This is a genomic window from Streptomyces sp. NPDC047869 (assembly GCF_040704065.1).
GTDB lineage: Bacteria > Actinomycetota > Actinomycetes > Streptomycetales > Streptomycetaceae > Streptomyces.
Genome location: NZ_JBEYRK010000008.1, coordinates 113,986 through 225,220, shown reverse-complemented (window position 1 = coordinate 225,220; position 111,235 = coordinate 113,986). Strand labels below are relative to the sequence as shown.

Sequence of the window (111,235 nt, the reverse complement as noted above, 5' to 3'; positions counted from 1 at the left end):
CGCCCATGAAGGCCCGCCGCGTGGTGGACCTTATCCGTGGCATGGACGCCACGGAGGCTCAGGCGGTCCTGCGATTCGCTCCGCAGGCCGCCTCAGTGCCCGTCGGCAAGGTGCTCGACAGCGCCATCGCCAACGCCGCGCACAACTACGACCACACCGACGCCGACAGCCTCTTCATCTCTGAGGCGTACGTCGACGAGGGCCCGACCCTGAAGCGGTTCCGGCCGCGTGCCCAGGGCCGTGCCTACCGGATCCGCAAGCGGACCAGCCACATCACCGTGGTCGTCAGCAGCAAGGAAGGAACCCGGTAATGGGCCAGAAGGTTAACCCGCATGGGTTCCGGCTCGGTGTCACGACCGACTTCAAGTCGCGTTGGTACGCCGACAAGCTGTACAAGGACTACGTCAAGGAAGACGTCGCCATCCGTCGGATGATGACGTCCGGCATGGAGCGCGCCGGCATCTCGAAGGTTGAGATCGAGCGCACCCGTGACCGCGTGCGGGTGGACATCCACACCGCTCGTCCGGGCATCGTCATCGGCCGCCGTGGCGCCGAGGCCGACCGCATCCGCGGTGACCTCGAGAAGCTCACGGGCAAGCAGGTCCAGCTGAACATCCTCGAGGTCAAGAACCCCGAGACCGACGCTCAGCTGGTTGCCCAGGCCGTTGCCGAGCAGCTTTCCTCCCGCGTCTCCTTCCGCCGCGCCATGCGTAAGAGCATGCAGTCGGCGATGAAGGCCGGCGCCAAGGGCATCAAGATCCAGTGCGGCGGCCGCCTCGGCGGCGCCGAGATGTCCCGCTCGGAGTTCTACCGCGAGGGCCGCGTGCCCCTGCACACGCTCCGTGCGAACGTGGACTACGGCTTCTTCGAGGCCAAGACGACCTTCGGCCGCATCGGTGTGAAGGTCTGGATCTACAAGGGCGACGTCAAGAACATCGCCGAGGTCCGCGCCGAGAACGCTGCGGCCCGTGCGGGTAACCGCCCGGCCCGTGGCGGTGCCGACCGCCCGGCCCGTGGTGGCCGTGGTGGCGAGCGGCGCGGTCGCAAGCCGCAGCAGGCTGCCGGCGCCGAGGCCCCCAAGGCCGAGGCTCCCGCCGCCGCTCCGGCTGAGAGCACCGGAACGGAGGCCTGACCGAAATGCTGATCCCCCGTAGGGTCAAGCACCGCAAGCAGCACCACCCGAAGCGCAGCGGCGCTGCCAAGGGCGGCACGCAGGTTGCGTTCGGCGAGTACGGCATCCAGGCGCTCACCCCGGCGTATGTGACGAACCGCCAGATCGAGGCCGCTCGTATCGCCATGACGCGTCACATCAAGCGTGGTGGCAAGGTCTGGATCAACATCTACCCGGACCGTCCCCTCACCAAGAAGCCTGCCGAGACCCGCATGGGTTCCGGTAAGGGTTCTCCGGAGTGGTGGATCGCCAACGTCAAGCCCGGACGCGTGATGTTCGAGCTGTCGTACCCCAACGAGAAGATCGCCCGTGAGGCGCTGCTTCGTGCGGCCCACAAGCTGCCGATGAAGTGCCGGATCGTCAAGCGCGAGGCAGGTGAAGCGTGATGTCGGCCGGTACCAAGGCGTCCGAGCTGCGCGAGCTGGGCAACGAGGAGCTTCTGGGCAAGCTCCGCGAGGCCAAGGAAGAGCTGTTCAATCTCCGCTTCCAGGCGGCGACCGGTCAGCTCGAGAACCACGGTCGGCTGAAGGCCGTCCGTAAGGACATCGCGCGGATCTACACCCTGATGCGTGAGCGCGAGCTGGGCATCGAGACGGTGGAGAGCGCCTGATGAGTGAGAGCAACGTGACTGAGCAGACTGCAGAGGCCCGCGGCTTCCGCAAGACCCGTGAGGGTCTCGTCGTCAGCGACAAGATGGACAAGACCGTCGTCGTCGCTGTCGAGGACCGCGTCAAGCACGCGCTGTACGGCAAGGTCATCCGCCGTACCAACAAGCTCAAGGCGCACGACGAGCAGAACGCCGCGGGCGTCGGCGACCGCGTCCTCCTCATGGAGACCCGGCCGCTGTCCGCGACGAAGCGCTGGCGCGTCGTCGAGATCCTCGAGAAGGCCAAGTAGGTAATTCCCGCAAGGGAGTTACAAAAGTACGTTCCTGCGGGGCATCCCTCGCAGGACAGTTCCGCCAGGCTCCGGGAGCCGCTCCGCTGAGCGGCTCCCGGGGAACCGGCAGACAAACAGGAGATAGACGTGATCCAGCAGGAGTCGCGACTGCGCGTCGCCGACAACACTGGTGCGAAGGAAATCCTTTGCATCCGTGTGCTCGGTGGCTCCGGTCGCCGCTACGCGGGCATCGGTGACGTCATCGTCGCCACCGTCAAGGACGCGATCCCCGGTGGCAACGTGAAGAAGGGTGACGTCGTCAAGGCCGTCATCGTTCGCACCGTCAAGGAGCGCCGCCGTCCGGACGGCTCGTACATCCGCTTCGACGAGAACGCCGCCGTCATTCTGAAGAACGACGGCGACCCTCGCGGCACCCGTATCTTCGGCCCGGTCGGCCGTGAGCTGCGCGAGAAGAAGTTCATGAAGATCATCTCGCTCGCGCCGGAGGTGCTGTAAGCATGAAGATCAAGAAGGGCGACCTGGTCCAGGTCATCACCGGCAAGGACAAGGGCAAGCAGGGCAAGGTCATTGCCGCTTACCCGCGCGACGAGCGTGTCCTGGTCGAGGGTGTCAACCGGGTCAAGAAGCACACCAAGGCCGGTCCGACCGCTGGCGGTTCGCAGGCCGGCGGCATCGTCACCACCGAGGCGCCGATCCACGTCTCCAACGTCCAGCTGGTCGTTGAGAAGGACGGCCAGAAGGTCGTCACGCGTGTCGGTTACCGCTTCGACGACGAGGGCAACAAGATCCGCGTTGCCAAGCGGACGGGTGAGGACATCTGATGGCTACCACCACCACTCCGCGTCTGAAGCAGAAGTACCGCGAGGAGATCGCGGGCAAGCTGCGTGACGAGTTCAAGTACGAGAACGTCATGCAGGTTCCCGGCCTCGTCAAGATCGTGGTCAACATGGGTGTCGGCGACGCCGCCCGTGACTCGAAGCTGATCGAGGGCGCGATCCGCGACCTGACCACCATCACCGGTCAGAAGCCGGCCGTCACCAAGGCCCGCAAGTCCATCGCGCAGTTCAAGCTGCGTGAGGGCCAGCCGATCGGTGCCCACGTCACGCTCCGTGGCGACCGCATGTGGGAGTTCCTGGACCGCACCCTGTCGCTCGCGCTGCCGCGCATCCGCGACTTCCGCGGCCTGTCCCCCAAGCAGTTCGACGGCCGTGGCAACTACACCTTCGGTCTCACGGAGCAGGTCATGTTCCACGAGATCGACCAGGACAAGATCGACCGCACCCGGGGTATGGACATCACCGTGGTGACCACGGCGACCAACGACGCTGAGGGCCGTGCGCTCCTTCGTCACCTCGGCTTCCCGTTCAAGGAGGCGTGAGCGAGATGGCGAAGAAGGCTCTGATCGCTAAGGCTGCTCGCAAGCCCAAGTTCGGTGTGCGTGGCTACACCCGCTGCCAGCGCTGTGGCCGCCCGCACTCCGTGTACCGCAAGTTCGGCCTGTGCCGCGTGTGCCTTCGTGAGATGGCTCACCGTGGCGAGCTGCCGGGCGTGACCAAGAGCTCCTGGTAATCCCTGTAATAGGGGATTCCTGAAGCTCTCGGTAAGCATCTGGGTCGGCAGAAGCCCTTCTCCACGTGCCGTAGGCTTGTGGAGTTGGGCGTCTGCCGCGCCCTTACGACTTACTACGCCGTAGGTCCACCGCGCCGCACCCGTCCCGTCTCGGATCGGGGAGAGGGATGGCGCACCAGGAAACCCCGGCGAGAGAGGCCGAAGGCCAATTCATGACCATGACTGATCCGATCGCAGACATGCTTACGCGTCTGCGGAACGCGAACTCGGCATACCACGACTCCGTGACGATGCCGGCATCGAAGATCAAGTCTCACATCGCGGAGATCCTCCAGCAGGAGGGCTTCATCACGGGCTGGAAGGTCGAGGACGCCGAGGTCGGCAAGAACCTCGTTCTCGAGCTGAAGTTCGGCCCGAACCGTGAGCGCTCCATCGCGGGCATCAAGCGGATCTCCAAGCCCGGTCTCCGGGTTTACGCGAAGTCCACCAACCTGCCGAAGGTGCTCGGCGGCCTGGGCGTGGCGATCATCTCCACGTCGCACGGTCTCCTCACCGACAAGCAGGCCGGCAAGAAGGGCGTGGGTGGGGAAGTCCTCGCCTACGTCTGGTAGCGGAAGGGAACGGAGGAAACAGCTATGTCGCGTATTGGCAAGCTCCCCATCACGGTTCCCGCCGGCGTGGACGTCACCATCGACGGCCGTACGGTCTCGGTCAAGGGCCCCAAGGGCACGCTGACCCACACCGTTGTCGCGCCGATCGACATCGTCAAGGGTGAGGACGGCGTGCTGAACGTCACCCGTCCGAACGACGAGCGTCAGAACAAGGCCCTGCACGGCCTGTCCCGCACGCTGGTGGCGAACATGATCACCGGCGTGACCCAGGGTTACGTGAAGAAGCTCGAGATCAGCGGTGTCGGTTACCGCGTCACGGCCAAGGGCTCGAACCTCGAGTTCGCGCTCGGCTACAGCCACCCGATCGTCGTCGAGGCGCCCGAGGGAATCACCTTCAAGGTGGACTCCCCGACCCGCTTCCAGGTCGAGGGCATCGACAAGCAGAAGGTCGGCGAGGTTGCGGCCAACATCCGCAAGCTGCGCAAGCCCGACCCGTACAAGGCCAAGGGCGTCAAGTACGAGGGCGAAGTCATCCGCCGCAAGGTCGGAAAGGCGGGTAAGTAAGCCATGGCATACGGACAGAAGATCCTCAAGGGCGACGCCTACAAGCGCGCCGCGATCAAGCGCCGCCACATCCGGATTCGCAAGAACCTCTCCGGTACGGCGGAGCGTCCGCGTCTGGTCGTGACCCGCTCCAACCGCCACATCGTGGCGCAGGTGATCGACGACCTCAAGGGCCACACCCTGGCGTCCGCGTCCACCCTGGACGCGTCCGTCCGCGGCGGCGAGGGCGACAAGTCCTCGCAGGCCAAGCAGGTCGGCGCCCTGGTCGCCGAGCGTGCCAAGGCCGCCGGTGTCGAGGCTGTCGTGTTCGACCGTGGTGGCAACCAGTACGCCGGGCGCATCGCCGCCCTGGCGGACGCCGCCCGCGAAGCCGGGCTCAAGTTCTGAGCCTGCCGTAGCTAGCGGAAACGAAGAGAGGTAATTCCAATGGCTGGACCCCAGCGCCGCGGTGGCGGTGCCGGTGGCGGCGAGCGGCGGGACCGGAAGGGCCGTGACGGCGGCGCTGCTGCCGCCGAGAAGACCGCGTACGTTGAGCGCGTCGTCGCGATCAACCGCGTCGCCAAGGTTGTGAAGGGTGGTCGTCGCTTCAGCTTCACCGCGCTGGTCGTGGTGGGCGACGGTGACGGCACCGTGGGTGTCGGATACGGCAAGGCCAAGGAGGTGCCGGCCGCCATCGCCAAGGGTGTTGAGGAGGCCAAGAAGCACTTCTTCAAGGTCCCCCGCATCCAGGGCACCATCCCGCACCCGATCCAGGGTGAGAAGGCTGCCGGCGTCGTGCTGCTCAAGCCCGCGTCCCCCGGTACCGGTGTTATCGCCGGTGGTCCGGTGCGTGCCGTGCTCGAGTGCGCCGGTATCCACGACATCCTGTCGAAGTCGCTCGGCTCCGACAACGCGATCAACATCGTGCACGCCACCGTGGCGGCCCTCAAGGGCCTGCAGCGTCCCGAGGAGGTCGCGGCCCGCCGCGGTCTGCCGCTCGAGGACGTCGCTCCCGCGGCCCTGCTGCGTGCGCGTGCCGGGGCGGGTGCGTGATGGCTCAGCTCAAGATCACGCAGGTCAAGTCCTATATCGGCAGCAAGCAGAACCACCGTGACACCCTGCGCTCCCTTGGTCTCAAGGGCATCAACACGCAGGTCGTCAAGGAGGACCGCCCCGAGTTCCGCGGCATGGTGCACACCGTCCGCCACCTCGTGACGGTCGAGGAGGTCGACTGATCATGGCGGAGCAGAACCCGCTCAAGATCCACAACCTCCGTCCCGCCCCGGGCGCCAAGACCGCCAAGACCCGTGTGGGTCGTGGTGAGGCGTCGAAGGGTAAGACGGCCGGTCGTGGTACCAAGGGCACCAAGGCCCGTTACCAGGTTCCGGAGCGCTTCGAGGGTGGCCAGATGCCGCTCCACATGCGCCTCCCGAAGCTGAAGGGCTTCAAGAACCCGTTCAAGACCGAGTACCAGGTCGTGAACCTCGACAAGCTGGCCGCGCTCTACCCCGAGGGTGGCGAGGTCACCGTCGAGGGTCTGGTGGCCAAGGGTGCCGTTCGCAAGAACAGCCTCGTCAAGGTCCTGGGCCAGGGCGAGGTCTCCGTGGCGCTGCAGGTGACGGTCGACGCCGTCTCCGGCTCCGCCAAGGAGAAGATCACCGCCGCCGGCGGTACGGTCACCGAGCTGGTCTGAGTCCCTCAGGCTCCTCGATGACGTGAACGACCCGACCGGGGATACTCCACAAAAGGGGTATCCCCGGTTGGTCGTTCCAAGGGCAGTGGTCTCGCCGGTAAGGTGGCCTGCACTGTCCACTTTCACTGGGTGCCTCCCATGGGGCACTCTGAGCGGCAGTTGGCCGTTATTCATTCGTCGAACCTCAAGACCGTCACCCTTGACGCAGTTGCGCGGGGGTCGCAGGAGGCACCGTGCTCACCGCGTTCGCCCGGGCGTTCAGGACGCCCGACCTGCGCAAGAAGCTGCTCTTCACGCTGGCAATCATCGTGGTCTATCGGGTCGGTACCCACATCCCGATCCCCGGCGTCAACTACAAGGCCGTCCAGACGTGCGTGAAAGAGGCGTCCGGCAATCAGGGCCTCTTCGGTCTCGTCAACATGTTCAGCGGTGGCGCGCTGCTCCAGATCACGATCTTCGCGCTCGGCATCATGCCGTACATCACGGCGAGCATCATTCTGCAGCTGCTGACCGTCGTCATCCCGCGTCTGGAGGCCCTGAAGAAGGAAGGCCAGGCGGGTACCGCGAAGATCACGCAGTACACCCGTTACCTGACCGTGGCGCTCGCCATCCTTCAGGGCACGGGTCTCGTCGCCACCGCGCGCAGCGGCGCCCTGTTCGGCAGCTGCTCGGTGGGCGGCCAGATCGTCCCCGACCAGTCGATCTTCACCACCATCACGATGGTCATCTGCATGACGGCCGGTACGGCCGTCGTCATGTGGCTCGGTGAGCTGATCACCGACCGCGGCATCGGCAACGGCATGTCGATCCTGATGTTCATCTCGATCGCGGCGACCTTCCCGTCCGCGCTGTGGGCCATCAAGAAGCAGGGCACCCTGGCCGGCGGCTGGATCGAGTTCAGCACCGTCATCCTGGTCGGCCTGGTCATGGTCGCGCTGGTGGTCTTCGTGGAGCAGGCCCAGCGCCGCATCCCGGTGCAGTACGCGAAGCGCATGATCGGGCGCCGTTCCTACGGCGGTACGTCCACGTACATCCCGCTCAAGGTGAACCAGGCGGGTGTGATTCCCGTCATCTTCGCCTCGTCGCTGCTCTACATTCCGGCGCTGCTCGCTCAGTTCGCGGGGGGCAAGTCGGGCTGGAAGACCTGGGTCGAGCAGAACCTGACCAAGGGCGACCACCCGATTTACATCGCTTCGTACTTCTTGCTCATCGTATTCTTCGCGTTCTTCTACGTGGCGATCTCCTTCAACCCCGAGGAAGTCGCCGACAACATGAAGAAGTATGGTGGCTTCATCCCGGGCATCCGGGCTGGCCGACCGACCGCTGAGTACCTGAGCTACGTGCTCAACCGGATCACCTGGCCGGGTTCGCTGTATCTGGGTCTGATCGCTCTCGTACCGACAATGGCGTTGGTGGGCTTCGGGGCAAGCCAGAACTTCCCGTTCGGCGGGACCAGCATCCTCATCATCGTGGGTGTCGGCCTCGAGACGGTGAAGCAGATCGAGAGCCAGCTTCAGCAGCGCAATTACGAAGGGTTCCTCCGCTGATGCGTATCGTCCTCGTCGGGCCGCCGGGTGCCGGTAAGGGAACGCAAGCCGTCCGACTCGCCGAGAAGCTGGGCATCCCGCACATCTCGACGGGCGACCTGTTCCGCGCAAACATCAGCCAGCAGACCGAGCTGGGCAAGCTCGCGAAGTCCTACATGGATGCGGGGAACCTCGTACCCGACGAGGTCACCATCGCGATGGCCAAGGACCGCATGGAGCAGCCCGACGCGCAGAAGGGCTTCCTGCTGGACGGCTTCCCGCGGAACGTCTCGCAGGCCGAGGCGCTGGACGCGCTGCTGGAGTCCGAGGGCATCAAGCTGGACGCCGTCCTGGACCTCGAGGTCCCGGAGGAGGAGGTCGTCAAGCGGATCGCCGGCCGGCGCATCTGCCGCAACGACTCGTCCCACGTCTTCCACGAGACGTACAGCCCGGCCAAGCAGGAGGGCGCCTGCGACGTCTGCAGCGGTGAGCTGTACCAGCGCGACGACGACTCCGAGGAGACCGTCCGCACGCGGCTGGAGGTCTACCACACGCAGACCGAGCCGATCATCGACTACTACAAGTCGCAGGGCCTGGTCCGCACGATCTCCTCGCTGGGTCCGGTGGACGAGATCACCGAGCGGGCGCTGGAGGCGCTGAAGCGCGAGAAGGCCGACAACAAGTAGATCGCGGTCCTTCCGGCCGCGGCGCCCTCACGGGCGTCGCGGCCGTAGTGTTGTGTACGTAACCCAGCCGACGTGAGTGATGGAGAGCGCAGGCCCCCATGGTGCAGATCAAGAGCCCCGAGCAGATCGCCAAGATGCGTGCGGCGGGGCTGGTCGTCGCCGCCATCCACGCGGCCACCCGAGAGGCCGCGGTGCCCGGTGCCAGCACCAGGGATCTGGACGAGGTGGCCCGCAAGGTGCTCGCCGAGCACGGCGCGAAGTCGAACTTCCTCGGCTACGGCGGTTTCCCCGCGACCATCTGCACCTCGGTGAACGACGTGGTCGTCCACGGCATCCCGTCCGAGGACGTCGTCCTCAAGGACGGCGACATCATCTCCATCGACTGCGGCGCGATCGTCGACGGCTGGCACGGTGACGCCGCCTACACGGCCTTCGTGGGATCCGGTCACGCCCCGGAGCTGATCGAGCTCTCCCGGGTGACCGAGGAGTCGATGTGGGCCGGCATCGCGGCCATGAAGCAGGGCAACCGGCTCGTCGACGTCTCCCGTGCCATCGAGACGTACATCCGCCGCCAGCCGAAGCCCGGCGGCGGCAAGTACGGGATCATCGAGGACTACGGCGGCCACGGCATCGGCACCGAGATGCACATGGACCCGCACCTGCTGAACTACGTCGACCGCCGTCGCGGCAAGGGCCCCAAGCTGGTCCCCGGCTTCTGCCTCGCGATCGAGCCCATGGTCTCCCTCGGCACCCCCCGCACGGAGGTCCTGTCCGACGACTGGACCGTCATCACCACGGACGGCACCTGGTCCTCCCACTGGGAGCACTCGGTCGCCCTGACTGAGCAGGGCCCGCTGGTCCTGACGGCCCCCGACGGCGGCAAGGCCAAGCTGGCCGAGTTCGGCATCACCGCCGCGCCCGACCCGCTCGCCTGACGCGGCGGCCGGGCCGCGACGCCGGCCGGCGAATCGCCGCCCCCGGGCCGCCGTTTTCCGCGATCCCCTGGAATAGGGATCACCGGCATGGGGCAGACTTCCTCGATTCGTGTTTCCGGGTGCGCTGACGTAGACTGACTCGTCGGCTCTCGTGCACCCGCATGTCCGCATGCGCTCGCCACTCGCCCCCCGGGGCGAAAAGAGAGTCGATCAAGGTAGTCGATTCGAAGGGCGAAGCGTGGCCAAGAAGCAAGGTGCCATCGAGATCGAGGGCACTGTCGTCGAGTCTCTGCCGAACGCCATGTTCAAGGTCGAGCTCCAGAACGGCCACCAGGTCCTGGCACACATCAGCGGCAAGATGCGTATGCACTACATCCGCATCCTCCCTGACGACCGGGTCGTGGTGGAGCTGTCTCCGTACGACCTGACGCGTGGCCGGATCGTCTACCGGTACAAGTAGATCTTGCCCGCGCTTCGGGTCTCCCGGAGCGATGGCACTGACCCGGAGAACCTCACCAATGAAGGTCAAGCCGAGCGTCAAGAAGATCTGCGACAAGTGCAGGGTGATCCGCCGTCACGGTCGGGTCATGGTCATCTGCGAGAACCCGCGCCACAAGCAGCGCCAGGGCTGACGCAGGACCGATCCCTCTGCATCCATCGCAGAGATTCGCGCGACGCAAGCTGAATTTGTTCATACGCAGAACCCGAGTCTCTTGAGGCTCGACACCCCCGGTTCGGAGGCCGGGGACCCGGTCCGTACCTGGTACGGCGGGCTGGGAGCCGGTTCTGCGGAAGACCTCCGAAGATTCACCAGGAGCCATTGAATGGCACGCGTTTCCGGTGTTGACATCCCGCGCGAAAAGCGCGTGGAGGTCGCCCTCACCTACGTGTTCGGCATCGGCCGGACCCTCTCCCAGCAGACGCTGGCCGAGACCGGTATCGACCCGAACACTCGCGTCCGTGACCTGACCGAAGAGCAGCTGGTCGCGATCCGCGAGTACGTCGACAACAACATCAAGACCGAGGGTGACCTCCGTCGCGAGATCCAGGCCGACATCCGCCGCAAGGTCGAGATCGGTTGCTACCAGGGTCTCCGTCACCGTCGTGGTCTGCCCGTCCGCGGTCAGCGCACCAGCACGAACGCTCGTACCCGCAAGGGCCCGCGTCGCGCCATCGCCGGCAAGAAGAAGCCGGGCAAGAAGTAGTCCTCAGCGGACAACGCTTCATCAGCGGTCTTCGCTGTAGGACCGACCACCTCCCCGTAGGAGTTTGTAGATGCCCCCCAAGGGACGTCAGGGCGCTGCCAAGAAGGTGCGCCGCAAGGAAAAGAAGAACGTCGCTCACGGCCACGCGCACATCAAGAGCACGTTCAACAACACGATCGTCTCCATCACGGACCCGTCGGGCAACGTGATCTCCTGGGCCTCCGCCGGCCACGTCGGCTTCAAGGGCTCCCGGAAGTCCACGCCGTTCGCCGCGCAGATGGCCGCCGAGTCGGCTGCCCGCCGCGCCCAGGAGCACGGCATGCGCAAGGTCGACGTGTTCGTCAAGGGCCCGGGCTCCGGTCGTGAGACCGCGATCCGCTCCCTGCAGGCCACGGGCCTCGAGGTCGGCTCCATCCAGGACGTCACCCCGACCCCGCACAACGGCTGCCGCCCGCCGAAGCGCCGCCGCGTCTGAGGCCAGGCTGCTTTCAGGGTCCGGGCGGTACTGCTCCGTAAGGGGCGTACCGCCCGTACCCTTGCAGTACCCGCGCTTCTCACGGGCGCGGTTTCCGTCGGGCGTCAAATAGCGGGCGTCCACGAATGAAGGATCTGAATCACACATGCTGATCGCTCAGCGTCCCTCGTTGACCGAAGAGGTCGTCGACGAGTTCCGCTCCCGGTTCGTGATCGAGCCGCTGGAGCCGGGCTTCGGCTACACCCTCGGCAACTCGCTCCGCCGCACCCTCCTGTCGTCGATCCCCGGTGCCGCTGTCACCAGCATCCGCATCGACGGCGTCCTGCACGAGTTCACCACCGTGCCGGGCGTCAAGGAGGACGTCACCGACCTGATCCTCAACATCAAGCAGCTGGTCGTCTCCTCGGAGCACGACGAGCCGGTCGTGATGTACCTGCGCAAGCAGGGCCCGGGTCTGGTCACCGCCGCCGACATCGCGCCCCCGGCCGGTGTCGAGGTGCACAACCCCGACCTCGTCCTCGCCACGCTCAACGGCAAGGGCAAGCTGGAGATGGAGCTGACCGTCGAGCGCGGTCGCGGCTACGTCTCCGCCGTGCAGAACAAGCAGGTGGGCCAGGAGATCGGCCGTATCCCGGTCGACTCCATCTACAGCCCGGTGCTGAAGGTCACGTACAAGGTCGAGGCCACCCGTGTCGAGCAGCGCACCGACTTCGACAAGCTGATCGTCGACGTCGAGACCAAGCAGGCGATGCGTCCCCGTGACGCCATGGCCTCCGCCGGCAAGACCCTGGTCGAGCTGTTCGGTCTCGCCCGCGAGCTGAACATCGACGCCGAGGGCATCGACATGGGCCCGTCCCCGACGGACGCCGCCCTGGCCGCCGACCTGGCCCTGCCGATCGAGGAGCTCGAGCTCACCGTCCGGTCGTACAACTGCCTCAAGCGCGAGGGCATCCACTCCGTGGGTGAGCTCGTCGCCCGCTCCGAGGCCGACCTGCTCGACATCCGCAACTTCGGTGCGAAGTCGATCGACGAGGTCAAGGCGAAGCTGGCCGGCATGGGCCTGGCCCTGAAGGACAGCCCGCCCGGATTCGACCCGACCGCCGCCGCCGACGCCTTCGGTGCCGACGACGACGCGGACGCCGGTTTCGTCGAGACCGAGCAGTACTGAGCGCTCCGCGAGGAGCCCGGTTCTGCGACTGCGGGCCGGCCGTGGCCGGTCGCGCAGTTCCCCGCGCCCCTATTCGGGGCGCGGGGTCTCCGACAGACAACCGTCTGCTCGGATACTGACCCCGGTACCTGATACGGCCGGGGCAGACACACAGGAGAAGAACAATGCCGAAGCCCACCAAGGGTGCCCGTCTGGGCGGCAGCGCCGCGCACGAGAAGCTGCTCCTCGCGAACCTCGCGAAGGCGCTCTTCGAGCACGGCCGTATCACCACCACCGAGGCGAAGGCCCGCCGCCTGCGCCCGTACGCCGAGCGTCTGGTCACCAAGGCGAAGAAGGGCGACCTTCACAACCGCCGTCAGGTGCTCCAGGTGATCACGGACAAGAGCATCGTCCACACGCTCTTCACCGAGATCGGCCCGCGCTACGAGAACCGTCCGGGTGGCTACACCCGCATCACCAAGATCGGTAACCGCCGTGGCGACAACGCGCCCATGGCCGTCATCGAGCTGGTCGAGGCGCTGACGGTGCAGCAGAAGGCCGTGGGTGAGGCCGAGGCCGCCACCAAGCGTGCGGTCAAGGAGTCGGACGAGGCCAAGGCGCAGGAGACCACCGAGGCTCCGGCCGAGGCTCCGGCCGAGGAGTCGAAGGACGCCTGAGGCTCTGCCTGACGCGGGAAGCGGGTTCGCCCTCCGGGGCGGGCCCGCTTTCGCGTACTTGAGAGGATTCCTGTGTGAGTGACGAAGTACAGCCCGGACACGTACGCATCCGCCTCGACCTCTCCTACGACGGCACCGACTTCCACGGCTGGGCCAAGCAGGCCGGCGGCAGGCGGACCGTGCAGGGGGAGATCGAGGACGCTCTGCGGACCGTGACACGGTCGAAGGAGACGTACGAACTGACGGTGGCCGGGCGGACCGACGCCGGGGTGCACGCGCGCGGCCAGGTCGCGCACGTCGACCTGCCCGCCGAGCTGTGGGCGGAGCACCGCGAGAAGCTGCTGAAACGGCTCGCCGGACGGCTGTCCAAGGACGTCCGGGTGTGGCGGCTCAGCGAGGCCCCGGCCGGCTTCAACGCCCGCTTCTCGGCCGTCTGGCGGCGCTACGCCTATCGCGTCACCGACAACCCCGGCGGAGTGGACCCCCTGCTGCGGGGCCATGTCCTCTGGCACGACTGGCCGCTCGACGTGGAGGCGATGAACGAGGCCGCGCGGAGGCTCGTCGGCGAGCACGACTTCGCCGCCTACTGCAAGCGGCGCGAGGGCGCGACCACGATCCGCACCCTCCAGGAGCTGAGCCTGGTGCGCGGCGGGGACGGGGTCGTCACCGCCACGGTGCGGGCCGACGCCTTCTGCCACAACATGGTGCGCTCGCTGATCGGCGCGCTGCTGTTCGTGGGGGACGGGCACCGGGGGCCGGAGTGGCCCGGGAAGGTGCTGGCCGCCGGGGTGCGGGACAGCGCCGTGCACGTCGTACGGCCGCACGGGCTGACCCTGGAGGAGGTCGGCTACCCCGCCGACGAACTGCTGGCCGCCCGGAACAAGGAGGCCCGGAACAAGCGATCGCTTCCGTCGGCGGGGTGCTGCTGAGCTACCGGTTCGCCGCCGCGGAGGCCTGTGCCTGGCCGCGGCGGTGGATCTGGTTGACGGTGAACTGGGCCAGGTCGTCGCCGGTGCGGAACACCTTGGTGTCCTTGGTGGTGACGTTCTTGCCGCCGGTGAAGCCGCTGATCGTGAAGTAGGCGTAGCGGCCGTAGGCGTTCGTGGTCGTCCGGCAGATCGCGGAGTCGCAGAAGTTCTTGATGCCCTTGCCGGCCAGGGAGTTCACCAGGTTCTTCTCGCTGCCCGCCTGGGACTTGACCTTCGTGGCCTGCGCCTCGTCGTCGAAGACCGCGACACCGACCGTGACGGCGATGTCGCCGTTGACGTAGCTCACCCGCATCAGCCGGCTGCAGCCGTTGGCCGTGAGGATCTTCGGCAGATTGCCGCCGGTGGCCGAGGCGCAGTTCCTGGTGTCGGCGGTGGCGCCCTTCTTGTACACCGTCTCGCCCATGGTGAGCTGTGTGCCCGGGAAGAGCGTCTCCGGGCTCAGCGGGGCGGTGTCCTTCTTGGCGCTGGCTATGAAGTCCTTCGGGTCCAGCGGCGGCGGGGCGCTGGTGGGCGCGAAGGACGGTGCCGTGGCCGAGCCGCTGGGCAGGGAGGCGCTGGCGGGCAGATTGGACGGCTTGCCCGAGGCGCCGTTGTCGCCGTTCGCGGAGACCACGGCCATCGCGACGGCCGTGCCGACGCCGATCGTGGCCAGCGCGCCTCCGCCGATGAACAGCAGCCGGCGACGCTTGTTCCGCGTCTCGGACGCCTCGGCGAGCGCGGCCCAGTCGGGGGTGCCGTCGTCACCGCCGCTGTTCCAAGGCTGCTGGGAATTAGGTTTCCAGGGATCCCACTGAGACTGGGGTCCCCCCTGCCCGTAACTCATGGGGCGCATCTTAGACGGGGGGCGGCCGATACTGGAGCGCGAGCGGCGGCATGCGACCTTTGTCCATCGGCATGCCTCGTTTTGACCCGTCCGGGGGCGTCCAGGTAACCTGCTTCTTCGTTGTGTATTGGCTTGCTCATTCTCACGGGACGGGCCCTTACACCGGTTCACCAAACCGATGACCAGCAACCCCACGTACGCGGTATGCGTCGCCGCAGTGGCTCAGGCTGTCGTGATCGTTTCGGTGACCTTGTTTAGGACCATTCACTCGAAGCGAAGGCTACGAACCGTGCGTACGTACAGCCCCAAGCCCGGCGATGTGACGCGCCAGTGGCACGTCATCGACGCTCAGGACGTTGTTCTGGGCCGTCTCGCCACCACCGCCGCGACCCTCCTCCGGGGTAAGCACAAGCCGATCTACGCGCCGCACGTCGACGCTGGTGACTTCGTCATCATCATCAACGCCGACAAGGTGCACCTGTCCGGCAACAAGCGGACCCAGAAGATGGCGTACCGCCACTCCGGCTACCCGGGCGGTCTGCGCTCCGTCCGCTACGACGAGCTGCTGGACAAGAACCCGGAGAAGGCCGTCGAGAAGGCCGTCAAGGGCATGCTCCCCAAGAACTCCCTGGGCCGTCAGATGCTCTCGAAGCTGAAGGTCTACAAGGGTGACCAGCACCCGCACGCTGCCCAGCAGCCGGTGCCGTTCGAGATCACCCAGGTCGCGCAGTAAGTCCGGCCACCCCCTAAGACTGACAGAGAATCTGAGGAGAATCGTGGCCGAGACCACTGCCGAGCAGCCGCTCGAAGAGCTTGACATCGACAGCTACACCACCGAGTCCGAGGTCCCCGTCGAGGGTGAGTACACCTCGGAGTCGATGGCGTCCCGTTTCGGTGAGCCCCAGCCGGCCGCCGGCCTGGGCCGTCGCAAGAACGCCATCGCCCGCGTCCGGATCGTCCCGGGCACCGGCAAGTGGAAGATCAACGGTCGCACCCTCGAGGACTACTTCCCGAACAAGGTGCACCAGCAGGAAGTCAACGAGCCCTTCAAGGTGCTCGAGCTCGAGGGCCGCTACGACGTCATCGCCCGTATCGCGGGTGGCGGCGTCTCCGGTCAGGCCGGTGCGCTCCGTCTCGGTGTCGCCCGTGCGCTGAACGAGGCCGACGTCGACAACAACCGCGGCCCGCTGAAGAAGGCCGGCTTCCTCAAGCGCGACGACCGTGCGGTCGAGCGCAAGAAGGCCGGTCTGAAGAAGGCCCGCAAGGCCCCGCAGTACAGCAAGCGCTAATCACAGCGGCCTGCTCGTACTCCGAACGCCCCGGCGGCACGCCTCTGTGCCGTCGGGGCGTTCGTTTATCCCAGCCCAAGGGCGTATAACGACACAAGACGCTCAAGGGCTTGTGTGATCGGGTGTCGTGGCGTCTGCCATGATTCCCGGCAGCATGGACGCTTCCTCAGGAGGACAAGTGGGACGACTCTTCGGTACGGACGGCGTGCGCGGTGTCGCCAACGCGGACCTGACGGCCGAGATGGCGCTCGGTCTGTCCGTGGCGGCGGCGCACGTGCTGGCCGAGGCGGGCACCTTCGAGGGCCACCGGCCGAAGGCCGTGGTCGGACGGGACCCGCGCGCGTCCGGGGAGTTCCTGGAGGCGGCCGTGGTCGCGGGCCTGGCCAGCGCGGGCGTGGACGTCCTGCGGGTCGGAGTGCTGCCGACGCCGGCGGTGGCGTTCCTGACCGGCGTGCTCGGCGCCGACCTCGGCGTGATGCTCTCCGCCAGCCACAACGCCATGCCGGACAACGGCATCAAGTTCTTCGCCCGCGGGGGCCACAAGCTCGCCGACGAGCTCGAGGACCGGATCGAGTCGGTGTACGAGTCCCACCGCCACGGCGAGCCCTGGGAGCGGCCCACCGGTGCCGGGGTCGGACGGGCGCGTTCGTACGACGAGGGCTTCGAGAACTACGCCGGTCACCTCCTCGGCGCGCTGCCGAACCGGCTCGACGGCCTGAAGATCGTCCTGGACGAGGCACACGGCGCGGCCTCGGGGGTCTCGCCGGAGGTGTTCTCGCGGGCCGGCGCCCAGGTCGTCACGATCGGTGCCGAGCCGGACGGGCTCAACATCAATGACGGCTGCGGCTCCACCCACCTGGAGAAGCTGAAGGCGGCCGTTGTCGAGCAGGGCGCCGACCTCGGCATCGCGCACGACGGTGACGCCGACCGCTGCCTCGCCGTGGACCACACCGGCGAGGAGGTGGACGGCGACCAGATCCTCGCCGTGCTCGCGCTGGCGATGCGGGAACGCTCCGAGCTGCGCTCCGACACCGTCGTCGCGACGGTCATGTCGAACCTGGGCTTCAAGCTGGCGATGGAGCGGGAGGGCATCCACCTCGTACAGACCGCCGTCGGCGACCGGTACGTGCTGGAGGAGATGAAGGAGAAGGACTACGCCCTCGGCGGCGAGCAGTCCGGACACGTGATCATCCTCGACCACGCGACGACCGGGGACGGCACGCTGACCGGGCTGCTGCTGGCGGCACGGGTCGCGCAGACCGGCCGTACGCTGCGGGAGCTGGCGTCGGTGATGGAGCGCCTGCCGCAGATCCTGATCAACGTCCCGGACGTGGACAAGTCCCGGGTGAAGACCTCGGCGGATCTCGCCGCCGCGGTTGCCGAGGCGGAGCGCGAGCTGGGGGAGACCGGGCGCGTGCTGCTGCGTTCCTCGGGGACCGAGCCGCTGGTACGGGTGATGGTCGAGGCGGCCGACATCGACCAGGCCAGGTCCGTCGCCGGACGCCTCGCCGACGCGGTGAAGTCGGCCCTGGGCTGAGCTTCCCGGCCCTCTCGGCTAGGTCTTTTCGACGTTCGGTCGCTGCCGCCGCTGCCTGGCCCAGAACCACTTCTGGGCCAGGAGGGTCAGGATGCCGGCCAGGACGATGCCGAGCAGGTTCAGCAGGAGCTGGTTCGTCGAGCCGACCGTCTGGGCGGTGTCGCCGTAGGCGAGGGCGACGGCCGCGTTGGCGGCGGCGGGCACGGTCGTCACCGAGATGGCCACGCCCACCAGCGCGCCCGACTTGGCGGAGGTCAGGGACAGGGTGCCGGCGATCCCGGCCAGCACCGCCACGACGAACGAGAAGGCGTCGGGGGCGTAGACGAACGCCGTGTTGGGGCGCTCGCCCTCCAGCCCCGACCGGTGGAAAAGCCCGATGGCGTCCATGAAGAGACTGAAGCCGACCGTCACCGCCATCGCCGCCGCGAAGCCCACGAGCAGCGCGGTCACCGAGCGCAGCGCCAGGCGCGGGCGGCGCTGCACCAGGGCCGTGCAGATGCCGGCCAGCGGACCGAACTCCGGGCCGACCGCCATCGCGCCCACGATCAGGACGGCGTTGTCCAGCACCACGCCGCAGGCCGCGATCATGGTGGCCAGGGTGAGGAACGCGACGTAGGTGACCGACAGGGTCGACTCCTCGTGCGTCGCCTCCGTCAGGTGCTCCCACAGCACCGCGTCCGCGGCCTCGCCGGGCGCCTCGTCCTCGGCCTTCTCGGCCCGCCGGGACAGCGACAGGTCGATGTTCTCGACCGCGATGGAGCCCGTCCGTTCCAGGTCCAACCGCTGCAGGGCGCTGAGGAGTTCGTCGCCCGCCTCGCGTGCCACGTCGCACTGGACGACGTCCCCGGCGGGGTCGCGGGCGGCGCCCGGCAGCACCACGAGATGGGCGGTGCCGACCGTCGTCCCGATCAGCCGCACCACCTCGTCCGTCTTCTCGGCCGGGGTGATCAGGCGCAGATGCAGCATGGCGCCTTTCTAACAGGCTTCCATGCACACGTCATACCTGGGCCGGCCGTGTCCGCAACCTAGAGCTTGCGCAGCCGCAGCCGCTGCACCTTGTGGTCGGCGCCCTTGCGGACGACGAGGGTGGCGCGGCCGCGGGTGGGCGCGATGTTCTCGACCAGGTTGGGTTTGTTGATCGTGCGCCACAGGGTGCGGGCGTAGTCGAGGGCCTCGTCCTCGGACACCTGGGTGTACTTGCGGAAGTACGAGTCCGGTTTCTGGAAGGCGGTCCGGCGCAGCTTCCTGAAACGGCTGAGGTACCAGCTCTCGATGTCCTCGGCGCTCGCGTCGACGTACACGCTGAAGTCGAAGTAGTCGGCGAGGCCGACCCGGGTGCGGCCGTCCTTTCCGGGCAGGGCGGGCTGCAGCACGTTGAGCCCTTCGACGATCAGGATGTCCGGGCGGCGCACGGTGAGCCGGCTGTCCGGGACGATGTCGTAGATCAGGTGGGAGTAGACGGGGGCCGTCACCTCGTCCTTGCCCGCCTTGATGTCGGCGACGAAGCGGGTCAGCGCCCGGCGGTCGTACGACTCGGGGAAGCCCTTGCGCGACATCAGGCCGCGGGACTCCAGCTCCCTGGTGGGCAGCAGGAACCCGTCGGTCGTCACCAGTTCGACGCGGGGGTGCTCGGGCCAGCGGGACAGCAGGGCCTGCAGCAGCCGGGCGACGGTGGACTTGCCGACCGCCACCGAACCGGCGACGCCTATCACGAACGGGGTGCCGGACTGTGAACCCTGTTCGCCGAGGAAGGTGTTGAGCGCGCTTCGCAGGCCGTCCGTGGCGCCGACGTAGAGGTTGAGCAGACGCGACAGCGGGAGGTAGATGTCCCGCACCTCGTCGAGGTCGATGACGTCGCCGAGTCCGCGCAGCTTCTCCACCTCCTCGGCGGTGAGCGGCAGTGGCGTCTTGTCCCGCAGCGCACTCCACTCGGCACGCGTGAGGTCGACGTAGGGAGTCGCCTCCGGCCTGGACCGGTGGGCGCTCCTGGGCATCGGGGAGACCGGTGAGATCACAGTCCATTGTTAACGGAGTTTGAACAGGGGTGCGGGGTGGGGTGCGTCACGTGGACCGTCCGCCGGCCCCGAAGGCGGTCCCCCTCCGCATGGTGGGAGGGGGACCGCGACGGGTTCCGAGCAGCTTGCCGCGGCAGCCTCCTCGACGGCCTTCACCAGGCCGCCCGCGAGGTCGTACGCGTTCTCGCGGTAGAAGCCGAGTTGAGTGTGGAACGCCTCCTCCGACGCGAACATGCTGTGCACGGACAACAGGACGGCATGCAGGATGTGCAGGTCTTCCAGCGAGAGAACCACCTGATCGCCACTGCTCACCCTGGCGTGCAGCTGCTCAAGGCGCTCCCTGCCACACCCCGCCCACACGGTGAGGGCGGGTTCGCCCTCCCGCCGATAGGCCAGCCACGGCAGCAACTCGTCGAGGAGAGCACGCTGGGCTCCGACGAAGCGAACGGAGTACTTCGTGCCCTCCCGCCGCACGATCGGCTTGGCCCTCACGGGGTGCCGCCCCCGGGGCTCTTGAGGACGAGGCGACTCTCTTGTATGCCCCTCTCCCACTGCTCGACGGTGTACTGATAAGCGTGGATGTTGTAGGCCAGATCCTTCAGGTTGTGCCCGATTCCCGGGATCTCGTGGTCGAGGGAGTTCGCGGTTCCGTCGTGCATGCGCTGGGCGTTGTAGTCCACGCCTTCGGCGATGTCCAGGCCGTAGCGGGACTCGATCTCCTGGTAGAGGGCGTCGTCGAGGAGGCTGTCGCAGCCGCGTATGGAATGGTCAGGTTCCGCACGCGCGGCGACACGATAGGCGCAGGTGGCTCCGGCCGTACAGGTGTTCTGGTCCGCGGAGTGGGTCTTGGCGTGAAACCCGCCGACCCCGGGCCCGCCGCGGCCCCGGCCCTGGAAGCCCGACGTCGCTAGAAGATTCTGTGTTCTTCCGGTGGGTGTCCGGTGTTCCAGCAGGTCGGATTCTGTGGCGGAAGGCGGCTTGAATTCGCCCTCTGGGATCGGGCCCGCCACCCCGGGCGACCCCTTCGTGCACCGGTGGGAATTTCTGATTTCGGGCACGCGGCGGCTCTTTCGGGGGGCCGGTCGCCCGTAGGCTGCGGCACATGTGCGGAATCGTGGGATACGTGGGGTCGCAGTCGGCGCTCGATGTCGTGATGGCCGGGCTGAAGCGGCTGGAGTACCGGGGTTACGACTCGGCGGGTGTCGCCGTGCTCGCGGACGGCGGGCTGGCCGCGGGAAAGAAGGCCGGGAAGCTGGTCAACCTGGAGAAGGAGCTCGTCGACCGGCCGCTGCCGTCGGGTACGACGGGTATCGGCCACACGCGCTGGGCCACCCACGGCGGGCCCACGGACGCCAACGCCCACCCGCACCTCGACAACGCGGGCCGGGTCGCCGTCGTGCACAACGGCATCATCGAGAACTTCGCGGCGCTGCGGGCCGAACTGGCCGAGCGCGGGCACGAGCTCGCGTCCGAGACGGACACCGAGGTCGTCGCGCACCTGCTGGCGGAGGAGTTCTCGTCCAGCGCCGATCTCGCCGAGGCCATGCGGCTGGTGTGCCGGCGCCTGGACGGCGCGTTCACGCTGGTCGCGGTGCACGCCGACGCGCCGGACGTGGTCGTGGGCGCCCGCCGCAACTCGCCCCTGGTGGTGGGCGTCGGCGAGGGCGAGGCGTTCCTGGCCTCCGACGTCGCCGCGTTCATCGAGCACACCCGCTCGGCGATCGAGCTGGGCCAGGACCAGGTGGTGGAGCTGCGCCGGGACGGGGTCACGGTGACCGGCTTCGACGGCCGTCCCGCCGAGGTGCGTTCGTACCACGTGGACTGGGACGCGTCGGCCGCCGAGAAGGGCGGCTACGACTACTTCATGCTCAAGGAGATCGCCGAGCAGCCCAAGGCGGTCGCCGACACCCTGCTCGGGCGCATCGACACGGCCGGCTCCCTGACGCTGGACGAGGTCCGGATCACGCCGTCGGAGCTGCGCGAGGTGGACAAGGTCGTCATCGTCGCCTGCGGCACTGCCTTCCACGCCGGCCTGATCGCCAAGTACGCCATCGAGCACTGGACGCGCATCCCGTGCGAGGTGGAGCTGGCGAGCGAGTTCCGCTACCGGGACCCCATCCTCGACGGGCGCTCCCTGGTCATCGCCATCTCCCAGTCCGGCGAGACCATGGACACCCTGATGGCGCTGCGGCACGCCCGCGAGCAGGGCTCCAAGGTGCTGGCGATCTGCAACACCAACGGCTCGACGATCCCGCGTGAGTCGGACGCGGTGCTGTACACCCACGCCGGGCCGGAGGTGGCCGTCGCCTCCACCAAGGCGTTCCTGACCCAGTTGGTGGCGTGCTACCTGGTGGCCCTGTACCTGGGCCAGGTGCGCGGCACCAAGTGGGGCGACGAGATCAGCGCCGTCATCAAGGACCTGTCCCACATCGCCGGCGCCGTCGACCGGGTGCTGGAGACCATGGAGCCGGTACGGGCGCTCGCGCGGTCGCTGGCCGGCAAGAACACGGTGCTGTTCCTGGGCCGGCACGTGGGCTATCCGGTCGCCCTGGAGGGCGCGCTCAAGCTCAAGGAACTCGCCTACATGCACGCCGAGGGCTTCGCGGCGGGTGAGCTGAAGCACGGTCCGATCGCGCTGATCGAGGAGGACCTGCCCGTCGTGGTGGTCGTGCCGTCGCCGCGCGGCCGGTCGGTCCTCTACGACAAGATCGTCTCCAACATCCAGGAGATCCGGGCGCGCGGGGCACGGACGATCGTGATCGCGGAGGAGGGTGACGAGGCGGTGGTCCCCTACGCCGACCACCTGATCCGCATCCCGGCCACGCCCACCCTGCTGCAGCCGCTGGTGGCCACGGTGCCGCTCCAGGTCTTCGCCTGCGAGCTGGCCACGGCCCGGGGCAACGAGGTCGACCAGCCGCGGAACCTGGCGAAGTCCGTCACGGTGGAGTGACCTGCCCACGGCCGCGCACCCGCGCCCCATAGGGTCTGCCCATGAGCATCATCGGGGTCGGTATCGACGTCGCCGAGATCGATCGGTTCCGGGCGTCGCTGGATCGGACGCCTGGGCTGGCCGATCGGCTGTTCGTCGACAGTGAGTTGCTGCTGCCCAGCGGGGAGCGGCGCGGCATCGCGTCCCTCGCGGCCCGGTTCGCGGCCAAGGAGGCGCTGGCCAAGGCGCTGGGCGCGCCGCCGGGGCTGCACTGGACCGACGCCGAGGTGTACGTCGAGGACAGCGGTCAGCCGCGGCTGCGGGTGAGGGGGACCGTCGCCGCCAAGGCGGCGGAGCTCGGGGTGCGCTCCTGGCACGTGTCTCTCAGCCACGACGCCGGGATCGCCTCGGCCGTGGTGGTCGCCGAGGGCTGAGCGCCACGGGTGGCTCCGGCAGGCCCCGGGTGTGGCGGACGGCCTTTCCGGGGCAGACTCCAAGCCATGCGTACTGCGTACAGCGTGGAGACGGTGAGGGCGGCCGAGCGGGAGCTGATGGCACGGCTGCCGGAGGGGGCGCTGATGCAGCGGGCCGCCGCCGGGCTGGCCGCCGCCTGCGCCGACCTGCTCGGGCGGGTCTACGGCCGGCGGGTGGTGCTGCTCGTCGGCAGCGGGGACAACGGCGGCGACGCGTTGTACGCGGGCGCCCGGCTGGCGCGGCGGGGCGCGGGCGTCACGGCCGTACTGCTGGCGCCGCCCGAGCGCACCCACCCGGGCGGTCTCGCGGCGCTGCGCCGCGCGGGCGGCTCCGTCACGGCGCCCGGCCGCGCCGAGGAGTGGATCGCGCGGGCCGACCTCGTGGTGGACGGCGTCGTCGGCATCGGCGGCAAGGGCGGGCTGCGGCCGGAGGCCGAGGCACTGGCGGACGCGGTCGGGCGGTCGGGGGCCGCCGTCGTCGCGGTGGACCTGCCGAGCGGGGTGGAGGCCGACACCGGGGAGGTGCGGGGCGCGGCGGTCCGCGCCGACCTCACCGTCACCTTCGGTACGCACAAGCCGGGGCTGCTGATCGACCCGGGGCGCGAGTACGCCGGAACCGTGCGGCTGGTCGGCATCGGTCTCGTCCTGCCGCCCGTCGCCGAGCTGGAGGCGCTGCAACACGCGGACGTGGCACGGCTGTTGCCGCGCCCGGCGGCGGAGAGCGACAAGTACCGGCGGGGCGTGGTCGGGATCGCCGCCGGGTCGGCGCGCTATCCGGGGGCCGCCGTGCTGGCCGTCTCCGGGGCGCTGCGCGGCGGGGCCGGCGCCGTGCGGTACGTCGGGCCCGCCGCGGACGCGGTGATCGCCCGGTTCCCCGAGACGCTCGTGTCCGACCAGGGCCCGGCGAAGGCCGGCCGGGTGCAGGCGTGGGTCGTCGGACCCGGTGCCGGGGACGACGCGGCGACCGTGGCGGAGGTGCTGGACACCGATGTGCCGGTGCTGCTCGACGCCGACGGGCTGCGGCTGGCGGAGCGGGACGCGGTGCGCGGACGTACGGCGCCGACGCTGATGACCCCGCACGCGGGGGAGGCGGCGGCGCTGCTCGGGGTGCGCCGGGAGGAGGTCGAGGGGGCCCGGCTGGCCGCGGTGCGGGAGCTGGCGGCGGTGTACCGGGCGACCGTGCTGCTGAAGGGCTCGACGACGCTGGTCGCCGACCCGCGGGGCGGCGCGGTGCGGGTGAACGCCACGGGCACGGGCTGGCTGGCCACCGCCGGGAGCGGTGACGTGCTGTCGGGGCTCGCCGGTTCGCTGTTGGCCTCCGGGCTGTCCGCGCTGGACGCGGGGAGCGTGGCGGCGTATCTGCACGGGCTGGCCGGACGGTTCGCCGCTTCGGGGGCGCCGGCCGGGGCGCACGACATCGCGGAGCGGCTGCCCCAGGCGTGGCGGGACGTCCGGGACGCCCTGGGCTGAGCACCGTGAGGAAGACGAAGGGCCGGCGCACCGTGGGGGAGGCGCGCCGGGCCCTCGCCGGCCTCCGGGTCAACGCACCGTGAAAGCGGGTGACTTGCCGGTGATCGGGGTGATGGTGCCGAGCAGGTTCCGGGCGTCGCCGTGGTACACGATCCGGTACGTACCGGGGGTGGTGTCCTGCGGGATGTCCCAGGTGATGGTGACATTGGAGGCGGCGACGCCGTAGCGCTCCCAGTGGAACCTGGTCACCCAGTCGCCGTCGTCGGCGATCCGGTGCCAGGTCCCGCCGGAGTCCTGGCGCTGGATCTCCAGGTATGTGCCGCCCCGGTGCAGGTCGTTGCCCGGGTGGGCGCCCGCGAAGACGGCCCGGGCCCGGTCGCCGGCCCGGTAGCCGTCCTGGGGCGTCTCCAGCACGTCCCCGAACGACTTGAGGACCGGCGGCGCGTCCAGCACCACCCCGGGCTGCAGGGAGAGCGCCTTGCCGGACAGGTCCGGTGCCTTGGGGCCGAGGGGCACCTGGGTGCCGTCGCGCAGCGCGGTGGCGAGGGCGGCCGCCGTCTGCTGCAGCGCCGGGAGCTGCCAGCGGCCGAACAGGGTGCTGCCGCCCTCGTACTGCTGGGAGTCGTACTCCTCGGGGGTGGTCAGGTAGTGGAAGTAGGAGTTGGCGTATCCGGCGACCAGTACGTCGTCGAGGTCGGCGCCGACGATTCCGGCGACCGTGCGCCGCAGCCGCAGGCCCGCGCAGATGGTGACCTCGCCCGGGATGCCGACGAGATACAGCCGGCCGATGCGCACCAGCATCACCGGCACCCGTTCCTGCACCCACGGGTAGACGCGGTTCATCTCCCCGATGGGCACGAAGACGTCCTTCGGTGCCTGCGCCTCCCTCAGCTCCGGCGAGACGGTGTAGATCACGGAGTCGGACACCGCGTCCCAGAAGGGGTTCTCGCCCTCCTCGAACCCGGGGAAGGCCGGCCCGTCCTCCATGCTCCCGGCGGCCATGGAGGCGCCGATGCAGGGCTTCGAGGTGCGGTGGGTCCGCCCGTCGCCGGTGAACTCGGGGCGCACCGTGACGTCGGACAGGTCGATGTACACCAGCCGGGAGTCCACCGGGCCGGACAGCCTGACGCCCGGCTGGTGCAGCTGCGCCGCGGCGGCCTCGTACTGCCGGAGCCCGCTGGCGTGGGTGTGGGCGAAGTCCTCCGGTGTGGTCGGCGGCTTCAGGTCGAGATTGGGGGACATGTCGCCGCTGTTGGTCTGGGCGAACGCCGAGACGAACGCCGGGGAGCCGTCGGCCAGGTAGTCGACGCCGCTGACCTCCCGCTCCCAGTGGTAGGCGGCGAACCCCTTGTTGTCGGCGCTGATCAGGCGGTTGTCCCCGGACATGCTGGTGCCGTGCACCGGGAACCAGTTGATGGCGCCCACCGCCCGGCCGGCCCGCTCCACCCGCAGCAGCGCGGTGTGCGGATCGACGGCGTCCGGGAAGTGGTCGCGGTCGGCCTTCGGGTTGCGGTCGAAGGCCACCCGGGAGCGGTTGGCGCTGGCCCCGGTCAGGGTCCCGTGGCTGAGGACGAGGTCGGACGGTGCCAGGTCGTCGTGGGCACGCCGGGCGGCCTCGACGAGACCGTCCGCCACGGCCTCGAAGGTCTTGCGGTGGAACCCGAACGTGGTCGCGTTGTACAGCAGATGGTGCGAGTAGCCGCCGGGACCGGCGTGGGTGTGGGTGGCGGTGATGAGCACGTTCTGCTCGGTGTAGAGGTCGCCGTACCGCGCGGCGAGTCGCCGCAGCACCTCCTGGTGCACGCTCTCGAAGATCATTGGCGAGTCCGCGACGATCAGCATGACGCGCCGGCCGGAGGCCCGGTCCACCACCACGAACCCGCGGGCCCGCAGCCGGGTGTGCAGTCCGGCGGCCTGCTGGTCGAACCGGCCGTAGCCCATCATGCCGACCTCGGCGACCTCGCCGGTGGCGTCGGCGACGCCCCGCCCGACGAGGTAGGCGGTGTCACCACCGGACGGCGTGTCAGCCTCGGACGACGTGCCGCCGGCGGTCGCGGCGCCGGCCGGGCCCGGGCCGGCCAACTGGGCGCCCGCCAGGCCGAGGCCGGTGAGGGCCCCCGCCGCCAGGACAGTGCGCCGGCTGCGGTCGGGGCGTTCCGTGGACATCTGCTGCTCCTCGGCTCGGTGGGGGGAGTACGAACGCGAAGTACGAACACGCCAGGAACTTGAACAATGTTCAAGTTTTCCGTGCGCCATTGCTACACCTGCCGCCGCGGACGCCGCAAGACTCGTGCGGCAACCTCCACGCGGTCGTCGTGCCTTCGCCGCGACGTCCGCGCGGGCGCCCTTCGGCGGCCTTCGGCCGGTGCGCCCGGGGGCCGCCGTGGTCCTCTGAGACACTGGGGGCGCCATGAGTGAGACTGTTGCTGAGCCGACCGCGCCTCTGCGGGCCCGGGCCGAGATCGATCTGGCCGCCCTGCGCGCCAATGTGCGGGTCCTGCGGGCCCGGGCGAAGGGCGCGGCCCTGATGGCCGTCGTCAAGTCCGACGCGTACGGCCACGGGGCGCTGCCGTGTGCCCGCGCGGCCGTCGAGGCGGGCGCGACCTGGCTCGGCACGGCCACACCGGAGGAGGCGCTCGCGCTGCGCGCCGCCGGTCTGGACACCCGCGTCCTGTGCTGGCTCTGGGTGCCCGGCGGTCCCTGGCGGCAGGCGGTGGAGGCGGACGTCGACGTCGCCCTCAGCGGGATGTGGGCGCTGCGCGAGGTCACCGAGGCCGCCCGGCAGGCGGGCCGGCCCGCGCGTGTGCAGCTCAAGGCCGACACCGGGCTCGGGCGCAACGGCTGCCAGCCCGCCGACTGGCCCGAACTGGTCGGCGAGGCCCTGCGGGCCGAACGCGAGGGCCTGCTCCGCGTCACCGGTCTGTGGTCGCACTTCGCCTGCGCCGACGAGCCCGGGCATCCGTCCATCGCCGCCCAGCTCACCCGATTCCGGGAGATGGTGGCGTACGCCGAGGGGCAGGGCGTGCGCCCCGAGGTGCGGCACATCGCCAACTCCCCGGCCACGCTGACCCTTCCGGAGACCCACTTCGACCTCGTCCGGCCGGGCATCGCCATGTACGGCATCTCGCCCAGCCCGGAGATCGGCGCCCCGGCGGACTTCGGCCTGCGCCCGGTGATGACGCTGAGCGCGTCGCTGGCGCTGGTCAAGCACGTCCCGGCCGGACACGGCGTCAGCTACGGCCACCACTACGTCACCCCGGGCGCGACCACCCTCGGTCTGGTCCCCGTCGGCTACGCGGACGGCATCCCCCGGCACGCCTCCGGCACCGGACCGGTGCTGGTGGACGGCAAGTGGCGGACCGTCGCGGGGCGGGTGGCCATGGACCAGTTCGTGGTGGACCTCGGCGGGGACGAGCCCGAGGCCGGTGCGGAGGCGGTGCTGTTCGGTCCCGGTGACCGCGGTGAGCCCACCGCCGAGGACTGGGCGCAGGCGTGCGGCACCATCGCGTACGAGATCGTCACCCGGATCGGAACGCGTGTCCCCCGCGTCCATGTGAACGGGCAACAGGAGGGGTAACCCCTTCAGGGGGGTGGACACCCACGCCGGTTACTCCTGCCCCCACTGGTAACACGGACAACATCGGCACCACCCGTACCATCTCGGCACCACCCGTTTCACCCACCCAGCGAACTGCAGTACGGCGAAGAGGAGCGGAAGTGAGCGAGAGCAGTGCGGAGGCTCTGGTGGACGCCGTCGCCTCGGCGGCCGTCGCCACCTCCGCAGCGGGGGCGGCCGGCAACTGGCGCAGGACGACCGGCATCGCCGGTGCCGCGATAGGCGTCCTGGCCGCGGGCGCGGCCGCCGGGGTGGCCGTCGAGCGGATGACCGTGGGCCGCGGGATGCGCCGCCGGGCCCGGCTCGTGCTCGACTCGGCCGGCCCCTACGGCACCCTGCGCGGCACCCCGGGCAAGGCGCACGCCGACGACGGGACCGAGCTGTACTACGAGGTCGACGACGTGGACCCGGACCCGGGTCCGAACGTCTCCCCGCGCCGCCGCAGGCTCTTCGGCCGCAAGGCCCCCGCCCCCGTCACCGTCGTCTTCTGCCACGGCTACTGCCTCAGCCAGGACTCCTGGCACTTCCAGCGGGCGGCGCTGCGCGGGGTCGTGCGCACCGTGCACTGGGACCAGCGCAGCCACGGCCGGTCCGGACGCGGGGTGGCCCAGACCCAGGACGGCGTGCGCCTCACCATCGACCAACTCGGCCGCGATCTGAAGGCCGTCCTCGACGCGGCCGTGCCGGACGGGCCGATCGTGCTGGTCGGGCACTCCATGGGCGGGATGACCATCATGGCGCTGGCCGCCCACTTCCCGGAGCTGATCCGCGACCGGGTCGTGGCCACCGCGCTCATCGGTACCTCCTCCGGGCGGCTCGGCGAGGTGAACTTCGGGCTGCCGGTGGCGGGCGTCAACGCGGTGCGCCGGATACTCCCGGGCGTGCTGAGGGCGCTCGGGCAGCAGGCGGAACTGGTGGAGAAGGGGCGCCGGGCCACCGCCGACCTGTTCGCCGGGGTCATCAAGCGGTACTCGTTCGCGTCCCGGGACGTCGACCCCGCCGTGGAGCGGTTCGCCGAACGGATGATCGAGTCGACGCCGATCGACGTGGTCGCCGAGTTCTATCCGGCCTTCACCGAGCACGACAAGACCGAGGCTCTCCTCTGCTTCCGTGACTTCCCGGTGCTGGTGCTGGCCGGGGTGCAGGACCTGGTCACGCCCAGCGAGCACAGCGAGGCCATCGCCGACCTCCTCCCGGACGCCGAACTGGTGCTCGTGCCGGACGCCGGGCACCTGGTGATGCTGGAGCACCCCGAAGTGGTCACCGACCGGCTGGCCGACCTGCTCACCCGCGCGGGCGCCGTGCCGGCAGGGGCTACGGTAAGTGGCTATGGAACAGCCAGCAGCACCAGCAGTACCGCACGACCCCGCTGAGATCCGGCTGACCATCACCTCTCCCGAGCAGATGCGGGAGCTGGGCCGCCGCCTGGCCAAGCTGCTGCGCTCGGGTGACCTGGTGATGCTCAGCGGCGAGCTGGGCGCGGGCAAGACGACGCTGACCCGGGGGCTCGGTGAGGGACTCGACGTGCGCGGCGCGGTCACCTCGCCGACGTTCGTGATCGCCCGGGTGCACCCCTCCCTCGGCGACGGGCCGCCGCTCGTCCACGTGGACGCCTACCGGCTCTCCGGCGGCCTCGACGAGATGGAGGACCTCGACCTCGACGTCTCCCTGCCCGACTCGGTGATCGTCGTGGAGTGGGGCGAGGGCAAGGTCGAGGAGCTGACCGAGGACCGGCTCCAGGTCGTCATCCACCGGGCCGTCGGCGACACGACCGACGAGGTCCGGCAGGTGACGGTCACCGGGCTCGGGGAGCGGTGGGCGAGCGCGGATCTGGGCACGCTCGCGGCCTGACCGGAGCCACTTTCCGACAAGGCGTCGGTAACATATTGCGCAGGATGTCCCGGGCGTGGTCACATGGTGTCCCGCTCGCTGTCAGGCATACCTAACCGCGCCCGCCCCCGCACTTCAGGAGGCGTCCATGTCCGCTTCTCGGTCCACGGAGCCGCCGGTCGAGCCGCCCGTGTTCGGCGGGGTGTCGATGCGTGAGCTGCTGGCGTCGTGCGAGGCCGCTCGCGCGGTCTCCCGGCCGCCGTGCGAACCGGCGCCGTCCAGGCCGGAGCACCCGGCGGGGCCGGAGCGACGCCAGGCCGCGTGAGGGGCGTTCCGCCGTGGCCGATCCGCTCCACCCCGCGAACGTCAGCGGATCACCACCACCGGTACGCCGATCGTGGCGAACTTCCACATCGCGTCGCCGTCCTCGCGCCGCTCCCGGATGCCGCCGGTCTTCACCCCGTCCCCCGTGACGGGGTCCCCGCCCCGCACCGCCGCGCTGAAGCCGATCACCACCCCGTCCACGCTGGTGAACCGCACGACGTGCTCGATGGGCAGGCCGTCCGTCCCGGTGACCGCGTTCGAGCGGGACGTGACCCAGTACCTGCCCGCCGGCGGGTCCACGGTGCCGGGGTTCACCCCGAAGCTGCGCTGCACCCGGTTGTGGTCGTCGACCAGCCAGACCCGGTCGTCGTCCACCGAGTACACGACCCGTTCACCCGTTCCGGAACCGCTCGGCAGGGCGCCCGGGTGGAGCCGGTCGCGCGGCGCCTTCCCGGTCGCCGAGGCGGACGCCGCGTTCGGCCCCGGCCTGCCGCTCAGACTCGGCGGAACGGTCGCCTGTGCCTGGTAGGTGAGGTATCCGACGACGCCGATGGCCACCGCGGTGAGGCCGGCCACGATCCCCGAGCTGGTCCCTGCCACGAACGCCCACCTCTGTTTCGCGCCATATGTCGTACTTCGTACGAACCGTAGCAGCCGGTCACCGTCGCACCGGGACGGCGATGCGAGCGGCGCGGGCGCCGTAGGCTGTTCGCGTGCTCTTGCTCGCTCTGGATACCGCCACCCCCGCCGTCACCGTCGCGCTGCACGACGGAACGGACGTCATCGCGTCGTCGAGCCAGGTGGACGCCCGCCGGCACGGAGAGCTGCTGCTGCCGGCCGTCGACCGGGTGCTCGCCGAGGCCGGGCTCAAGCTGGAGGCCGTCACCGGGATCGTCGTCGGTGCCGGGCCCGGCCCCTACACCGGTCTGCGGGTCGGCCTGATGACCGCCGACACCTTCGGCCTCGCGCTCGGCGTCCCGGTGCACGGCGTGTGCACCCTGGACGGCCTCGCCTACGCCGCCGACATCGAGAAGGGCCCCTTCGTCGTGGCGACCGACGCCCGGCGCAAGGAGGTCTACTGGGCGACCTACGCCGACTCCCGCACCCGCCTGACCGACCCGGCCGTCGACCGCCCGGCCGACATCGCCGAGCGGGTCGCCGGGCTGCCCGCGGTCGGCGCCGGCGCGCTCCTCTACCCGGACACGTTCCCGAGCGCCCACGAGCCGGAGCACGTGTCCGCCGCCGCCCTCGCCGGGCTGGCCGCCGAGAAGCTGGCCGCGGGCGAGGAGCTGCCCGCGCCGCGCCCGCTGTACCTGCGCCGCCCCGACGCGCAGGTCCCCAAGAACTACAAGGTGGTCACCCCGAAGTGACGGAGCCTCGACTGCGTGAGATGCGCTGGTGGGACATCGACCCGGTCCTCGGACTGGAGCGGGAGCTGTTCCCTGATGACGCCTGGTCGAGGGGCATGTTCTGGTCCGAGCTGGCCCACTCCCGGGGCGCCGAGGCCAACCGGCGGTACCTCGTGGCAGAGGGGGACGGCCGGATCGTCGGGTACGCGGGTCTCGCCGCCGCCGGCGACGTGGGCGACGTCCAGACCATCGCCGTCGCCCGCTCCCACCAGGGCACCGGCCTCGGCGGCCGGCTGCTGACCGAGCTGCTGAAGGCGGCCACCGCCTTCGAGTGCGCCGAGGTCATGCTCGAGTGCCGGGTCGACAACGTCCCCGCCCAGAAGCTCTACGAGCGCTTCGGCTTCGAGCCCATCGGTTTCAGACGCGGCTACTACCAGCCGGGCAACGTCGACGCCCTGGTGATGCGCCTGACCACAGCACCCGACAGCGGCCCCGCCGCGGACCCCCCAGTACAAGGAACCGAGATCAATGGCTGACGAACCCCTCGTCCTCGGCATCGAGACCTCCTGCGACGAGACCGGCGTCGGCATCGTCCGCGGCACCACCCTGCTGGCGGACGCCGTCGCCTCCAGCGTCGACGAGCACGCCCGCTTCGGCGGCGTCGTGCCCGAGGTGGCCTCCCGGGCGCACCTGGAGGCGATGGTCCCGACCATCGACCGCGCGCTGAAGGAGGCGGGCGTCACCGCGAAGGACCTCGACGGCATCGCGGTCACCGCGGGCCCGGGACTCGCCGGCGCCCTGCTCGTCGGCGTCTCGGCGGCCAAGGCCTACGCCTACGCCCTCGGCAAGCCCCTGTACGGCGTCAACCACCTGGCCTCGCACATCTGCGTGGACCAGCTGGAGCACGGCCCGCTGCCCGAGCCGACCATGGCCCTGCTGGTCTCCGGCGGCCACTCCTCGCTTCTGCTGTCCGAGGACATCACCTCCGACGTCCGACCCATGGGCGCCACCATCGACGACGCGGCCGGCGAGGCCTTCGACAAGATCGCGCGGGTGCTGAACCTGGGCTTCCCCGGCGGCCCGGTCATCGACCGCTACGCCCGTGAGGGCGACCCGGCGGCGATCGCCTTCCCGCGTGGTCTGACCGGCCCGCGCGACCCCGCCTACGACTTCTCCTTCTCCGGTCTGAAGACCGCCGTGGCCCGCTGGATCGAGGCCAGGCGCGCGGCCGGCCAGGAGGTTCCGGTCCGTGACGTGGCCGCGTCCTTCCAGGAGGCCGTGGTCGACGTGCTGACCCGCAAGGCCGTCCGCGCCTGCAAGGACCAGGGGGTGGACCACCTGATGATCGGCGGCGGTGTCGCGGCCAACTCCCGGCTGCGCGTCCTCGCCCAGGAGCGCTGCGAGGCGGCCGGGATCCGGCTGCGCGTCCCGCGTCCCAAGCTGTGCACGGACAACGGCGCGATGGTCGCGGCCCTCGGCGCCGAGATGGTCTCCCGCAACCGCGCCGCCTCCGACTGGGACCTGTCCGCCGACTCCTCGCTGCCGGTGACCGACCCGCACGTGCCCGGGCGGAACCACGACCATGTGCACGAGGTCGGCGAGGAGAACCTGTACTCGTGACGGTCACCCTGATGTGGGAGGCCCGGGCCGTCGCCGGCCGGGGCGCGGAACTGCTGGACTGGGCGCGTGCGCAGGACCTCGCCCGCGAGCCGCTGCGCCGGGAGACCTTCCGGGCTCCGCAGGACCGGGTCCTGGTCATCACCTGGTGGGACGCGCCGTACGACGCCGAGCTCCCGGAACTGCCCGAACCGGACGGCACCCTGGTGACGCGGGTGGTCCACCGGTGGCGGTTCGAGGCGGTGGACGCGGAAGCGGAACGCTGAGGTGGCGCGCGGACCCGTTCTCGCGCTATGATCATCACACGCGAACGGCCGGAACAACGGTCCGAACGCAGTGCGTTGGTGGTCCAAGGAAAGACGCCCCACTTCCTGTGGGGAGATGCAGGTGCAAGGCCTGCCCGGCGCTCCATCCGACACCCCGTCACCGGATTCCGGTGGCGGGGTGTTCGCGTTCACCCCGCCTCGGTCACCGCCACCTCGCAGCGCAGCATCCGCTCGGGCCCGACCACCCGCACCGGCCCGGTCAGCCGCAGTCGGGCGGTGTGCCGTACCTCCGCGCTGGACGGCCCGAGCCGCAGCTCCAGCGCGCCCGGCTCCACCACACGGGCGCCCGTGCGGTCGGTGAAGGACGACAGGTCGGCGTGGAAGCGGAAGGTCAGCCGGCGGGACTCGCCGGGGGACAGCTCCAGCCGCCGGTAGCCGGTCAGCCGGACGTCCGGGCGGGTCACCGACGCCACCGGGTCGTGCAGATAGAGCTGGACGACCTCGGCGCCCGCGCGGTCACCGGTGTTGCGGACGGTCAGCGAGAGGTCGTACGAGCCGTCCGTGCCGATCTCCGTGACACCGTCGCCGGTGAAGTCCTCCCAGGCGAACGTCGTGTACGAGCGGCCGTGGCCGAAGGGGTACAGCGGGGTCGGGTCCAGGTTGCTGACCTCGCCGGCCAGGCCCAGCGGGGGCTGGAGATAGGTCCAGGGCTGGCCGCCGGGCGCGCGCGGGACGCTCACCGGGAGACGCCCCGAGGGGTTCACCCGGCCGGACAGGACGCCCGCGAGGGCCGGGCCGCCCTCCTCGCCCGGGAAGAAGGCCTGGACGGCCGCGCCCAGCCGGCCGTGCCAGCGGCCCAGCGCGTAGGGGCGGCCGGTGAGCAGGACCAGGACGACCGGCACGCCGGTGGCGACCAGCGCGTCCAGCAACTCGCCCTGGACGCCCGGCAGTCGCAGGTCCGCCACATCGCAGCCCTCGCCGGAGGTGCCCCGGCCGAACAGGCCCGCGCGGTCGCCGAGGACCGCCACGCACACATCCGCCTCCGCCGCCCGGGCCACCGCCTCCGCGAAGCCCGCGGTGTCCGGGTCGCAGACTCCGCAGCCCTCGGCGAACGTCACCTTGGCGTCCGGGAGTTCGGTGCGCAGCGCGTCCAGGACCGTCGGGATCGAGACGCCGAGCGGGACCCCGGGGTGGTGGGGGAGCACATGGGAGGGGAAGGAGTAGCAGCCGAGCATCGCCAGGGCGTCCGCCGCGCGAGGGCCCACCACCGCGATCCGGGTGTCGGGGGCCAGCGGGAGCAGCCCGTCGGGGTTGTCGAGCAGGACCACCGACTCCTCCGCCAGCCGGCCGGCCAGGGCCCGGTTGGCGGCCGAGTCCAGGTCGACGGGGCCGTCCGGCTCCGGCCGCCAGTCCTCGTCCAGCAGGCCCAGCTCGCACTTCTGCAGCAGGACCCGGCGGGCCGCGCGGTCCACCAGCGACTCCGGGACACGGCCCGCCCGTACGGCGGTGACGAGCGGGGTGCCGTAGCACTTCAGGGTCGGCAGTTCGACGTCGATGCCCGCCGCGAGGGCCAGGTGGGCCGCGCCGGCGTCGTCCTCCGCGACCCGGTGCTGACTGCGCAGGAAGCCGATGCCGAAGTAGTCGGCGACTACCGTGCCGGTGAACCCCCACTCGCCGCGCAGGAGTTCGTCGAGCAGGCGGGGGTCGGCGGAGACGGGTACGCCGTCGGTCTCGGTGTAGGAGGCCATCACCGAGCGGGCCCCGCCGTCGCGCAGCGCCATCTCGAACGGCGGCAGGGTCACGTCCGCGAACTCCCGCACGCCCGCCCGTACGGGGGCGAGGTTGCGGGCGCCCACCGAGGAGGCGTACCCGGCGAAGTGCTTGAGCGTGGCGACGACCCCGGCCGACTCCAGACCGCGCACATAGGCCGCGCCGATCGTGCCGACGAGGTAGGGGTCCTCGCCGATGGTCTCCTCCGCCCGGCCCCAGCGGGGGTCGCGGACCACGTCCAGGACGGGGGCGAGGCCCTGGTGGACGCCGACCGAGCGCAGGTCACGGCCGATGTGCCGGCCCAGCTCGGCGACGAGCGCCGGGTCGAAGGCCGCGCCCCAGGCCAGCGGTACCGGATACGCGGTCGCGCCCCAGGCCGTGAAGCCCGCGAGGCACTCCTCGTGGGCGACCGCCGGGATGCCGAATCGGCTCGACCCGGCGATGCGCCGCTGGGCGCGGGCCAGCGCCTGCGCCCCCAGCGCCGGGTCCACGGGGGCGGTGCCGAAGGAGCGGGTCAGCTGGCCGAGACCACGGGTGATCAGTTCGTCCCAGTCGTAGTCGGCGGTCATCTCGCGCTGCAGCGGGGCGACCCCGTCGCCGTCGGTGGCGGCGCCCACCCACACTCCGTAGAGCTGGGCGGTCTTCTCCTCGAGGGTCATGCGGGAGAGCAGGTCGTCGACGCGCGCGGCGGCGGGCAGGGCGGGGTCGCGCCAAGGAGCGGTGGTCATGGAACTCCCGTCGGAAGGGTCGGGACGCCGGGCGGTACCCCGTTCGTCGGCACACTCTCGGGCTCTCGGGCGGTCGGACTCCCGACTCCGCTGACGAATGTTTCGGACAATACTTCGAATGTTCCGGAAACCTATGGCGGGACAACACCTTCGTCAAGAGGTCCCGCAGGGATACGATCGCGGGCATGAAGCCTTCGAAGCCCGCAGAAACGCAGACGGCGACCCTCGCCGAAATCGCCCGGGAGGCCGGGGTCTCCGCTCCGACTGTTTCGAAGGTCCTCAACGGCCGTGCCGATGTGGCCCCGGCGACCCGCACCCGTGTCGAGGAGCTGCTGCGCGCCTACGGCTACCGGCGCCGGCGCGCCGAGGCCTCCCGTTCCCCGCTGATCGACCTGGTCTTCCACGAGCTGGAGAGCGCCTGGGCGATGGAGGTCATCAGGGGCGTGGAGAACGTGGCCCGGGACGCGGGCCTGAGCGTGGTGCTGTCCGAGTCGGCCGGGCGGCTCACCCCGGGCCGCACCTGGGCCGACCAGGTCGCCGCCCGCCGCCCGCACGGTGTGGTCCTGGTGCTGTCCGGCCTCGACGAGTCCCAGCGCGCGCTGCTGACCAGCCGGTCCATCCCGTTCGTGGTGATGGACCCCGCGGGCGACCCGGGTCCGGACGTGCCCTCGATCGGCGCCACCAACTGGCAGGGCGGCCTCGCCGCCACCCGCCACCTGGTGGAGCTCGGCCACACCCGGATCGGTGCCATCAGCGGGCCCTCCCGGATGATGTGCAGCCGGGCCCGCGTCGACGGCTACCGGGCCGCGCTGGAGACGGCGGGGCTGCCGGTCGACCCCTCGCTCGTAGTGACCGGCGACTTCCACCACGACGCCGGCCACCGGCTCGGCCTGGAGCTGCTGCGCCGCCCGGACCGGCCCACCGCCGTCTTCGCGGGCAACGACCTGCAGGCGCTCGGCCTGTTCGAGGCCGCGCGGGAGCTGGGGCTGCGCATCCCGGAGGACCTCAGTGTGGTGGGCTTCGACGATCTGCCGGTGGCCCGCTGGGTGGGACCGCCGCTGACCACCGTGCGCCAGCCGCTGACCGAGATGGCGGAGGCCGCGGCCCGCCTGGTGCTGGAGCTGGGCCGCGCGGACGACGAGCGGGCGGCCACCCGGGTGGAGCTGGCGACCAGCCTGGTGGTGCGCAGCAGTACGGCGGCCCCGGCCGCCGGGTGACATGAGTGGCCGGAAGTTGACGTATTGACGGGTGGGGCGTGCGCCCCCACACTCCTCCGAAGTCAATCGGTTGCACGACCGAAACTTTCGGAGGCCCCCCGCCATGAGAACCTCCAGAACTCCCTTACGCGCCTGTCTGGCCGCCCTGGCCGCCGCCGCGGCCCTGCTCGCGGCCGGTACCGGCACCGCCCGTGCCGCCGACCCGCCGCTGCGCGACCTCGCCGCGGCGAAGGGCAAGGTCATCGGCACCGCGGTCACCGGCTCCAGGCTCACCGGCGCCTACGCGGACATCGCCGGGACGCAGTTCGGCTCGCTCACCCCGGGCAACGCCATGAAGTGGGGTTCGGTCGAGCCCACCCGGGGCAGCTTCAACTGGAGCGAGGCCGACCAGATCGTGGCCTTCGCCCAGGCCCACGGCCAGCAGGTGCGCGGCCACACCCTGGTCTGGCACAGCCAGAACCCGAGCTGGCTGACCAGCGGGAGCTGGACCCCGGCCCAGCTCGGCACCCTGCTGCGGGACCACATCGACACCGAGGTCGGCCGCTACAAGGGCGAGGTGTCCGTCTGGGACGTGGTCAACGAGCCCTTCAACGAGGACGGCACCTACCGCTCGACGATCTGGTACGACGGCCTCGGCTCCGGCTACATCGCCAACGCCCTGACCTGGGCGCACGCGGCCGACCCGGACGCCAAGCTGTACATCAACGACTACAACGTCGAGGGCGTGAACGCGAAGTCCACCGCTCTGTACAACCTGGTCAGGTCCCTCAAGCAGCAGGGCGTGCCGATCGACGGCGTCGGCCTCCAGGCCCACCTGATCCTCGGCCAGGTGCCGGCCACGCTCCAGCAGAACATCCAGCGCTTCGCCGACCTCGGCGTGGACGTCGCCGTCACCGAGCTGGACGTCCGGATGTCACTGCCGGCCGACAGCGCGAAACTGGCCCAGCAGGCGGCCGACTTCAAGTCCGTGACGGCCGCCTGCGCGACCGTGACCCGGTGCGTCAACGTGACGGTGTGGGGCTTCGCCGACTCCGACTCATGGGTGCCGAGCACCTTCCCCGGCTACGGGGCGGCGACGCCGTACGACGAGAACTACCAGCCGAAACCGGCGTACCGCGGCATCGCCGAGGCGCTGGGCGGCGGGGGCGGCACCAGCGAACCGCCACCGACCGGTGCCTGCTCGGCCGCCTACAGCGTGACCAGCCAGTGGAACGGCGGCTTCACCGGCCAGGTGAAGATCTCCTGCTCCGGTGCCTCGCTGCCCTCCTGGAAGGTGAACTGGACGTACGGCGCCGGCCAGCGGATCACCCAGGCCTGGAACGCCACCTGCACCCAGTCGGGCACCGCGGTGTCGTGCGCGAACGCCTCGTACAACGGCTCGGTGCCCGACGGCGGTTCGGTGACCTTCGGGTTCAACGCTTCCTGGAGCGGCAGCAATCCGGTGCCCACGGTGAGCCTCGGATGAGAATTTCCCGAGGCCACCGACTCCTCGGGCTTCCGCTAAGAGTCGTCTAATATCCCGGTCCTACGTTCCTGCCGTGACCGGACACGACGAGAACGGCGACGAAGGCAGAGGGAGGGGCCGGCGGCCCGGCGTACTGAGGGCCGCCGGCCTGCTCCTCGCGGGCGCCCTGGTACTCGGCTCGGTCACCTGACGAAGCTGGGCCGGAGCCTGGAGGGGCTCACCGCGGACCGGGCGCGCACGGTGATGATGCCGGTCGTCACGGCGCCCTCCGACCCCAACCGGGTGGTGGCGGAGGAACCGGCTGCGGGCGAGCCGTGGGCGTCGCTGCGCTGAGCGGCGGGCCCGGTCCGGAAGGCCGGAAGGCCGGAGAAAAGAATTTCCAGGAAATCTCCGCGCGGCTGTCGATCCGGCCGTCTCCCGTTCGACGCATGGGTGAGCGGCGGGGAACGGCCCCGCCGCCCGGACCGAGGAGTCACCATGCCCCGCTACCTGTCGCTCGTGCGCATCGACGAGGCCTCCGCCCCCGCCGAGGGCCCCAGCGAGGAACTGATGCAGCGGATGGGCGAGCTGATCGAGGAGATCACCAAGGCCGGCGTCATGCTCGACACCGCCGGGCTCACCCCCTCCGCCCAGGGCGCCCGGGTGCGCTGGGAGGGCGGGAAGATCTCCGTCACCGACGGGCCCTTCACCGAGTCCAAGGAGGTCGTCGGCGGCTACGCGCTCATGCAGTGCAAGGACATGGCCGAGGCGCTGGAGTGGACCAAGCGGTTCCTGAAGACCCACGAGGAGTTCTGGACCGTCACCTGCGAGGTCCGGGAGATCGCCGAGGGCTGAGCCCTCCTTGGCTCACGGCGGCCCGGGGGTGTTGCATGGTGGGCTGTGGAAGCACAGCCCACCGCGGCACACGCCATCGAGACCGTCTTCCGGCTGGAGTCCCCGCGGGTCGTCGCCGGCGTCGCCCGGATCGTGCGCGACATCGGCATCGCCGAGGAACTGGCGCAGGACGCGCTGGTCGCCGCCCTGGAGCGGTGGCCCCGGGACGGTGTGCCCGACAACCCCGGCGCCTGGCTCATGGCCACCGCCCGGCACCGTGCCGTCGATCTGGTCCGGCGCCGCGAGACCTATGCCCGCAAGCTCGCGGAGATCGGCCGCAGCCTCCCGGACACGGCCCCGCCGCCGGAACCCGCCGACCCGGACGACATCGACGACGACCTGCTGCGGCTGGTCTTCACCACCTGCCATCCGGTGTTGTCCGCCGAGGCCCGCATCGCCCTCACCCTGCGCCTGCTGGGCGGCCTCAGCACGGCGGAGATCGCCCGCGCCCATCTGGTCCCGGAACCGACGGTCGCCCAGCGCATCGTCCGCGCCAAACGCACCCTCGCCACGCGGGACGTCGCCTTCGAGGTGCCGTACGGGCCCGACCGGGAGGCCCGCCTCGGCTCGGTCCTGGACGTCATCTACCTGATCTTCAACGAGGGGTACGCGGCCACCGCCGGCGACGACCTGCTGCGCCCCGGGCTGTGCGAGGACGCCCTGCGGCTGGCCCGTCTGCTGTCCGGGCTGATGCCGAAGGAACCGGAGGTGCACGGCCTCACCGCGCTGCTGGAGTTCCAGGCCTCGCGCACCGCCGCCCGCACCGCGCCCGACGGCACCCCGGTGCTGCTGAAGGACCAGAACCGGCGCCGCTGGAACCGCATGCTCATCGCCCGCGGCATCCGCGCACTCGCCCGCGCCGACGCCTGCGCGACCGGCGCACCCGGCCCCTACGCCCTCCAGGCGGCCATCGCCGCCTGCCACGCGCACGCGTACTCCTACGCGGAGACCGACTGGCGGACCATCGCCACCCTCTACGCCCTGCTCGCCGCCCGTTCCCCGTCGCCGGTCGTCGAACTGAACCGGGCGGTCGCCGTGTCGATGGCCGAGGGCCCGGCCGAAGCGCTCGTACTCGTCGACGCCCTGGCCGCCGAACCCGTCCTGCGCGAGTACCACCTGCTGCCCAGCGTCCGCGCCGACCTGCTGTCCCGCCTCGGCCGCACGGCGGAAGCCCGCGCGGAGTTCGAACGCGCGGCCTCCCTCACCCGCAACGAACGCGAACGCGCCCTGCTGCTGCGCCGGGCCGCCGGGACACGTCCCGGCGGACACGGCGAGATCACTCCTTCGGATGATCAGCAGGCGTAAGGGCGTGCGATCCCGGGCGGCTCCGTAGCGTCACGCCTGTCGCTTGTGCCGTAGTGGCGCTCCCGCCCACACTTGAAGGAGGAGGTGCTTCACGATGACCGCTCTCGCTGAAGAGGTGGCCCCGGTGGTGGCAGACGAGCCGGTTCCCGAGCCGGGTTCCGATCTGGACGAGGTCCTGTGGCAGGCGTGGAAGGCCATGGATGTCCCCGAGGGCTACCGCGCCGAGATCATCGAGGGGGCCATCGAGGTGTCGCCTACCGGACGTCGCCGTCATGGTGTGCTCGTCAACCGCCTCCGGCGGGCGCTTGACGCTTACCTGTCACGCAGCGGGTATGCAGCACACCAGGACATGAACGTCATCCACCGCCACAAAGCCTGGATCCCCGACCTCTTCGTCGCCCCCCTCGATCTCGAGGAGATCCCGGACGAGGAGGGGCTCGGCGTCGACGCCGGCGGTGTGAAGATGGTCGTCGAGGTCACCTCGCCCGGGCACCGGAACCTCCAGCGTGACCGGGCGCGGAAGCGGCGCGAGTACGCCAGGGCGGGCATTCCGGTGTACGTGATCGTCGACGACTTCGACGACGAGGGGGCCGTCGTCGTCCTGACGTCCCCCGACTCCAAGAAGGCCAAGTACACCGACGAGCACCGTGTCCCCTACGGCACCGACGCGGTGATCCCCGAGGGGCCGGCCAAGGGCTTCGCCGTCGGCAAGGCGATCGTCGCCTCCTGAGAGGACGTGTCAGCGCGCCGGCCGGCCGACCAGCATCGTCGGCGCCCCCGCCACCCGGGTGAGGAACACCGTGGCGGAGTGCGGGCCCTGGGGCTTGACCTTTCTGCGCAGTTCCTCGGGTTCGACCGCCGAGCCCCGCTTCTTCACGGTCAGGGTGCCGACCTCGCGCTCGCGCAGCAGGGCCCTCAGCTTCTTGACGTTGAAGGGGAGCCGGTCGGTGATCTCGTAGGCGGTGGCGTACGGCGTCGAGCGCAGGGCGTCGGCGGTGACGTAGGCGATGGTCGGGTCGACGAGGCCGCCGCCGACCTCCTCGGCCACCTCGGCGACCAGGTGGGCGCGGATCACGGCGCCGTCGGGCTCGTACAGGTACCGTCCCACGGAACGCACTTCGGGGTCGGGCAGGCCGCGGCCGGGCAGCGAGCGCGGGCCCGGCAGCAGGGTGGCCCGTACGGTGCCCGGCGCCCCGGTGCCGAACCAGAGCACCGCCTCCTTCACGTCCCCGCCGTCCGAGATCCACTCGGCCTCCGCCTCGGCCGGGATCGCCTCGTGCGGGATGCCGGGCGCGATCTTCAGGGCGGCCCGGGGTGCCTTCAGGGCCGCTCCGACGGCCCACGACAGCGGCGGTGAGTAGGCCTCGGGGTCGAAGACGCGACCCCGGCCGCCGCGCCGGGCGGGGTCCACGAACACGGCGTCCCAGCCGTCCGTGTCCACGTCGGTCACGTCCGCCTCCCGCACCTCGATCAGCCCGCTGAGCCCCAGCGCCTCGGCGTTGGCCCGGGCCACGGCCGCCGTCAGCGGATCGCGGTCCACCGCGAGCACCCGGATCCCGGCCCGCGCCAGCGCGATCGCGTCGCCGCCGATCCCGCAGCACAGGTCGGCGACCGAGGCCACCCCCAGCCCCCTCATCCGCTCCGCGCGGTACGCGGCCACGCTCGCGCGGGTCGACTGCTCGACCCCGTTCGGGGTGAAGAACATCCGCGCCGCGTCCTCGGCCCCGAACTTCACCACCGCCCGCTGCCGCAGCCGTGCCTGCCCGAGCGCCGCCGACACCAGCTCGGCGGGGTGGTCCCGGCGCAGCCGGGTGGCGACGGCCAGCTCGTGCGCGGGGTCGGTGTCGCGCACCTCGTCGAGCAGGGCGCGGCCTTCGGGGGTGAGGAGGGGGTCGAGGTCGTTCACCGGGTCATTGTGGGCCAGTCGGTGGATGGTGCGCCTCCGGCGGCCATGTCGGGCCGGGTTCGGCGCCGGGGCCTGCGAGGATCCGACGCCATGCGAGAAGTAGTACAAAACGATAAAAAGCGGGCCTGTGGGAGGCGTTCGGGTCTTCCGGCAGTCGCCCTCCGCTGTGGGGTGGCCGCACTCGTCTCGGCCGCCCTCGTCTCCGGCTGCGGCTCCCCGGACCCGGGCTCCGGCGCCCATTCCGGCCCCGGCCACGACTCCGGCCAGGGCGGTCCCGCCCAGGCGCTGAGCCCCGAGGCCCGCCGCGCCGCCGAACAGGCCCGGCTGGTCGCCGCCGCCCAGCGCTGGAAGCTGGCCCGGGTGCCGCTCACGCCCCCGGCGCCGCCCGCCGTCAAGCCGAAGATCACCCCGCGTGACGGCTTCGAGGTGGACGGCCAGGAGGAGGAGAACCTGCCCCCGGTCTTCACCACCGTGCCCACCGGCGAGAAGGTCGTCTTCCTCACCATCGACGACGGCGCCGAGAAGGACCCGGCGTTCCTGCGCATGATGAGCGACCTGAAGATCCCCTATTCGGCCTTCCTCAGCAACTACCTGGTGAAGGACGACTACGGCTACTTCCGCCGGATGCAGTCCGAGGGCCACACCCTCAACAACCACACCCTCACCCACCCGTACCTGCCCGGCCTCTCCTACGAGCAGCAGCGGGACGAGATCTGCGGCATGCAGGACATCATGAAGAAGCAGTTCGGCAAGGCGCCCACGATCTTCCGGCCGCCCTACGGCAACTACAACGGCGACACCCTGCGCGCCGCCAAGTCCTGCGGCATCAAGTACGCGCCGATCTGGGACGAGGAGGTCTTCGTCGACCACTGGGAGTACCGCGACTGGGACCGCAGCCTGCACCCCGGCGACATCGTGCTCACCCACTTCCGCGGCCGCGACGACTGGGACGGCACGATGGTCGACGACATGCGCAGGTTCCTCGACAAGGTCACGCGCGAGGGGTACGCCGTGGCGCGCCTGGAGGACTACCTGTGAGGCGCCGGGGGCAGCCGGCGGGCGGGCCGTTTCGCGTGCGGACCGCTTTGGCGGCCGTGCTCGCCGCGGCCCTCCTGCTCGCCGGCTGCGCCCAGTCCGTCGACCCCATCGAGCGCCTGGGCAAGCGGGCGGCCCAAGGGGCCCGGCCGCCGAGCCCGGCCGCCGGCGCGGCGCACCGCCGCTGGGGCCTGGCCGCCCCGCTCGCCGCCCCGCCGAGCCACCCGGCCCGGCCCCCCGGCACCCGCCGGCCGGACGCCTCGCCGCCCCCGGTCGTGGACCACGTCGGCACCACCGACCGGGTCGTCTTCCTCACCTACGACGACGGCGCCGAGCGGGACCCGCGGTTCGCCGACATGATCCGTGAACTCCGGCTGCCGGTCAGCCTCTTCCTCACCGGCAGTGTCACGGGCCCCGGCTACGGCCGCTTCGCCCGGCTGCGCGCGGTCGGCGCCGCGATCGAGAACCACACCCTCGACCACCCGGCGCTGCCCGGACTGCCGTACGCCGGGCAGCGCGCCGAGATCTGCGGCCAGCGGGACGCACTCCGCTCCCGCTTCGGCGTCCGCCCCCGCCTCCTCCGGCCGCCGCACGGCGCCTACGACGCCACCACCCTGCGCGCCGCCGCCGACTGCGGCGTCTCCGCCCTCGTCCTGTGGCGCGCCGCACTCGGCCCCGACGGCCTCGTCCACCGGAGGGGCGCACGGCATCTGGCCCCGGGCGACATCGTCCTCGTGAGCCCCGGCGAGGACACCGGCCCCACCCTGACGGAACGCACCGTCCGCCTGCTGCGCCACGCCCAGAGCCAGGGCCTGACGGTGGCCCGCCTCGAGGACTATCTGGCCTGACCGCGCCCACCAGGGGCACCCTCCGTGGGCCCCGGGCCGGCCGACGCGCCGCACCGCCATTGGCACTCCGCTTGACCGAGTGCTAATCGCGGTCATAGTCTCGGCTCTGGCACTCGGCAGATGAGAGTGCCAACCACGCGACGGGCAGGTCCGGCACCCGCGACGACGGATCCACCTGGTCGCCACCCCAGACAGTTAACCCCGTGAGATCTCCGAAGGGGGAGGTCGGACCGTGACGACCACCAGCTCCAAGGTTGCCATCAAGCCGCTCGAGGACCGCATCGTGGTCCAGCCGCTCGACGCCGAGCAGACCACCGCCTCTGGCCTGGTCATCCCGGACACCGCGAAGGAGAAGCCCCAGGAGGGCGCCGTCCTCGCCGTGGGCCCGGGCCGCTTCGAGAACGGCGAGCGCCTGCCGCTCGACGTCAAGGTCGGCGACGTCGTCCTGTACAGCAAGTACGGCGGCACCGAGGTGAAGTACAACGGCGAGGAGTTCCTCGTCCTCTCGGCTCGCGACGTCCTCGCGATCATCGAGAAGTAAGACACCTCGAGCACTTTTGATGCTTGACGCTGCGCCCCTGGCCCCCGCGACCACATAAGAAGCCGGGCGCCCGGGGCGCAGTGCCTTTTTCACCCACAGATTCCCGAGAGGGCTCCCGCTGTCATGGCGAAGATCCTGAAGTTCGACGAGGACGCCCGTCGCGCCCTCGAGCGCGGCGTCAACAAGCTGGCCGACACGGTGAAGGTGACGATCGGCCCCAAGGGCCGCAACGTCGTCATCGACAAGAAGTTCGGCGCGCCCACCATCACCAACGACGGTGTCACGATCGCCCGTGAGGTCGAGATCGAGGACCCGTACGAGAACCTCGGCGCCCAGCTGGTGAAGGAGGTGGCGACCAAGACCAACGACATCGCTGGTGACGGCACCACCACCGCCACCGTGCTGGCCCAGGCGCTGGTGCGCGAGGGTCTGCGCAACGTCGCCGCCGGTGCCTCCCCGGCGCTGCTCAAGAAGGGCATCGACGCCGCGGTCAAGGCAGTCTCCGACGACCTGCTCGCCTCGGCCCGCCCGATCGACGAGAAGTCCGACATCGCCGCCGTCGCCGCGCTGTCCGCCCAGGACCAGCAGGTCGGCGAGCTGATCGCCGAGGCCATGGACAAGGTCGGCAAGGACGGTGTCATCACCGTCGAGGAGTCCAACACCTTCGGTCTGGAGCTGGACTTCACCGAGGGCATGGCCTTCGACAAGGGCTACCTGTCGCCGTACTTCGTCACCGACCAGGAGCGTATGGAGGCCGTCCTCGACGACCCGTACATCCTGATCAACCAGGGCAAGATCAGCTCCATCCAGGACCTGCTGCCGCTGCTGGAGAAGATCATCCAGGCGGGTGCCTCCAAGCCGCTGCTGATCATCGCCGAGGACGTCGACGGCGAGGCCCTGTCGACCCTGGTCGTCAACAAGATCCGCGGCACCTTCAACGCCGTCGCGGTGAAGGCCCCGGGCTTCGGCGACCGCCGCAAGGCCATGCTCGAGGACATCGCCACCCTCACCGGCGGCACCGTCATCTCCGAGGAGGTCGGCCTCAAGCTCGACCAGGTCGGTCTGGACGTGCTCGGCTCCGCCCGCCGCGTGACCGTCACCAAGGACGACACCACGATCGTCGACGGCGGCGGCAACCCCGCGGACGTCGCGGGCCGCATCGCGCAGATCAAGGCCGAGATCGAGAACACCGACTCCGACTGGGACCGCGAGAAGCTCCAGGAGCGCCTCGCGAAGCTGGCCGGCGGCGTGTGCGTGATCAAGGTCGGCGCCGCCACCGAGGTGGAGCTGAAGGAGAAGAAGCACCGTCTGGAGGACGCCATCTCCGCGACCCGCGCCGCGGTCGAGGAGGGCATCGTCTCCGGTGGTGGCTCCGCGCTGGTCCACGCCGTCAAGGTCCTCGAGGGCAACCTCGACAAGACCGGCGACGAGGCCACCGGTGTCGCGGTCGTCCGCCGCGCCGCCGTCGAGCCGCTGCGCTGGATCGCCGAGAACGCCGGCCTCGAGGGCTACGTCATCGTCTCCAAGGTGGCCGAGCTCGAGAAGGGCAGCGGCTACAACGCCGCCTCCGGCGAGTACGGCGACCTGATCAAGGCCGGCGTCATCGACCCGGTCAAGGTCACCCGCTCCGCCCTGGAGAACGCCGCCTCCATCGCCTCCCTCCTGCTCACGACCGAGACCCTGGTCGTCGAGAAGAAGGAAGAGGAGGAGCCGGCCGCGGCGGGCCACGGCCACGGCCACGCTCACTGAGGCACCTCAGTGACGAGGCCCGGCACCCTTCGGGGTGCCGGGCCTCCCGCGTTCTCCCTGGACCGCCCGCCGGTCAGCTCGACAGGCGGTCGAACATCCCCGGCTCGTACGAACCCCCCGGGTTGTGCACGATCACGTTCATCCGGGTGGCCGCGTTGATCAGGGAGACCACGCAGACCAGCGCACCGACCTGGTCGTCGTCGAAGTGCTTGCGCACCTCGGCCCACGTCTCGTCGGTCACGCCCCGGTCGCCGAGCCGGGTGCCCTCCTCGGCGAGCGCCAGCGCGGCCCGCTCGGCCTCGGTGAACACGGTGGAATGGCGCCAGACGGCGACCAGGTTGAGCCGGAGCGCGGACTCACCGGCGGCCGCGGCCTCCCTGGTGTGGATGTCGACGCAGAAGCCGCAGCCGTTGAGCTGACCGATCCTCAGCTCCACCAGCTCCCGCAGGGCCTTCGGCAGCGCCGACTCGTCCAGGGCCAGCGCGGTGCTGTAGAACCGCTTGGCGACCTTCGCGGCGGTCGGGCTGTCGAACAGGTTGAAACGGGGTTCCATGACCTTGTCCTCACTCGTGCGGTACCGCCGCGCACATCGTTCGCGGCGTCCTGACGACCACGAGACGCCGCCCGCCCGGACCGTGTGACAGCCCCGGTGTGTGACGCGGCCCACCCGGCGTGGTGTCACAGTCCGGCCCGCTGCGGCGTCTTGTGCGTGACACGGACGAGAGCCAACAGGGGAGCCGGCCATGACCGAGCAGAGCGCGCGCAGGGACGACACCACCGGGCCGCCCGCCGGCCCGGACCCCGCCACGGAGGTCTTCGTCGCCCACCGCAACCTGCTGTTCACCGTCGCCTACGAGATGCTCGGCTCGGCCGCCGACGCCGAGGACGTCCTCCAGGAGACCTGGCTGCGCTGGGCCGGCGTCGACCTGGGCGCGGTGCGGGACCGGCGTGCCTACCTGGTCCGCATCACCACCCGCCAGGCGCTGACCCGGCTGCGCACGCTCCGCCGCCGCAAGGAGTCCTACGTCGGCCCCTGGCTCCCCGAGCCGCTGCTGACCGCGCCCGACGTGGCCGAGGACGTCGAGCTGGCCGACAGCGTCTCCATGGCGATGCTGCTGGTACTGGAGACTCTGGCACCGACCGAGCGCGCGGTGTTCGTCCTGCGGGAGGTGTTCGGCCTGGGGTACGACGAGATCGCGGAGGCCGTCGACAAGACCCCGGCCGCGGTCCGCCAGATCGCCCACCGGGCACGGGCCCACGTGGCGGCCCGCCGCCCCCGCGAGGCCGTCTCCCCGGACCGGGCCCGCGCCGCGCTCGCGGCGTTCCAGCGGGCCGTCGAATCAGGGGACCCGCAGGACCTGCTCGACCTGATCGCACCGGACGTCGTCCTGCTGACCGACGGCGGCGGAGTCGTACGCGCCGCCCTGCACCCCGTGGTGGGCGCCGCCGAGGTCATCCAGGTCCTGAACAGGATCGACCCCGCGGTCTCCGCGCGACCGGCCCACATCAACGGCCACCCGGCCCTGCTTTTCTACCGCGGCGGCGAACTCGACACCGTCATCGCCCTCCGCCTCGACGCCGGCCTCGTCACGGGCCTCTACGCGGTCCGCAACCCGGAGAAGCTGGGCCGGGTCGGGCGGGAGACGGTGATGAGGCGGTGAGCGGTGCGGGGACTGGGGGCTCTGGAGCCGCGGGCCGGTGTCTCCGATCGCCCTCAGTCCGTCTGCCCCACAAGGAACCGGACCGGCTCCGCGAGGATCCTCAGCGCCCCCCTGCTCGTCCGCCAGGCGCGCGGCGAGAGTGGCTTCCGCGAGCCGCTGGGGTAGTGCCTCCGCGAACTTCAGGCCGCGCACGGCACGCGAGTCCACCTCGGGCAGCGTCAGCCGTCCCGCACAGTCCGCCACCGCTGTCCGCCAGGACTGCGCCGTGACGTCATCCCGCCTGGGTGGTGCCCGGACGGCGCCCGGTGCGGCCCAGCCGTTGCAAGAAGGACGCCACTGTGGCCGGCGCCTCCAACTGGATCATGCCAGGTTCCCGTTGATCCAGCAGGTCAACGACGAAACCATGAGCCCGTCGAGATCACATCCAGGAACGGCGACGCCGTACTGATGTCCGCCGACGACTTCCGCGGGAGAAGTGGTCATGCCCCGAAGATCTCGTGGCGACATCCCCGCTCACCAGGTGCGACGCCCCCACGGCGGCGCTCTGTGGGGGCGTCGGGCCCTGGTGTCGGGGCTTGTTGGGGCACTGTGTGGAAGTCGCCCGTCTGGCGGCGATCACATGCCCTTGTTCCGCTTCCGGTGACTCAGATGTGCGGGTGGCGTTCGTAGGAGGGCGCTTCGTCCGGGAAGTCCTCCGGAAAGACGTCGCTCACAAGGTCCCGCCGCAGGATGCGCAGGAGGTAGCTTTCCACAGGACCTTCGAAGAGGTCGTACTCGCTTCCCCGGCCGATGACAGACAGCACAGCCCACTTGCGGTGGTCCTCGTCGGGGATCAGGAAGCACATGTCCGCGTTGTCCGTGCCGCCCCAGCACACCAGGTCGGACGTCTCCGTTCCGCGTTCGGCCAGCAGCTTCTGGATATGGGGCCGGGTCGTGGCCATGGTCTTCCTGGCCTGCTGGGTCCGAGTCAGGAGATCGGCGGTCAGGTTGTCGGCGCCCGCACGGTAGACGCGAAGAAAGTCGTCGAACTTCGCACCTCCGAAGACGTCCAGAAAGCGCATGAAGGCAGAAGGGAAGGTGACGCCCAGCGCCGCCTCGGTCCGCTCCCAGTCGTTGGGCACCAGGCCCGCTTCGCCCGTGGCCGGGAAGGCCGCCAGAAGTTCCAGGTCAGTCATGTTCTGCCTACTTGTTGATGATCGTCTGGTCGATGTCGAGGCCGCCGCCCTTGGCGACGATCCGGACGCCTGCGGGGATGTCGTCGGCGGGATTTCTGTACATGATCACGATGTTCTCCGGCGCCGCTCCGTCGCCGCCCAGGGCCCGAGCGAGCAGGTGCCCGCGCGTGTGATCGGCGGTATCCCCCAGCCAGCCAGGTGGCTTCACGCGCCTGCTCGCCTTGCTGCCCGTGTTCAGCATCGACTTGGTGATCGTCGTGTCGACGCCTTGGGCACGCCCGAGGCCGTCGAGCGGCCTGCAGTAGGGCGGCGGTTGACGCGCCGCGCCGTAGCCGCCTCCTTGACCCGTACGGAGTGCCATTCCCAGGTCGTCCGCCGACGCCGTTGCGCCGCCCGGCAGGGCGAACTCGGGGGAGAGGCCGGGCAACCGGACTCCGCCCAGGAGTTCGCTCCAGCCGCCTGCCCTGCTCGCGGCCCTGACGGCAGCGCCCCCGCCGCCGAAGCCGCCGCCCAGGAGCGCGCCGTAAGCGGCGGCGTCGCGGGCCTCGTCGAGGCTGAGGCCCTTCTGCTCCCCCAGGGCGATGGACAGGGGCTGGGCGACGGCGAGGTCGACGGTGACGGACTCGATGCCGGCGAGGGCCGCGGTGGCCAGGGTGGTGCCCGCGATGGTGGCGACCTCGGCCGTGACCGTGACACCGAGGCCGGCGGCGAGTTCGGCGACGGTCGCGGCGGCCGCGTCGGCCGCTCCTTCGGAGAGACCCGCGGTGAAGACGGCCAGGAGGGTGCCCGCCACGAGGGTGGCGCCGACGATCTCCAGTTCGTGTTCGAGTTTCTTCTTCGCGGCGTGCACGGCGTCGGCGTAGGCGTCGAGGGCCTTGGCCATGTCGCGGGCGCCGTCGGACAGGTCCTTCAGCCAGCCGTGCTTGTCGTGGTAGTAACGGCGCCAGAAGGGGTCGTCGAAGGCGGAGATGGCCTCGCCCTTGTTGTGCTCGATCAGGGAGCGGGCGGCCCTGTTGGCGGCGGCGGTGACGTCCTCGACGTCGTCGGCGAAGTCCCGCCACGCCTTCGCGGCGTCCCGCAACCCGTCGACGTCGGCCGCCGGCCACCACATGCCCGTCAGGTCCTGGACGACCTTGCGGGCCTTGCCCGCGGTGCTCACTTGCCGTGGCCCTCGGTGTCGTGAGGAACGTCGATCCGGCTGAACATCGAGCGGATCAGCTGTTCGTTGTCGATGTGACCGTCGGCCATGTCGGCCATCGCCGTGTGGATGCTGGCCAGTCCGGTGGCCAGAATCTGGGCGGACTGCTCGACCCGCTTGACCAGAGGCCCGTAAGTCTCGTGGAACTTGGTGCCCTGCTCGTCGTCGCCCCAGGGCGCGCCGGCCGCCGACAGACCGGTCTTCAGCTTGGTCAGTGCGTGCGCGAGGGCAACGCTCTCGTGGCTGAAATGCGGTGCTGTCCGCTTGATATCGGCGATCTTGATGTCGAGTATCTCGCCCTGTTCGCCGATGACTTGGTGCTCTCCCCCTCCGTCAGTTGCCCGGACCGTTCGACTCTGACCCGGAGGTGTCGAGCACAAGTTCGATCGCTGCAAAGGAGGAGCAAAGACTGTCGGCGGGGTCTGGGCGCGGCCGGCGCCGATCGACGAGGGTGCCCTCCATCGCCCCGTCGGCGCGGGCTCGGTCACGCGGACAGCCGGCGCACCCTGTTGTCGTCCGTCACCTCGTACACCTCTATCCGCAGCAGGTCGCGGACGTGACCTGGAACGCGCTCGACGGCCTGCACGGACGAGGACGGCACGACGAGCGCGTACCGGGTCCGGGCGTCCCGGCTCGTCATGCGGCGCAGCAGCTGCCCGTAGGCGATGTCGGCGTCGATGCCCTTCTCGCTGGTGCGGCCCTTGGCCTCGCAGATCAGCCGTTCCTCGCCGCGCACCGCTTCGAGGTCGGTCCAGCGGTCCGTGGGCTCGACCGGCGTCCAGCCCTCGGCGAGCAGCCAGGTGCGGAAGGCGTCGGTCACCCGGTCCTCGTCGCTGGCCCGGGCCAGGAGCTTCCGCAGGACGGCCAGGTCGGCTTCCTCGTTGCGCCGCAGCCGCCCGCGTCCGTCCGCGTCCAGGTCGGCGGGCCGGACCACGACCAGCCGCAGCCCATGGGCGGGGATCTCGGTCTCACGGCGCGCGTCGTACTGGGCCCGCTGCTCGCCCCGGTGGACACCGCTGACGGTGAGCCGGTCCGGCTTGTCGAAGTGCGGCACCGGCTGGTCGTGCTGGATCTCTCGGTACTCCACCACCAACTGGTGACCGGGCCAGTACGCGTCGACCGGCAGTCTGACCCGCCGGCCCCCGGCTCCGGGGTCCCCGAGCAGCCAGTCGAACCTGTGCTGCGTCAGGGCAGGTTCGTCGAGAATCCGATTGCACAGGCCGATGACGTACGCCTCGTCGCTGTCTTCTCTCGCTCCCATGGCGAGCATGCTGCCAGGGACCTCTGGCGACGGGAACTCATGTGACGACAGGCTCCCGCAGGGTGGGTGGCGTGCGCGGCCCGGGCTGACCGGTTGCGTGCGGGTGAGTTGCGGCAAGGGCGGCACAGTGGGTCCATCAACAACCGACCGCACGTGGTTGTGGGCAACTGCAGGTTCGTCAAGTAGTCCCCGGCACGGAGGATGGCCCGGCCGCACCTCGGTCACGGCGGCCATCACGGTCCAGACCTTCTTGCCGGGTGATGCAGTGTCGTTGCTGCGATCACCGGGGTGGCCGGCGGGGCGCGGTGCCGTGCCCCACGCCTTCGCGAATGCCGGGACCAGGAGGAGCCCCCCGCCGTCCTCCTCGCCTCTCCCGGCTCTGCTCTGACCAAGGGGGACGGCCCTACGGTCGGCCGCTGTAGTGGTGGGGGCCGGCCCTTCGGGGGTTGTCACACCCCGGGACGGCCCGCCGGTCCAGCCGGCCGCCGCTCCGTCTAGCCGATCATGCGTCCCTTCACCAAGGCGGCGGGCAGCGCCCCGTGGAGGACCTCTTCTCGGGGGAGCGTGAGACCGAAAAGCTCCTGCACGATGGCAAGGGACTTCTCCTCGGCGACGTCCCGGTCCTCCTCTCCCGCGATTCCGGCGGCCAGCACCCTGTCCCGGACCAGCTCGGGATGCGTGCCCGTGATCTCGGCGGAGTCACGGACGGCCATCTCGAACCCGCACACGTACCGTCCGTCGTGCTGGTAGGTGAAGACCGGAGCGGGGATCGTCGGGTTCTCCGTCTCGTGCCTGAGCCAGAAGACGTGCGCACCGTCCTGCGAGATGTCACCGGTGTAGCCGGGGCCGAGTCCTCCGGTCCAGTCACCGGCCGCCACCGCGAACGCCAGGTCCCCGACCGCCCCGTACCGCACGCAGGACGTGGCTCCGCGCGGGTGCCACTCACGGTCGACGTCGTTGACGTAGTCCTCCAGATCCCCGCGGGTGTACGGACCCAGGAACACCGGATCCGCGCCCTGCGCCAGGCGTCGCACCAGCTCTTCGGGACCGATGCCGCGCACCAGGACGACGCAGTATCCGAGCCAGGTGATGTCGGTCCGGGAGATCCACACGATGCCGTCGCTCATACCGCTTCTCCTCCTAGCGGGGAGAAGGCGGCGCCGGAGGTGTGCTCTCCGGCGCCGCCTCGTTGTCCGTCAGGTCAGGTCACCTGATGTCACAGGTCACGACAGCCTTGTCGGCGTCGCACTTCTCGAAGCCGGGAGTCCTGACGAAGTACAGGTCCTGGTCGAGGAGACGCAGCTGCCGCGCGAACGTGGGGAACCGCTGCATGGCGGTCGAGCGGTCGGCCTGCCACGTGCTGCCGCTCTTCTTGAACGGCGGCCCGGCCTGCGGGTCGCTGCCGGACTTGGGACGGCCGTTGGCCGCCGCAGCAGCTAGGCCCGCCCTCTCCGGGCCGGCCGCCGGCCTGGACGACGGCTGGGCGGACGGATTCGGGTTGGGGGTGAACGCGGCCGTTGCGGAGGGGGGTTGGGTGCTTGCTTCGCTGGTCGAGGCGAAGGGGACTACGGCGAGGAGTGCCGCGCCGAGGGCGAGACAGCGCAGCCTCCACCGCTGTTTGGATCGTCGCACGATCTCTCGTGTCCTTCCCCGTAGGAGATTCCAAACATGTGTGCGAATGTGCACACGAGTTCAGGACCGTAGGGGAAGGAGTCACCAGGGGTGAAGGTGGTTTAAGGACAACTGAGCGGCCAGGCCGGTCCGGCGCTCAGGCCTGGCGGACGTGCCGGGGTGCCGCGTTCAAGTCGTCGGACACTGAGCGGCGGCGATAGCGGCGGCGGGTGGAGTGCGGCGAGCGGCGCAGGCGGGGCACAGGGGCTCGTCGCCGGTCGGCCGGAAGAGGGTGGGCTGTACGTGGTCGCCCTCGCACTCCCGGGTTCCGGCCAGGCGCGGGGAGAGGAGCGCGCCGGTGGGGCTTGTGGCGGGTGACGGCCGGTGGCCCGGTGCGGGTGCCGCTGTGGGCTGTGCCCGCTGTGCCGACGGTGCGGGCTGTGCGGGGGGTACGTCGCTGAGGAGGTGGCGGAGCAGGCCGCCGGGGCGGTGCACCGGGGTGCCGTCGTCGGGGAGGTTGCGCAGGATGTGCGCGCGGATCGCGGCGGGCTGGTGCCCGGCGGCCAGCCAGCGCGCCGTTAGGTTCGTCAGCTCGGCGAGCATCGGGCGGGGGATGTGGCGGAGGGCGGGATCCAGGTCGCGGTAGGCGGCGGCGAGGGTGCGGGCTGCTTCGTGGTGGGGAGGAGTGGCGGCGGGAAGCTCCGGCCGTCCGTCGAGGCGGTCCTGGCCGCCGTTGCAGTCCTCGGGGGGTTTGGGGGGACGGTCGTGGGTGTTCCTACAGGGGTTTTCCCTTGGAAGACCGTCGGTGGGCGGACTGGTCGGCTCACCGACCGCCGGATCACGAGGACTCGGTGCGAGCTGCGGCGATGACGGCGATGACGCCGGTACGGGGACCTGGCCGAGGAGCTTGGCGGCTTCGGCGGCGCTCAACGGCACGTTGGAGACGAGCTGTTGGGTGACCCAGTGGCCGCCGGGACCCTGGACGCGCCTCTCGTGCACGAACCCTTCGCCCTTGAGTTGGCGCTTGGCCCGGGTGAAGGCGCAGGCGCCGATGTTGGCTCGTTCGGCGGTGCGGGAGAGGGATTCCCTTGTGCCCTGGGGGAGGGAGAGCTGCCAGGTCAGCAGGCGTACCGCGTCCGAGGAGAGGCGGGGGTGCCGGATGATGTCGTGCGAGAACTGGGTGTAGGCGCGCGGGGGCGCGATACAGTGCCGGTAAATCACGGTGGAGTCGCTTTCCACTGGTGGTTCAGGCCCTCGCGAACGGTTGCAGCCGTTGCGGGGGCCGAGTTATGTGCTGTGCGCTGTTGGGGTGACGGTACCGCACCGAGAGTGTGCGGATGAACGCGTCGAGTGAAGAAAGCTTTCGCTGGTCAGTGTTCACTCACACGAGTCAACCTGCCCGAGTTTGCGATCGGTTGACACTCCTACTCTGCGATCACGGACGGTGAGCGGTGGGTGAGGAGGGTCGCATGGAGTCGGGGGCTGACTCGGGCGCGGGTGTGGAGGGGGAGGCCGGCGGGGAGTTCCTGCGGTGCTTCGGGCGTCAGATCAAGTTGCTCCGGGAGCAGGGCGGGCTCGCCCAGGGGCAGTTGGGGGAGCGGGTCGGATACGGCGAGGCGCAGATCGCGGCCGTGGAGCAGGGGCGGCGGATTCCCAAGCCGGAGCTGATCGACTCGGTTGAGCGGGTGCTGGGGGCGCGGGGTGTGCTGGTGGCGATGAAGGAGGAGGTGGCGAGAGCTCGGTATCCGTCGTTCTTTCGGCCCTTCGTGCGCTACGAGGCCGAGGCCGCCGAACTGCAGGTATACCAAGTCCACTTGGTGAACGGCCTGCTCCAGTGCGATGAGTACATGCGTGCTGTCGTCGAGATGTGGCGGCCTCTGCTGGACGCGGACACCGTGGAGCAACGGATCTCGGCACGGCGCGATCGGCAGAAGCTGCTCTCGCGTGTGCCCAAGCCGCTCCTGAGCTTCGTCATCGAAGAACACGTGCTCTTACGGCCTCTGGGCCGCGTTCGTGCGGATGGCGTCGCGCGGCTGAGGTGAGCGAGGAGGGGCGGTCGGCAGCCGACCGCCTCTCTCCGCTTACTCGCTCTTCTTCTTGCGCCCGCGGGTCTTCTTCTCGGGACGCCAGTTGACGAGGTCGGAGTCGGAGAGTTGGCGTTCCGTACGGCCGTTCTCCAGGGCGGACTGGAACTCCTCGGCGGGGTTGCCCTCCGATTCCCTCGCTCGAGCCCCGCTCTGCCTGTGTCTCCCCGGCGCCGGCTGGGCCGCGGCGGCCGACGGCCGGAAGCCGAAGGAACGTGTGGGGACACCGGCCCGCGCCGCCGGGATGAAGTGGTCGCGGATCAGGAACCTTCGCCGGCTGTCGTCGATCACCGTCCCCGCTGGCACGGTGCTGGTGGCCCCCGGCGAGGTGCAGTCCTCCCCGTCCGCTCACTCCTCCGAACCGGCGCCGTGAGTGAGTCGTCACGGCGCCGAGCGACGGTGCACTTGCGCCGCCGCGTCGGATTGCTCGAATTCTTCCCCCGGAGCGCGGCGCTGCGCCATACTCTTACTACTCTCGGTCATCTCGTGGAGTGTTCCCTCGCCGCCCCACCGCGCCGTCGGAACCCTGTCGGCTCATCGCTGCGCGCTGGAGGGACATGTCAGTCTCCGATCCCACAGTCGACGATCTCCTCGTCTTCCACTTCGAGTGTCTGCAAGGGATGTACTTCTCGGAGTACCAGCGGCTCGAGGGCGGTTCGCTGCTCTTCAGTGACGCGATCAAGGATCCGTACTACAACTTCTTCGCCCCTGGATCCCCGGCCGCCGCAGCCACGCTGCCGGCCGCGATCGAGGAAGAGTTCGTGCGGCGCGGGCGCCAGCCGGCGGTGTACCTGACGCCGCAGGCCGGCGCGTCTGTTGCGGGCGAAAACGTCTGGGCCCAGGACGCGTGGCTGGTCGGCGACACCGCGGCACTGGTCGAGCCGCAAGCCAGTGACGGAAGCCTGCGCCTGCGGACCGTCGGCCACGAGGACCGGGGGGTCTACGTCGACACCTTCACCGCTGCGTACTCCGGTGGCGACCCGGACGACCCGTACGGTGACCTGGACAGCGCCTACTCCGAGAGCCTCGGGGCGTCCTTCGACAACGAGGTCCCCGGTTACCGGAAGTACTACGTACTGGCGACCCTCGACGAGCAGCCCGTAGGGGTGGCCGCCCTGTTCACGGCGGGCAGCCTCGCCGGTGTCTACGGTGTCGGCACACTGCCCGGCCACCGCCGCGCCGGCATCGGCTCCGCCATCATGCGGTACCTCGCCCGTATCGCCGAGACCGACGGGTGCGCGCACATCATGCTGCAGACGGAGGCCCGATCAGCCGTCCAGAGCTGGTACGAGCACTTGGGCTACCGGCACGTCTTCGACGCCTCGTACCTCACCATCACACCGGAAGCGGGTGCGTGACCGGCGCCGCCGGCCTCGGGGGAGAGCTCAGCGGAACGTTAGGTGGGCCGTTACGCCACCTGAACGGGCTCACCGTGGTCGACGTCCGCCGAGGGGAGACCCGTAAGGCATCCGTCACCCTCTCCCAGGGCAGGATCCTCGCGCTGGACGAGCCCGCTCCCGAGGGCGCCGAGAGCGTCGACCTGGACGGTTGCTGGGCCACGCCCTCCTTCGTGGACATGCACGCCCACGTCACGTTCGAACCCCGGACCCATGACGGCGCGGTCACCTTCGCCTTCGACGAACCACCCGAAGTCGGCGGGCTGCGTGCCGTGCAGAATCTGACGGAAGCCCTGCGCAACGGCATCTGCCTGGTCAGGGACGTCGGCGGCCGGGCGCCCCACATGGCCGAGGCCAAACGTCACGTGGCGTCCGGGCGCATCCTCCTGCCGGAACTGGTGACCAGCGGTGAACCACTTTGCCTGCCGAACGGACACGGCTCGGTGTTCGGACAGCAGCTGTCCCAGGGCACGCTTGACGAGCTGATGGGCCGGCAGGCGGCGGCAGGACACGAGTGGCTGAAGATAATGAACGGCCCGGAGCTGTGGCCCGACGAAGAACTGGAACGGATCATCCGGTCGGCTCACCGCGCGGGCATGCTGACCGCCGTCCACGCGTTCACCCCCGCCGGAATAAGAGCCGCCGTCCGGGCCGGCGCCACCACCGTCGAACACGGGATGATCGCGGACCCCCACCTCATGGAAGAGGCCAGGGGCCGCTCCACGGCCTTCGTGCCGACCGCGTACTGCTCATGGATCTCCCTGCGCGCCCGGTTCGTCATGAGCCAGCCGGCGTCCGAGGTGGCGATCCTCGACTACTGGCACGCATACCTGGAGGAGTGCCGCCCGGCCCACATCGCCGCGGGGCTCCCCGTTCTGGTCGGCACGGACGCCGGATGCGCGCCCTGCTCCTTCGACGACTACATCGACGAACTGCTCAGATTCGAACGCTGGGGCATCGCGCCCATGGAAGTCATCCGCAACGCCACCATACGAGCTGCCGAGTGCCTGGGAAGAGCTGAGGACTTCGGATCCATAGACGTCGGAAAGTGGGCCAACCTGGTCGTCACCGCGCATGACCCGACGGTGTCGCCGGCCGCGTTACGGGATCCGATCCTCGTCCTCTACAAGGGAAGCAGCGTCGTCAACGCCCTGGGAGAGAGATGGCCCTGACCGCGCCGTTGAACGTCCACTGGGAACTGACCAACCTCTGCAATCTCAACTGTGTGCACTGCTACCAGCAGGATGACGGCCCCCGCACCGGCCTGCCTCTCGCCGACCTGCTGCACGTCATCTCCCGGCGCATCGTGGACGCCGGCGTGTTCGAGGTGACCCTCACTGGTGGTGAGGTGCTCCTCGTTCCTCAGCTGCCGGAGCTCGTCGCCTACTTCAACTCACACGGCCTGCGACCTCACATCACGTCCAACGGCATGCTCGTCACCGACGAGAAGGCGGACTGGCTCGCCGCGGCCGACGTCACCTTCCAGGTCAGCCTGGACGCCGCCGACCCCGAGCGTCACAACGCCGTACGCCGCTCGCCGCGCGCGTACGAGAAAGCCCTGGAGGGCGTGACCCGACTCGTCGAGCGCGGGGTCGAGGTCTCCTTCGCCTACACCGCCATGCCCGACAACCTCGAAGAGATCGACGGCGTGCTCGCCGTCGCCGCCGAGCGGGGAGTCGGCCGGGTCTGCGTCGGCGAGGTGCTGCCCGAGTTCGGCGACGCGGCCAACCGGCGGCGGCTCGAGATAGCAGCGGAACCCTTCGGTCAGTTCGTGGCCGGACTGCGCGAGTTGCGCGACCGCTACCGCGGCCGGGTCGACCTCGCGGCGGCGCTGCTGTCGGGACACCTGCACGACCAGCGCCTGCGCGCCTCCCCGTGCACGGCACTCGACCGCGACCTGGCCATCCTGCACGACGGATGGGCCTACCCGTGCCCGTTCGTCAGGGACCGGGGCCGGCGCCTGGGCGACGTCCGGCGGCAAGACCTGCGCACGATCTGGGCCGGCGCCCAGGCCGAACGCTTCCGGCATGAGAAACGCACGGAGTCTACGAAACACTGCGTGAGCACGGTTCCTCCTCCGGGCCCGGTTCTCGTACAGCTCGGCACACGGCCACCGACCGCGAAATCGGCAGACTAGGAGACGTCATGACCTCGATCGGTGTACTGCCCCGGTTCACCTCACGGCAGGAGGGCGACGGGTTCGTCCTCCTCGTACAGGACGGCGGCCGGTACCTGTACGCGAACGCGAGCGCTCACGAGCTCCTCGACAGGTTGCGGTCCGGCGCCCCGGTGGACGAAGTGGTCTCCGCGGTGGCCGCACGGTACGCATGGGAGGACGACCAGGCTCGGCTCCTCCTGGCGGAGCTGGTCGACGTGGTGAACGGCCGCCTCGAACGCGCGGGGACAGCCGCCGATCCGACCCCCTGCGTCCGCCCGCTCGCCGACCTTCTGGGTGAGAGCGCCGACCGGTGCGAGACCTTCGGAATGCCCCTGTGACGACCCCCGACAGAGAAGGACGGTGGCAGCTATAGCCGGCATCAGCAACACCCTCATCTACGTCGAGAAGCAACTCGTCCTTCCTATAGGCGTGAAGCTGGTGGGCTCGTCCCTCGCCGCGCGCAGCAGCGAGCAGATCAGCGGGGGCTTCAGCTGGTTCCTCGCGGCCAAGCTCGGGTACGCGGCCGAAGCGGGTGCGGACATGTACCTGGCCGACCTCTTCCCCGAGGACATCTTCTCGTTCGCCTACGCGGAGATCGAGAGGAAGAACCTCGGTGTCCGGGACTTCGCCGAGGCCGTCGGAAGCCGTAAGGTCACGCCACCCGACGTGGTCACCATCGACGGAACGCTGCGGTTCCCCGACATCACACCGCAGGCATACGACCCGTTCCGGCCGCCGGTCATCCAAATCCCCAACCAGTACAGCGTCTACGGCTACCAGTGCTTCACCGGAGTACTGGAGAACAACGGTTTCGAGATCCCCATCTACTTCCTCGTGGAGTCGGCCGAGCTGGTGTTCTACGCCCACAACAAACCGGTGGAGGTCGTGGGAGTCGTCAAGTGGTCGCCCGGCTACGAGGTCGCAGGGCACGTCCTCAACGGGATCGTGCTCGCGGCGGCGCTGCTCCTTCGACGGTGAGGAGGAGCTGCCATTCGCCGTCGTCCGCCACCGCCGGCCCTGGGGCTGGTCGACGTCATCTACGTCACCCCCTGGGTGATCGGCTCCCTGTTGCTGCACGACATACCGACTCCGGTGACGCTGGGTCTGCTGCCAGTCTTCATCGCGAGCTGGTGGCAGGACTGGCGGTCGGCACGTACCGCCACCTCGTACTTCTCGGGTGAGCTCGTCGGGTTCGACGCGCTCACCGCGGGAAACTACGTAGCGCTGGTCGACGGCTGGCGCCGTCCGGCGCCGGACGGGGCGTGGCTCAGCACCGCCACGCTCATCAGCTGGACAGGTGTCTTCGCCATCTATGTCACGTGGAACCTGGCCGTGATGCGAAAGGCGGACAAACCGACCCGGAGAGCCTTCCTGCGCTTCACCCTCGCCGAACTGCCCCTGCTGGCCATCGGTATCGCCCTCGTCGTCGTCCAGACGACCGTCGGCTGGGACAGCCGCTGGCTGCAACCGGTCGGCGTGGGCGTCCTGGCCGCCTCGCACGCCGCGCTCCTCATCATGTGGCGGGTCATGTCCGCGAAGGAGGAATGAGGAGATCATGCTCGTCTCGGCAGACTCCCACGTCGTCGAGCCGCCGGCCGTCTTCCGGGACTACCTGGAGGCGGCCTGGCGAGACCAGGCGCCGCGCCTCGCGCCGGACCACGCGGGCGGCGAACGGTACGTTCTGCCCGGCACCACGAGGGCGATCGGCCTGGGACTTGCCGGGTCGGCGGGAGCCCCCGGTGGGCGACTCAGGGAAACCGGCACGTCGTTCGCCGACATCCGGCCGGGTGCGTGGCAACCCGTCCCACGCCTCGACGACCAGGAGGCCGACGGAGTCGCGGCCGAAGTCCTCTACCCCACCGTCGGGCTCTTCCTGCTGCGCCACATCAACCGTGAGTACTCCGCTGCCTGCATGGCGGCCTACAACACCTGGCTGGCCGAGTTCTGCGCCGCCGCGCCGGGCAGGCTGATCGGATGCGGCGCGACCGCCGTCACGAGCCCTGACAGTGCCGTGCGCGACCTCCGGGCGATCCGCAGCAAGGGACTGAAGGGCGCCCTGCTGCCGTTGGAGCCAACCGACGGCTTCTACGCCGACGAACGGTTCGACGCCCTGTGGGCCACTGCCTGCGACCTCGCCCTGCCGATCACCTTCCACGCGCTGCCCCCGGACCGCCGAGCGCCTGCCGCGGGGCCCGGTGCCCCAGTGATCCTTCCGATGTGGGAAGCGCAGGAACTCCTCACCGGACTCGTCTTCGGTGGCGTCCTGCACCGCTGGCCCGCGCTGCGGATCGTGTTCGCCGAGTTCGACGCCGGTTGGGTGCCCCACCTCGTGCAACGCCTGGACCACTACTTCCACCGGCACCACCGCTGGCTGAGGCTCGACGGACGGATTCACCGCCCACCATCCGAGTACATCGCCCGTGCCGTCCACTTCACCTTCCAGGACGACCCGACGGCGCTGCGGCTCGCACCCCATTCACGGACCAACCTGTTGTGGGCGAGCGACTTCCCGCACGCCGAGTCCACCTGGCCCGCCTCCAGGTCGATCGCCTCGGCCGGCTCCGAACTCCTGCCGGGGCAGTTGTACGAGGAGGTCTTCTCGGACCGGGCACGTCTCCTGTACGGCATCTGAGATGCCTCAGCTGGGCAACGCACACCGTGACGTCATCCCGCGCCCTCCACATAAGGGCATGCCAGCCGCCGCAGCGGAGACCTCCTGTCCCATACGTGCCAGCGCGCACCGCACACGGGATCCGTCGCGTAGGTCACCTCGGCGGGGAAGCCGTCGGCCTTGACCCGCGCGGCCGGTGGGCCGGCGAGACGCCTGCCGCAGCCCGGACAGTGATCCGGTGTATGCATTGGGTGCATGCCCATTGCTCTCCTCCCGACATGCTCCCGCTCGGAGGCTGCCCATCCGCTCAGCGTGACGGCGTGGGTGGCGCAGGCCAGGACGCGCCAGGCCTCGGGAGTCCAGGCGAAGGTCGCATCTGGGGCGAAGCGGCGGCCCAGTTCCGGCCTCACCTCGCTCGGCCGAGTCGTTCAAGCCGCAAGCTTTCATGATCGCGACCCCTGCGGCAAGAGGTTCGTGAAGATCTTGCGGAAGATTGGTGCGAGTGTTAGCTTCCGGCTCGGTCGTGTGGTCCAGCGCCGAACCGTGGCCTGCTCAACCGCCTCACACTCGGGCACGGGCTGCGCCGGGTAACGGCCGGCTGGCGCGAAGTGTGCGGGAAAGTGCAGATCACCGGGGTGCGGCAGTGCGCTACCGGGGTCCTACGACTCCGGGAGGCCGTCCGACATGCCCATACCCTCCGAGACACGGCGGAACCGCGATGGTCTGCCGGTCATCGACCTCGCCGCCGCGCGGGAACTGTTCCGGACCGCCGAGTCGAGCGGCCTCGGCCGGCCGGGCACCGACGGGATCTTCGACCGGTGGCTCGACAACCGATCCGACATCGCGTTCTACCGCAACGCGGACCGGCCGCTGCAGGCACGTGCCGTCGACGTGGACGACGAGGTGCCCGAAACGCTGAGCAACAGCCGCATCGGCCAGGCCCGCCTGGAAGCGATCTGCCTCAACCCGTCCCAGCCCGACTACTACTCGGACCCGCGCCCGGAACCGTCCTGTGCGCACCCGGACGACGAGGAGCCGGAGGAGTTCGAGGAGTTCGAGCAGACCGACGAGGACGAGGACACGGAGGCCCACGACTGTTTCTCCGGCATGCCCGGCCTCTGCTGGCACGACGAGGTTCGCCGGCGGCCCTACGCGAAGGTGGACAGCCACCAGGGCCACGAGGACTGCGCCGAAGAGGGTTGCGTCCTCCAACTCGTGAACGCCTATCGCGGCGTCTTCCGAGATCCGCACTGGGACCTGAGCGGTGAACTCCCGCCGGACTTCGACGGACGCTCACTCCGGGGGCTCACCGTCCTCGTCGAAGCCGCTCGGCGGAAGCTGGCCACGGAGCGACTGGACACGGAGGGGCCATGGCGTCTGGGCGGCTTCTCCTGCGAGAGCGACCTCGTCGACCCCGACGGTGAAGACGAGGAACCCGACGCCTCCGACGACGAGCCGGACTGGGAATCGGACGCGATCCGCTACTACGCCGAGATCGACGACGATGACGACGTCCCCGTCCTCCAGATCACCGGAGCCCGCTGGGGAGAACTCCACATCTTCTACCGCGAGCCCGTGTCCGTCCCCGGCGACGAGCCGCTGGACGCGGGCACCGTGGACGGGCTGCGGACCGTCCTGCGACGGGCGACCGAGCAGGTCGGCGAAGCGGGTTACCGGATGAACGGCGACTGGCGCCTCCACTGGTCCCGCTGCTACGTCCTCCTGGCGGACTGATGGCGACGAGCAACGCCAAGGACACCCGGCGCGCAGAATCACCCACCAAGTCCGGACCCAACTCGAACGCGTCCGCCGAGCAGAAGGCGGAACAACGCCGACGCGCGATGCAGGACGCGGACTTCGCCCGTGACGCCGAGCGACGGCGCAACGGCCTGGGAGCTGCTCCGGCCCGGACGGAGAAGCCGTCGAGCCCGGCCACGCCCGGGAACATGGGGCCATCCAAGAAACGTGCGAAAAAGCGCCTCGCCGCCGGCCGCAAAGCGGCCCCCGCCGTTCGAGCCGCTCCCGTCGCGGACAGGGGCGTGGACCGCCGGCAGGCACTCCCCAAGATCGCGCCTGCGTACATGCTGTCGTCTCCGGCGGACCTGAAGCGCGATCGGCAGAGCCGGAAGGCGAAGTCGAAGAAGGAAGCGGAACGGCCGGCGAAGAAGGTGCCACGGACGACGAAGACGCCGTAGGCCGCCACATCCGGCCGGTCCACCGAGGGTCGCTGAACCCTCCACGGACCGGATGAGAGAGGCATACGCTGATTTGGGGGTCCCGTCGGTCTGGCTGAGACATGGCCATGCTCGCCCGTCTCGGCACCGAACTCGCCCTCGCCGAAGGCATACTGACCGGCCGCGGGGAGAGCGGACAACGGCCGAGCACGGTCGCCGGTGCCGCCCAGGCGGTCGTCGCCACGGCCTGGCGCACCCACGGGACACGACTGCTGCGGCGCAGACCGGCCGTCCTCGACGACTGGCTCACCGGACTCCAGCACCAGCACGACCCGGTGACCGTCCTGACCTACCTGATGAGCATGTTCGGGCTGACGCACGTCTCCGAGCACCGGCTCACCGGCCCGGACCACATGCACAGCTACACCTCGACCCTCGTCCTGCGCGACGCGCGGGGCCGTGCCCACCGGTGGGCAGTACCGCCCGACGGGCCCTGCTCCAAGACCGAGGCGGACAAGGCGACCGCCCAGGACGTCCTGGAGATCCTCGCCGCACCTGCCGACGACCTGGTCGAGACCCTCACCGAGGCGGAGTCCGGCCTGCTGAGGTACCTGCTCCAAGCGCAGCTCGACGGACTGGGACCGACGAACGAACGGCAGCGCGCCCGCATGGTCAGCGGCGGCCTGCTCGGCACCGACCTGCTCGCCACAGGAGATCTCGACGCCTTCCGCGCCTGGGCGGAACGGGTGTGGACGCTGCTCGGTCCCGACGCGACACCACCGCCTGACGCCCTGCGCGAGCTATACCGGCAGGTCGTCCACGATGTCCGGGTCGGTCCCCGCTCCCTGGTGAGCCGGATGGCGGCGGACGAGGGATCCGACGATGCGAGCCTGGTCCGCCGAAACGCGGCCGAGGCGGTACGGCGGGCGGCCCGGACCGGACCGTGGGACGTCTCGGTCCGCGACGTCGTGCAGTACTGGTGGCGCGACCAGGCGTCACGGGCCGGCGTCACTCTCCGCGACGACATACGGCGGGAGGTCGCCCTGCCACTCCCGTCCCAGCTCGGGACACTGCACGAGACGCTGGCCTGGTGCGGCGAGGCCGTGGAGGCGGCGGGCACCTCCGTCGACGTCGAACTGACCGTCCAGGACGGCACCCTGCATACCTGGATCGGCCTGCACGAGGTCGATGTACGGGCGGCCTGCGACGACTTCGCCCGGCTGCTGTCCCGCACCCGGCCGTGCACCGACTGCCTCGTCGACGACGACCACGTGTTGCTGCGTCTGCACAGCCGGCCCGAGACGGCGGAGGCGTCCCCACTGGCGGCAGCCGGTCTGGATGCCTACCTCTGCGACCCCAGCGAGACCAAGGACCTGACCTCCAGTGGCAACCCGTAAGTCACTCCGCACTGCTCCCGATCACGGCGACTGGGCTGCTCCGTACCAGCCGGCCGATATCGCCGACCTCGACCCGGAGACCGCCGACCGGCGCGGCGGGATTCCGAGACCCCCGATGGTGGATGCCGTGTACCGGGTCGTCGAGATCGAAGGGCCGATCCACCGGCAGGTTCTCCTCCGGCACCTGGCCGAGCTGCTGTACAAGTCCAGGCCGGGTTCGATCAGCGTGTCGGTGAACACGGCGGCGGATCAACTGCGTGGCGAGGGCCGGATAGCCGAGACAGGGGAATTCCTCGATGTGACAGGACGGTCGTGTGCACAGGCCCGGTGGCCGCTGCCCGGCCTCACCGCTCGGCCGGTCGAGCATGTGGCACCGGCCGAACGCCAACGCTGCCTGGTCGGCCTCGTCGAGGACAGTCCGCGTGGCATCAGCGCAGAGGAGGCTGTCGGGGCAGCCCTCGCGTTCTTCGGCTGGACCGCACGGAATACTGCTTCCTGCAACTGCCGCAGGGTGTCGAACCGCTGCTCCACGTCCCGGTGCAGCGCACGTTCGAAGAACCCCTTCAGGCCTTCACTGAGCGCCTGCGGGAACAGCTCCGCCGACACATGCAGCTCGGCGTCGGCCACCATCCGCGGGTCGCCCTGGCCGTCACCCCGCACCGGCCTCTCCCCTGAGGCCATCTCGTGCAGGGTGACGGCGGCGGCGTACCACTCGGCGTGGTCGTCGTAGCGAGAGCGGCCCGCTCCGCCCAGGAACGGGCCGAGGTATCCACGGGTGCCCGCGTGCACGTCCTGGTCGGGGGCGTCGGCCAGCGAAGCTCCCGTGGAGCGGGCGCTGTCGGCTTGGGAACAGCGGGCACCTCCGGACGGCAGTGGGCAAGAGGGGAGGCACGGGTGAAGCGCGTCCGTGCCCCCTTGGCGGCAGGATGAGAATCCCTCCGCCCCACCGACAGGCGGCCGTGGCCGACGGCTCCGAGATCACTTCGGCCGATGACGTCCACACGGAAGCCCCCGTCGCCCACCCGGCACGGGGGCTTCCTCTCGACGGCCGACCCGCCTACTGCTCCAGCTCGTCCAGCGCCCCCAGCTGCTGCATCAGCCCCAGCTGGTCGTGCTGCCACCAGGTCTCGGTGATCTTGCCGTGGGCGCCGAAGCGGAAGAGGGTCATGCCGGTCATGGTGACCTGGCGGCCGGTCGCCGGGATGCCCAGGAAGTCGCCCTTGTGGGTCGCGTGCCAGGTCCAGCGCGCGCAGGCCTGGTCGCCCTGGGCCAGCACGTCGTCGACCGTGAAGGCGAAGTCGAAGGCGGCGCGCCACATCCGGTACTCGGCGCGGACGCTGTCCAGCCCGATGGTGTCCTGCGGGTTCACCGGGTCGTGGCTGTGGATGTCCTCGTCCAGCAGGTCGTTGAGTGGCGGCAGCTCACCCTCGCTCTCCAGAGCCGCGAAGAGCCGCCGTACGGCGTCGAGGCCCAATTGCTCGTCCCTGACGACGTCCAGGTCCGTGAACCTCGGCGTCTCGTCGCACAGGGCGACCATGTCCCGGAAGATCCTGCCGGTCTCAGGGAGGTCCGAGTTCCGCATCGCCTCCTCGTACGACGGGAACTCCACCACCTCGACGATGTGCGAGGCGTCCGAGCGGTCCTTGCCGACCACCGCGTGCGTCGCCGTGCGCCTTCCCTTGCTCTGGGTGACCCAGTCGTCCATGAGCCGGTTCATCTCGTCCAGCCGGCTCGTCCTGCACTCGATGAGCTGTACGAAGGTCATGCCACCGCCTCCGGCCCCCCTGGTCCGGTACCGACCCGACCATCTTCCCACCGGAACGGCGGGGCCACCCGTGCTACTGAGGCCCGTACTTGCGGCCCGTCCGCGAGCTGATCCCGCCCAGCAGACCGCGGGGCGTGACCTTCACCAGCCCCATCAGCGCCTTGTAGCGCGGGTCCGGGATGGACACCGACCTGCCGCGCGCGAGGTCGGCCAGCGCCGCCGCGACCAGCTTGTCCGCGTCCAGCCACATCCAGCCGGGGATGTTGTCCGTGCCCATACCGGCCCGCTCGTGGAACTCGGTGCGCACGAAGCCGGGGCACAGCACCATCAGCCGGACCCCGCTGCCGGCCAGGTCCTTCGCCGCGCCCTGGGTGAACTGCACGACCCACGCCTTCGAGGCGCCGTAGGTGCCCCGGGGCAGGAAGGCGGCCACCGACGCCACGTTGACCACACCGCCCCGGCCGCGCTCCCGCATCGCCTCGGTGGCCGCCGAGGTCAGCCGCAGTACCGCCTCGCAGTGCACCTTGAGCATCCTCAGCTCGTCGGCCATGGGCACATCGAGGAAGCGGCCCTTGTTGCCGAAGCCGGCGTTGTTGATCAGCAGGTCGACCGGGTTGCGCCGGTCGCCGAGCCGGTCGGCCACCGTCTCGATGCCCTTGTCCTCGGCGAGGTCGGCGGTGAGCACCTCCACCTCGACACCGTGCCGGTCGTGCAGCTCGGTCGCCTGCTCGCGCAGCCGCTTGGTGTCCCGCGCCACCAGGACGAGGTCGTGCCCGTCAGCCGCCAGGCGCCGCGCGAAGGCGGCACCGATCCCCGCGGTCGATCCCGTAATCAGAGCCGTTGTCATGGCCCAAGGGTAGTGACCCGGAGCGACCGCGTCCGCCGGCGGTGACAGCCTCTCAGCGGGCCTGGGCGGCGACGTACTTGCGCGCCGCGGCCAGGGTCTCGGTGTCCAGTGCCCCGCCGGCCACGAGCAGCCCTGGCAGCAGTTCCCGCTCGGTGGTGACCGCGCGGAACTGCGTCGCCACCGTCACCCCGTGGTCCGGCCGGTGCAGGATCTCGATGGAGTCGCCCGCCCGTATCTCCCCCGGTTCGATCACCCGCAGGTAGGCGCCGGTCGCGCCCTTCCGGGTGAATCTCTTGACCCATCCCCGTTCGGCCAGATGGCCCTGGAAGGTGCGGCAGGGGATGCGGCCGGAGGTGACCTGCAGTACGACCCCGGAACCGATCCGCCAGCGCTCGCCGATCAGTGCCCCGGAGACGTCGAGTCCGTCCGTCGTGAGGTTCTCGCCGAAGCAGCCGTTGGCCAGCGTCCGGCCCAGCTCGCGCTCCCAGTCGTCGAGGTCCTCGCGTGCGAAGGCGTAGACCGCCTGGTCGTCACCGCCGTGGTGGCGGGTGTCGCACACCGCGTCCCCGGCGACACCGCTCGCGCCGGTCCCCTTGGGACCGGGCGCCGCCACCCGGACCGGCCCGTCGGTGGGCCGCTTGTCGATGCCCGTCACACCCTGCGGCTGGTCCGTGTACGGCACCGGCTGCGGGCGGCCCAGGTTGACCGAGAGAAGCTTCATGCCGGCACGGTACGGGACCGGACCCCAAAGCGTCGACGCAATATCGGGCGCCGCATCCAAGCCCGGCTTATGCTTCAGGGGTGATCGAGGCCCGTCATCTCCGCGTCCTGCGCGCCGTCGCCACCAGCGGCTCCTTCTCCGCCGCGGGGCGTGAGCTGGGCTGCACCCAGCCCGCCGTCAGCCAGCAGATGAAGGCCCTGGAGACGTCGGTCGGCACCCCGCTGCTGGTCCGCAGCGGCCGCGCGATGCGGCTGACCGAGGCCGGCGAGGCCCTGGTCCGGCACGCCTCCGGCATCCTCGCCGGGCTCACCGCGGCCGAGGAGGAGGTCGCCGCCATCGCTGGCCTGCGTGCCGGCCGGGTCCGGCTCGTCTCCTTCCCCAGCGGCAGCTCCACCCTCGTGCCCACCGCGCTGGCCGCCCTCCGCGCCGCACACCCCGGCACCCGTGTCTCCCTGGAGGAGGCCGAGCCCCCGAGGTCCGTGGAGCTGCTGCGCGAGGGCGACTGCGACCTGGCGCTCGCCTTCCGTTACGAGGGCGCGGCCGTCGCCGAGGACTGGGACGACCTCGTCGTACGCCCCCTGCTGGTGGACCGCCTGGTCGCCCTGGTGCCCGAACGGCACCCGCTCGCGCGCGCGGAGTCCGTCGCCATCGGGGAGCTGGCCCGGGAGCCGTGGATCGCGGGCTGCCCGCGCTGCCGCGGCCAGTTGGTGGAGGTGTGCGAGAGCGCCGGCTTCACGCCCCGCATCGACTTCGCCACCGACGACTACCCGGCGGTGGTCGGCCTGGTGGGCGCGGGACTCGGGGTCGCCGTACTGCCGCAGCTCGCGGTGGAGTCGGTACGGCCGAGAGGGGTGCGCACGGTGGATCTGGAACCGGTGGTCCGGCGGCAGATCGTCGCCCTCACCCTGCCCGACCTGGCACAGGTGCCGGCCGTGGCGGCGACGCTGGAGCAGCTCGCGCGGGCAGCAGGGCGGGAGTAGCGGTACGGCGGCAGAGTCGCGGGCACGCGGTCGGCGTGCCCGGTGGGGGATGGGAAGCACCCGGTGGTCTGTGGGTGCAGAAACGTTTCCTTCAGTGATGAGGGGCGGTGTCGCCGCTGGTGGTCGAGGCCGCCACCAGGCGGTTGCGTGCCCGCCCCATCAACTCCTCACGCTCGTCCTCGGTCAGGCCGCCCCAGACTCCGTACGGCTCGCGCACAGCCAGCGCATGCGCGGCGCACTCCGCACGGACCGGGCACCTCATGCAGACCTCCTTGGCCGAGTTCTCTCGAGCGCTCCGAGCCGCCCCGCGCTCGCCCTCAGGGTGAAAGAAGAGCGAGCTGTCCACTCCGCGGCAGGCAGCCAGCAGCTGCCAGTCCCATAGGTCCGCGTTCGGTCCGGGAAGGCGGGAGAAATCTGCCATTACGTGACCCCTTGTAGCCGTTCTGGGCGGATCCGGTGCCAACGACCGTACATCTCCGGTCTAAGGAGATGAAAATATGACTCATTGCGAATCTAGCTCCAGACACCGAGAAACGGGAGCAAAAGCGACTAAATGGGGCATAGGTTGTGATGAAAAGTTGAGAGTCTGTTGGGCATGTCTGCACCGTGTCGAGACCCTCACGTAGAGTGCCGAAGACGGCAGGTAGCCCCGTAACTCTTTCGAGTGACCGTCGTTGAGAGTGCGGAGGCGGTTGAAAACACAAGCGCTCGGGCAGGCGTCCGAGGCGGTCGACCGCACAGGTGACGATTCCGTACCAGCCTGGAGGCTCAAGGTGACGCGCATCAGCTGCGGAGGGCGGTCATGACATCCGTCCTCGTCTGCGACGACTCCCCGCTTGCCCGAGAGGCGCTGCGCCGCGCGGTGGCGACCGTGCCCGGCGTCGAGCGCGTGACCACGGCGGCCAACGGCGAGGAAGTCCTCCGCCGCTGGGGCGCCGACCGCTCCGACCTGATCCTGATGGACGTACGCATGCCCGGACTGGGCGGCGTCGAGACCGTGCGCCGCCTGCTGTCCGCGGACCCGGGCGCGCGCATCATCATGCTGACCGTGGCCGAGGACCTCGACGGGGTGGCCCTCGCGGTGGCCGCCGGCGCCCGGGGCTACCTGCACAAGGACGCCTCGCGCGCGGAGTTGCGCGCCACGGTGACGCAGGCCCTCGCCGATCCCACCTGGCGGCTGGCGCCGCGCCGTCTGCGCTCGGCGGAGATGGGCGCCGCGCCCACCCTCACCGCACGCGAGATCCAGGTGCTCGAGGGTATGAGCCACGGCCGCTCCAACGCCGAGATCGGCCGTGAGCTGTTCCTCTCCGAGGACACCGTCAAGACGCACGCCCGCCGCCTGTTCAAGAAGCTCGGCGCCTCGGACCGGGCCCACGCGGTGGCGCTCGGCTTCCGCTGGGGACTGGTCCGGTAGGACGTGCGCCGCGGCGCACGTCCGCGGCCGGTGCCCGGCGGTCCCCGCCTGCCGCGCGGCGGACGGGGCGGTGCATGGCCGGGACGAGGCGGTCCGGTGGCGGGGCGACGGATGGGCGCGGGTGCGGATCGGTGGTCGGCCGGCGATCGCCGGCAGTCGGTGTCCGCGGTCCGAGTCCATGGCCTCGTGTTCATGCGGTCGACGGGTGTGCGCATGTTCGAGTGGGTCTGCGGTCCGGTCGTGTGCGCGGTGACTGTGGGTGACGGTGTCGGCAGGCCCGGCGTCTTCGGTCACCCGGGCGCCCCGGTCACCTCGCCGGTGATCGGCCGCTCGGCCGTCGTCCGGCGCAACGGCTCCGCCACTCGCCCGGCCACCCGTCCATCGGGGTGCGAAGCGCGAAGGGCACGGGCTGCCGGTGGGCGCGGGGAGCCGCGTGGACGGGGCCGGGCGGGACGGTCCGCGGACGCCCGCTGCTCGTTTCGGCGCGGATGCCGCATCCTTGAGATGTGGAGTCTCTCGGGGACGAGTCGGTCGAGCGGAAGGGGAGGGCGCAGGGGATGAGTGCCGGCGCACCTACTCATAACGCTTCGGTGCACAACCACGGGCACGATGCGACGGACCGGACGGCCGCAGGGCACCATGGACCGATGCGCGACGACGAGGCGGGCACGGCCCCTGGGGCTTTCGGTGCGCTCGTGCATCGCGCCGTCGACGGCGACGCGCAGGCCACGCACGACCTGCTCGCCCACGTCCACCCCTTGGCGCTGCGTTACTGCCGCACCCGGTTGTCCCGGCTGCCGGGCGACGCGCGCCACTTCGTGGAGGACCTCGCCCAGGAGGTCTGCGTGGCGGTGCTGCTCGCCCTGCCCCGCTACCGGGACACCGGCCGCCCCTTCGAGGCCTTCGTCTTCGCCATCGCCTCGCACAAGGTGGCCGACCTCCAGCGCGCCGCGATGCGCCACCCGGGCTCCACGGCCATCCCCTCGGACGAGATGCCGGAGCGCCCCGACGACTCCCTCGGCCCCGAGGAGCGCGCCCTGCTCAGCAGCGACGCCGAGTGGGCCAAGAAACTGCTGGCCAACCTGCCCGAGAACCAGCGGGAGCTGCTCCTGCTGCGCATCGCCGTGGGCTTGACCGCCGAGGAGACGGGGCAGATGTTGGGAATGTCACCCGGCGCGGTCCGGGTCGCCCAGCACCGGGCGCTGAGCCGCCTGCGCGCACTGGCCGAGCAGTAACCCCCCTGGACGGAGCCTGCGGGCTCGCTCCGATGAACGGGCACGCCCCCGTTCCCGTACGAACATACGAAGCCTGAAGCGGCGCCCTGACGTGGAATTTGCTAGCGAAGCTTGCCGTTAGCATGGACATCCGCACCGATCAAGGCCATTTGGGGAAGGTGTCATGACTGCAAACGTCGACGGAGTGCCCGGAAAATTCGCGACACTCGGGCTGACCTACGACGACGTGCTGCTGCTGCCGGGCGCATCCGAGGTGCTCCCCAACGCGGTCGACACCTCGTCCCGCATCTCCCGCAACGTCCGGGTGAACATCCCGCTGCTCTCGGCGGCGATGGACAAGGTGACCGAGTCCCGCATGGCGATCGCGATGGCCCGGCTGGGCGGCGTCGGCGTGCTGCACCGCAACCTCTCCGTCGAGGACCAGGTCAACCAGGTCGACCTGGTGAAGCGGTCCGAGTCCGGCATGGTCACCGACCCGATCACGGTGCACCCCGAGGCCACGCTCGCCGAGGCGGACGCGCTGTGCGCCAAGTTCCGCATCAGCGGTGTCCCGGTCACCAACCCCGACGGCAAGCTGCTCGGCATCGTGACCAACCGCGACATGGCCTTCGAGAGCGACCGCGGCCGCCGCGTGCACGAGGTCATGACCCCGATGCCGCTGGTCACCGGCAAGGTCGGCATCTCCGGCCCCGAGGCCATGGAGCTGCTGCGGAAGCACAAGATCGAGAAGCTGCCGCTGGTGGACGACGAGGGCGTCCTCAAGGGCCTGATCACGGTCAAGGACTTCGTCAAGGCCGAGAAGTACCCCAACGCCGCGAAGGACTCCGAGGGCCGGCTGCTCGTCGGTGCCGCGGTCGGTGCCAGCCCCGAGGCGCTGGAGCGCGCCCAGGCGCTCGCCGGGGCCGGTGCGGACTTCCTGGTCGTCGACACCTCGCACGGCCACAACAGCAACGCCCTGAGCTGGATGTCCAAGATCAAGTCGAGCGTGAACGTCGACGTGGTCGGCGGCAACGTGGCCACCCGCGACGGCGCCCAAGCGCTGATCGACGCCGGTGTGGACGGCATCAAGGTGGGCGTGGGCCCGGGCTCCATCTGCACCACCCGCGTCGTCGCCGGCATCGGCGTCCCGCAGGTCACCGCCATCTACGAGGCGTCCCTCGCGGCCCGTTCCGCGGGTGTCCCGCTGATCGGCGACGGCGGCCTGCAGTACTCCGGCGACATCGGCAAGGCGCTGGCCGCCGGTGCCGACACGGTGATGCTGGGCAGCCTCCTCGCCGGCTGCGAGGAGTCCCCGGGCGAGCTGCTCTTCATCAACGGCAAGCAGTTCAAGTCGTACCGCGGCATGGGCTCGCTGGGCGCCATGCAGTCCCGCGGCCAGGGCAAGTCGTACTCCAAGGACCGCTACTTCCAGGCCGACGTCTCCGCCGACGAGAAGCTCGTGCCCGAGGGCGTCGAGGGCCAGGTGCCCTACCGCGGCCCGCTCGCCAACGTGCTGCACCAGCTCGTCGGCGGCCTGCGCCAGACCATGGGTTACGTGGGCGCCGCCACCATCGAGGAGATGGAGTCCAAGGGCCGCTTCGTGCGGATCACCTCGGCGGGCCTGAAGGAGAGCCACCCGCACGACATCCAGATGACGGTCGAGGCACCGAACTACAGCAACAAGAAGTGACGCACGCGCGCGCGTGACGGGTATCGGCGGCGGCCCCGGAACCTACGGGGCCGCCGTTGCCGTGCCCGTCGGCGATACTGGAAGACGCTGAACGCATCAGGGAAAGGCCAAGACGTGACTGAGATCGAGATCGGGCGCGGCAAGCGCGGCCGCCGGGCGTACGCCTTCGACGACATCGCCGTCGTCCCCAGCCGCCGTACGCGGGACCCGAAGGAGGTCTCGATCGCCTGGCAGATCGACGCCTACCGGTTCGAGCTGCCGTTCCTGGCCGCCCCCATGGACTCGGTCGTCTCCCCGGCCACCGCGATCCGCATCGGTGAGCTGGGCGGTCTGGGCGTACTGAACCTCGAGGGCCTGTGGACGCGGCACGAGGACCCGCAGCCGCTGCTCGACGAGATCGCCGAGCTGCCCGCCGAGCAGGCGACCCGCCGCCTCCAGGAGATCTACGCGGCTCCCATCAAGGAGGAGCTGATCGGCGCCCGCATCAAGGAGGTGCGCGACTCCGGCGTGGTCACGGCGGCCGCGCTCTCCCCGCAGCGCACCGCCCAGTTCTCCAAGGCGGTCGTGGACGCGGGCGTGGACATCTTCGTCATCCGCGGTACGACGGTCTCCGCGGAGCACGTGTCCTCCTCGCACGAGCCGCTGAACCTCAAGCAGTTCATCTACGAGCTCGACGTGCCGGTGATCGTGGGCGGCTGCGCCACCTACACCGCGGCCCTGCACCTGATGCGCACCGGCGCGGCGGGCGTGCTGGTGGGCTTCGGCGGCGGCGCCGCACACACCACGCGCAACGTGCTCGGCATCCAGGTCCCGATGGCGACGGCGGTCGCCGACGTGGCCGCGGCCCGCCGCGACTACATGGACGAGTCCGGCGGCCGGTACGTGCACGTGATCGCGGACGGCGGCGTCGGCTGGTCCGGCGACCTGCCCAAGGCGATCGCCTGCGGCGCCGACTCCATCATGATGGGCTCCCCGCTGGCCCGCGGCACGGACGCGCCCGGCAAGGGCCACCACTGGGGCATGGAGGCCGTCAACGAGGAGCTGCCCCGCGGCCAGAAGGTCGACCTGGGCACGGTCGGCACCATCGAGGAGATCCTCACCGGCCCGTCCCACACCCCCGACGGCTCCATGAACTTCTTCGGTGCCCTGCGCCGCGCCATGGCCACCACCGGCTACAGCGAGCTGAAGGAGTTCCAGCGGGTCGAGGTGACGGTCGCGGACAGCCAGCACCGCCGCTGAGCCTTCGACACATCGGAAGGGCCGGTCATCCGGGAGGATGGCCGGCCCTTCCGTGTGCCCCACCGGGTGCGGACTCCCGGTCGGTGAGCGGCGCCCTTCTTCACAAGGCGCCCTTCTTCACAAGGCGCCCTTCTTCACAACCGGTGCGCCGCCCCTGTGGGGGCCGCGCCCCTGGTGTCCAGCAGGAGCTGCGCCTTCACCGACAGGCCCTGCAGGTCGTACGTGCGGTGGTGCTGGAGCAGGATCGTCAGGTCGGCGTCGGAGACCGCCTCGTACAGGGCGTCGGCCCGGGGGACCGGGCGGTCGAGGACGCTCCACGCGTGCACGTACGGGTCGTGGAAGCTCACGGACGCGCCCAGCTCGGTCAGCCGCACCGCGATCTCGCGCGCGGGCGTGCCCTGGAGGTCGGCGATGTCGGGTTTGTAGGTGACGCCGAGCAGCAGAACGCGCGCCCCGCGCGCGGACTTGCCGTGCTCATTGAGGAGGGTGGCGGCACGCCGGACGACGTACTCGGGCATGCGGTGGTTGACCTGCTGGGCGAGTTCCACCATGCGCAGGGTGCGGGTGGCGTGGCCGGTCAGGTCCTGGGGGAGACCGTGGCCGCCGACGCCCGGGCCCGGCCGGAAGGCCTGGAAGCCGAACGGCTTGGTCTCCGCGCAGCGGACGACGTCCCACAGGTCGACGCCCAGCTCGTGGCAGAGCACGGCCATCTCGTTGACCAGCGCGATGTTGACGTGCCGGTAGTTCGTCTCCAGCAACTGCACCGTCTCCGCCTCACGCAGCCCACGCGCGCGGACCACCTTGTCGGTCAGCCGCCCGTAGAAGGCGGCGGCCGACTCGGTGCAGGCCGGGGTGAGGCCCCCGATGACCTTGGGCGTGTTCGCGGGGTTGCGGTCGCGGTTGCCGGGGTCGACCCGGCTGGGCGAGTAGGCGAGGTGGAAGTCGCGCCCGGCGCGCAGTCCGGAGCCCTCCTCCAACAGGGGGCGCAGGAACCCGTCGGTGGTCCCGGGCAGCACGGGCGACTCCAGGATGACCGTGGTGTGCGGGCGGAGCCGTTCGGCGAGCGTGCGGGCGGCACCCTCCACCTGGCCGAGGTCGATCCCGCCGTCGGCACCGCGCGGAGTGGGCGCGCAGATGACCGCGGTGCGCACCCGGCCGAGCTGGGCCGGGTCGGTGCCGGGGCGGAAGCCGGTGGAGCGCATCCGGCGCAGCTCGGCGGGGCTGAGCGAGCCGGCCTCGGGGCCGGTGGCGTACCCGATGGTCGGGATGCCCGCGGCGACGGCGGCCTGGGCGAGCGGCAGGCCGTACGGACCGAGTCCGATCACGGCGAGGTCTGCGGGCATGGGGCGTGGGCCGTCCTTCCCAGTAGCCGAAGCGGGACAGGTGCGCAACCGCTGTGGGCAGCATGTACGAGCGCACTGTCACACTAGGAGTAAATATGACCGTGATGTGGGATTGTGTTCGTGTGTCTCCCGGGTGGTTCCCCGCACGTTGTCCACAGGTCGCGGGCGCGTGGTGGCCGGCACAGGGCGAGCCGGTCAGAATTTGGGCATGAGGAGGGGATGAACGGGCTTCGCCCCACCGCGGGTGCGGCCGACGCGAGCGAGACGTTCGACAGCGGGAGGCAGCGGTGAGGACAGCGACTCTGGGCCCGGAGCAGCGCGCCGAGGCACTGGCGGCGATGGCGGAACGCGAGCTGGACGTGCTGGTGGTCGGCGGCGGAGTGGTGGGCACCGGCACCGCGCTGGACGCCGTCACCCGCGGTCTGTCCACCGGCCTGGTCGAGGCCCGTGACTGGGCGTCCGGCACCTCCAGCAGGTCCAGCAAGCTCATCCACGGCGGCCTGCGCTATCTGGAGATGCTCGACTTCGCCCTCGTCCGCGAGGCGCTGAAGGAGCGCGGCCTGCTGCTGGAACGGCTCGCCCCGCACCTGGTCAAACCGGTGCCGTTCCTCTACCCCCTCCAGCACAAGGGCTGGGAGCGGGTGTACGCCGGGTCGGGCGTCGCGCTCTACGACGCGATGTCGATGGCCCGCGGGCACGGCCGTGGCCTGCCCCTGCACCGGCACCTGACCCGCCGTCACGCTCTGCGCGTCGCGCCCTGTCTGAAGAAGGACGCCCTGGTCGGCGCGCTGCAGTACTACGACGCCCAGATGGACGACGCCCGCTTCGTCACCAACCTGGTGCGCACGGCGGTGTCCTACGGCGCGCGGGTCGCCAACCGGGCGCGCGTGACCGGGTTCCTGCGCGAGGGCGAGCGGGTCGTCGGCGCCCGGGTGCGGGACGTGGAGGGCGGCGGCGAGTACGAGATCCGCGCCAAGCAGGTCGTCAACGCCACCGGTGTGTGGACCGACGACACCCAGGCCATGGTGGGGGAGCGGGGGCAGTTCCACGTCCGTGCCTCCAAGGGCATCCACCTGGTCGTGCCGAAGGACCGCATCCACTCCACCACCGGCCTGATCCTGCGCACCGAGAAGTCGGTCCTGTTCGTCATCCCCTGGGGCCGGCACTGGATCGTCGGCACCACGGACACCGGCTGGGACCTCGACAAGGCCCACCCGGCGGCCTCCAGCGCCGACATCGACTACCTGCTGGAGCACGTCAACTCGGTGCTCGCCGTGCCGCTCCGCCGCGACGACGTGCAGGGCGTGTACGCCGGACTGCGTCCGCTGCTGGCCGGCGAGTCGGACGCCACCAGCAAGCTGTCCCGCGAGCACACCGTGGCCCATCCGGCGCCGGGTCTCGTGGTCGTGGCGGGCGGCAAGTACACGACGTACCGGGTGATGGCGAAGGACGCCGTCGACGAGGCCGTGCACGGGCTCGACATGCGCGTCGCCGACTGCGTCACCGAGGAGATCCCGCTGCTCGGCGCCGAGGGCTACCGGGCGATGTGGAACGCCCGGGCGCGGATAGCCGCTCGCACCGGCCTGCACGTGGTCCGCGTGGAGCACCTGCTGAACCGGTACGGCTCCATGGCGGAGGAGATCCTGGACCTCGTCGCCGCCGACCCCACTCTGGGCGAGCCGCTGCAGGCCGCCGACGACTATCTGCGCGCCGAGGTCGTCTACGCCGCCTCGCACGAGGGCGCCCGGCACCTGGACGACGTGCTCACCCGCCGCACCCGTATCTCCATCGAGACCTTCGACCGGGGCACCCGCAGCGCCCGCGAGGCCGCCGAGCTGATGGCGCCCGTCCTCGGTTGGGACAAGGGCCAGATCGAGCGCGAGGTGGAGCACTACGAGAAGCGGGTGGAGGCCGAGCGGGAGTCCCAGCTCCAGCCGGACGACCTGACGGCGGACGCGGCCCGGCTGGGGGCGCCGGACATCGTGCCGCTGTAGCCGGAACCGCCGTGGTCGGAACCACCAGGACGGGTGACCAGGACCGGGATCTCCGCCGGGAGCCCGGCCGTTGTACCCGGTGAGAGGGCGAATCCGGCGTAGGCGGGGCGGGTTCCGGGCGGCCCGGGAGCCGCGTCCGGCGAGGGAAAGGGGCGCATGGTCTGACGCGGGCTCAAGGGGACGGTGCGACGCGTGTTCCGGTGTGTGCGGCCCCGGCGCGACAGGGGGCACCCTGGGCGTCGGCCACTTGTCGGGTGAGAGACAATGGAGGTTCTGTCAGGGCGGGTTGCATGAGGGGACGCATGTCGGAGGCGGAGCGGGCGGGAACATCCCGTCAGGAGACTCGTCAGGGCAAGAACGAGCGGCGTCTCCTCGCCGGGCGGTACCGGCTGGGAGACGTGCTGGGCCGCGGCGGCATGGGAACGGTCTGGCGCGCCGAGGACGAGACCCTCGGCCGTACGGTCGCCGTCAAGGAACTGCGGTTCCCGTCGAACATCGACGAGGAGGAGAAGCGGCGCCTGATCACGCGCACTCTGCGCGAGGCCAAGGCGATCGCCCGGATCCGCAACAACAGCGCGGTGACGGTCTTCGACGTGGTCGAGGAGGACGACCGGCCGTGGATCGTCATGGAACTGGTCGAGGGCAAGTCCCTGGCCGAGGTCATCCGTGAGGACGGCCTGCTGGAGCCCAAGCGCGCCGCCGAGGTGGGTCTCGCCGTCCTCGACGTGCTGCGCTCCGCGCACCGCGAAGGCATCCTGCACCGGGACGTGAAGCCGTCCAACGTGCTGATCGCCGAGGACGGCCGGGTCGTGCTCACCGACTTCGGCATCGCGCAGGTCGAGGGCGACCCGTCCATCACGTCCACCGGCATGCTGGTCGGCGCCCCCTCCTACATCTCCCCGGAGCGCGCCCGCGGGCACAAGCCCGGTCCCGCGGCCGACCTGTGGTCCCTGGGCGGCCTGCTGTACGCGTCGGTCGAAGGGCTGCCGCCGTACGACAAGGGTTCGGCGATCGCCACGCTCACCGCGGTGATGACCGAGCCCCTGGAGGAGCCCAAGAACGCGGGCCCGCTCCGGGACGTCATCTACGGTCTGCTCACCAAGGACCCGGCGCAGCGGCTCGACGACGCAGGCGCCCGCACCATGCTCAACGCGGTGATCCACGCGCCCGAGCCGGAGTCGATGGACGCCACCCGTGTCGTCCCGCTGCCGGCCCAGCCCGGCGGGCCGGAGGGCAAGCGGGGCGAGGAGGCCGGGGAGAAGCTGCGCGGGGCGCTGCGCTCGGTCCGCAAGGCGGCCGGGGCGGCCACCGCGGCGGCGGCCGTGCGGGCGAAGAGCAACGGCGGAACGGCCGCTTCGGGTACCGAGGGCGGGACGGGCGCCGCGGAGCGCGGGCCGGCCGCCGGCGCCGGTGCGGGTGCCGGTTCGCCGGGACGGCAGAACGGCACCGCCCAGGGTTCCCCGGCCGTGCCGAACTCCGCTGCGGGCAAGCCGAGTTCCGGGTGGCCCGTGGTGCCGCCGCCGGACCTGGACCTGCCGCCGCGGCCGGTGTCCAGGGCGCCGCTCACCGACGTGGTGCCCAGGCGGACCCTGGTCATCATCGCGGTCGTGGTCGTGCTGGCGGTGATCGGCACGGTGCTGGCCCTCGTCTTCGGCGGCGGCGACAACAAGGGCGACGACCGCGGCAGCGGTGCCAAGGCCGCGCCGAGCGCAAGTGCCTCCGTCAAGGAGGACAAGGACACGGGCGGCAAGAGCAGCCCCGGCGACGGCACGAAGACCGACGGGGACGCCTCGGCCTCCGCATCGACGGGCCCGTCGTCGGACGACGGCGCGAGCGCGAGCGCCTCCGACGACGACGAGGACTCCGGTTCGTCCGGCTCGAAGGGCGGCGGCAGCGCGCCCGCCGAGTCGACCCACAAGGGCGGCCAGGGGTACTCGATCGGGCTGCCCAAGGGCTGGAAGTATCAGTCGACCGGCGCCGCCGGCGACCGCTACACCGGGCCCGACGGACAGAAGCTGCTCGTCGCCTGGACCAGCACGCCCAAGAACGACCCGGTGGCGGACTGGAAGAACCAGGAGCGCTCCATGGTGCGTTCCCAGTACCAGAAGATCCGCATAGAGCAGGTCGACTACCGCGACTGGAACACCGCCGACTGGGAGTTCACCTACTCCGAGGGCGGCACCAGGTACCGCACGATCGACCGGGGGTTCGTGGTGAACGGGCACCTCGGTTACGCGCTGATGTACACCGCCAAGGCCGCGAAGTGGCACGGCGACCTGCGCAAGGACACCTGGCGGACGCTGACGAGGTCCTTCGAGCCCAAGTCGTGACATGACCGGGCCTGGTTCGGATACGTGAGAATCCGTCATCCCCTCAATGCGGGTTGCCTCCGGCACGTATCGTGAATGGTTGCGGACCGTACGGAGCCGGATGCGGATGCGGAACGGACCGTAGGGGAACGGATCTGAACGACCAGGCGGCCGGGGGAGGCAACGTGGACGACTACGCGGGCCGGGTGCTCGCCGACCGGTACCGCCTGCCGCTGCCGCCGTCCGACGAGTTCGAGCTGACCGAGACCCGGGCGTTCGACACCTACAGCGGCCAGGAGGTGCTGGTCCGTCAGGTGCCGCTGCCCGAGGTCGTCGAGGCCGAGGTGCTCGACTCCGAGGGGCTGCCAGAGGGCTTCACCGCCCGGGAGCGCGGCACCCGCCGCTCACCCGCCGCCCGTACGGCCACCCGCCGCCCTTCGGATCCCGCGGTGCGGCGCGCCGTCGAGGCCGCGCAGGCGGCGGCCCGCATCCCCGACCATCCGCGCCTGGACCAGGTCTTCGACGTGTTCGCCGAGGGCGGCTCGCTGTGGATCGTCAGCGAGTGGGTGGCGGCCCGGCCGCTGTCCGCGCTGCTGGCCGAGCAGCCGCTGGCGCCGTACCGGGCGGCCGAGGTCGCCTCCGACGTCCTCATGGCGCTGCGCGTGCTGCACGCCCACGGCTGGACGCACCGCAACATCACCGCCCGTACGGTCCTCGTCTGTGACGACGGCCGGGTGATGCTGACCGGACTCGCGGTCGGCGCGGCGGAGGAGGCGCTGTGCGGGTACGACCCGGTGCCGGCCCAGGACGGGCCGCACGATCCGTACGGTCCGGCCGGTGACGGAGGCGGCATGGACGCCCGGGCTCTCGGCGGACAGTCGCCCGGCGCCCCCGGCGCCCCCGGCGCCCCGGCTGTGCCCGGCAGCTCCGGGAGCCAGGGGTTCGGCGGCGCGCTCGGACCCGCGGCGGCCGTTCCGTCCCCCGATGCCGATCCCGAGGCCGCGCGGCGGGCCGCGATCCAGGCGCGGGCGGCCGGCGGAATGCCGGTGCCGGGGGGCGCTCCTCCCGGGACCGTCCCGGTTCCGCCGTCCGGGCGCAGGGCCCTGGAGACCGGGGACGACGTCCGTGCCGCCCGCGCCGGGGCCATAGCCGCCTACCGTGCCGGGACCCGGGCCGCGGCGCGGGTGCAGGAAGCCCAGCAGAACGGCCGCGCCGCCCTGCCCGGCGCCCGTCCGCCCGCCGAGGGCGACACCGAGGCCGCGGGCGCGGGGCGGCCGCCGTACTCCGCCGACCGGACCGCCGTCCCGCCCGGCCGGACGGCCGACCCCCATGGCGCGCCCGGCACCGCCTGGCACGGCGCCGAACCCCGCACCGGCCCGGCCGGCGACCCGCCGCGACCGGGTCTGCCGCCCGGCGGCGACGACACGACCGCCGGGTCAGGGCGTCTGCCCGTGCCCGGCCAGTCACCCGCGCCTGGCTACGACGCTTCCGGCCCCGGCATGGTCCCGGGCCGGACGCCCGCTCCCGGGCAGGCGCCCGCACCCGGATACGGCGCTTCCGGCCCCGGGCGGGCGCCCGCGCCCGGTTACGCGGCTTCCGGTCCCGGCCACGGCGCCGTGGTCCCGGGCCAGGCGTCCGCCCCCGGTCTCGGCGCCGTCTCGGAGACATCCGCCGATCCCTCCGCCGCGGGATCCCGTTGGGACGACCTCGGCGCCGGAAGCGGTGCTGTGCGCCGCGGCCCCGGTACCGCGCTCGCCGCCGAGCGGGCCCGGCAGGTGCGGATGACCGTGGTGGGGCCGGTCACCGAGCGCTGGGCGCCGGAGCAGGCGGGCCCCGTGCACGAGAACTGGCAGCTCGCCGCGCCGATCGGGCCCGCCACCGACCTCTGGGCGCTCGGCGCGCTGCTCTTCCGTGCCGTCCAGGGACACGCCCCCTACCCCGAGGAGTCCACCGCCGAACTGGTGCAGCTCGTCTGCGCGGAGCCGCCCGCCTTCGCCGAGGAGTGCGGCCCGCTGCGGCCCGTCGTGGAGTCGCTGCTGCGTCAGGACCCCACCGACCGGCCGGACTTCGAGGAGCTGAGTGGCTGGCTGCGCTCCCTGGTGCGCTCGGCGCCCGAACCGGACGCCGGTACGCATGTGGTGCCCGTGCCGCCCGCGGACCCCAAGCGGCTGCCGATCGTCCGGCGGCGCGGCGAACTGGTACGGCGGCGGCGTGCCCGGGTGCCCGCCACCCATCCGCACGCCCGGCACAAGCGCGCCCCGGAGCAGGCCCGTTCGCCCCGCAGCCTCGGCCGGCTGCTGCTCCTGCTCATCCTGCTCCTGCTGGCCGGCGCGGTGGCGTACGCGATGCTGTTCATGCCGAAGCAGGGCGAGAGCGGCGCGGCGGGCGGTGACCGCACCGGCAGCGCCGGTCAGGCGAGTTCCGCCCTCTCGCCCTCCGAGCGGCCGTCCTCCGGGCGGCCGTCCGATCCCGGCCCCTCGGCGTCCGCGCCCGCCGCCGAGACCCAGACCGGCGGCGACCCCTCGGTCGCCGACGGGTTCACCCTGCGCAAGGACCCGGACGGCTTCCGCATCGCCGTGGCCAAGGGCTGGGACCGCACACCGAAGAACGGCAGCGGGCAAGTCGTCTACACCCACGGGAACTTCGAGCTGCTCGTCGTGCCCGGAAGGGACGGCACGGGCACCTACGGCAGCGATCCGATGGTCTACCAGCGGGACAAGGAGCGCGAGCTCCAGCCGTACCGGGACTCGAGCTGGGCCACGGCCACCGGCCTGCGGACCATCGAGGTGGGCGGACGGACCATGGCCGAGGGCCAGTTCACCTGGACCGACGGACAGGGCCGCGACCGGTACGTGCGCAACATGGCGATCCTGCTGAACGGCCGCTACCACATCGTCCAGGTCCGGGGCCCAGAGGCCGAGCGCGACGAGGTGACACGGCTGTACGAGCAAGCTACCGCGACGTACCGCTACACGGGTTGAGCGCCCCGTATACCGCCTGTGTGAAACGGGGTTGGGTACCGCCCGCGCGCCGGATACGGCAACCGTCACAGGACTGTCACCTTGGTACCCCTCGTGTTCCCAGGGGGAGGGTCGGTCCTTAGTCTGACCCTGTCAATAGCATTGCGGGGCAACGTGAATCAGATGCAGGGCCTGCTCATAGCGGGCCGCTACCGGCTCGCCGATTCCATCGGCAGCGGCGGCATGGGCCGGGTGTGGCGCGCCCACGACGAGGTGCTGCACCGGCAGGTGGCCGTCAAGGAGCTGACCGCGGCGCTCTACGTCTCCGACAGCGACCGGGCTGTCCTGCTGGCCCGCACCCGGGCCGAGGCGCGGGCCGCCGCACGCATCAACCACTCCGCCGTCGTGACCGTCCACGACGTGCTGGAGCACGACGGCCGCCCGTGGATCGTGATGGAGTTGGTCGAGGGCCACTCGCTGGCCGACGCGGTCAAGGAGCGCGGCCGTCTCGAACCCTCCGAGGCCGCGCGGATCGGCCTGTGGGTGCTGCGGGCCCTGCGCGCCGCGCACTCGGCCGGCGTACTGCACCGGGACGTCAAGCCCGGCAACGTCCTCCTCGGCCGCGACGGCCGGGTCCTGCTCACCGACTTCGGCATCGCCCAGATCGAGGGTGACTCCACCATCACCCGTACCGGTGAGGTCGTCGGCTCGGTCGACTACCTCGCGCCCGAGCGGGTGCGCGGCCACGACCCGGGCCCGTCCTCGGACCTGTGGGCGCTCGGGGCCACGCTGTACACGGCGGTCGAGGGACGCTCGCCGTTCCGCCGCACCTCGCCGCTGAGCACCATGCAGGCGGTCGTCGAGGAGGAGGCGGAGGCGCCCCGCAACGCCGGTCCGCTCACCCCCGTCATCGCCGCCCTGCTGCACAAGGAACCGGCCCAGCGGCCGGGCGCGGAGGACGCGGAGCGCATGCTCGCCGAGGCCGCGCAGGGCCGCCGGCCGCACACCACGCAGGCGTTCGTACCGGCGCAGGGCTCGGGCACGCACGACGGCGGGACGGGCAACACCGGATACGGTCACGCCGGTTACCACTCCGGAGGAACCACACGCGGTCACATCCCCGGTGTACCGGCGGCCGGGAGCCGTGCCATGACCGGGTCGACGGCCGTGGCCCCCGCACCCACGGGCATGCCGGCCCGGCCCCGGCCCCGGCGCCGGCTGCGCACCCTCGCGCTCGTCGTCGCCGCCGCGGCCGTGCTCGGAGGCGGCGCGGCCGTCGTCTTCCAGCAGTGGGGCGGATCGGAGCGCGGCACCGGCGCGAGCGGGGGCACGAACCAGGTCAGGCCGTCGCCCTCCGCCAGCGGCAGCGGTGACAGCAGCGCCACACCCCGCCCCGGCGGAGTCGTGCCCGCCTCCTGGCAGGCTTACCACGACCCGTGGGGCTTCACCGTCTACCTGCCCAAGGGCTGGTCGCGCAGGATTGTGGAGGCGCAGGGGGTCGAGGCCGATCCCGACCTCCGGCAGGTCGACTACACGCCCGACGGCGGCAAGCACTTCCTGCGCATCGCCATCGACACCAGCTCGGACTTCGCCAACGCCCTGGAGCACCAGAAGGACCTGGAGCAGCAGCTCCAGTTCCACTCGCTGGTCAACTACCACCGGGTGACCATGAAGGCGAACACCTACCGCGACCGCGAGGGCTCGCTGTGGGAGATGACCTGGGACGCACTGGCGAAGGATCCGCCCTATGTGGCCGGGCCGCGGCACGCCATAGAGGAGACGTACTTCTCGCGCGAGGGCACCGAGTACGTGATCTACATGTCGACGCCCGAGGCGGACTGGCCGCGGACGAGCAAGCAGTTCCAGTGGGTGCTGCGGAGCTGGCAGCCGCCGAGCGCCGGCTGACCGGCTCGGGCGCGGCACTTGGCCGATCACCGACCCGAACGGGTGCGGCCGGTGCGGCATGATGGGCCTCATGGGATCCGACGGGGACGACTTCCGCGTGATCGCGGGCCGTTACCGCCTCCAGGAGCGGATCGGACGCGGCGGCATGGGCGTCGTATGGCGGGCCAGCGACCAGGTGCTGGGCCGGCTGGTGGCGGTCAAGGAGCTGGCGGCCGACGACTCCCTCCCGGACGACGACGCCCGCCGCCGGCGCGACCGCACCTTCCGTGAGGCGCGGGCGGTCGCGCAGTTGCGGCACCCGCACATCATCGTCGTGCACGACGTCATCGAGCAGGACGAACGTCCGTACCTCGTCATGGAGTTGATCGACGGCGGCTCCCTCGCCGACCGCATCACCAGGCACGGCCCGGTCGACGCCGCCGAGGCCGCCCGGATCGGCGCCGATCTGCTGAGCGCGCTGCGCGTCGCGCACGAGGCCGGCGTGCTGCACCGCGACATCAAGCCCGCGAACGTGCTGCTGGAGTCCGGCACCGGCCGGGTGGTGCTCACCGACTTCGGCATCGCGCAGGTCGCGGGTGCCACCACGCTCACCGAGACCGGCTCCTTCGTCGGCTCGCCCGAGTACACCGCCCCGGAGCGGATGGCGGGGACCCGGACCGGGCCCGAGTCCGACCTGTGGTCGCTGGGCGCGCTGCTGTGCACGGTGCTCAGCGGTGAGTCCCCGTTCCGGCGGGACTCGCTCGGCGGCATCCTGCACGCCGTCGTCGCCGCCGAGATCCGGCCACCCGCCGAGGCCGAGCCGCTGCTGCCCGTCGTACGGGGCCTGCTGGAGCGGGATCCCGACCGGCGGCTGGACGCGGCGGACGCCGAGCGGATGCTGCGTACGTTCCTGGAGACGGGCCGCACACCGGCCGCCCCGGAACCGCCGGCGACGGGCCGCACCCCCAGGCTCGTCGCCCTCGCGGCCCGTGCGGCCGGAGCCGGTCACCCGCCGACCGAGCCCGACGCGGCGGGGACGCCCGCCGACGAGCCGACGCCCGAACAGCCCCCGCCCGCACGGCAGTCCTCGCGCGGGGTGCTGATCGCCGCACTGCTGGTCGCCGCGGTGGCCGGGGCGGGCGTCTCGGCGGCGGCACTGCTGCTGCACCAGGGCGAGGGCGGCGGCAGGCCCGGCGGTACGACGAGCAGCCCGGCGGCGCCGACCAGCCACTCCGCGTCCCCGCCGGACGGCAGCGCCTCGCCGTCGCCCGCGGTCACCGCGAGCAGCGCGCCCGCGGCCTCCCGGCCCCACACCGCCCCCTCCGGTTACCGCACCGCCCGGGACCCGGACGGCTTCTCGCTCGCCGTGCCGGAGGACTTCACCCGGGAACGGCAGGGCGAGCGCGTCTTCTATCTCTCCCCGGGGCAGACCTTCCGCCTCGGCGTCAAGGTCTCCCCGCCCGACGCCGGCGGCCCCGCCGCGGTGATGAGCCGGGCGGCCGCGGGGGGCGCCGACAGCAACCCCGGTTACCACGACGGCCGGGTCGTCGGGACCACGCACGCCGGACACCCGGCCGCGCTCTGGGAGTTCACCTGGGACGGCTTCAGCGCCGCCGAGGGGCCGCGCCACACCTACGACCTGTGCTGGGAGGAGGACGGCCGGATGTACGACGTGTGGGTGTCGGCGCCGGTCGGACGGGTCCGGGAGGCCCGGGAGTACTTCGACGTGGCCGTGGACACCTTCTCGGTCACGGAACGTTGATTCCCGCCCGGTCACGGCTTCGTGACCGGTTCGTGTTCCCTGTGGTGGCGGACGGCGATGGCGCGATATGGATGTTCCATGAGCAGTGACGGGGGAGCCGGCCGTACGGCCGACGACACGACGAGTTTTGTTCTGCAACCGCCGAACCCGGTGCAGAACCCGGTGCCGGGAGCGCGGCCCGGTGCGGCGCCCCGGCAGGCGGAAGAGCAGGCGGCCCGGCGAAGCCAGGACCCCGGCCCGGCCCCCGCCGCTCAGGAGCCTGGCACCGGGCGGCTGATCGCCGGCCGGTACCGGCTGCTCGCCAAGCTCGGCCACGGCGGCATGGGCACTGTGTGGCGGGCCAAGGACGAGATGGTGGACCGCGAGGTCGCGGTGAAGGAACCCCGCGTGCCGGACCACCTTCCCGAGCGCGAACGCGCCAACGCCTTCGAGCGGATGCGCCGCGAGGCCCGTGCCGCGGCCCGGCTCGACCATCCCGCCGTGGTCAACGTGTACGACGTCGCGGTGGTGGACGGCCGGCCGTGGATCGTGATGGAGCTGGTGCACGGCCGCTCGCTGGGCGGCGCGCTCCAGGAGGGCACGCTGGACGCCCGGGAGGCGGCGCGGATCGGCCTGGAGGTGCTCGGCGCGCTGGAGGCCGCGCACGCGGCGGGCGTCCTGCACCGGGACGTCAAACCGGACAACGTGCTGCTCGGCCGGTACGGCCGGGTCGTCCTCACGGACTTCGGCATCGCGCAGATCGAGGGCGAGACGAACCTGACCGACACCGGCGGCTTCGTCGGCTCGCCCGAGTACATCGCGCCGGAGCGGGTGCTGGGGCAGCGCCCCGGTCCGGCGAGCGACCTGTGGTCCCTGGGTGTCGTCCTCTACACCGCCACCGAGGGCGTCTCCCCGTTCCGCCGCAGCAACACCCCGGCCACCCTGCAGTCCGTCCTCAACGCCACCCCGGCCGCGCCCGCCGCCGCGCGCGGCCCGCTGGCCGAGGCCGTCAACAGCCTGCTCCAGAAGGAGCCTTCCCGCCGTCCGGCGGCGGCCCAGGTCCGGGTGCTGCTGGAGGCGGCCGCCAACCCGCCGGCGCCGGAGCCCACCCAGCGCGTCACGATCCCCGCGTCGGAAGGCCGCACCCCGCGCCTGGGCCGCAAGGCCTGGCTGGGCGCGGGGGCCGCCGTGGTCGCGGCGGCGGTGGCCGGATACCTCGTCCTCGCCGATCCCTTCGCGGGGCCGCTGCCGGACGGCTGGGCGAAGCGGACCGACGCCGGTCTTGGCGCCACCCTCGCCGTCCCCGCGTCCTACCAGCCCGGCCACCCGGACAAGAACGACTCCGACCGGAGCTGGGTGTCGTACACGGACCCGAGCGGTGCCGTCTCGGTCGTGCTGGACCTGACCCGGAAGTCGGAGGACTCCCTCAACACGATCAAGAGCAACGCGGTGGCCCAGATGCACGCCGACGACGAGAAGTTCAAGAACGAGGGCGAGTACAGCCTCGACATGCCCAAGGGCGCGCGGACTCACCCGGACGACAGCACCGAGTACCACGGCAGACAGGCCGCCACGAACACCGTCGAGTACACGACCGACGACTCGCAGGACCCGCGCCCGCGCGAGCTGCGGATCTTCTACTACCGCACCGGCTCCGGTGACCTGTACCGACTCACCATCGGCTACCCGGGCAAGGGTGACTTCACCGCGCGGGGCCAGGAGGTCGCCAGGGCGGCGATCGCGAACCTGGAGATCAAGAAGCCCTGAGAGACCAAGGGCCGGACTCACCGGCATCCGGACCCGCTTCACAAGGGCGTGGTGCGCACGGTACTCATGTGACATGAGTGGAGACGGCGAACTCCCGCCCGGCGCACGGCTGATCGGTGGACGCTACCGGCTTCTCGCGCGCCTGGGCGCCGGGCCCTCCGGGACCGTGTGGCGGGCCCGGGACGAGCAGGAGCAGCGGGACGTCGCCGTCAAGGAGCCCGTACTGCCCGGGCGTCCGGCCGACGACGAGGAGAGCCGCCGGATCGCGCACCGGCTCCACCGGGAGGCGCGGACCGCCGCCCGGGTACGCCATCCCTCGGCCGTCGTCCTGCACGATGTCGTCCTGGACGACGAACTGCCGTGCGTCGTCATGGAGTTGGTGGAGGGCGAGTCGCTGCGGGAGGTCGTGCGGCGCGGGCCGCTGCCGCCCGCCGAGGCCGCCCGTGTCGGGCTCGCCGTCCTCGGGGCGCTCAGGGCCGCGCACGCCGTGGGGATCGTGCACCGGGACCTCAAGCCCGCCAACGTCCTGATCGAGTCCCGTACCGGACGGGTCGTCGTCACCGACTTCGGGATCGGGGACGGGCCCGCCGCGGACGTCCCCGCCGGGTTCGCCGCCCCGGAGCGGGCCGCGGGGCCCGGCGCCGGGCCCGCCTCCGACCTGTGGTCCCTCGGCGCGCTGCTCGCCACCGCGGTGGAGGGTGGCGACGCAGGCCCACTGCGACCGCTCATGACCCGCCTGCACGCCCCGGACCCGGGCGCGAGGCCGACCGCGGAGGAGGCCGCGGCGGCCCTGGAGGCCTGCGCGGCCATGCCCACCGCCCGCCCGGCGCCCCTGGAGCGACCGCGAACCCCGGCACCCGAGCCGCACCCCTGACCCGAGCCGTACCGCGCCGACGCCACTTCGGCCGTCCCCGCGCCGGAAAAACCCCGCCCGCCATGATCGTCGCTCGACAACGCGCTGATCAGCGCATTTGCTGCCAGTGATCACTGGCGTCATGTGAGCAGTCGGTGAATCCCCGTTACCGACGGGTACCCAAAGCCTCCGCCGCGGCATACCCTGCGCGTCATGACGGACTCGCAGGCCCCGGACATCACCGGTACCAACCCGCTCGCGCCCGCCCCCGAGGGAGTGCGCACCGCCGCCGACGTGGTCACCCCGACGCTGGTGGCCCAGCTCACCAAGGGTGTCGTCGGCTCCGGCCGTACCGCCAACCACACCCCCTTCACCGGCGAGAAGCTGGCCGACCTGCCCGAGTCCACGCCCGAGGACGTGCGCGAGGCCTTCGAGGCCGCCCGCGCCGCCCAGGCCGTATGGGAGAAGACCCCGGTGCGGCAGCGCGCCGCCGTGCTGCTCCGCTTCCACGACCTGGTGCTCGAGCGCCAGGCCGAGGTGCTCGACCTCATCCAGCTCGAGACCGGCAAGGCCCGGCTGCACGCGCACGAGGAGGTGCAGGCCGTCGCCGTCGCGGCCCGCCACTACGGCCGCAAGGCCCCCGGCTACCTGCGGGCCAAGCGGCACACCGGCGCCGTGCCCACCCTGACGAAGGTCACCGAACTGCGGCACCCGCGCGGGGTCGTCGGCCAGATCGCCCCCTGGAACTACCCCCTGGAGCTGTCCGTCGGCGACGCGCTGCCCGCCTTCGCCGCCGGCAACGCGGTCGTCATGAAGCCGGACACCGAGACCTGCCTCACCGCGCTCTGGGCCCGTGACCTGCTCATCGAGGCCGGACTGCCCGAGGGCGTCTTCCAGGTCGTGCTCGGCGAGGGCCCGGTCGTCGGCCCCGAGCTGGTCAAGCACGCCGACTACGTCTCCTTCACCGGCTCCACCCGCACCGGCCGCGAGGTCGCGCAGGGCGCCGCCGCCCGCCTGGTCGGCGTCTCCCTCGAACTCGGCGGCAAGAACGCCATGCTGGTCCTGGAGGACGCCGACATCGAGAAGGCCGCCGCGGGCGCCGTCCGGGCCTGCTTCTCCTCGGCCGGCCAGCTCTGCATCTCCATCGAGCGGCTGTACGTCCACGAGTCCGTCGCCGACGCCTTCCTGGAGCGCTTCGCCGCCCGCACCCGGGCCATGCGGCTCGGCAACTCCCTCGCCTACGGCGCCGACATGGGCTCGCTGGTCGGGGAGCGGCAGCTCAAGACCGTGGAACGGCACGTCCAGGAGGCCGTCGCCAAGGGCGCCGAGGTGGTCGCGGGCGGGGTGGCCCGCCCGGACATCGGCCCGTACTTCTTCGAGCCGACCATCCTCGACGGCGTCGAGGACTCCATGGCCGTCTGCGAGGAGGAGACCTTCGGGCCGGTCGTCTCGCTGTACCGCTTCAAGACCGAGGACGAGGCGGTCGAGCGCGCCAACTCCACGCCGTACGGCCTGAACGCGTCCGTGTGGACGAAGTCCGCCCGGCGCGGCCTGGACGTCGCCTCCCGGCTGCGCACCGGCACCGTCAACGTCAACGAGGGCTACGCGCCCGCCTACGGCAGCGTCCAGTCCCCGATGGGCGGCATGAAGGACTCCGGCCTCGGCCGCCGCCACGGCTCCGAGGGCATCCTCAAGTACACCGAGGCCCAGACGGTGGCCCGGCAGCGGCTGCTGCCGATGGCGCCGTCGCTGGGGATGGACGACGCGCAGTACGCCCAGTTCATGAGCCGCAGCCTCCGCCTGATGAAGGCCTTCCGCCTCCGCTAGCCCACCCCCGGCCCCACAGCCACCAACCCCCGTTCTCGACGAGGAGAGCACGTGTCGCAGGAGAAGTCTGTCCAGACCCGGGACGAGGACGGGTACGACTACGACGTCATCGTGATCGGTTCGGGGTTCGGCGGCTCGGTCTCCGCCCTGCGCCTCACCGAGAAGGGCTACCGGGTGGGCGTGCTGGAGGCCGGCCGCCGCTTCACCCGCGACTCCCTGCCCAGGAACTCCTGGGACCTGAAGAACTACCTCTGGGCCCCGCGGCTCGGCATGTACGGCATCCAGCGCATCCACCTGCTGGGCAATGTGATGGTGCTGGCCGGCGCGGGCGTGGGCGGCGGTTCGCTGAACTACGCCAACACCCTCTACGTACCGCCGAAGGCCTTCTTCGACGACCCCCAGTGGCGCGGCATCACCGACTGGCAGCAGGAGCTGAAGCCGTACTACGACCAGGCGCAGCGCATGCTGGGCGTGCGGCTCAACCCGACCATGACCCCGTCCGACGTGCACCTGAAGGCGGCGGCCGAGCGGATGGGCGTCGGCGACACCTTCCACCTCGCGCCGGTCGGCGTGTTCTTCGGTGACGGCAAGGACGCCGACGGCACGGCGCAGGGCAGGCCCGGCGAGCAGGTGGACGACCCGTACTTCGGCGGCGCCGGGCCCGCCCGCAACGCCTGCACCGAGTGCGGCGAGTGCATGACCGGCTGCCGGCACGGCGCGAAGAACACCCTCAACGAGAACTACCTGTACCTCGCCGAGAGGGCCGGCGCGGTGGTCCACCCGATGACGACGGTGGTGTCCGTCACGGACGACTCGCGCGGCGGGTACGCGATCGCGACGCTGCCGACGGACGAGAAGAAGAAGGGCGAGGGGCGGCTGTTCACCGCGCGGAAGGTCGTGGTCGCGGCCGGTACGTACGGCACCCAGACCCTGCTGCACCGCATGAAGGCGGGCGGCCAGCTGCCTCGGATCTCCGCCCGGCTGGGCGATCTGACCCGCACCAACTCCGAGGCCCTGGTCGGCGCGCAGACCGACAACCGCCGCTACCGCAAGGCGACCGGGGAGCAGCGGGCCGACTTCACGCGCGGGGTCGCCATCACGTCCTCGATCCACCCGGACGACAGCACCCACATCGAACCCGTCCGCTACGGCAAGGGCTCCAACTCGATGGGCGGTCTGTCCATCCTCCAGGTCCCCTACGCCGAGGGTTCCTCGCGCGTCCTGGCCTGGCTGGCCAATGCCGCCCGCCACCCCCTGCTCGTCGCCCGCTCGCTGTCCAACCGGCGCTGGTCGGAGCGGACCATCATCGGGCTGGTGATGCAGTCGCTGGACAACTCGCTGACGACCTATCTCAAGCCCGGCGGGGTCGGCAAGGGCCTGCTCACCGCCCGGCAGGGGCACGGCGCCCCGAACCCCAAGCAGATCAAGGCCGCCTCCGAGGCCGCCACCGTGCTCGCCGAGGAGATCAACGGCTTCCCGGGCAGCAACGTCGGCGAACTCATGGGCACCCCGCTGACCGCGCACTTCCTCGGCGGCTGTCCCATCGGCGACTCCCCGGAGACGGGTGTGATCGACCCCTACCACCGGCTCTACGGCCACTCCGGCATCTCGGTGGTGGACGGCGCCGCCGTCTCCGCCAACCTGGGCGTCAACCCGTCGCTGACGATCACCGCGCAGGCCGAGCGCGCAATGTCGTACTGGCCGAACAAGGGCGAGGAGGATCCGCGCCCCGAGCAGGGAGCGGCGTACGAGCGGCTGAAGCCGGTGGAGCCGCGCGAGCCGGCGGTCCCGGCGGACGCGTTCGGCGCGCTCAGGCTGCCGTTCCTGGGCATCCCGGCGGTACCGCCGAAGAAGTAGCCGGGCCAGAAGACGACGCGGAAGACGACGAGGGACCTGCATCCCCCTCCGAACGCAGGTCCCTCGCCTCTTACCGTCTTCTTGATCCGGCAGCAGGTTTGATCCGTGAGCCCGGTGAATGGTTGCTTCCGGATTCACCGAAATTTGTGTGGCATGGGTCACATGCGACATGGCCCGGGGATCGGGCACGGCGAGGGGCCCCGCGGGACTCGGATCCGGCACGACGAAGGGCCCCGCGGGACTCGAGCCGCGGGGCCCTCTTTTCGCCGGCACCGGCGCAAGGGCGCGCCGGTGCCCGGGAGCGGCGCCGGGGGGTCGCGCCGCCTGCTCTGTGGTCCTGACCTTGTGCTTCCGCCGGCCGGCCCCGGGCGTCCCCGGAGCCGGCCGTTCTCTTGGATGACCGGGCTGCTGTCCCCTGCCGTCCGGTCACTTCTCCGGAGCGAGGTCCCACGGCGTACGGCACGACCCGTACGCCTCATCGCTCCGGTGAGCCACGCGTGGTTCTGTCGGGCCCGCCCCTGGCTGGCACGGACAACGGGTTCAACGAAGCGGCGTGGGGGCCGGTCACGCGCCGTACGGGTGAGACCCGGACCGAACTCAGATACGACCCCGGCACAGCTCCAGCATGGTCATCGCCAGCGCGGTGCCAGGCTTGCCGAGCGCCTCGCGGTAGCGGCCGAGGATCTCCATCTCGCGGGACAGGTTCACCCGCCGGCCGCCGGAGGCGATCCGGGTCTCCTGGACGACGGTGGACACGGCCATCCGCTCCTGGATGAGCCCGATGATCCGGTCGTCGAGCGCGTCGATGCGGGTGCGGGCGTCGTCGATGGTCTGCTCCGCGGTGAGGGTGGTCATGTCGGGGCTCCTCGTGAAGGTGGCTGGTGGAGGCCCCGGAACGGCAGAACCCGGAAAACGACAGGCGCCCCGGGCCTTGTCGGCCCGGGGCGCCTGGTAAGTCGCTTGGCGGTTCGCTCAAGCAGCACGACCATGGCAGCCGGCGGGCCGGGTGCCATAGGTAAAGAGGAAGGTCGAGTGCGCGAACATGCGGCCAGTATGCCACGGTCCCGTCCGGGGGAGGCCCGCCCGCCCACACCGTTAGACTCGTTAGCACAGACCCCGCCCGACCACCAGAAGGCACCCCGTGTCATCAGCGACTTCAACTGCCGCCTCCCCCGACACCGTCCTGGTCGTCGACTTCGGCGCGCAGTACGCCCAGCTCATCGCCCGTCGCGTCCGCGAGGCGCGGGTCTACAGCGAGATCGTGCCGAGCACCATGCCGGTCCAGGAGATGCTCGCCAAGAACCCCGCGGCGATCATCCTCTCCGGCGGCCCCTCGTCCGTGTACGAGGAGCGTGCCCCCCGGCTCGACCGCGCGCTCTTCGAGGCCGGCGTCCCCGTCTTCGGCATGTGCTACGGCTTCCAGCTCATGGCGCAGGTCCTCGGCGGCACCGTCGACAACACCGGTGCCCGTGAGTACGGCCGCACCGACCTGCACGTCTCCAGGTCCGGCTCCACCCTCTTCGAGGGCACCCCGGACGAGCAGCACGTGTGGATGTCGCACGGCGACGCCTGCTCCGCCGCCCCCGAGGGCTTCGCCGTCACCGCGTCCACCGACGTCGTCCCGGTCGCCGCCTTCGAGAACGACGAGAAGAAGCTGTACGGCGTCCAGTACCACCCCGAGGTCATGCACTCCACGCACGGCCAGCAGGTGCTGGAGCACTTCCTGTACCGGGGCGCGGGCCTGACCCCGTCCTGGACCACCGGCAACGTGATCGAGGAGCAGGTCACCGCGATCCGCGAGCAGGTCGGCGACAAGCGCGCCATCTGCGGCCTGTCCGGCGGCGTGGACTCCGCCGTCGCCGCCGCGCTCGTCGCGCGGGCCATCGGTGACCAGCTCACCTGCGTCTACGTCGACCACGGTCTGATGCGCAAGGGCGAGACCGAGCAGGTCGAGAAGGACTTCGTGGCCGCGACCGGCGTCAAGCTGGTCGTCGTGGACGCCGAGGAGCGCTTCCTGACCGCCCTCAAGGGCGTCTCCGACCCGGAGGAAAAGCGCAAGATCATCGGCCGCGAGTTCATCCGCGTCTTCGAGCAGGCTCAGGCCGAGATCATCGCCGACGAGGGCCCGGCCGTGGAGTTCCTGGTCCAGGGCACCCTTTACCCGGACGTGGTCGAGTCCGGCGGCGGCACCGGCACCGCCAACATCAAGTCGCACCACAACGTCGGCGGCCTGCCCGAGGACCTCGAGTTCAAGCTGATCGAGCCGCTGCGCAAGCTGTTCAAGGACGAGGTCCGGATGGTCGGCCAGGAGCTGGGCCTGCCGGAAGAGATTGTGCAGCGCCAGCCCTTCCCGGGCCCCGGCCTCGGTATCCGCATCGTCGGCGAGGTCACCAAGGAGCGCCTCGACCTGCTCCGGGACGCCGACGCCATCGCCCGCGAGGAGCTGACCGCGGCCGGACTGGACCGGGACATCTGGCAGTGCCCGGTGGTCCTGCTCGCGGACGTCCGCAGCGTGGGCGTCCAGGGCGACGGCCGCACCTACGGTCACCCGATCGTGCTGCGCCCGGTCTCCTCCGAGGACGCCATGACCGCCGACTGGTCGCGGCTGCCGTACGACGTCCTCGCCCGCATCTCGACCCGGATCACCAACGAGGTCCGGGACGTCAACCGCGTCGTCCTCGACGTGACCTCCAAGCCGCCGGGCACCATCGAGTGGGAGTGATCCTCTCCCGCTGAGGATCAGGTCCGCCTGAGCGTGCGCACCGGCGCGCCAGGCCGCCAGACCTGGACGACCAGATACGTGTCGTCCTCGACGAAGGTCCGCACGACCTCCGTCAACTCGGTGCGGAAGAGGTGGAACGGCTGCGGCGGTTCCACCTCTTTCACGTACGCGGTGGTCCCGCCCTCCCCGACCTCGTACGCCCGCCCGGCGATCCGCACGTCCCCGCCGCCCATTCCGGTGCCCTCGCCCGGGTTCGCCTGCAGCGCGAAGCGTGGATCGCGGCGCAGATCGAGGGCCTTCAGCGAGCCGGCCATCATGCCCAGCCACAGCTCACCGCCCCGGAAATCGGCCTCCAGGCCCGAGGTGCGCGGGGAGCCGTCCCGGCGCACGGTGGCGAGCACATGGTGACGGAAGGCGCCGAAGCGCTGCTCGGTGATCGCCGCCAGCTCCGGTGCGGCGGTGGTGAAGGCTGCCCAGTTCATGCCGGCCAGTCTCACCGGCAAACCGGACACCTTCTGTCGGATATCCGTGGCGCACCTCATCTTTACCAACCAGCGCTGCCCTTTTGCGCCGACCGGCGGTAACTTCCCGCCCGTACCGCAAACCCCCACGCTGGAGGACCCATGCACGGGCCCACGCCGCCCCCTCCGCTGCCCACCGATCAGCTGAAGTTCGCGATGCCGCCGATGCACGACTCGGTCGAGGACGAACGCCGGCACCGCAAGGAGCGGCTCGCGGGTGCCCTGCGGATCTTCGGGCGCGCCGGACTCGAGGACGGGGTGTCCGGGCACATCACCGCGCGCGACCCGGAGTACAGCGACTGCTTCTGGGTCAATCCGTTCGGGATGCCGTTCAAGCACGTCACGGTCGGCGACCTCGTCCTCGTCAACCAGGAGGGGCAGGTCGTCGAGGGCCGCTATCACGTCAACCAGGCCGCGTTCACCGTGCACGCCCAGGTGCACGCCGCCCGGCCCGACGTCGTCGCCGTCGCGCACTGCCACTCCGTGCACGGCCGGGCCGTCGCCGCGCTCGGTGACCTGATCGACCCCATCACCCAGGAGAGCTGCGCCTTCTACGAGGACCTGGCGCTGTACGACGCCTACACCGGCGTCAACGTCGACGCCGAGGAGGGCCGTCGCATCGCCGGGGTGCTGGGGCCCCGCAAGGCGCTGGTGCTGCGCAACCACGGGCTGCTGACCGTGGGGAACTCGGTCGACGCGGCGGCCTGGTGGTTCCTGTCCCTGGAACGGTCCTGCCAGGTGCAGCTGATGGCCAGGGCGGCCGGCCGGCCGGTCCTGATCGACCACAAGCTGGCCGTGACCACCCGTGAGCAGCTGGGCGGCGACCTGGTGGCCTGGATCAACTACCAGCCCCTGTGGCAGGACATCAGCCGCAGCGAACCCGACCTGCTTGGCTGACCCCGGATGCGCTGGGGGCCGCGTCAACGCGGCGTATCAAAGTTCACCCGCCGTGACCCGGACCGGCGGGCCAGGGCCGCCCGGGGTAGGGCACAATTCGCTTTCGTCGCAGGGGAGTTCGCGGTCGGAAATGCGCACTTTGAGTTGCTTCGGTCGTGTCGAGAGGTCGTGGGGAAGGCGGGCGTCGGGCGTGGCGGTGCAGGAGGCCAGACAGAGCACGGGTGCCGACGGCGCCCATGAGGGCGGCTGTGCGTGCGGGGACTGCCCGCACGGGGCCCGGCGGGGGCACCGGCGGGCCGTCGCGGCGTTCCTGCGCGTCCGGGACGAGTTCGCGGCCGGACAGGGCCTGCCGCCGGCCGTGGCCCACTCGGCCTCCGCCTCCCGCCAGTGGGTCTCCGAGGAGCTGACCCAGCGCGCCGAGGAGGTCGCCGAGCGCGGCCGAGCCGAGGGCCAGGCATGGCTCGCGCGGCTGTGGCTGCGGACGGTGTGCGTGGTGGGCGGCGCCGTCCTCGCCCTGCTGCTCGCCGAGTCGCTCACCGCGATCGGCGCGGGCTGGAGCAGCGCCCGGACCGCCGCCCTGCTCGCCGCCTTCGCCGTCGGGGGCGTGCTGGCCGCCGCCTCCTGGTGGCACCGGGCGCGCGGCGGGGTGCTCGCCCCGCTCATCGGCGAGGACAACCGCATGTCCACCTCCCGCACCGTGGCCGCCGGCTGGATCCTCCTCGTGACCTACGCCGTCCTGCTGCTCGCGGGCCGGCTGGCCGCCGCCTCCGGTCACACCGAGCGCGATGCGCTGCTCACCGGCCTGGACCTCGCGCGCGGCGCGGGCCTGGCGACGGTGCTCGGCGTGCTGTGCGGCATCGCCGTACTGGTCCGCCGGGTCGTCGGCCTGCGCATCCTCGCCCAGCGGCTGCAGAAGGTACCGGCCGACCGGCCGCGCGCGGCCGACCTGCTGACCGACGACTCCGGCCGGGGCGCCTTCGCCGACATCCAGTACGTCGCCGTGAACACCGTCGCCCTGCTGTTCGCCGCCGTCCGGCTGGCCCGCCGCCCCGACCAGCTCCCCGACCTGCCCTGGGGACTCGCGGTCCTGGTGCTGGTCTCCGCCGCGACCTACCTGGCCGGCAAGTACGCGGAGGGCGGCCGCCCGGTGATCCTCTCCGTGGTCCGCGCCCGCGAGCCCGGCGACCTGGACGGCCCGATCCGCACCGGCGACGACATCGAGATCCGCGGCACCGGCTTCGTCCCGCCCGGCGCCCACAGCGCCGACCGCCTCTCCCGCACGGTCGTCCGCATCGGTGCCGTCGACGTCCATGTGCCCCTGGTCCCTGTCACCGGCGGCTTCCGCAACCCCACCGACGCCGTCCTGACCGTCCCGGTACCGGTCGAGGTGGAACCCGGCGCGGTGGAGGTGCAGGTGATCACCGCGGGCGGTACGGCGACCAACCGGTGCGTCGTCCAGATCACCGAGTGAGGGGCGGGTCGAGCGAGGAGCGGACCGGCCGGCCCTCCCTTCGTCCGGTCCGGCCATCCGCTCGAATCCGAAGGTCGGAAGTCGGTAAAAGCGGTGAAAGCGTCCCGCAGAGGATTGAACGGTTCCCGCTTGTCATACGTATCTTCGATTGAGGGGTCCGGCACGGCGGGTGAAAGGCGGCTGGCAGCGATGACTCAGGGTATTCGGACGGACACATACACCTCCGATCTGAACGGCATGCGCGGCTGGCGGGACACGGCCACCCGGTACGCCCTCCTTCCGCTTCGCGTCTTCCTCGGCGTGACCTTCGTCTACGCCGGCCTGAACAAGATCACCGACAGTGCCTTCCTCAAGTCCGGCGGCGCCGGGTCGATCGGCGACACCATGCGCGCCGCCCGCGGCTCCGCCGCCCTTCCGGCCCTCATCGACCTGGCACTCAAGAACCCCGTCGGCTTCGGCTTCGCCATCGCCCTCGGCGAGCTCGCCGTCGGCATCGGCACCCTGCTCGGACTGCTCGGCCGGCTGGCCGCCCTCGGCGGCGCGCTGATCTCGCTCAGCCTGTGGCTGACCGTGAGCTGGGCCTCGACGCCGTACTACTACGGCAACGACCTCGCCTACCTGATGGCCTGGCTGCCCCTCGTCCTCGCCGGAGCGCCGTACCTCTCCCTCGACGCGGCCCTCAGGTCGCGCCGACGAGCCCGGGCGGGCGGCTACCGCTGACCGCCGCGCGCGGCCTGCCGTCTGCGTACGCCCCTGGCCGCCGCCGTGCCGGCGCCGGCCAGGCAGAGGCCGCCCACCACCAGGGGGACGATCAGGAACCACGGGGTGTCCCACAGTCCGGCCGCGTCGCCGGCGTAGACCGCGCCGGCGGCGGCGAGGAAGAGACCGGCGACCAGCTTCCCCGGCTGGAACTCATGACGCAGCATTGCTGACCTCCACCTGTCCGACGCCCACCCGGAGATCCAGCTCGAGCGTGCCGGCCTTCTTTCCGGAGCCGACCGGTGACAGGGTCACCTCCTGATGCCTGCCCGGCTTCACGTCCACGTCCTTCCTGCTGTCACCGGGCAACCGGATGTCGCCCACGCCCACGTCGATGCTCATCTTCACGGTCGTGTCCCGCGGCACGATCACCTTCAGCTGCCCGGCGCCCACCTGCGCGTCGGTGGTCACCGTCCGCCCCTTGCCGGGGTGCACGCGGGTCAGGTCCAGGGTGCCGACACCGGTGCCCACGGAGTAGGCGGGCCGCACGTCCGCCGTCGCGGCCGGTCTCCAGGACGTCCGGTTCCAGTGGGTCGCTATGTCCTTGGGCAGGGCCGTGGCGCCCGCCAGCAGCCCCGCGGTGACGATCGCCAGGAACATCGACCCGGCCCCCGTCCGGCCCAGGAACGCGCTGACCGCGATGCCGAGGCCGAAGGCCACCAGCGCCCAGGCCAGGCCCGTCTGGAGGCTTGTGCCCAGCGGGCGTGTGTCCCAGGTCAGCCCGGTGCCCAGTCCGCCGGCCAGCAGCGCGGACAGGAACACCCAGCCGCCGATCCAGCGCGGGCCGCGCGGTCTCGGCGGCTCCGTCCGCGTCGGCTGTGAGGCGCCGGGGTGGGTCCAGGGGAGGCCGATGCCCAGGTCGACAGGGGCGACGTCCCGGCCGCGGGCGTCGGGAGGGCCCCACAGATACCCGGTGCCGCCGACATGGGTGCCGTCCTTGACGATCGGGTCCCGCCACCAGGAGGCGTGGTGAATGGCGATGACCGGCGGCGCCTTGGCCTCCGGCGGGGCGTCGGCCGCGGCCTGCGCGGCGAGCGGATCGGGGTCGGGGGCACCGCGGTGCCGTGACCAGTACCCGGCGCCGGCCAGCAGCAGGGAGAGCACCACGGCGAAGGCGAGCACCCCGCCGTTCTTCAGCATGGTCAGGAAGATCCCGCAACCGACCAGGGCGAACAGCACGGCGGCCAGCGCCTGCCCGTCGACCCGTCCGGTCAGCAGCTTGCGGACCTCGTTCTCCTCTTCCTCCTCGTACGGCACGAGCAGCCAGGCGAAGCCGTAGAAGATGAGACCGATGCCGCCGGTCGCGGAGAGCACGGCCAGGGTGATCCGGAAGATCACCGGGTCCATGTCGGCCTGCCGTCCGAGCCCCGCGCACACACCCGCGATCACCTTGTGCCGGCGGTCGCGCCGCAAGCGGCCGGGGGCCTCGGCGGTGTCCTGCTCCTCCGCCCTCCGCTCCGTCTTCCGCTCCGCTGTCGTCGTCCGCCCCGCGGTGCCGGCGCCGGTGGCTCCGTCCGCTCCGGTCGCTCCAGTCCCTCCCGTCGCGGCGGGCGCGGCATCCGCCGGCCCGGTGCCCGGGGCCGGGCGCGGGCCGGGACCGGGTCCCGGACCCGTCGCGGCGTGCTCGTGATCCGTCATGTGTCCATGGTGACGGTCCGCCCGCCGCGAGGGCAGTCGGGATGACCCTGGGCGAACCCTGAGATCGGCCCGGAGAGATCGCGGGGAGGCGTTCGGCACGGGCCGGCAGGCCGCCGCGGACCGCCGGCCCGGAGATCAGGGGAGTCTAGGGGGCGGACCCTGATGCTCCGACCCCGCGCCCGTGTGAATATCGATGGCATGCCGGAAGCCGCAGCACTGCCCCTCGACGACCCGCGGCCACCGCGCAAGCTCTACCGCAGCAGCGACGGCCGCTGGCTCGGCGGAGTGGCGCGGGGCCTCGCCGGGCATCTCGGCCTGCCCGTCATCTGGGTCCGGCTCGCCTTCGTCGGCCTGTTCATGGCCAACGGACTGGGTGCGTTGCTGTACGCCGCGTTCTGGTTCTTCGTCCCGCTCGGCGTCGGCGGCGTCGGCGGTCACAAGCCGCCGCTGGTCGGCACCGAGACCTCGCCGGAGGGCCGCCGCAGACTGGTGGCCCGCAAGCCGGACAAGGGGCAGATCGTCGCTCTGCTCCTCATGGTCATCGTGTCCATGGTCTTCGTGGGCAGCGTCAACCTGACCAACGGGGCCAAGGCGTATCTGCTGCCCGCCGTGCTGGTCGCGGCCGGTGTCGCCCTCGTCTGGCGCCAGGCGGACAACGCCCGGCGGGCCCGCTGGGTCGAGGTCGGCAGCCGCCGGCGCACGCTCACCCTGCTCCGCGCGGGCGTCGGGGTCCTGCTGGTCACCGCCGGCGTCTCCGCCATCTTCGTCATGCAGGGCTCGGCCGCCCACCTCGGCGCGGTCCTCCAGGCCGCGCTCGCCGTCCTCGTCGGCATCACCCTGCTCGCCGGCCCCTATCTGGTCCGGATGACCCAGGACCTGTCCGAGGAACGCCTGATGCGTATCCGCGCCCAGGAACGGGCCGAAGTCGCCGCCCACGTCCACGACTCCGTGCTGCACACCCTCACCCTGATCCAGCGCAACGCCGACAACGCCGGCGAGGTGCGCCGCCTGGCCCGGGCCCAGGAACGCGACCTGCGCACCTGGCTGTACAAGCCCGAGGGCACCGGCAAGGACGAGGCGGACGAGCCCGACACGGTCGCCGAGGCGGTGCGGCGCAGCGCCGCCGAGGTGGAGGACAAGCACGGCGTGCCTATCGAGGTGGTCGTGGTCGGCGACTGCCCGCTCGACGAACGTACCGGGGCGCAGATGCAGGCCGCGCGCGAGGCGATGGTCAACGCCGCCAAGTACGGTGGCGAGGGCGGTGCGGTGCAGGTCTACGCCGAGGTCGAGGGGAGGACGGTGTTCGTGTCGGTCCGCGACCGCGGCCCGGGTTTCGACCTCGACTCGATACCCGCCGACCGCATGGGTGTCAGAGAATCGATCATCGGCCGCATGGAGCGCAACGGCGGCACGGCCCGGCTGCGGGCGGTGCCGGGCGGCGGCACGGAGGTCGAACTGGAGATGGAGAGGGCGGAGAAGACGTCATGAGCGACGCGACCGAGGCGAACGGTACGGCGGGAGCGGCGGAGCCGGCCGGGTCCGGCCCGGCCGGGAAGCGGCATGTGCGCGTGGTGCTCGTGGACGACCACCGTATGTTCCGCACCGGCGTGCAGGCCGAGATCGGGCAGACCGCGGAGACCGGGGTCGAGGTGGTCGGCGAGGCCGCCGACGTCGACCAGGCGGTCTCGGTCATCGCCGCGACCCGGCCCGAGGTGGTCCTGCTCGACGTCCACCTGCCGGGCGGTGGCGGCGTCGAAGTGCTGCGCCGGTGCGCCGCGTTGATGGCGGACGCCGAGCGGCCCGTCCGCTTCCTCGCACTGTCCGTCTCCGACGCCGCGGAGGACGTGATCGGCGTGATCCGCGGCGGCGCCCGCGGTTACGTCACCAAGACCATCACCGGCACCGATCTGGTCGACTCGGTCTTCCGGGTGCAGGAGGGCGACGCCGTCTTCTCGCCGCGCCTGGCCGGGTTCGTCCTGGACGCCTTCGCCTCCACCGACGCCCCGCCGGTCGACGAGGACCTGGACCGCCTCACCCAGCGCGAACGGGAGGTGCTGCGCCTGATCGCCCGCGGCTACGCCTACAAGGAGATCGCCAAGCAGCTCTTCATCTCGGTCAAGACGGTCGAGTCCCATGTCTCCGCGGTTCTGCGCAAGCTCCAGCTCTCCAACCGCCACGAGCTGACCCGCTGGGCCACGGCACGTCGGCTGGTCTGACCCGCCGCGACGCCCTCACCCCACCCGGGTCGCCCCCGCGAACGGCATCTCGTCGACGGGGGCCACCCGGACCGGTGCCGACGGATTCGGGGCGTGGATCATCCGGCCGTTGCCGATGTAGATGCCGACATGGCTGATGCCGGAGTAGAAGAAGACCAGGTCGCCGGGTTGGAGCTGGGACCGCGGCACCCGCCGGCCCGCGTTGATCTGGGCGTAGGTGGTGCGGGGCAGGGAGACGCCCGCGGAGCGGTAGGCGGCCTGCACCAGCCCCGAGCAGTCGAAGGCGCTGGGCCCCGTAGCGCCCCACACATAGGGGCTGCCGAGCTTCTGGTAGGCGTAGGCGACGGCCGCGGCCGCACGGGGGCCGGCGGCGGACCCCGCTTGCTCCAGCGCCGCCCGGGTGTCCGAGGCGGAGCGCGAGGCGTGCCCGGCGGCGGTGCCGTCGCCGGCGATCCGTGACCGCTCCGGGGGAGTGAGCCGGGCCAGCAGCCTGCGCGCCTCCCCGAGCTTCGCGGTGACGGTCTGCTTGTGCCGTCGTACCTCCGCCTGCCGCGACCGCAGTGACTTCAGCTCGACGCGGGCGGCGCCGCGCAACTGCTCGACCTGGCGGAGCTGTTCCCGCACCCGGGCCACCGTCCCGGCCTGCCGGTCGCTCGCCCGCTCCGCGAACGCGGCTCCGTCCAGGTACCGGTCCGGGGCACTGGACAGCGCCAGCTGCCAGGAGGGGTCGATGGCACCGTCGCGGTACTGCGCCGCCGCCAGCGAACCGAGCGCGTCACGTGCCGTGTTGAGCTTCTGCTGCCTGCGGGCGGCCTCGTCCCGCAGCGAGTTCAGCCGCCGTTGGGCCGCGTCCGCCCGCTCCCTCGACCCGTTGTACTTCTCGGTGGCGCTCTCCGCCTCCTGGTACAGCTTGTCGACCTTGGCCTTCACCTGGGCCGGCGTCAGCTGCGGTTCGGCGTTCCCCGTGCCCTCGAAGGCCGTCGCGGTGGCCGCGCCCGCCAGGGCGAGGGTGACGGCCGTGCGGGCCGTGTTGCCGCCGAGCGAGCGCTGTCGGGGCTTGCGGTGGGCTGCCACCTGGACCGTCACGTCCTTCCATGGGACCTCTGCTGCCGAGCGGTAGGGGCGTCCGGCGGCGGCCCGCACAGGGGAACGGGCCGCCGCCGGACCTTTCTCGGCGGAGGTGGCCGGCGGCCGCCCCTGGCCCGGGCGGCGGTGGGAAGCCGGTCACCTGGGGGAGGACGCTAGGCCGGACTGTGACAGGTTGGTAACGCACTGTACGGAAGTGGCCGAGACGGACCGGGATGTGAGCCTCTGTGATCGCATTGCCGGGCCATGGCTGCCGCCTTCACGCTGCGTAGTGACCGAAGCGTGCGTTGAGGGGCCCGCGGGGGTCGTGTGGTGCTATGCGGCGCATATATGCAAGATCCGGCTGGGGGCGGCGCCGTGGGGCGGGCCCGGTGACCGGCCGTCCGGGACACCCTCATAGGCTCCTGGGTCATGGACGTACTCATCCATCTCCTCGTCGGCCTGCACATCATCGGTATCGCCGCGCTGCTCGGCGGTTTCCTCACCCAGATGAAGGCGATGGGCCAGGGCACGGCCCGGTTCGTCCCCGGGATGCTGCACGGCGCGTTCACCATGCTGGTCACCGGCGTGGCCCTCGTCGGGCTCAACGAAGCCGACGGCCACCACGTCAACACCTTCAAGATCGGTGTGAAACTGGCCCTGCTGATCGTCATCCTCGGACTGGTCTACGTCCAGCGCGACGAGGAGAAGGTGGACAAGCGCGTCTTCGGGCTCGTCGGAGCGCTGACCATGGCGAACATCTTCATCGCCGTGCTGTGGACCTGAGGCTCAGCGCGCCCTGACGAGGCCGGCGCGGGCCGCGAGCACCGCGCCGGCCGCGACCGCCAGCCACACCGCCACGGCCAGCCACACCAGTGCCTGGCCCGGACCCCGCAGCCATCCGATGGTCAGGACCGCCGCGACCGACAGGGTCGACGCCGCCGTCATACCCAGCGGGAACACCGTCGACCAGCGCCGCACGTCGAAGCGCAGCCGCGGCCGGGCCACCTCGGCGGCCAGCAGGACCACGCAGCACGCCAGGTCCAGCACCAGCAGCGTGACCGTGACATCACGCAGCACGCCCCGGTCGTCGTCGTTCCACAGGTACAGCCGCGCACTGTCGGCGGCGAGCAGTTTCGCCCCGGCCAGCGCCGAGATGGCGAGCGCCCCGCCCGCGATCCAGTGGTCTCCGGCACCCTCCAGCACCTGACGCGGATCGAAGCGCGCCAGCGCCAGGCCGTAGAAGACCAGGCCCAGCCAGAACAGCACCAGTGCGGCGCGCGCGAGCCATGCCGTCGTCTCCGCCGCGGCCAGGGTGGCCGCCAGCACTGCCAGCCCCTGTGTGGCCACACAACACAGGAACACCGCCCCCGGCATGCGCCGTCCCCAGTGCCGTACGACGAGAAGCAGCAGCAACGGCCACAGCAGAACCGCCAGTGCCAGGGCGGCCTCGGCCAGGCTCTGCCGGCCGAGCAGCGAGAACCGGGTGCCGACCACCGTCGTGGCGGCGACCGCGGAGAGCGCGCCGGGGCTCTTCGCCTCGGCCAGCCAACGCGGCCGCTGCGTCACCAGCCGTACGGCGAAGTCGGCGGCGAGCGCCAGCCAGGCGAGGCAGGCCAGCCACAGGAAGACGAGCGACACCGTCTCGGGACCGGTCAGATGCAGGCCCACCGACACGATGCCGCTCGCCATGACGGCGGCCCCCGCCGCCGACGGACGCCCCGCCCACCACGTACGCAGACCAGTGAAGCCGGGTATGGACATGCGCCCGATGCTAGGGAGCGGCGGCGCCGGCGCTCGCGGGGCACACGCGCGTGGAGCCCGAAAAGAGCACCGTCAGGCCGGCCGCACCACCCGGTGAACGACCGACTCGCCCGCCAGGTGGACCGGCTCCTCGCGCACATACGCACCGGGGCGCGGGGCATGGATCATCGTCCCGGCTCCCGTGCACAGGCCCACATGGCTGCTGTCGTCGTGGAAGAAGACCAGGTCACCCGGGCGCGCCTCGGCGAGCGGGATCGCGGTGCCCATGCCGGCCTGGTCACGCGCGGCACGCGGCAGGGTGACGCCGGCGGCCTTCCAGGCGGCCTGGGTGAGGCCGGAGCAGTCGTAGGAGCCGGGCCCGCTGGCACCTGAGACGTACGGCTTGCCGATCTGGGCGCGGGCGAAGGCGATCGCCTTCTCGGCCTTGGTGACAGGGGCCGGCGGGGCGATGGGCGGCACGCTCACCGGCCGCGCCGCGGACCGCGGCCGCTCCGGGGCCCGGGCCGGGACCGAAGAGGGAGCCGGGGCCGAGTGCGGGGCCCCGGCCGAGGGCGGAGCCGCGACCGAGGCCAGAGCCGGGGCCGACGTCAGCACCGGGTCCGGGGCAAGGAGCGAAGCCGGATCCGCGACCGGGACCGGAGCCGGAGCCGGAGCCTGATCCGGAACCGGAGCCGTCAGCCGGGACAGCAGCTCGCGCGCGGTGGCGAGCTTGTGCTGGACGGCCGCCTTGGCCGTCTTCACGTCGTACTGTGCGGCGGCCGGCGCCTCGGGGGCCCTGGGAGCCTTCCCGCGCCCGGCCGCGCCCTTCACCCGGGAGGCCAGCCGGTTCATCAGCCGGCTCTGGGCGAAGTGGTCATCCGGGTACTCCGCGAGCAGTGAGCCGGCCGTCTCGGGAGCGGCGGCGAACGGGGCCAGCCCCTCGCGGGCCTTCGTGAACAGGCCCGGACGCCGGACGGCCTCCGCGCGCGGGGCCTCGGCGCGAGCCCGCTGCACGGCCGCGGGCTCCTCCTCCGGGTCCGCTCTGCGGTACAGCTCGTCGATCTTCTTCTCGACCTCCTCCACGCTCGGCCTGCCATCGCCCGCGGAGGAGGCGGAGGCCGAAGCGGCCCCGGCCGTCTGGGACAGGACGGCCACGGAGGTGAGGGCGGCGGTGGCCAGGACGGGGGTGCGGATGCCCGTCCCGCGGGTCCCCGGGGGACCCGGCTTGCGGTGCGACGCCAAGGGTGGCGACTCCTTCCAACGTGCCGCCTACCGGGTTAGCTGTCGGGTTCGGGCGGGTGGTTCGGAAGGGTTGCCCTACGGCGTCGTCCCGGGCGGGAGTCGGCCGATTCACCCCGGGATCGGTGGGTCCCCGGCTCCGGTCGCCGCGAAGGGGCGCACCGGACTCGGCGGAGGCCGCGCGGCCCGGCGAGGTTCGCCGGTAGGGGTCGTGCGGCCTGACGGCAACCTAGCCAACTCGTGTGACTCCTGTGAAGGTTGCTGTGCCATATGTCCGATACATTTCCGTGACCCGGGGCCGGTTTCATACGGGCGTGACAAGGCGCTTCCGCAGTGTGAGGAGTTCGGCCGCAGCCGTGGCGCGATGGCCGACGTGCCGCTGCCGTGTCCTGTCGCGGACCTCACGGGTGCCGACTTTCCGGTGCCGGGACCGGTTGTCGGTGCGGCCCCCTAAACTCGTAGAGCGATGAGCAGCCTCTTTGACGACAGCTTCCTGGCGGACCTCCAGGCCCCTCGCGGGCACGCGGAGGAGCCCCCGCCGCCGCCCGAGGACGATCACGCTCCGGAGCCCCTTCCGGACGATCTGTTCGGCGGGAAGTTCGACGTGCCGCCGGACCGGGACACCCACTACCGCGACGGCGCCCCGCGTCCCGTGATCGACCCGGACGCGCTGCTGCGGGGGCTGAACGACAACCAGCGCGCCGCGGTGGTCCACGCCGGCTCGCCGCTGCTCATCGTGGCCGGCGCGGGCTCCGGGAAGACCCGCGTGCTCACCCACCGCATCGCCCACCTCCTCGCCGCGCGGAACGTGCACCCGGGCCAGATCCTCGCGATCACCTTCACCAACAAGGCCGCGGGCGAGATGAAGGAGCGGGTCGAGCAGCTCGTCGGCCCGCGCGCCGGCGCGATGTGGGTGATGACCTTCCACAGCGCGTGCGTGCGCATCCTGCGGCGCGAGTCCAAGAGGCTCGGTTTCACGTCGTCCTTCTCGATCTACGACGCCGCCGACTCCAAGCGCCTGATGGCCCTGGTCTGCCGCGACCTCGACCTCGACCTCGACCCCAAGCGCTTCCCGCCGAAGTCCTTCAGCGCCAAGATCAGCAACCTGAAGAACGAGCTGATCGACGAGGAGGACTTCGCCGCCCAGGCCACCGACGGCTTCGAGAAGACCCTCGCCCAGGCCTACGCGCTCTACCAGTCACGGCTGCGCGAGGCCAACGCGCTGGACTTCGACGACCTGATCATGACGACGGTCAACCTGCTGCGCGCCTTCCCGGACGTCGCCGAGCACTACCGCCGCCGGTTCCGGCACGTCATGGTCGACGAGTACCAGGACACCAACCACGCCCAGTACGCCCTCGTACGGGAACTGGTGGGCACCGGGAGGCACGACGAGGACGTACCGCCCGGCGAGCCCGACCTGCCGCCCGCCGAACTCTGCGTGGTGGGTGACGCGGACCAGTCGATCTACGCCTTCCGGGGTGCGACGATCCGCAACATCCTCCAGTTCGAGGAGGACTACCCGAACGCGACGACGATCCTGCTGGAGCAGAACTACCGCTCCACGCAGACCATCCTGTCCGCCGCCAACGCGGTCATCGAGCGCAACGAGTCCCGCCGCCCGAAGAACCTGTGGACCAACGCCGGCCAGGGCGCGCGGATCACCGGCTACGTCGCCGACACCGAGCACGACGAGGCCCAGTTCGTCGCCGACGAGATAGACCGTCTCACCGACGCGCGCGAGGCGAAGGCCGGAGACGTCGCCGTCTTCTACCGCACCAACGCCCAGTCCCGAGTCTTCGAAGAGGTCTTCATCCGCGTCGGCCTGCCCTACAAGGTCGTCGGCGGTGTCCGCTTCTACGAGCGCAAGGAAGTCCGGGACGTCCTCGCCTACCTGCGTGTCCTCGCCAACCCCGAGGACTCGGTGCCGCTGCGCCGGATCCTCAACGTGCCCAAGCGCGGCATCGGCGAGCGTGCCGAGGCGATGATCGACGCCCTGTCCCAGCGCGAGAAGATCAGCTTCCCGCAGGCGCTCAAGCGCGTGGACGAGGCCTACGGCATGGCCGCGCGCTCCACCAACGCGGTCAAGCGGTTCAACACGCTGATGGAGGACCTGCGGACCATCGTGGAGTCCGGCGCCGGACCGGCGACCGTGCTGGAGGCCATACTCGAACGCACGGGCTACCTGGCCGAGTTGCAGAACTCCACCGACCCCCAGGACGAGACACGCATCGAGAACCTTCAGGAACTCGCGGCCGTGGCCCTGGAGTTCGAGCAGGAGCGCGCGGAGGGCGAGGCGGGCACGCTCGCCGACTTCCTGGAGCAGGTCGCGCTGGTCGCCGACTCCGACCAGATCCCGGACGAGGAGGACGGCGACGGCGTCATCACCCTGATGACCCTGCACACCGCCAAGGGCCTGGAGTTCCCGGTCGTCTTCCTGACCGGCATGGAGGACGGCGTCTTCCCGCACATGCGCGCTCTCGGCCAGACCAAGGAGCTGGAGGAGGAACGGCGCCTGGCGTACGTGGGCATCACTCGCGCGCGGGAGCGGCTGTACCTCACGCGGTCCGCGATGCGCAGCGCCTGGGGCCAGCCGTCGTACAACCCGCCCTCGCGCTTCCTGGAGGAGATCCCGGCCACCCACCTGGAGTGGAAGCGGACCGGAGCGGTGGCGCCGGTGTCCTCCGGGCCCGCCGCCGGGGTGGCGGCGTCGCTGTCCTCCTCCCGCTC

Annotated in this window: 113 protein-coding genes, 1 tRNA gene, 1 pseudogene and 1 riboswitch (2 of these 116 running past the window's edge); of the genes and pseudogenes, 85 read left to right on the top strand and 30 right to left on the bottom strand. The window is 71.2% G+C overall.

What is annotated here, in order from left to right:
* The 25 genes from rplV to truA form a co-directional block, all read left to right on the top strand.
* Positions 1-311: the 3' portion of a 50S ribosomal protein L22 gene (gene rplV / locus AB0924_RS13835; protein WP_003974262.1), read on the top strand. It extends 37 nt beyond the left edge of the window; only the last 311 of its 348 coding nucleotides appear in the window; its start codon lies off the left edge, out of view; the stop codon is at positions 309-311.
* Entirely contained in the window at positions 311-1,132 is an 822-nt protein-coding gene (gene rpsC, locus AB0924_RS13830) for a 30S ribosomal protein S3 (protein ID WP_014674374.1), read from the top strand. Before rplV ends, rpsC begins: the two co-directional genes overlap by 1 nt.
* A 5-nt stretch (positions 1,133-1,137) precedes the next feature.
* Positions 1,138-1,557: a 50S ribosomal protein L16 gene (rplP, locus tag AB0924_RS13825; RefSeq protein ID WP_143627890.1), complete on the top strand. Its 420-nt coding sequence runs from the start codon at positions 1,138-1,140 to the stop codon at positions 1,555-1,557.
* A complete protein-coding gene (gene rpmC / locus AB0924_RS13820) occupies positions 1,557-1,781 on the top strand; it encodes a 50S ribosomal protein L29 (RefSeq protein ID WP_030174543.1) in 225 nt (74 codons plus the stop codon). The genes rplP and rpmC overlap by 1 nt, the downstream gene beginning before the upstream one ends.
* Entirely contained in the window at positions 1,781-2,068 is a 288-nt protein-coding gene (gene rpsQ / locus AB0924_RS13815) for a 30S ribosomal protein S17 (protein ID WP_003992363.1), read from the top strand. Before rpmC ends, rpsQ begins: the two co-directional genes overlap by 1 nt.
* 129 nt (positions 2,069-2,197) lie before the next feature.
* Entirely contained in the window at positions 2,198-2,566 is a 369-nt protein-coding gene (gene rplN / locus AB0924_RS13810) for a 50S ribosomal protein L14 (RefSeq protein WP_003998823.1), read from the top strand.
* Between the two features lie 2 nt (positions 2,567-2,568).
* Positions 2,569-2,892, top strand: coding sequence for a 50S ribosomal protein L24 (rplX, locus tag AB0924_RS13805; RefSeq protein ID WP_351672679.1), 324 nt, complete (start codon positions 2,569-2,571; stop codon positions 2,890-2,892).
* Positions 2,892-3,449, top strand: a complete 558-nt coding sequence (rplE, locus tag AB0924_RS13800; RefSeq protein WP_061920719.1) for a 50S ribosomal protein L5 — start codon at positions 2,892-2,894, stop codon at positions 3,447-3,449. Before rplX ends, rplE begins: the two co-directional genes overlap by 1 nt.
* Positions 3,450-3,454: 5 nt before the next feature.
* Entirely contained in the window at positions 3,455-3,640 is a 186-nt protein-coding gene (locus tag AB0924_RS13795; protein ID WP_003948630.1) for a type Z 30S ribosomal protein S14, read from the top strand.
* Between the two features lie 212 nt (positions 3,641-3,852).
* A complete protein-coding gene (gene rpsH, locus AB0924_RS13790) occupies positions 3,853-4,251 on the top strand; it encodes a 30S ribosomal protein S8 (RefSeq protein ID WP_007384075.1) in 399 nt (132 codons plus the stop codon).
* A gap of 24 nt (positions 4,252-4,275) precedes the next feature.
* Positions 4,276-4,815: a 50S ribosomal protein L6 gene (rplF, locus tag AB0924_RS13785; RefSeq protein ID WP_358928126.1), complete on the top strand. Its 540-nt coding sequence runs from the start codon at positions 4,276-4,278 to the stop codon at positions 4,813-4,815.
* A gap of 3 nt (positions 4,816-4,818) precedes the next feature.
* Complete coding sequence (gene rplR / locus AB0924_RS13780; protein WP_073901437.1) at positions 4,819-5,202, top strand: 50S ribosomal protein L18; 384 nt, start codon at positions 4,819-4,821, stop codon at positions 5,200-5,202.
* 39 nt (positions 5,203-5,241) lie between these two features.
* Positions 5,242-5,847 (top strand): 30S ribosomal protein S5, encoded by a 606-nt coding sequence (gene rpsE / locus AB0924_RS13775; protein WP_007494753.1) that lies wholly within the window; start codon positions 5,242-5,244, stop codon positions 5,845-5,847.
* Positions 5,847-6,029, top strand: coding sequence for a 50S ribosomal protein L30 (rpmD, locus tag AB0924_RS13770; protein WP_003974250.1), 183 nt, complete (start codon positions 5,847-5,849; stop codon positions 6,027-6,029). Before rpsE ends, rpmD begins: the two co-directional genes overlap by 1 nt.
* 2 nt (positions 6,030-6,031) lie before the next feature.
* A complete protein-coding gene (gene rplO / locus AB0924_RS13765; RefSeq protein WP_030745257.1) occupies positions 6,032-6,487 on the top strand; it encodes a 50S ribosomal protein L15 in 456 nt (151 codons plus the stop codon).
* Positions 6,488-6,720: 233 nt separating this feature from the next.
* Complete coding sequence (secY, locus tag AB0924_RS13760) at positions 6,721-8,034, top strand: preprotein translocase subunit SecY (RefSeq protein ID WP_358928122.1); 1,314 nt, start codon at positions 6,721-6,723, stop codon at positions 8,032-8,034.
* Positions 8,034-8,699: an adenylate kinase gene (locus tag AB0924_RS13755; RefSeq protein ID WP_358928120.1), complete on the top strand. Its 666-nt coding sequence runs from the start codon at positions 8,034-8,036 to the stop codon at positions 8,697-8,699. The genes secY and AB0924_RS13755 overlap by 1 nt, the downstream gene beginning before the upstream one ends.
* A 98-nt stretch (positions 8,700-8,797) precedes the next feature.
* Entirely contained in the window at positions 8,798-9,634 is an 837-nt protein-coding gene (map, locus tag AB0924_RS13750; RefSeq protein WP_358928118.1) for a type I methionyl aminopeptidase, read from the top strand.
* Positions 9,635-9,872: 238 nt separating this feature from the next.
* On the top strand, positions 9,873-10,094 hold the full coding sequence (infA, locus tag AB0924_RS13745) for a translation initiation factor IF-1 (protein ID WP_003948620.1): 222 nt from the start codon (positions 9,873-9,875) through the stop codon (positions 10,092-10,094).
* 58 nt (positions 10,095-10,152) lie between these two features.
* A complete protein-coding gene (gene rpmJ, locus AB0924_RS13740; protein ID WP_003998809.1) occupies positions 10,153-10,266 on the top strand; it encodes a 50S ribosomal protein L36 in 114 nt (37 codons plus the stop codon).
* A gap of 192 nt (positions 10,267-10,458) precedes the next feature.
* Positions 10,459-10,839 carry a 30S ribosomal protein S13 gene (rpsM, locus tag AB0924_RS13735; RefSeq protein ID WP_031167100.1) on the top strand — a complete coding sequence of 127 codons (381 nt, stop codon included), beginning with the start codon at positions 10,459-10,461 and terminating at the stop codon, positions 10,837-10,839.
* 70 nt (positions 10,840-10,909) lie between these two features.
* On the top strand, positions 10,910-11,314 hold the full coding sequence (gene rpsK, locus AB0924_RS13730) for a 30S ribosomal protein S11 (protein ID WP_003956432.1): 405 nt from the start codon (positions 10,910-10,912) through the stop codon (positions 11,312-11,314).
* Between the two features lie 145 nt (positions 11,315-11,459).
* On the top strand, positions 11,460-12,482 hold the full coding sequence (locus AB0924_RS13725; protein ID WP_003966937.1) for a DNA-directed RNA polymerase subunit alpha: 1,023 nt from the start codon (positions 11,460-11,462) through the stop codon (positions 12,480-12,482).
* A 164-nt stretch (positions 12,483-12,646) separates the two neighbouring features.
* Positions 12,647-13,138, top strand: coding sequence for a 50S ribosomal protein L17 (gene rplQ, locus AB0924_RS13720; protein WP_351672000.1), 492 nt, complete (start codon positions 12,647-12,649; stop codon positions 13,136-13,138).
* A gap of 74 nt (positions 13,139-13,212) precedes the next feature.
* Positions 13,213-14,067 (top strand): tRNA pseudouridine(38-40) synthase TruA, encoded by an 855-nt coding sequence (gene truA / locus AB0924_RS13715; protein ID WP_358935490.1) that lies wholly within the window; start codon positions 13,213-13,215, stop codon positions 14,065-14,067.
* Position 14,068: 1 nt separating this feature from the next.
* On the opposite strand, the gene AB0924_RS13710 is transcribed toward truA, so the two are convergent.
* Positions 14,069-14,950, bottom strand: a complete 882-nt coding sequence (locus tag AB0924_RS13710) for a hypothetical protein (protein ID WP_358935488.1) — start codon at positions 14,948-14,950, stop codon at positions 14,069-14,071.
* Positions 14,951-15,239: 289 nt separating this feature from the next.
* Here AB0924_RS13710 and rplM point away from each other — a divergent pair, with 289 nt between their 5' ends.
* The 3 genes from rplM (at position 15,240) to glmM (ending at position 17,776) form a co-directional block, all read left to right on the top strand.
* Complete coding sequence (gene rplM, locus AB0924_RS13705; RefSeq protein WP_067055815.1) at positions 15,240-15,683, top strand: 50S ribosomal protein L13; 444 nt, start codon at positions 15,240-15,242, stop codon at positions 15,681-15,683.
* 43 nt (positions 15,684-15,726) lie between these two features.
* Complete coding sequence (rpsI, locus tag AB0924_RS13700; RefSeq protein WP_004927169.1) at positions 15,727-16,239, top strand: 30S ribosomal protein S9; 513 nt, start codon at positions 15,727-15,729, stop codon at positions 16,237-16,239.
* Between the two features lie 178 nt (positions 16,240-16,417).
* Positions 16,418-17,776, top strand: coding sequence for a phosphoglucosamine mutase (gene glmM / locus AB0924_RS13695; RefSeq protein WP_366911463.1), 1,359 nt, complete (start codon positions 16,418-16,420; stop codon positions 17,774-17,776).
* Between the two features lie 18 nt (positions 17,777-17,794).
* Here glmM and AB0924_RS13690 read toward each other — a convergent pair whose 3' ends face one another.
* The 4 genes from AB0924_RS13690 to AB0924_RS13675 are packed head-to-tail and all read right to left on the bottom strand — an operon-like array spanning position 17,795 to position 20,801.
* Positions 17,795-18,742: a DUF389 domain-containing protein gene (locus AB0924_RS13690; protein WP_358935483.1), complete on the bottom strand. Its 948-nt coding sequence runs from the start codon at positions 18,740-18,742 to the stop codon at positions 17,795-17,797.
* A gap of 59 nt (positions 18,743-18,801) precedes the next feature.
* Complete coding sequence (coaA, locus tag AB0924_RS13685; RefSeq protein ID WP_358935502.1) at positions 18,802-19,770, bottom strand: type I pantothenate kinase; 969 nt, start codon at positions 19,768-19,770, stop codon at positions 18,802-18,804.
* A gap of 30 nt (positions 19,771-19,800) precedes the next feature.
* The gene (locus tag AB0924_RS13680; protein WP_366911462.1) at positions 19,801-20,283 is read right to left on the bottom strand and encodes a hypothetical protein; all 483 of its coding nucleotides are present in this window, start codon (positions 20,281-20,283) and stop codon (positions 19,801-19,803) included.
* Complete coding sequence (locus AB0924_RS13675; protein WP_366911461.1) at positions 20,280-20,801, bottom strand: hypothetical protein; 522 nt, start codon at positions 20,799-20,801, stop codon at positions 20,280-20,282. The genes AB0924_RS13680 and AB0924_RS13675 overlap by 4 nt, the downstream gene beginning before the upstream one ends.
* A 92-nt stretch (positions 20,802-20,893) precedes the next feature.
* Between AB0924_RS13675 and glmS the strand changes: the two genes are divergently transcribed.
* From glmS to AB0924_RS13660, 3 genes are all read left to right on the top strand, one after another.
* On the top strand, positions 20,894-22,741 hold the full coding sequence (glmS, locus tag AB0924_RS13670; RefSeq protein WP_358935477.1) for a glutamine--fructose-6-phosphate transaminase (isomerizing): 1,848 nt from the start codon (positions 20,894-20,896) through the stop codon (positions 22,739-22,741).
* Between the two features lie 41 nt (positions 22,742-22,782).
* The gene (locus AB0924_RS13665) at positions 22,783-23,154 is read left to right on the top strand and encodes a holo-ACP synthase (RefSeq protein ID WP_358935475.1); all 372 of its coding nucleotides are present in this window, start codon (positions 22,783-22,785) and stop codon (positions 23,152-23,154) included.
* Positions 23,155-23,220: 66 nt separating this feature from the next.
* Positions 23,221-24,663: an NAD(P)H-hydrate dehydratase gene (locus AB0924_RS13660; protein ID WP_366911460.1), complete on the top strand. Its 1,443-nt coding sequence runs from the start codon at positions 23,221-23,223 to the stop codon at positions 24,661-24,663.
* A 69-nt stretch (positions 24,664-24,732) separates the two neighbouring features.
* On the opposite strand, the gene AB0924_RS13655 is transcribed toward AB0924_RS13660, so the two are convergent.
* Positions 24,733-26,829 carry a neutral/alkaline ceramidase gene (locus AB0924_RS13655; protein ID WP_366911459.1) on the bottom strand — a complete coding sequence of 699 codons (2,097 nt, stop codon included), beginning with the start codon at positions 26,827-26,829 and terminating at the stop codon, positions 24,733-24,735.
* 244 nt (positions 26,830-27,073) lie between these two features.
* On the opposite strand from AB0924_RS13655, the gene alr reads away from it, so the two are divergent.
* From alr to AB0924_RS13635, 4 genes are all read left to right on the top strand, one after another.
* On the top strand, positions 27,074-28,240 hold the full coding sequence (gene alr / locus AB0924_RS13650) for an alanine racemase (RefSeq protein WP_358935469.1): 1,167 nt from the start codon (positions 27,074-27,076) through the stop codon (positions 28,238-28,240).
* 140 nt (positions 28,241-28,380) lie between these two features.
* On the top strand, positions 28,381-29,652 hold the full coding sequence (locus tag AB0924_RS13645; protein WP_358935467.1) for an alpha/beta hydrolase: 1,272 nt from the start codon (positions 28,381-28,383) through the stop codon (positions 29,650-29,652).
* A complete protein-coding gene (tsaE, locus tag AB0924_RS13640) occupies positions 29,609-30,130 on the top strand; it encodes a tRNA (adenosine(37)-N6)-threonylcarbamoyltransferase complex ATPase subunit type 1 TsaE (RefSeq protein WP_358935465.1) in 522 nt (173 codons plus the stop codon). The genes AB0924_RS13645 and tsaE overlap by 44 nt, the downstream gene beginning before the upstream one ends.
* A 127-nt stretch (positions 30,131-30,257) precedes the next feature.
* Positions 30,258-30,434, top strand: a complete 177-nt coding sequence (locus tag AB0924_RS13635; protein WP_358935463.1) for a hypothetical protein — start codon at positions 30,258-30,260, stop codon at positions 30,432-30,434.
* Positions 30,435-30,475: 41 nt separating this feature from the next.
* On the opposite strand, the gene AB0924_RS13630 is transcribed toward AB0924_RS13635, so the two are convergent.
* On the bottom strand, positions 30,476-31,033 hold the full coding sequence (locus AB0924_RS13630) for a hypothetical protein (RefSeq protein WP_358935461.1): 558 nt from the start codon (positions 31,031-31,033) through the stop codon (positions 30,476-30,478).
* A 113-nt stretch (positions 31,034-31,146) separates the two neighbouring features.
* Here AB0924_RS13630 and tsaB point away from each other — a divergent pair, with 113 nt between their 5' ends.
* From tsaB to AB0924_RS13605, 5 genes are all read left to right on the top strand, one after another.
* The gene (gene tsaB, locus AB0924_RS13625) at positions 31,147-31,803 is read left to right on the top strand and encodes a tRNA (adenosine(37)-N6)-threonylcarbamoyltransferase complex dimerization subunit type 1 TsaB (protein WP_358935459.1); all 657 of its coding nucleotides are present in this window, start codon (positions 31,147-31,149) and stop codon (positions 31,801-31,803) included.
* A 20-nt stretch (positions 31,804-31,823) separates the two neighbouring features.
* Complete coding sequence (gene rimI / locus AB0924_RS13620; protein WP_358935500.1) at positions 31,824-32,318, top strand: ribosomal protein S18-alanine N-acetyltransferase; 495 nt, start codon at positions 31,824-31,826, stop codon at positions 32,316-32,318.
* The gene (gene tsaD, locus AB0924_RS13615) at positions 32,311-33,402 is read left to right on the top strand and encodes a tRNA (adenosine(37)-N6)-threonylcarbamoyltransferase complex transferase subunit TsaD (protein ID WP_358935457.1); all 1,092 of its coding nucleotides are present in this window, start codon (positions 32,311-32,313) and stop codon (positions 33,400-33,402) included. The genes rimI and tsaD overlap by 8 nt, the downstream gene beginning before the upstream one ends.
* Positions 33,399-33,665, top strand: coding sequence for a hypothetical protein (locus tag AB0924_RS13610; protein WP_358935455.1), 267 nt, complete (start codon positions 33,399-33,401; stop codon positions 33,663-33,665). The genes tsaD and AB0924_RS13610 overlap by 4 nt, the downstream gene beginning before the upstream one ends.
* A gap of 72 nt (positions 33,666-33,737) precedes the next feature.
* Positions 33,738-33,810 (top strand) — tRNA-Gly (locus AB0924_RS13605).
* A gap of 43 nt (positions 33,811-33,853) precedes the next feature.
* Here the strand turns inward: AB0924_RS13605 and AB0924_RS13600 are convergent.
* On the bottom strand, positions 33,854-36,163 hold the full coding sequence (locus AB0924_RS13600) for a glycoside hydrolase family 3 N-terminal domain-containing protein (protein ID WP_366911458.1): 2,310 nt from the start codon (positions 36,161-36,163) through the stop codon (positions 33,854-33,856).
* A gap of 185 nt (positions 36,164-36,348) precedes the next feature.
* Between AB0924_RS13600 and AB0924_RS13595 the strand changes: the two genes are divergently transcribed.
* From AB0924_RS13595 to AB0924_RS13570, 6 genes and pseudogenes are all read left to right on the top strand, one after another.
* Positions 36,349-37,380, top strand: coding sequence for a LacI family DNA-binding transcriptional regulator (locus tag AB0924_RS13595; RefSeq protein ID WP_358935451.1), 1,032 nt, complete (start codon positions 36,349-36,351; stop codon positions 37,378-37,380).
* A gap of 103 nt (positions 37,381-37,483) precedes the next feature.
* The gene (locus tag AB0924_RS13590; RefSeq protein ID WP_366911457.1) at positions 37,484-38,845 is read left to right on the top strand and encodes an endo-1,4-beta-xylanase; all 1,362 of its coding nucleotides are present in this window, start codon (positions 37,484-37,486) and stop codon (positions 38,843-38,845) included.
* 186 nt (positions 38,846-39,031) lie between these two features.
* A pseudogene (locus AB0924_RS13585) lies at positions 39,032-39,178 on the top strand (LytR family transcriptional regulator); the annotation flags it as partial.
* Between the two features lie 144 nt (positions 39,179-39,322).
* Positions 39,323-39,679 carry a YciI family protein gene (locus AB0924_RS13580; RefSeq protein ID WP_358935446.1) on the top strand — a complete coding sequence of 119 codons (357 nt, stop codon included), beginning with the start codon at positions 39,323-39,325 and terminating at the stop codon, positions 39,677-39,679.
* Positions 39,680-39,724: 45 nt separating this feature from the next.
* Positions 39,725-41,023 carry an RNA polymerase sigma factor gene (locus tag AB0924_RS13575; RefSeq protein ID WP_366911456.1) on the top strand — a complete coding sequence of 433 codons (1,299 nt, stop codon included), beginning with the start codon at positions 39,725-39,727 and terminating at the stop codon, positions 41,021-41,023.
* Positions 41,024-41,117: 94 nt separating this feature from the next.
* Positions 41,118-41,753 carry a Uma2 family endonuclease gene (locus tag AB0924_RS13570; RefSeq protein WP_358935442.1) on the top strand — a complete coding sequence of 212 codons (636 nt, stop codon included), beginning with the start codon at positions 41,118-41,120 and terminating at the stop codon, positions 41,751-41,753.
* A 9-nt stretch (positions 41,754-41,762) separates the two neighbouring features.
* Here AB0924_RS13570 and AB0924_RS13565 read toward each other — a convergent pair whose 3' ends face one another.
* Positions 41,763-42,929 (bottom strand): methyltransferase domain-containing protein, encoded by a 1,167-nt coding sequence (locus AB0924_RS13565; protein ID WP_366911455.1) that lies wholly within the window; start codon positions 42,927-42,929, stop codon positions 41,763-41,765.
* Positions 42,930-43,019: 90 nt separating this feature from the next.
* Between AB0924_RS13565 and AB0924_RS13560 the strand changes: the two genes are divergently transcribed.
* The 4 genes from AB0924_RS13560 (at position 43,020) to groL (ending at position 47,102) form a co-directional block, all read left to right on the top strand.
* The gene (locus tag AB0924_RS13560) at positions 43,020-43,967 is read left to right on the top strand and encodes a polysaccharide deacetylase family protein (protein ID WP_366911454.1); all 948 of its coding nucleotides are present in this window, start codon (positions 43,020-43,022) and stop codon (positions 43,965-43,967) included.
* A 35-nt stretch (positions 43,968-44,002) separates the two neighbouring features.
* Entirely contained in the window at positions 44,003-44,812 is an 810-nt protein-coding gene (locus AB0924_RS13555; protein WP_366911453.1) for a polysaccharide deacetylase family protein, read from the top strand.
* Positions 44,813-45,044: 232 nt separating this feature from the next.
* The gene (gene groES, locus AB0924_RS13550; protein WP_057584642.1) at positions 45,045-45,353 is read left to right on the top strand and encodes a co-chaperone GroES; all 309 of its coding nucleotides are present in this window, start codon (positions 45,045-45,047) and stop codon (positions 45,351-45,353) included.
* Between the two features lie 123 nt (positions 45,354-45,476).
* On the top strand, positions 45,477-47,102 hold the full coding sequence (gene groL, locus AB0924_RS13545) for a chaperonin GroEL (protein ID WP_358935433.1): 1,626 nt from the start codon (positions 45,477-45,479) through the stop codon (positions 47,100-47,102).
* Positions 47,103-47,175: 73 nt separating this feature from the next.
* On the opposite strand, the gene AB0924_RS13540 is transcribed toward groL, so the two are convergent.
* Positions 47,176-47,655, bottom strand: a complete 480-nt coding sequence (locus AB0924_RS13540) for a carboxymuconolactone decarboxylase family protein (RefSeq protein WP_358935431.1) — start codon at positions 47,653-47,655, stop codon at positions 47,176-47,178.
* 190 nt (positions 47,656-47,845) lie between these two features.
* Here AB0924_RS13540 and AB0924_RS13535 point away from each other — a divergent pair, with 190 nt between their 5' ends.
* The gene (locus AB0924_RS13535) at positions 47,846-48,763 is read left to right on the top strand and encodes an RNA polymerase sigma-70 factor (protein ID WP_366911452.1); all 918 of its coding nucleotides are present in this window, start codon (positions 47,846-47,848) and stop codon (positions 48,761-48,763) included.
* 644 nt (positions 48,764-49,407) lie between these two features.
* On the opposite strand, the gene AB0924_RS13530 is transcribed toward AB0924_RS13535, so the two are convergent.
* The 7 genes from AB0924_RS13530 to AB0924_RS13500 form a co-directional block, all read right to left on the bottom strand.
* On the bottom strand, positions 49,408-49,938 hold the full coding sequence (locus AB0924_RS13530) for a hypothetical protein (protein WP_366911451.1): 531 nt from the start codon (positions 49,936-49,938) through the stop codon (positions 49,408-49,410).
* A 7-nt stretch (positions 49,939-49,945) separates the two neighbouring features.
* The gene (locus AB0924_RS13525) at positions 49,946-51,097 is read right to left on the bottom strand and encodes a DNA/RNA non-specific endonuclease (protein ID WP_366911450.1); all 1,152 of its coding nucleotides are present in this window, start codon (positions 51,095-51,097) and stop codon (positions 49,946-49,948) included.
* A complete protein-coding gene (locus tag AB0924_RS13520; protein ID WP_366911449.1) occupies positions 51,094-51,624 on the bottom strand; it encodes a hypothetical protein in 531 nt (176 codons plus the stop codon). The genes AB0924_RS13525 and AB0924_RS13520 overlap by 4 nt, the downstream gene beginning before the upstream one ends.
* A complete protein-coding gene (locus AB0924_RS13515; protein WP_358935423.1) occupies positions 51,621-52,397 on the bottom strand; it encodes a hypothetical protein in 777 nt (258 codons plus the stop codon). Before AB0924_RS13515 ends, AB0924_RS13520 begins: the two co-directional genes overlap by 4 nt.
* Positions 52,398-52,891: 494 nt before the next feature.
* Positions 52,892-53,524, bottom strand: a complete 633-nt coding sequence (locus tag AB0924_RS13510; protein WP_366911448.1) for a DUF6461 domain-containing protein — start codon at positions 53,522-53,524, stop codon at positions 52,892-52,894.
* Positions 53,525-53,603: 79 nt separating this feature from the next.
* Positions 53,604-54,029 carry a hypothetical protein gene (locus AB0924_RS13505; RefSeq protein WP_366911447.1) on the bottom strand — a complete coding sequence of 142 codons (426 nt, stop codon included), beginning with the start codon at positions 54,027-54,029 and terminating at the stop codon, positions 53,604-53,606.
* A gap of 168 nt (positions 54,030-54,197) precedes the next feature.
* Positions 54,198-55,229: a hypothetical protein gene (locus AB0924_RS13500; RefSeq protein WP_366911445.1), complete on the bottom strand. Its 1,032-nt coding sequence runs from the start codon at positions 55,227-55,229 to the stop codon at positions 54,198-54,200.
* Between the two features lie 248 nt (positions 55,230-55,477).
* Here AB0924_RS13500 and AB0924_RS13495 point away from each other — a divergent pair, with 248 nt between their 5' ends.
* Positions 55,478-56,050 carry a Scr1 family TA system antitoxin-like transcriptional regulator gene (locus AB0924_RS13495; protein ID WP_366911444.1) on the top strand — a complete coding sequence of 191 codons (573 nt, stop codon included), beginning with the start codon at positions 55,478-55,480 and terminating at the stop codon, positions 56,048-56,050.
* Between the two features lie 39 nt (positions 56,051-56,089).
* Here AB0924_RS13495 and AB0924_RS13490 read toward each other — a convergent pair whose 3' ends face one another.
* Entirely contained in the window at positions 56,090-56,398 is a 309-nt protein-coding gene (locus tag AB0924_RS13490; protein ID WP_366911443.1) for a hypothetical protein, read from the bottom strand.
* Positions 56,399-56,649: 251 nt separating this feature from the next.
* On the opposite strand from AB0924_RS13490, the gene AB0924_RS13485 reads away from it, so the two are divergent.
* The 11 genes from AB0924_RS13485 (at position 56,650) to AB0924_RS13435 (ending at position 66,559) form a co-directional block, all read left to right on the top strand.
* The gene (locus AB0924_RS13485) at positions 56,650-57,450 is read left to right on the top strand and encodes a GNAT family N-acetyltransferase (protein WP_358935410.1); all 801 of its coding nucleotides are present in this window, start codon (positions 56,650-56,652) and stop codon (positions 57,448-57,450) included.
* 74 nt (positions 57,451-57,524) lie between these two features.
* Positions 57,525-58,661 (top strand): amidohydrolase family protein, encoded by a 1,137-nt coding sequence (locus tag AB0924_RS13480; protein ID WP_366911442.1) that lies wholly within the window; start codon positions 57,525-57,527, stop codon positions 58,659-58,661.
* On the top strand, positions 58,652-59,626 hold the full coding sequence (locus AB0924_RS13475; protein ID WP_366911441.1) for a radical SAM protein: 975 nt from the start codon (positions 58,652-58,654) through the stop codon (positions 59,624-59,626). The genes AB0924_RS13480 and AB0924_RS13475 overlap by 10 nt, the downstream gene beginning before the upstream one ends.
* 8 nt (positions 59,627-59,634) lie before the next feature.
* Positions 59,635-59,985: a PqqD family protein gene (locus tag AB0924_RS13470; RefSeq protein WP_358935403.1), complete on the top strand. Its 351-nt coding sequence runs from the start codon at positions 59,635-59,637 to the stop codon at positions 59,983-59,985.
* Positions 59,986-60,007: 22 nt separating this feature from the next.
* Positions 60,008-60,625, top strand: a complete 618-nt coding sequence (locus AB0924_RS13465; RefSeq protein ID WP_358935400.1) for a hypothetical protein — start codon at positions 60,008-60,010, stop codon at positions 60,623-60,625.
* A 75-nt stretch (positions 60,626-60,700) separates the two neighbouring features.
* On the top strand, positions 60,701-61,195 hold the full coding sequence (locus tag AB0924_RS13460; RefSeq protein WP_358935398.1) for a hypothetical protein: 495 nt from the start codon (positions 60,701-60,703) through the stop codon (positions 61,193-61,195).
* Between the two features lie 7 nt (positions 61,196-61,202).
* Positions 61,203-62,279 (top strand): amidohydrolase family protein, encoded by a 1,077-nt coding sequence (locus AB0924_RS13455; protein WP_366911440.1) that lies wholly within the window; start codon positions 61,203-61,205, stop codon positions 62,277-62,279.
* Between the two features lie 663 nt (positions 62,280-62,942).
* Positions 62,943-63,992: a hypothetical protein gene (locus tag AB0924_RS13450; protein ID WP_366911439.1), complete on the top strand. Its 1,050-nt coding sequence runs from the start codon at positions 62,943-62,945 to the stop codon at positions 63,990-63,992.
* Positions 63,992-64,453 carry a hypothetical protein gene (locus tag AB0924_RS13445; RefSeq protein WP_366911438.1) on the top strand — a complete coding sequence of 154 codons (462 nt, stop codon included), beginning with the start codon at positions 63,992-63,994 and terminating at the stop codon, positions 64,451-64,453. The genes AB0924_RS13450 and AB0924_RS13445 overlap by 1 nt, the downstream gene beginning before the upstream one ends.
* 101 nt (positions 64,454-64,554) lie before the next feature.
* Positions 64,555-65,829 carry a hypothetical protein gene (locus AB0924_RS13440; RefSeq protein ID WP_366911437.1) on the top strand — a complete coding sequence of 425 codons (1,275 nt, stop codon included), beginning with the start codon at positions 64,555-64,557 and terminating at the stop codon, positions 65,827-65,829.
* Positions 65,816-66,559, top strand: coding sequence for a hypothetical protein (locus tag AB0924_RS13435; RefSeq protein WP_366911436.1), 744 nt, complete (start codon positions 65,816-65,818; stop codon positions 66,557-66,559). The genes AB0924_RS13440 and AB0924_RS13435 overlap by 14 nt, the downstream gene beginning before the upstream one ends.
* Positions 66,560-66,886: 327 nt before the next feature.
* Here AB0924_RS13435 and AB0924_RS13430 read toward each other — a convergent pair whose 3' ends face one another.
* The 3 genes from AB0924_RS13430 to AB0924_RS13420 form a co-directional block, all read right to left on the bottom strand.
* Positions 66,887-67,594 carry an ester cyclase gene (locus AB0924_RS13430; protein ID WP_358935388.1) on the bottom strand — a complete coding sequence of 236 codons (708 nt, stop codon included), beginning with the start codon at positions 67,592-67,594 and terminating at the stop codon, positions 66,887-66,889.
* Between the two features lie 73 nt (positions 67,595-67,667).
* The gene (locus tag AB0924_RS13425; RefSeq protein WP_358935386.1) at positions 67,668-68,441 is read right to left on the bottom strand and encodes an SDR family oxidoreductase; all 774 of its coding nucleotides are present in this window, start codon (positions 68,439-68,441) and stop codon (positions 67,668-67,670) included.
* 52 nt (positions 68,442-68,493) lie between these two features.
* Entirely contained in the window at positions 68,494-69,162 is a 669-nt protein-coding gene (locus AB0924_RS13420; protein WP_358935384.1) for an MOSC domain-containing protein, read from the bottom strand.
* Positions 69,163-69,242: 80 nt separating this feature from the next.
* Between AB0924_RS13420 and AB0924_RS13415 the strand changes: the two genes are divergently transcribed.
* The gene (locus AB0924_RS13415) at positions 69,243-70,142 is read left to right on the top strand and encodes a LysR family transcriptional regulator (protein ID WP_358935382.1); all 900 of its coding nucleotides are present in this window, start codon (positions 69,243-69,245) and stop codon (positions 70,140-70,142) included.
* Positions 70,143-70,233: 91 nt separating this feature from the next.
* On the opposite strand, the gene AB0924_RS13410 is transcribed toward AB0924_RS13415, so the two are convergent.
* Positions 70,234-70,563, bottom strand: a complete 330-nt coding sequence (locus AB0924_RS13410) for a WhiB family transcriptional regulator (RefSeq protein ID WP_199211640.1) — start codon at positions 70,561-70,563, stop codon at positions 70,234-70,236.
* A gap of 381 nt (positions 70,564-70,944) precedes the next feature.
* Between AB0924_RS13410 and AB0924_RS13405 the strand changes: the two genes are divergently transcribed.
* The 4 genes from AB0924_RS13405 to AB0924_RS13390 all read left to right on the top strand — a co-directional run bounded on the left by AB0924_RS13405 (position 70,945) and on the right by AB0924_RS13390 (position 75,699).
* Positions 70,945-71,556: a response regulator transcription factor gene (locus AB0924_RS13405; RefSeq protein ID WP_003948568.1), complete on the top strand. Its 612-nt coding sequence runs from the start codon at positions 70,945-70,947 to the stop codon at positions 71,554-71,556.
* A gap of 647 nt (positions 71,557-72,203) precedes the next feature.
* On the top strand, positions 72,204-72,791 hold the full coding sequence (locus AB0924_RS13400) for a sigma-70 family RNA polymerase sigma factor (protein WP_358935379.1): 588 nt from the start codon (positions 72,204-72,206) through the stop codon (positions 72,789-72,791).
* Positions 72,792-72,954: 163 nt separating this feature from the next.
* Positions 72,955-74,460, top strand: coding sequence for an IMP dehydrogenase (gene guaB, locus AB0924_RS13395; RefSeq protein ID WP_358935377.1), 1,506 nt, complete (start codon positions 72,955-72,957; stop codon positions 74,458-74,460).
* A 114-nt stretch (positions 74,461-74,574) separates the two neighbouring features.
* Positions 74,575-75,699, top strand: a complete 1,125-nt coding sequence (locus AB0924_RS13390; RefSeq protein WP_358935375.1) for a GuaB3 family IMP dehydrogenase-related protein — start codon at positions 74,575-74,577, stop codon at positions 75,697-75,699.
* A gap of 134 nt (positions 75,700-75,833) precedes the next feature.
* Here AB0924_RS13390 and AB0924_RS13385 read toward each other — a convergent pair whose 3' ends face one another.
* Positions 75,834-77,042, bottom strand: coding sequence for a nucleotide sugar dehydrogenase (locus tag AB0924_RS13385; RefSeq protein ID WP_358935373.1), 1,209 nt, complete (start codon positions 77,040-77,042; stop codon positions 75,834-75,836).
* A 287-nt stretch (positions 77,043-77,329) separates the two neighbouring features.
* Here AB0924_RS13385 and AB0924_RS13380 point away from each other — a divergent pair, with 287 nt between their 5' ends.
* The 9 genes from AB0924_RS13380 (at position 77,330) to AB0924_RS13340 (ending at position 94,234) form a co-directional block, all read left to right on the top strand.
* A complete protein-coding gene (locus AB0924_RS13380; protein WP_366911435.1) occupies positions 77,330-79,036 on the top strand; it encodes a glycerol-3-phosphate dehydrogenase/oxidase in 1,707 nt (568 codons plus the stop codon).
* 302 nt (positions 79,037-79,338) lie between these two features.
* Entirely contained in the window at positions 79,339-81,366 is a 2,028-nt protein-coding gene (locus tag AB0924_RS13375; RefSeq protein WP_358935369.1) for a serine/threonine-protein kinase, read from the top strand.
* Between the two features lie 164 nt (positions 81,367-81,530).
* On the top strand, positions 81,531-84,326 hold the full coding sequence (locus tag AB0924_RS13370) for a protein kinase (RefSeq protein ID WP_366911434.1): 2,796 nt from the start codon (positions 81,531-81,533) through the stop codon (positions 84,324-84,326).
* Between the two features lie 162 nt (positions 84,327-84,488).
* Positions 84,489-86,210 (top strand): serine/threonine-protein kinase, encoded by a 1,722-nt coding sequence (locus tag AB0924_RS13365; protein ID WP_358935365.1) that lies wholly within the window; start codon positions 84,489-84,491, stop codon positions 86,208-86,210.
* Positions 86,211-86,280: 70 nt separating this feature from the next.
* Complete coding sequence (locus AB0924_RS13360; RefSeq protein WP_366911433.1) at positions 86,281-87,951, top strand: protein kinase; 1,671 nt, start codon at positions 86,281-86,283, stop codon at positions 87,949-87,951.
* 78 nt (positions 87,952-88,029) lie between these two features.
* On the top strand, positions 88,030-89,697 hold the full coding sequence (locus AB0924_RS13355) for a serine/threonine-protein kinase (protein ID WP_358935361.1): 1,668 nt from the start codon (positions 88,030-88,032) through the stop codon (positions 89,695-89,697).
* 73 nt (positions 89,698-89,770) lie between these two features.
* Positions 89,771-90,571 carry a serine/threonine-protein kinase gene (locus tag AB0924_RS13350; protein WP_366911432.1) on the top strand — a complete coding sequence of 267 codons (801 nt, stop codon included), beginning with the start codon at positions 89,771-89,773 and terminating at the stop codon, positions 90,569-90,571.
* A gap of 192 nt (positions 90,572-90,763) precedes the next feature.
* On the top strand, positions 90,764-92,377 hold the full coding sequence (locus tag AB0924_RS13345) for a succinic semialdehyde dehydrogenase (RefSeq protein WP_358935357.1): 1,614 nt from the start codon (positions 90,764-90,766) through the stop codon (positions 92,375-92,377).
* 51 nt (positions 92,378-92,428) lie between these two features.
* Positions 92,429-94,234: a GMC family oxidoreductase gene (locus tag AB0924_RS13340; protein ID WP_366911431.1), complete on the top strand. Its 1,806-nt coding sequence runs from the start codon at positions 92,429-92,431 to the stop codon at positions 94,232-94,234.
* Between the two features lie 597 nt (positions 94,235-94,831).
* Here AB0924_RS13340 and AB0924_RS13335 read toward each other — a convergent pair.
* Entirely contained in the window at positions 94,832-95,089 is a 258-nt protein-coding gene (locus AB0924_RS13335; RefSeq protein ID WP_199211648.1) for a chorismate mutase, read from the bottom strand.
* Between the two features lie 286 nt (positions 95,090-95,375).
* Between AB0924_RS13335 and guaA the strand changes: the two genes are divergently transcribed.
* Positions 95,376-96,956 carry a glutamine-hydrolyzing GMP synthase gene (gene guaA / locus AB0924_RS13330; protein ID WP_366911430.1) on the top strand — a complete coding sequence of 527 codons (1,581 nt, stop codon included), beginning with the start codon at positions 95,376-95,378 and terminating at the stop codon, positions 96,954-96,956.
* 17 nt (positions 96,957-96,973) lie between these two features.
* On the opposite strand, the gene AB0924_RS13325 is transcribed toward guaA, so the two are convergent.
* Positions 96,974-97,438, bottom strand: coding sequence for a pyridoxamine 5'-phosphate oxidase family protein (locus tag AB0924_RS13325; protein WP_358935350.1), 465 nt, complete (start codon positions 97,436-97,438; stop codon positions 96,974-96,976).
* A gap of 141 nt (positions 97,439-97,579) precedes the next feature.
* Between AB0924_RS13325 and AB0924_RS13320 the strand changes: the two genes are divergently transcribed.
* The 3 genes from AB0924_RS13320 to AB0924_RS13310 all read left to right on the top strand — a co-directional run bounded on the left by AB0924_RS13320 (position 97,580) and on the right by AB0924_RS13310 (position 100,565).
* Complete coding sequence (locus tag AB0924_RS13320; protein WP_358935348.1) at positions 97,580-98,374, top strand: class II aldolase/adducin family protein; 795 nt, start codon at positions 97,580-97,582, stop codon at positions 98,372-98,374.
* A gap of 190 nt (positions 98,375-98,564) precedes the next feature.
* A complete protein-coding gene (locus AB0924_RS13315) occupies positions 98,565-99,845 on the top strand; it encodes a hypothetical protein (protein WP_358935346.1) in 1,281 nt (426 codons plus the stop codon).
* A 189-nt stretch (positions 99,846-100,034) separates the two neighbouring features.
* The gene (locus tag AB0924_RS13310; RefSeq protein WP_358935344.1) at positions 100,035-100,565 is read left to right on the top strand and encodes a TQO small subunit DoxD; all 531 of its coding nucleotides are present in this window, start codon (positions 100,035-100,037) and stop codon (positions 100,563-100,565) included.
* Here the strand turns inward: AB0924_RS13310 and AB0924_RS13305 are convergent.
* Positions 100,556-100,771: a hypothetical protein gene (locus AB0924_RS13305; RefSeq protein WP_358935342.1), complete on the bottom strand. Its 216-nt coding sequence runs from the start codon at positions 100,769-100,771 to the stop codon at positions 100,556-100,558. The two genes, AB0924_RS13310 and AB0924_RS13305, sit on opposite strands and share 10 nt — an antisense overlap.
* Positions 100,758-102,242: a PspC domain-containing protein gene (locus tag AB0924_RS13300; protein WP_358935340.1), complete on the bottom strand. Its 1,485-nt coding sequence runs from the start codon at positions 102,240-102,242 to the stop codon at positions 100,758-100,760. The genes AB0924_RS13305 and AB0924_RS13300 overlap by 14 nt, the downstream gene beginning before the upstream one ends.
* A 198-nt stretch (positions 102,243-102,440) precedes the next feature.
* Between AB0924_RS13300 and AB0924_RS13295 the strand changes: the two genes are divergently transcribed.
* Complete coding sequence (locus tag AB0924_RS13295) at positions 102,441-103,730, top strand: PspC domain-containing protein (protein WP_358935338.1); 1,290 nt, start codon at positions 102,441-102,443, stop codon at positions 103,728-103,730.
* Positions 103,727-104,458 carry a response regulator transcription factor gene (locus AB0924_RS13290; RefSeq protein WP_358935336.1) on the top strand — a complete coding sequence of 244 codons (732 nt, stop codon included), beginning with the start codon at positions 103,727-103,729 and terminating at the stop codon, positions 104,456-104,458. The genes AB0924_RS13295 and AB0924_RS13290 overlap by 4 nt, the downstream gene beginning before the upstream one ends.
* A 15-nt stretch (positions 104,459-104,473) precedes the next feature.
* Here the strand turns inward: AB0924_RS13290 and AB0924_RS13285 are convergent, their stop codons facing one another.
* Positions 104,474-105,532: an NlpC/P60 family protein gene (locus tag AB0924_RS13285; RefSeq protein WP_358935496.1), complete on the bottom strand. Its 1,059-nt coding sequence runs from the start codon at positions 105,530-105,532 to the stop codon at positions 104,474-104,476.
* Between the two features lie 423 nt (positions 105,533-105,955).
* On the opposite strand from AB0924_RS13285, the gene AB0924_RS13280 reads away from it, so the two are divergent.
* The gene (locus tag AB0924_RS13280; RefSeq protein WP_358935334.1) at positions 105,956-106,309 is read left to right on the top strand and encodes a hypothetical protein; all 354 of its coding nucleotides are present in this window, start codon (positions 105,956-105,958) and stop codon (positions 106,307-106,309) included.
* Between the two features lie 3 nt (positions 106,310-106,312).
* Here AB0924_RS13280 and AB0924_RS13275 read toward each other — a convergent pair whose 3' ends face one another.
* Complete coding sequence (locus tag AB0924_RS13275) at positions 106,313-107,287, bottom strand: tellurite resistance/C4-dicarboxylate transporter family protein (protein WP_366911429.1); 975 nt, start codon at positions 107,285-107,287, stop codon at positions 106,313-106,315.
* Positions 107,288-107,359: 72 nt separating this feature from the next.
* Complete coding sequence (locus tag AB0924_RS13270; protein ID WP_366911428.1) at positions 107,360-108,508, bottom strand: C40 family peptidase; 1,149 nt, start codon at positions 108,506-108,508, stop codon at positions 107,360-107,362.
* A gap of 7 nt (positions 108,509-108,515) precedes the next feature.
* Positions 108,516-108,674, bottom strand: a riboswitch (cyclic di-AMP (ydaO/yuaA leader).
* A gap of 297 nt (positions 108,675-108,971) precedes the next feature.
* Here AB0924_RS13270 and pcrA point away from each other — a divergent pair.
* A protein-coding gene (gene pcrA / locus AB0924_RS13265; RefSeq protein ID WP_366911427.1) for a DNA helicase PcrA crosses the window boundary here: on the top strand, positions 108,972-111,235 show its 5' portion. 223 nt of this gene lie beyond the right edge of the window; only the first 2,264 of its 2,487 coding nucleotides appear in the window; its start codon is at positions 108,972-108,974; its stop codon lies beyond the right edge, outside the window.

Excerpts from the sequence above, each read along its gene's own strand:
- rpsC (WP_014674374.1), top strand. The coding sequence starts at position 311 with ATGGGCCAGAAGGTTAACCCGCATGGGTTCCGGCTCGGTGTCACGACC.
- rplP (WP_143627890.1), top strand. The coding sequence starts at position 1,138 with ATGCTGATCCCCCGTAGGGTCAAGCACCGCAAGCAGCACCACCCGAAG.
- rpmC (WP_030174543.1), top strand. The coding sequence starts at position 1,557 with ATGTCGGCCGGTACCAAGGCGTCCGAGCTGCGCGAGCTGGGCAACGAG.
- rpsQ (WP_003992363.1), top strand. The coding sequence starts at position 1,781 with ATGAGTGAGAGCAACGTGACTGAGCAGACTGCAGAGGCCCGCGGCTTC.
- rplX (WP_351672679.1), top strand. The coding sequence starts at position 2,569 with ATGAAGATCAAGAAGGGCGACCTGGTCCAGGTCATCACCGGCAAGGAC.
- rplE (WP_061920719.1), top strand. The coding sequence starts at position 2,892 with ATGGCTACCACCACCACTCCGCGTCTGAAGCAGAAGTACCGCGAGGAG.
- AB0924_RS13795 (WP_003948630.1), top strand. The coding sequence starts at position 3,455 with ATGGCGAAGAAGGCTCTGATCGCTAAGGCTGCTCGCAAGCCCAAGTTC.
- rpsH (WP_007384075.1), top strand. The coding sequence starts at position 3,853 with ATGACCATGACTGATCCGATCGCAGACATGCTTACGCGTCTGCGGAAC.
- rplF (WP_358928126.1), top strand. The coding sequence starts at position 4,276 with ATGTCGCGTATTGGCAAGCTCCCCATCACGGTTCCCGCCGGCGTGGAC.
- rplR (WP_073901437.1), top strand. The coding sequence starts at position 4,819 with ATGGCATACGGACAGAAGATCCTCAAGGGCGACGCCTACAAGCGCGCC.
- rpsE (WP_007494753.1), top strand. The coding sequence starts at position 5,242 with ATGGCTGGACCCCAGCGCCGCGGTGGCGGTGCCGGTGGCGGCGAGCGG.
- rpmD (WP_003974250.1), top strand. The coding sequence starts at position 5,847 with ATGGCTCAGCTCAAGATCACGCAGGTCAAGTCCTATATCGGCAGCAAG.
- rplO (WP_030745257.1), top strand. The coding sequence starts at position 6,032 with ATGGCGGAGCAGAACCCGCTCAAGATCCACAACCTCCGTCCCGCCCCG.
- AB0924_RS13755 (WP_358928120.1), top strand. The coding sequence starts at position 8,034 with ATGCGTATCGTCCTCGTCGGGCCGCCGGGTGCCGGTAAGGGAACGCAA.
- map (WP_358928118.1), top strand. The coding sequence starts at position 8,798 with ATGGTGCAGATCAAGAGCCCCGAGCAGATCGCCAAGATGCGTGCGGCG.
- rpmJ (WP_003998809.1), top strand. The coding sequence starts at position 10,153 with ATGAAGGTCAAGCCGAGCGTCAAGAAGATCTGCGACAAGTGCAGGGTG.
- rpsM (WP_031167100.1), top strand. The coding sequence starts at position 10,459 with ATGGCACGCGTTTCCGGTGTTGACATCCCGCGCGAAAAGCGCGTGGAG.
- rpsK (WP_003956432.1), top strand. The coding sequence starts at position 10,910 with ATGCCCCCCAAGGGACGTCAGGGCGCTGCCAAGAAGGTGCGCCGCAAG.
- AB0924_RS13725 (WP_003966937.1), top strand. The coding sequence starts at position 11,460 with ATGCTGATCGCTCAGCGTCCCTCGTTGACCGAAGAGGTCGTCGACGAG.
- rplQ (WP_351672000.1), top strand. The coding sequence starts at position 12,647 with ATGCCGAAGCCCACCAAGGGTGCCCGTCTGGGCGGCAGCGCCGCGCAC.
- AB0924_RS13710 (WP_358935488.1), bottom strand. The coding sequence starts at position 14,950 with ATGAGTTACGGGCAGGGGGGACCCCAGTCTCAGTGGGATCCCTGGAAA.
- AB0924_RS13690 (WP_358935483.1), bottom strand. The coding sequence starts at position 18,742 with ATGCTGCATCTGCGCCTGATCACCCCGGCCGAGAAGACGGACGAGGTG.
- coaA (WP_358935502.1), bottom strand. The coding sequence starts at position 19,770 with ATGCCCAGGAGCGCCCACCGGTCCAGGCCGGAGGCGACTCCCTACGTC.
- glmS (WP_358935477.1), top strand. The coding sequence starts at position 20,894 with ATGTGCGGAATCGTGGGATACGTGGGGTCGCAGTCGGCGCTCGATGTC.
- AB0924_RS13665 (WP_358935475.1), top strand. The coding sequence starts at position 22,783 with ATGAGCATCATCGGGGTCGGTATCGACGTCGCCGAGATCGATCGGTTC.
- AB0924_RS13660 (WP_366911460.1), top strand. The coding sequence starts at position 23,221 with ATGCGTACTGCGTACAGCGTGGAGACGGTGAGGGCGGCCGAGCGGGAG.
- AB0924_RS13655 (WP_366911459.1), bottom strand. The coding sequence starts at position 26,829 with ATGTCCACGGAACGCCCCGACCGCAGCCGGCGCACTGTCCTGGCGGCG.
- alr (WP_358935469.1), top strand. The coding sequence starts at position 27,074 with ATGAGTGAGACTGTTGCTGAGCCGACCGCGCCTCTGCGGGCCCGGGCC.
- tsaE (WP_358935465.1), top strand. The coding sequence starts at position 29,609 with ATGGAACAGCCAGCAGCACCAGCAGTACCGCACGACCCCGCTGAGATC.
- AB0924_RS13635 (WP_358935463.1), top strand. The coding sequence starts at position 30,258 with ATGTCCGCTTCTCGGTCCACGGAGCCGCCGGTCGAGCCGCCCGTGTTC.
- rimI (WP_358935500.1), top strand. The coding sequence starts at position 31,824 with ATGCGCTGGTGGGACATCGACCCGGTCCTCGGACTGGAGCGGGAGCTG.
- tsaD (WP_358935457.1), top strand. The coding sequence starts at position 32,311 with ATGGCTGACGAACCCCTCGTCCTCGGCATCGAGACCTCCTGCGACGAG.
- AB0924_RS13600 (WP_366911458.1), bottom strand. The coding sequence starts at position 36,163 with ATGACCACCGCTCCTTGGCGCGACCCCGCCCTGCCCGCCGCCGCGCGC.
- AB0924_RS13595 (WP_358935451.1), top strand. The coding sequence starts at position 36,349 with ATGAAGCCTTCGAAGCCCGCAGAAACGCAGACGGCGACCCTCGCCGAA.
- AB0924_RS13590 (WP_366911457.1), top strand. The coding sequence starts at position 37,484 with ATGAGAACCTCCAGAACTCCCTTACGCGCCTGTCTGGCCGCCCTGGCC.
- AB0924_RS13580 (WP_358935446.1), top strand. The coding sequence starts at position 39,323 with ATGCCCCGCTACCTGTCGCTCGTGCGCATCGACGAGGCCTCCGCCCCC.
- AB0924_RS13570 (WP_358935442.1), top strand. The coding sequence starts at position 41,118 with ATGACCGCTCTCGCTGAAGAGGTGGCCCCGGTGGTGGCAGACGAGCCG.
- AB0924_RS13560 (WP_366911454.1), top strand. The coding sequence starts at position 43,020 with ATGCGAGAAGTAGTACAAAACGATAAAAAGCGGGCCTGTGGGAGGCGT.
- groL (WP_358935433.1), top strand. The coding sequence starts at position 45,477 with ATGGCGAAGATCCTGAAGTTCGACGAGGACGCCCGTCGCGCCCTCGAG.
- AB0924_RS13540 (WP_358935431.1), bottom strand. The coding sequence starts at position 47,655 with ATGGAACCCCGTTTCAACCTGTTCGACAGCCCGACCGCCGCGAAGGTC.
- AB0924_RS13535 (WP_366911452.1), top strand. The coding sequence starts at position 47,846 with ATGACCGAGCAGAGCGCGCGCAGGGACGACACCACCGGGCCGCCCGCC.
- AB0924_RS13530 (WP_366911451.1), bottom strand. The coding sequence starts at position 49,938 with ATGACTGACCTGGAACTTCTGGCGGCCTTCCCGGCCACGGGCGAAGCG.
- AB0924_RS13515 (WP_358935423.1), bottom strand. The coding sequence starts at position 52,397 with ATGGGAGCGAGAGAAGACAGCGACGAGGCGTACGTCATCGGCCTGTGC.
- AB0924_RS13510 (WP_366911448.1), bottom strand. The coding sequence starts at position 53,524 with ATGAGCGACGGCATCGTGTGGATCTCCCGGACCGACATCACCTGGCTC.
- AB0924_RS13495 (WP_366911444.1), top strand. The coding sequence starts at position 55,478 with ATGGAGTCGGGGGCTGACTCGGGCGCGGGTGTGGAGGGGGAGGCCGGC.
- AB0924_RS13485 (WP_358935410.1), top strand. The coding sequence starts at position 56,650 with ATGTCAGTCTCCGATCCCACAGTCGACGATCTCCTCGTCTTCCACTTC.
- AB0924_RS13475 (WP_366911441.1), top strand. The coding sequence starts at position 58,652 with ATGGCCCTGACCGCGCCGTTGAACGTCCACTGGGAACTGACCAACCTC.
- AB0924_RS13470 (WP_358935403.1), top strand. The coding sequence starts at position 59,635 with ATGACCTCGATCGGTGTACTGCCCCGGTTCACCTCACGGCAGGAGGGC.
- AB0924_RS13455 (WP_366911440.1), top strand. The coding sequence starts at position 61,203 with ATGCTCGTCTCGGCAGACTCCCACGTCGTCGAGCCGCCGGCCGTCTTC.
- AB0924_RS13450 (WP_366911439.1), top strand. The coding sequence starts at position 62,943 with ATGCCCATACCCTCCGAGACACGGCGGAACCGCGATGGTCTGCCGGTC.
- AB0924_RS13445 (WP_366911438.1), top strand. The coding sequence starts at position 63,992 with ATGGCGACGAGCAACGCCAAGGACACCCGGCGCGCAGAATCACCCACC.
- AB0924_RS13440 (WP_366911437.1), top strand. The coding sequence starts at position 64,555 with ATGGCCATGCTCGCCCGTCTCGGCACCGAACTCGCCCTCGCCGAAGGC.
- AB0924_RS13430 (WP_358935388.1), bottom strand. The coding sequence starts at position 67,594 with ATGACCTTCGTACAGCTCATCGAGTGCAGGACGAGCCGGCTGGACGAG.
- AB0924_RS13425 (WP_358935386.1), bottom strand. The coding sequence starts at position 68,441 with ATGACAACGGCTCTGATTACGGGATCGACCGCGGGGATCGGTGCCGCC.
- AB0924_RS13420 (WP_358935384.1), bottom strand. The coding sequence starts at position 69,162 with ATGAAGCTTCTCTCGGTCAACCTGGGCCGCCCGCAGCCGGTGCCGTAC.
- AB0924_RS13410 (WP_199211640.1), bottom strand. The coding sequence starts at position 70,563 with ATGGCAGATTTCTCCCGCCTTCCCGGACCGAACGCGGACCTATGGGAC.
- AB0924_RS13405 (WP_003948568.1), top strand. The coding sequence starts at position 70,945 with ATGACATCCGTCCTCGTCTGCGACGACTCCCCGCTTGCCCGAGAGGCG.
- AB0924_RS13400 (WP_358935379.1), top strand. The coding sequence starts at position 72,204 with ATGCGCGACGACGAGGCGGGCACGGCCCCTGGGGCTTTCGGTGCGCTC.
- guaB (WP_358935377.1), top strand. The coding sequence starts at position 72,955 with ATGACTGCAAACGTCGACGGAGTGCCCGGAAAATTCGCGACACTCGGG.
- AB0924_RS13385 (WP_358935373.1), bottom strand. The coding sequence starts at position 77,042 with ATGCCCGCAGACCTCGCCGTGATCGGACTCGGTCCGTACGGCCTGCCG.
- AB0924_RS13375 (WP_358935369.1), top strand. The coding sequence starts at position 79,339 with ATGTCGGAGGCGGAGCGGGCGGGAACATCCCGTCAGGAGACTCGTCAG.
- AB0924_RS13365 (WP_358935365.1), top strand. The coding sequence starts at position 84,489 with ATGCAGGGCCTGCTCATAGCGGGCCGCTACCGGCTCGCCGATTCCATC.
- AB0924_RS13360 (WP_366911433.1), top strand. The coding sequence starts at position 86,281 with ATGGGATCCGACGGGGACGACTTCCGCGTGATCGCGGGCCGTTACCGC.
- AB0924_RS13355 (WP_358935361.1), top strand. The coding sequence starts at position 88,030 with ATGAGCAGTGACGGGGGAGCCGGCCGTACGGCCGACGACACGACGAGT.
- AB0924_RS13350 (WP_366911432.1), top strand. The coding sequence starts at position 89,771 with ATGAGTGGAGACGGCGAACTCCCGCCCGGCGCACGGCTGATCGGTGGA.
- AB0924_RS13345 (WP_358935357.1), top strand. The coding sequence starts at position 90,764 with ATGACGGACTCGCAGGCCCCGGACATCACCGGTACCAACCCGCTCGCG.
- AB0924_RS13335 (WP_199211648.1), bottom strand. The coding sequence starts at position 95,089 with ATGACCACCCTCACCGCGGAGCAGACCATCGACGACGCCCGCACCCGC.
- AB0924_RS13325 (WP_358935350.1), bottom strand. The coding sequence starts at position 97,438 with ATGAACTGGGCAGCCTTCACCACCGCCGCACCGGAGCTGGCGGCGATC.
- AB0924_RS13320 (WP_358935348.1), top strand. The coding sequence starts at position 97,580 with ATGCACGGGCCCACGCCGCCCCCTCCGCTGCCCACCGATCAGCTGAAG.
- AB0924_RS13310 (WP_358935344.1), top strand. The coding sequence starts at position 100,035 with ATGACTCAGGGTATTCGGACGGACACATACACCTCCGATCTGAACGGC.
- AB0924_RS13305 (WP_358935342.1), bottom strand. The coding sequence starts at position 100,771 with ATGCTGCGTCATGAGTTCCAGCCGGGGAAGCTGGTCGCCGGTCTCTTC.
- AB0924_RS13300 (WP_358935340.1), bottom strand. The coding sequence starts at position 102,242 with ATGACGGATCACGAGCACGCCGCGACGGGTCCGGGACCCGGTCCCGGC.
- AB0924_RS13295 (WP_358935338.1), top strand. The coding sequence starts at position 102,441 with ATGCCGGAAGCCGCAGCACTGCCCCTCGACGACCCGCGGCCACCGCGC.
- AB0924_RS13290 (WP_358935336.1), top strand. The coding sequence starts at position 103,727 with ATGAGCGACGCGACCGAGGCGAACGGTACGGCGGGAGCGGCGGAGCCG.
- AB0924_RS13280 (WP_358935334.1), top strand. The coding sequence starts at position 105,956 with ATGGACGTACTCATCCATCTCCTCGTCGGCCTGCACATCATCGGTATC.
- AB0924_RS13275 (WP_366911429.1), bottom strand. The coding sequence starts at position 107,287 with ATGTCCATACCCGGCTTCACTGGTCTGCGTACGTGGTGGGCGGGGCGT.